The organism is Chryseobacterium echinoideorum (assembly GCF_007474535.1).
Taxonomy (GTDB): Bacteria; Bacteroidota; Bacteroidia; order Flavobacteriales; family Weeksellaceae; genus Chryseobacterium; species Chryseobacterium echinoideorum.
In genome coordinates, this window is record NZ_VKNW01000007.1 from 1 (window position 1) to 115,343 (window position 115,343).

The 115,343-nt window shown below is 34.5% G+C and carries 84 protein-coding genes and 1 CRISPR repeat array; of the genes, 23 read left to right on the forward strand and 61 right to left on the reverse strand.

Annotation, left to right across the window (positions count from 1 at the left end):
• On the reverse strand, window positions 1-358 hold a 358-nt coding region (locus FOL89_RS10080), incomplete at its 3' end, for a hypothetical protein (protein ID WP_144282677.1).
• 111 nt (window positions 359-469) lie between these two features.
• On the opposite strand from FOL89_RS10080, the gene FOL89_RS10085 reads away from it, so the two are divergent.
• A complete protein-coding gene (locus FOL89_RS10085; protein ID WP_144282678.1) occupies window positions 470-862 on the forward strand; it encodes a helix-turn-helix domain-containing protein in 393 nt (130 codons plus the stop codon).
• Window positions 863-899: 37 nt separating this feature from the next.
• Here FOL89_RS10085 and FOL89_RS10090 read toward each other — a convergent pair whose 3' ends face one another.
• Window positions 900-3,302, reverse strand: a complete 2,403-nt coding sequence (locus FOL89_RS10090) for an alpha/beta hydrolase family protein (protein ID WP_144282679.1) — start codon at window positions 3,300-3,302, stop codon at window positions 900-902.
• Window positions 3,303-3,478: 176 nt separating this feature from the next.
• Between FOL89_RS10090 and FOL89_RS10095 the strand changes: the two genes are divergently transcribed.
• The 3 genes from FOL89_RS10095 to FOL89_RS10105 all read left to right on the forward strand — a co-directional run bounded on the left by FOL89_RS10095 (window position 3,479) and on the right by FOL89_RS10105 (window position 6,382).
• A complete protein-coding gene (locus FOL89_RS10095; protein WP_144282680.1) occupies window positions 3,479-4,270 on the forward strand; it encodes a S1/P1 nuclease in 792 nt (263 codons plus the stop codon).
• Between the two features lie 557 nt (window positions 4,271-4,827).
• Window positions 4,828-5,694: a sigma-70 family RNA polymerase sigma factor gene (locus tag FOL89_RS10100; protein WP_027385416.1), complete on the forward strand. Its 867-nt coding sequence runs from the start codon at window positions 4,828-4,830 to the stop codon at window positions 5,692-5,694.
• Window positions 5,695-5,809: 115 nt separating this feature from the next.
• The gene (locus tag FOL89_RS10105; protein ID WP_144282681.1) at window positions 5,810-6,382 is read left to right on the forward strand and encodes a hypothetical protein; all 573 of its coding nucleotides are present in this window, start codon (window positions 5,810-5,812) and stop codon (window positions 6,380-6,382) included.
• A gap of 89 nt (window positions 6,383-6,471) precedes the next feature.
• On the opposite strand, the gene FOL89_RS10110 is transcribed toward FOL89_RS10105, so the two are convergent.
• From FOL89_RS10110 to FOL89_RS10130, 5 genes are all read right to left on the reverse strand, one after another.
• Window positions 6,472-8,697, reverse strand: coding sequence for a TonB-dependent receptor plug domain-containing protein (locus tag FOL89_RS10110; RefSeq protein ID WP_144282682.1), 2,226 nt, complete (start codon window positions 8,695-8,697; stop codon window positions 6,472-6,474).
• A gap of 43 nt (window positions 8,698-8,740) precedes the next feature.
• Window positions 8,741-9,550 carry a 3-deoxy-8-phosphooctulonate synthase gene (kdsA, locus tag FOL89_RS10115; protein ID WP_144282683.1) on the reverse strand — a complete coding sequence of 270 codons (810 nt, stop codon included), beginning with the start codon at window positions 9,548-9,550 and terminating at the stop codon, window positions 8,741-8,743.
• A 160-nt stretch (window positions 9,551-9,710) separates the two neighbouring features.
• A complete protein-coding gene (locus tag FOL89_RS10120; RefSeq protein ID WP_144282684.1) occupies window positions 9,711-10,235 on the reverse strand; it encodes a DUF1697 domain-containing protein in 525 nt (174 codons plus the stop codon).
• Window positions 10,236-10,265: 30 nt separating this feature from the next.
• Window positions 10,266-11,756 (reverse strand): hypothetical protein, encoded by a 1,491-nt coding sequence (locus FOL89_RS17845; RefSeq protein WP_228444896.1) that lies wholly within the window; start codon window positions 11,754-11,756, stop codon window positions 10,266-10,268.
• Between the two features lie 94 nt (window positions 11,757-11,850).
• A complete protein-coding gene (locus FOL89_RS10130; RefSeq protein ID WP_144282685.1) occupies window positions 11,851-15,336 on the reverse strand; it encodes a glycosyltransferase family 117 protein in 3,486 nt (1,161 codons plus the stop codon).
• A 221-nt stretch (window positions 15,337-15,557) separates the two neighbouring features.
• Between FOL89_RS10130 and FOL89_RS10135 the strand changes: the two genes are divergently transcribed.
• From FOL89_RS10135 to FOL89_RS10180, 10 genes are all read left to right on the forward strand, one after another.
• Window positions 15,558-16,595: a PLP-dependent cysteine synthase family protein gene (locus FOL89_RS10135; protein WP_144282686.1), complete on the forward strand. Its 1,038-nt coding sequence runs from the start codon at window positions 15,558-15,560 to the stop codon at window positions 16,593-16,595.
• Between the two features lie 75 nt (window positions 16,596-16,670).
• Window positions 16,671-17,945, forward strand: a complete 1,275-nt coding sequence (locus FOL89_RS10140) for an aminotransferase class I/II-fold pyridoxal phosphate-dependent enzyme (RefSeq protein WP_144282687.1) — start codon at window positions 16,671-16,673, stop codon at window positions 17,943-17,945.
• An 84-nt stretch (window positions 17,946-18,029) separates the two neighbouring features.
• A complete protein-coding gene (locus FOL89_RS10145) occupies window positions 18,030-20,225 on the forward strand; it encodes a B12-binding domain-containing radical SAM protein (RefSeq protein ID WP_144282688.1) in 2,196 nt (731 codons plus the stop codon).
• A gap of 36 nt (window positions 20,226-20,261) precedes the next feature.
• Complete coding sequence (locus tag FOL89_RS10150) at window positions 20,262-21,185, forward strand: ABC transporter ATP-binding protein (protein WP_144282689.1); 924 nt, start codon at window positions 20,262-20,264, stop codon at window positions 21,183-21,185.
• 163 nt (window positions 21,186-21,348) lie between these two features.
• Window positions 21,349-21,798: a MarR family winged helix-turn-helix transcriptional regulator gene (locus FOL89_RS10155; RefSeq protein ID WP_144282690.1), complete on the forward strand. Its 450-nt coding sequence runs from the start codon at window positions 21,349-21,351 to the stop codon at window positions 21,796-21,798.
• A gap of 90 nt (window positions 21,799-21,888) precedes the next feature.
• The gene (locus FOL89_RS10160; RefSeq protein ID WP_144282691.1) at window positions 21,889-24,282 is read left to right on the forward strand and encodes a 3-hydroxyacyl-CoA dehydrogenase/enoyl-CoA hydratase family protein; all 2,394 of its coding nucleotides are present in this window, start codon (window positions 21,889-21,891) and stop codon (window positions 24,280-24,282) included.
• 140 nt (window positions 24,283-24,422) lie between these two features.
• Window positions 24,423-24,674 carry a four helix bundle protein gene (locus FOL89_RS10165; protein WP_317130105.1) on the forward strand — a complete coding sequence of 84 codons (252 nt, stop codon included), beginning with the start codon at window positions 24,423-24,425 and terminating at the stop codon, window positions 24,672-24,674.
• A gap of 49 nt (window positions 24,675-24,723) precedes the next feature.
• Complete coding sequence (locus FOL89_RS10170) at window positions 24,724-25,902, forward strand: thiolase family protein (protein WP_144282692.1); 1,179 nt, start codon at window positions 24,724-24,726, stop codon at window positions 25,900-25,902.
• A 56-nt stretch (window positions 25,903-25,958) separates the two neighbouring features.
• Window positions 25,959-26,327 carry a four helix bundle protein gene (locus tag FOL89_RS10175; protein WP_144282693.1) on the forward strand — a complete coding sequence of 123 codons (369 nt, stop codon included), beginning with the start codon at window positions 25,959-25,961 and terminating at the stop codon, window positions 26,325-26,327.
• A gap of 119 nt (window positions 26,328-26,446) precedes the next feature.
• A complete protein-coding gene (locus FOL89_RS10180) occupies window positions 26,447-28,225 on the forward strand; it encodes an acyl-CoA dehydrogenase family protein (RefSeq protein ID WP_144282694.1) in 1,779 nt (592 codons plus the stop codon).
• Window positions 28,226-28,298: 73 nt separating this feature from the next.
• Here the strand turns inward: FOL89_RS10180 and FOL89_RS10185 are convergent, their stop codons facing one another.
• The 17 genes from FOL89_RS10185 to FOL89_RS10265 form a co-directional block, all read right to left on the reverse strand.
• The gene (locus FOL89_RS10185) at window positions 28,299-28,703 is read right to left on the reverse strand and encodes a DUF805 domain-containing protein (RefSeq protein ID WP_144282695.1); all 405 of its coding nucleotides are present in this window, start codon (window positions 28,701-28,703) and stop codon (window positions 28,299-28,301) included.
• 194 nt (window positions 28,704-28,897) lie between these two features.
• A complete protein-coding gene (locus FOL89_RS10190; RefSeq protein WP_144282696.1) occupies window positions 28,898-29,566 on the reverse strand; it encodes a potassium channel family protein in 669 nt (222 codons plus the stop codon).
• Window positions 29,567-29,673: 107 nt separating this feature from the next.
• Window positions 29,674-31,203 carry a glutamine-hydrolyzing GMP synthase gene (guaA, locus tag FOL89_RS10195; protein WP_144282697.1) on the reverse strand — a complete coding sequence of 510 codons (1,530 nt, stop codon included), beginning with the start codon at window positions 31,201-31,203 and terminating at the stop codon, window positions 29,674-29,676.
• A 153-nt stretch (window positions 31,204-31,356) separates the two neighbouring features.
• Window positions 31,357-32,595 carry a phosphoribosylamine--glycine ligase gene (gene purD / locus FOL89_RS10200; RefSeq protein WP_144282698.1) on the reverse strand — a complete coding sequence of 413 codons (1,239 nt, stop codon included), beginning with the start codon at window positions 32,593-32,595 and terminating at the stop codon, window positions 31,357-31,359.
• Between the two features lie 243 nt (window positions 32,596-32,838).
• Window positions 32,839-34,356, reverse strand: a complete 1,518-nt coding sequence (gene purH / locus FOL89_RS10205; protein ID WP_144282699.1) for a bifunctional phosphoribosylaminoimidazolecarboxamide formyltransferase/IMP cyclohydrolase — start codon at window positions 34,354-34,356, stop codon at window positions 32,839-32,841.
• Between the two features lie 93 nt (window positions 34,357-34,449).
• Entirely contained in the window at window positions 34,450-35,103 is a 654-nt protein-coding gene (locus tag FOL89_RS10210) for a phosphoribosylanthranilate isomerase (RefSeq protein ID WP_144282700.1), read from the reverse strand.
• 4 nt (window positions 35,104-35,107) lie between these two features.
• Entirely contained in the window at window positions 35,108-35,671 is a 564-nt protein-coding gene (gene purN / locus FOL89_RS10215) for a phosphoribosylglycinamide formyltransferase (protein ID WP_144282701.1), read from the reverse strand.
• A gap of 230 nt (window positions 35,672-35,901) precedes the next feature.
• Window positions 35,902-36,894, reverse strand: a complete 993-nt coding sequence (gene purM / locus FOL89_RS10220; protein WP_144282702.1) for a phosphoribosylformylglycinamidine cyclo-ligase — start codon at window positions 36,892-36,894, stop codon at window positions 35,902-35,904.
• Between the two features lie 242 nt (window positions 36,895-37,136).
• The gene (locus tag FOL89_RS10225) at window positions 37,137-37,688 is read right to left on the reverse strand and encodes an NADPH-dependent FMN reductase (protein WP_144282703.1); all 552 of its coding nucleotides are present in this window, start codon (window positions 37,686-37,688) and stop codon (window positions 37,137-37,139) included.
• Between the two features lie 108 nt (window positions 37,689-37,796).
• Entirely contained in the window at window positions 37,797-38,525 is a 729-nt protein-coding gene (locus FOL89_RS10230; RefSeq protein ID WP_144282704.1) for a pirin family protein, read from the reverse strand.
• Between the two features lie 194 nt (window positions 38,526-38,719).
• A complete protein-coding gene (locus FOL89_RS10235) occupies window positions 38,720-40,102 on the reverse strand; it encodes an MFS transporter (protein WP_144282705.1) in 1,383 nt (460 codons plus the stop codon).
• Window positions 40,099-40,608, reverse strand: coding sequence for a nuclear transport factor 2 family protein (locus tag FOL89_RS10240; protein WP_144282706.1), 510 nt, complete (start codon window positions 40,606-40,608; stop codon window positions 40,099-40,101). Before FOL89_RS10240 ends, FOL89_RS10235 begins: the two co-directional genes overlap by 4 nt.
• Window positions 40,609-40,666: 58 nt before the next feature.
• Window positions 40,667-42,523: a glycoside hydrolase family 13 protein gene (locus tag FOL89_RS10245; protein ID WP_144282707.1), complete on the reverse strand. Its 1,857-nt coding sequence runs from the start codon at window positions 42,521-42,523 to the stop codon at window positions 40,667-40,669.
• 68 nt (window positions 42,524-42,591) lie between these two features.
• Window positions 42,592-44,751, reverse strand: coding sequence for a glycoside hydrolase family 97 protein (locus tag FOL89_RS10250; protein ID WP_144282708.1), 2,160 nt, complete (start codon window positions 44,749-44,751; stop codon window positions 42,592-42,594).
• Window positions 44,752-44,828: 77 nt separating this feature from the next.
• Window positions 44,829-45,941: a SusE domain-containing protein gene (locus FOL89_RS10255; RefSeq protein ID WP_144282709.1), complete on the reverse strand. Its 1,113-nt coding sequence runs from the start codon at window positions 45,939-45,941 to the stop codon at window positions 44,829-44,831.
• 18 nt (window positions 45,942-45,959) lie between these two features.
• Complete coding sequence (locus tag FOL89_RS10260) at window positions 45,960-47,519, reverse strand: RagB/SusD family nutrient uptake outer membrane protein (protein WP_144282710.1); 1,560 nt, start codon at window positions 47,517-47,519, stop codon at window positions 45,960-45,962.
• 11 nt (window positions 47,520-47,530) lie between these two features.
• On the reverse strand, window positions 47,531-50,392 hold the full coding sequence (locus FOL89_RS10265) for a SusC/RagA family TonB-linked outer membrane protein (protein WP_185146963.1): 2,862 nt from the start codon (window positions 50,390-50,392) through the stop codon (window positions 47,531-47,533).
• A 335-nt stretch (window positions 50,393-50,727) separates the two neighbouring features.
• On the opposite strand from FOL89_RS10265, the gene metG reads away from it, so the two are divergent.
• Window positions 50,728-52,761, forward strand: coding sequence for a methionine--tRNA ligase (gene metG, locus FOL89_RS10270; protein ID WP_144282712.1), 2,034 nt, complete (start codon window positions 50,728-50,730; stop codon window positions 52,759-52,761).
• Between the two features lie 79 nt (window positions 52,762-52,840).
• Here metG and FOL89_RS10275 read toward each other — a convergent pair whose 3' ends face one another.
• From FOL89_RS10275 to FOL89_RS10285, 3 genes are read right to left on the reverse strand one after another with little or no spacing between them, the layout of a single operon-like run.
• Entirely contained in the window at window positions 52,841-53,362 is a 522-nt protein-coding gene (locus FOL89_RS10275; RefSeq protein ID WP_144282713.1) for a hypothetical protein, read from the reverse strand.
• Between the two features lie 9 nt (window positions 53,363-53,371).
• Window positions 53,372-53,935, reverse strand: a complete 564-nt coding sequence (locus FOL89_RS10280) for a hypothetical protein (RefSeq protein ID WP_144282714.1) — start codon at window positions 53,933-53,935, stop codon at window positions 53,372-53,374.
• 4 nt (window positions 53,936-53,939) lie between these two features.
• Window positions 53,940-54,311 (reverse strand): hypothetical protein, encoded by a 372-nt coding sequence (locus FOL89_RS10285; RefSeq protein ID WP_144282715.1) that lies wholly within the window; start codon window positions 54,309-54,311, stop codon window positions 53,940-53,942.
• Between the two features lie 668 nt (window positions 54,312-54,979).
• Between FOL89_RS10285 and FOL89_RS10290 the strand changes: the two genes are divergently transcribed.
• On the forward strand, window positions 54,980-55,540 hold the full coding sequence (locus tag FOL89_RS10290; RefSeq protein ID WP_144282716.1) for a hypothetical protein: 561 nt from the start codon (window positions 54,980-54,982) through the stop codon (window positions 55,538-55,540).
• Between the two features lie 46 nt (window positions 55,541-55,586).
• Here the strand turns inward: FOL89_RS10290 and FOL89_RS10295 are convergent, their stop codons facing one another.
• The 5 genes from FOL89_RS10295 to FOL89_RS10315 form a co-directional block, all read right to left on the reverse strand.
• Window positions 55,587-57,176 carry a glycoside hydrolase family 10 protein gene (locus tag FOL89_RS10295; protein WP_144282717.1) on the reverse strand — a complete coding sequence of 530 codons (1,590 nt, stop codon included), beginning with the start codon at window positions 57,174-57,176 and terminating at the stop codon, window positions 55,587-55,589.
• Between the two features lie 104 nt (window positions 57,177-57,280).
• Window positions 57,281-58,390 carry a M23 family metallopeptidase gene (locus FOL89_RS10300; RefSeq protein ID WP_185146964.1) on the reverse strand — a complete coding sequence of 370 codons (1,110 nt, stop codon included), beginning with the start codon at window positions 58,388-58,390 and terminating at the stop codon, window positions 57,281-57,283.
• Between the two features lie 220 nt (window positions 58,391-58,610).
• Window positions 58,611-60,416 carry a translational GTPase TypA gene (gene typA, locus FOL89_RS10305; protein ID WP_144282719.1) on the reverse strand — a complete coding sequence of 602 codons (1,806 nt, stop codon included), beginning with the start codon at window positions 60,414-60,416 and terminating at the stop codon, window positions 58,611-58,613.
• Window positions 60,417-60,654: 238 nt separating this feature from the next.
• A complete protein-coding gene (locus FOL89_RS10310) occupies window positions 60,655-61,203 on the reverse strand; it encodes a type 1 glutamine amidotransferase domain-containing protein (protein WP_144282720.1) in 549 nt (182 codons plus the stop codon).
• 213 nt (window positions 61,204-61,416) lie between these two features.
• Window positions 61,417-61,728 (reverse strand): DUF1294 domain-containing protein, encoded by a 312-nt coding sequence (locus tag FOL89_RS10315; RefSeq protein WP_228444897.1) that lies wholly within the window; start codon window positions 61,726-61,728, stop codon window positions 61,417-61,419.
• Window positions 61,729-61,917: 189 nt separating this feature from the next.
• Between FOL89_RS10315 and FOL89_RS10320 the strand changes: the two genes are divergently transcribed.
• Complete coding sequence (locus tag FOL89_RS10320) at window positions 61,918-62,271, forward strand: hypothetical protein (protein WP_144282722.1); 354 nt, start codon at window positions 61,918-61,920, stop codon at window positions 62,269-62,271.
• Between the two features lie 219 nt (window positions 62,272-62,490).
• On the opposite strand, the gene FOL89_RS10325 is transcribed toward FOL89_RS10320, so the two are convergent.
• The 12 genes from FOL89_RS10325 to holA all read right to left on the reverse strand — a co-directional run bounded on the left by FOL89_RS10325 (window position 62,491) and on the right by holA (window position 87,487).
• On the reverse strand, window positions 62,491-65,637 hold the full coding sequence (locus tag FOL89_RS10325) for a type I restriction endonuclease subunit R (RefSeq protein ID WP_144282723.1): 3,147 nt from the start codon (window positions 65,635-65,637) through the stop codon (window positions 62,491-62,493).
• Window positions 65,634-68,813, reverse strand: coding sequence for a P-loop NTPase fold protein (locus tag FOL89_RS10330; RefSeq protein ID WP_144282724.1), 3,180 nt, complete (start codon window positions 68,811-68,813; stop codon window positions 65,634-65,636). The genes FOL89_RS10325 and FOL89_RS10330 overlap by 4 nt, the downstream gene beginning before the upstream one ends.
• A 41-nt stretch (window positions 68,814-68,854) precedes the next feature.
• Window positions 68,855-69,997: a PDDEXK-like family protein gene (locus FOL89_RS10335; protein WP_144282725.1), complete on the reverse strand. Its 1,143-nt coding sequence runs from the start codon at window positions 69,995-69,997 to the stop codon at window positions 68,855-68,857.
• A gap of 34 nt (window positions 69,998-70,031) precedes the next feature.
• Window positions 70,032-71,297 carry a restriction endonuclease subunit S gene (locus FOL89_RS10340; protein ID WP_144282726.1) on the reverse strand — a complete coding sequence of 422 codons (1,266 nt, stop codon included), beginning with the start codon at window positions 71,295-71,297 and terminating at the stop codon, window positions 70,032-70,034.
• Entirely contained in the window at window positions 71,287-72,870 is a 1,584-nt protein-coding gene (locus FOL89_RS10345; RefSeq protein WP_144282727.1) for a type I restriction-modification system subunit M, read from the reverse strand. The genes FOL89_RS10340 and FOL89_RS10345 overlap by 11 nt, the downstream gene beginning before the upstream one ends.
• Window positions 72,871-72,971: 101 nt before the next feature.
• Window positions 72,972-73,613 (reverse strand): DUF6266 family protein, encoded by a 642-nt coding sequence (locus FOL89_RS10350; RefSeq protein ID WP_144282728.1) that lies wholly within the window; start codon window positions 73,611-73,613, stop codon window positions 72,972-72,974.
• 513 nt (window positions 73,614-74,126) lie between these two features.
• Complete coding sequence (locus FOL89_RS10355) at window positions 74,127-74,405, reverse strand: helix-turn-helix domain-containing protein (RefSeq protein WP_228444898.1); 279 nt, start codon at window positions 74,403-74,405, stop codon at window positions 74,127-74,129.
• Window positions 74,406-74,933: 528 nt separating this feature from the next.
• Window positions 74,934-79,292: a CRISPR direct-repeat array (repeat unit 47 nt; unit sequence GTTGTGAATTGCTTTCAAAAATTATTATCTTCGTGATGAAGGACAAC).
• A 57-nt stretch (window positions 79,293-79,349) separates the two neighbouring features.
• Window positions 79,350-79,688, reverse strand: coding sequence for a CRISPR-associated endonuclease Cas2 (cas2, locus tag FOL89_RS10360; RefSeq protein ID WP_007842732.1), 339 nt, complete (start codon window positions 79,686-79,688; stop codon window positions 79,350-79,352).
• The gene (gene cas1, locus FOL89_RS10365) at window positions 79,685-80,578 is read right to left on the reverse strand and encodes a type II CRISPR-associated endonuclease Cas1 (RefSeq protein WP_144282729.1); all 894 of its coding nucleotides are present in this window, start codon (window positions 80,576-80,578) and stop codon (window positions 79,685-79,687) included. The genes cas2 and cas1 overlap by 4 nt, the downstream gene beginning before the upstream one ends.
• Window positions 80,579-80,581: 3 nt before the next feature.
• Window positions 80,582-84,907, reverse strand: a complete 4,326-nt coding sequence (gene cas9, locus FOL89_RS10370; protein ID WP_144282730.1) for a type II CRISPR RNA-guided endonuclease Cas9 — start codon at window positions 84,905-84,907, stop codon at window positions 80,582-80,584.
• A gap of 408 nt (window positions 84,908-85,315) precedes the next feature.
• Window positions 85,316-86,257 (reverse strand): thioredoxin-disulfide reductase, encoded by a 942-nt coding sequence (trxB, locus tag FOL89_RS10375; RefSeq protein WP_144282731.1) that lies wholly within the window; start codon window positions 86,255-86,257, stop codon window positions 85,316-85,318.
• Between the two features lie 192 nt (window positions 86,258-86,449).
• Window positions 86,450-87,487: a DNA polymerase III subunit delta gene (gene holA, locus FOL89_RS10380; protein WP_144282732.1), complete on the reverse strand. Its 1,038-nt coding sequence runs from the start codon at window positions 87,485-87,487 to the stop codon at window positions 86,450-86,452.
• Between the two features lie 9 nt (window positions 87,488-87,496).
• On the opposite strand from holA, the gene FOL89_RS10385 reads away from it, so the two are divergent.
• On the forward strand, window positions 87,497-87,928 hold the full coding sequence (locus FOL89_RS10385) for a type I restriction enzyme HsdR N-terminal domain-containing protein (protein ID WP_144282733.1): 432 nt from the start codon (window positions 87,497-87,499) through the stop codon (window positions 87,926-87,928).
• A gap of 108 nt (window positions 87,929-88,036) precedes the next feature.
• Window positions 88,037-88,780 (forward strand): dienelactone hydrolase family protein, encoded by a 744-nt coding sequence (locus FOL89_RS10390; protein ID WP_185146965.1) that lies wholly within the window; start codon window positions 88,037-88,039, stop codon window positions 88,778-88,780.
• A gap of 46 nt (window positions 88,781-88,826) precedes the next feature.
• Here FOL89_RS10390 and FOL89_RS10395 read toward each other — a convergent pair whose 3' ends face one another.
• The 9 genes from FOL89_RS10395 to FOL89_RS10435 form a co-directional block, all read right to left on the reverse strand.
• The gene (locus tag FOL89_RS10395) at window positions 88,827-89,057 is read right to left on the reverse strand and encodes a hypothetical protein (RefSeq protein ID WP_144282734.1); all 231 of its coding nucleotides are present in this window, start codon (window positions 89,055-89,057) and stop codon (window positions 88,827-88,829) included.
• Between the two features lie 11 nt (window positions 89,058-89,068).
• On the reverse strand, window positions 89,069-89,428 hold the full coding sequence (locus FOL89_RS10400; RefSeq protein ID WP_144282735.1) for a cupin domain-containing protein: 360 nt from the start codon (window positions 89,426-89,428) through the stop codon (window positions 89,069-89,071).
• Window positions 89,429-89,598: 170 nt separating this feature from the next.
• Entirely contained in the window at window positions 89,599-90,129 is a 531-nt protein-coding gene (locus FOL89_RS10405; protein ID WP_144282736.1) for a GNAT family N-acetyltransferase, read from the reverse strand.
• 17 nt (window positions 90,130-90,146) lie between these two features.
• Window positions 90,147-90,752, reverse strand: coding sequence for a DUF2911 domain-containing protein (locus tag FOL89_RS10410; RefSeq protein ID WP_144282737.1), 606 nt, complete (start codon window positions 90,750-90,752; stop codon window positions 90,147-90,149).
• A gap of 212 nt (window positions 90,753-90,964) precedes the next feature.
• Entirely contained in the window at window positions 90,965-92,839 is a 1,875-nt protein-coding gene (locus tag FOL89_RS10415) for a hypothetical protein (RefSeq protein ID WP_144282738.1), read from the reverse strand.
• Window positions 92,840-92,860: 21 nt separating this feature from the next.
• Entirely contained in the window at window positions 92,861-94,012 is a 1,152-nt protein-coding gene (locus tag FOL89_RS10420; protein WP_144282739.1) for an ABC transporter ATP-binding protein, read from the reverse strand.
• 78 nt (window positions 94,013-94,090) lie between these two features.
• Window positions 94,091-94,576, reverse strand: a complete 486-nt coding sequence (locus FOL89_RS10425) for a hypothetical protein (RefSeq protein WP_144282740.1) — start codon at window positions 94,574-94,576, stop codon at window positions 94,091-94,093.
• Between the two features lie 134 nt (window positions 94,577-94,710).
• Window positions 94,711-96,357: an amidohydrolase family protein gene (locus FOL89_RS10430; RefSeq protein WP_144282741.1), complete on the reverse strand. Its 1,647-nt coding sequence runs from the start codon at window positions 96,355-96,357 to the stop codon at window positions 94,711-94,713.
• A 12-nt stretch (window positions 96,358-96,369) separates the two neighbouring features.
• Window positions 96,370-99,120, reverse strand: coding sequence for a S8 family serine peptidase (locus FOL89_RS10435; RefSeq protein WP_144282742.1), 2,751 nt, complete (start codon window positions 99,118-99,120; stop codon window positions 96,370-96,372).
• Between the two features lie 538 nt (window positions 99,121-99,658).
• Here FOL89_RS10435 and FOL89_RS10440 point away from each other — a divergent pair.
• Window positions 99,659-100,324 (forward strand): hypothetical protein, encoded by a 666-nt coding sequence (locus tag FOL89_RS10440; protein WP_144282743.1) that lies wholly within the window; start codon window positions 99,659-99,661, stop codon window positions 100,322-100,324.
• Between the two features lie 630 nt (window positions 100,325-100,954).
• Window positions 100,955-101,428 (forward strand): hypothetical protein, encoded by a 474-nt coding sequence (locus tag FOL89_RS10450; RefSeq protein WP_144282745.1) that lies wholly within the window; start codon window positions 100,955-100,957, stop codon window positions 101,426-101,428.
• Between the two features lie 82 nt (window positions 101,429-101,510).
• Here the strand turns inward: FOL89_RS10450 and carB are convergent, their stop codons facing one another.
• From carB to FOL89_RS10465, 3 genes are all read right to left on the reverse strand, one after another.
• Window positions 101,511-104,693, reverse strand: coding sequence for a carbamoyl-phosphate synthase large subunit (gene carB, locus FOL89_RS10455; RefSeq protein ID WP_144282746.1), 3,183 nt, complete (start codon window positions 104,691-104,693; stop codon window positions 101,511-101,513).
• 176 nt (window positions 104,694-104,869) lie between these two features.
• The gene (locus tag FOL89_RS10460; protein ID WP_144282747.1) at window positions 104,870-105,943 is read right to left on the reverse strand and encodes a carbamoyl phosphate synthase small subunit; all 1,074 of its coding nucleotides are present in this window, start codon (window positions 105,941-105,943) and stop codon (window positions 104,870-104,872) included.
• Window positions 105,944-106,114: 171 nt separating this feature from the next.
• The gene (locus tag FOL89_RS10465; protein WP_144282748.1) at window positions 106,115-107,005 is read right to left on the reverse strand and encodes an aspartate carbamoyltransferase catalytic subunit; all 891 of its coding nucleotides are present in this window, start codon (window positions 107,003-107,005) and stop codon (window positions 106,115-106,117) included.
• A 239-nt stretch (window positions 107,006-107,244) separates the two neighbouring features.
• On the opposite strand from FOL89_RS10465, the gene FOL89_RS10470 reads away from it, so the two are divergent.
• Window positions 107,245-107,706 (forward strand): Lrp/AsnC family transcriptional regulator, encoded by a 462-nt coding sequence (locus FOL89_RS10470; protein WP_144282749.1) that lies wholly within the window; start codon window positions 107,245-107,247, stop codon window positions 107,704-107,706.
• An 87-nt stretch (window positions 107,707-107,793) separates the two neighbouring features.
• On the forward strand, window positions 107,794-109,026 hold the full coding sequence (locus FOL89_RS10475) for an AbiH family protein (RefSeq protein WP_144282750.1): 1,233 nt from the start codon (window positions 107,794-107,796) through the stop codon (window positions 109,024-109,026).
• Between the two features lie 18 nt (window positions 109,027-109,044).
• Here FOL89_RS10475 and argH read toward each other — a convergent pair whose 3' ends face one another.
• From argH to FOL89_RS10500, 5 genes are all read right to left on the reverse strand, one after another.
• On the reverse strand, window positions 109,045-110,349 hold the full coding sequence (gene argH, locus FOL89_RS10480; protein ID WP_144282751.1) for an argininosuccinate lyase: 1,305 nt from the start codon (window positions 110,347-110,349) through the stop codon (window positions 109,045-109,047).
• A 443-nt stretch (window positions 110,350-110,792) separates the two neighbouring features.
• Window positions 110,793-111,875: a M20 family metallo-hydrolase gene (locus FOL89_RS10485; RefSeq protein WP_144282752.1), complete on the reverse strand. Its 1,083-nt coding sequence runs from the start codon at window positions 111,873-111,875 to the stop codon at window positions 110,793-110,795.
• Window positions 111,850-112,644: an acetylglutamate kinase gene (gene argB / locus FOL89_RS10490; RefSeq protein WP_144282753.1), complete on the reverse strand. Its 795-nt coding sequence runs from the start codon at window positions 112,642-112,644 to the stop codon at window positions 111,850-111,852. The genes FOL89_RS10485 and argB overlap by 26 nt, the downstream gene beginning before the upstream one ends.
• Before the next feature lie 94 nt (window positions 112,645-112,738).
• Window positions 112,739-113,698 carry an N-acetylornithine carbamoyltransferase gene (locus FOL89_RS10495; protein WP_144282754.1) on the reverse strand — a complete coding sequence of 320 codons (960 nt, stop codon included), beginning with the start codon at window positions 113,696-113,698 and terminating at the stop codon, window positions 112,739-112,741.
• Between the two features lie 303 nt (window positions 113,699-114,001).
• Complete coding sequence (locus FOL89_RS10500; protein WP_144282755.1) at window positions 114,002-115,141, reverse strand: aspartate aminotransferase family protein; 1,140 nt, start codon at window positions 115,139-115,141, stop codon at window positions 114,002-114,004.
• Between the last annotated feature and the right edge of the window lie 202 nt (window positions 115,142-115,343).

Genomic DNA, 115,343 nt, shown 5'->3' on the forward strand with positions numbered 1-115,343 from the left:
AATGCAGAATATCTTCTCTCTCATCGGTTTTACTTATCGCAGGAATGGTGTAATACGTTGCATTCTCTGCAGTAATTTTTTGGATGTCATCGGTGTTGAAATAGTAATTATTGTCTTCGGTATTTTTTTCGGTATTTTTGTTTTCTGACCTTTTTTCCCACGTGAAAGTACTGAGGTCATGGGTAATTTCTTTGTCGTATTTGGAAGTTTTGGATAGAACTTCTTCAAGGTTTACTTTAAGAATAGCATTTGTATGTTCCTGAATTGAAGGATCTTCCTGATTGAAAGATTCTGTTCTACAGTTGAGAACTAAAAATAATAATGCAAAAAGCATCAGGAAACTGATTTTTTTCATCATGGTTTTATTTATTTAATGTTAGAGATACAATATTAATACATTTTTCAAAACCTTTATATAACTTTTTCAGAAAAAATATTACTTTTGTGATTAAAATTATAAGATATAGTAATGGAAACTATGGAAGTCATTATTGAAAGAATAAAAGAATACCGCAAGAAGAAAGGCTTTTCGCACGAAAATATGGCAGAGGAGCTTCACATCAGCCAGGCAGCCTACAGCAAAATAGAGAAAAACGAAACCAAGCTTACGGTAGACAGATTGTATCAGATTGCCGAAATACTGGAAACACCTGTTTACGAACTGCTTGATGCAAACCCAAACAATATCTACAATCAGCAGAATTTTTATGATGCTTCGGTAGGACATCAGGAAATTCAAAACCTGTATCAGGAAAATAAAGACAAAACAGATAAGATAGAATCTCTGTACGAAGAACGGCTGAAAGACAAAGATAAAATGATAGAGCAGCTTCAGGATGTCATCAATATTTTAAAAAAATAAAAAATCCCCCGTTTATTTTGAAGCGGGGGATTTACAATTATTTTTTCAGACATTTTTCCAGAAACTGATCCTGTTCCCAGAGAAGGTGCAGAATGTTTTCTTTGGCGGCATATCCGTGAGATTCTTTGGGTAGAAGCACCATTTTTACCGGAGCTCCAAGGTTTTTCAGCGCCTGAAAATATCTTTCGGTCTGCAGGGTAAATGTTCCCGGATTATTGTCTGCATCACCGTGTACCAAAAGCAATGGAGTTTTCATCTTATTGGCATTCATGAACGGGGACATCGTATTATAAATTTCCGGAACGTCCCAATAATTTCTTTGTTCGCTCTGAAATCCGAAAGGCGTTAAAGTTCTGTTGTAGGCTCCGCTTCTTGCAATTCCGCACGCATAATCCTTAGAGTGGGTCAAAAGATTGGCGGTCATAAATGCTCCGTAAGAATGTCCTCCTACTGCCACTTTCTTTCTGTCGATGTAACCTAACTGATCCACTGCATCAATGGCTGCTTTTCCGTTGGCAACCAGTTGCGGGATAAAAGTATCGTTCGGTTCTGTTTTTCCTTCTCCGATAATCGGGAACGCAGCATCGTCCAGAACCGCGTAACCTTTTGCCGTCCAATAGACAAAAGAACCATAATACGGGAAGGTAAAATCATTTGGGTTCTGTGTGCTTTGTCCTGCGGTATTTTTATCCTTGTATTCTGTAGGATAAGCCCAAATCAATAAAGGAAGTTTTTCTTTTTTAGCCTTTCTATCATAGTTCGCAGGCAAATAAAGCGTTCCGGTCAAAGTAACCCCATCGTTTCTTTTATACGTAATCACTTCTTTATACACATCTTTGATGCTTTCAAAAGGATTCGCAAACTGGGTCACCGGTTCATACTTATTCGATTTGATATTTTTCTTAAAATAATTCGGATATTGACTTGCCGACTGCTGAATCGTTAAAACTTCCCCTTTAGAAGGATTAATGATATCAATGATTTCTTCTTTTGCATTTTTTAAATTAGAGGTGTATAACCTTTTCTTTTTTAAAGATTTTACGTCCATTTCATCAATAAAAGGATGCTGTCCTTCTTTGGTAAAACCATCTCCGATCAGATACGCTTTGCCTCCTTTCATATCCACTACATATCTCCCGAACTGGTTTTTTGTGGTATTAAAATTTCCGGGATCGCTATAAACATCCTGATAATTTCTGTCATCAATGATTTTAGATGCACCATTATTCAGATCTACCAGATAAGATTTGGTGTTTCTGGTATCATACCAACTTTCATAAACAATAGCATAGTGATTATTAGTCCAGCTTGTGCCTTCATATCTTTGTTTAGTTTTGAAAAATGATTTTGGCTGTGTAGTAAACGGTGCTTCCCAGATAAAAATTTCGTCTCTGAAATCTGCTGGTTTAGACTGATCTCCACCATCCAGAGCTTCGGCAAAAACCAGCGTTGCAGGCTGATCTGATCTCCAGCTCATATCTCTTTTTCCGGTTCGTACAGATGAAAATCCTTTCGGCATAATTTCGTTCAGCAGAACTTCGTTTACAACTTTTACAAGATTACCTTTCGCATCATATACAGAAGATGTCATGGGAAATCTGTTCAACGGAACGATGTAGGAAAATGGCTTTTTTATTGTTGTTACCATCAGATAATTTCCATCCGGTGAATAACTTAATCCGGCATAGATATCCTTATCCTTAAATTTTTTAAGATTTCCGCTCAGATCCACGTGGTACAAATCAGAATGGGTAAGCATTTCAAAATTCTTTTCATCCTGAGGATTTTTAAGAAGATCCTGATACGTTCTGTTTTGCGAAACTTTTCCGTTGGAAGTAGAAACGATTGGTCCTGTCGGAAGATCTTTAGAAGAATCTATGAGTTTAGGTCTGTTTTCAGGAAGTACCTTAACAAGGAAACTCTGCGAATCTTTTATCCAGCTGTAAGGATTTCCTAAATTCGCATTAAGATTGTCTTTGGTTATTTTCTTTGCTAATGCCGTTTCCAGATCGATCACCCAAAGCTCTACACCATTCTGAGTGGTATTGGTAAAAGCCAACTTTTTTTCATCCGGTGAAAAAGAAGTATTGGTAATTTTCGGATTTTCTGGCAAACCTTTAATCTGAACTTCAGTTTTATCGTTCATCTTACGAACTTTCAGATTATTGGAATAGGTTATGGTACTGGAAATATTGGTTATTGGATTAATCCTCAATCCACCCAGTTTCATTTCCTGTTGGTTGAGATCATCCAAAGTTTTATAAGTTGGTCTGTAAACAAAAACAACCCAATCTTTTTTAGAGTTCATTAAAATGCTTGGTGGTCTGTCATAATCTGCGAGTTTCAGAATTTCGGCAGAAGGTTTCTGGTAAGAAATGTTTTCCTGGGCTTCATAAAAGTTGAGAAAAGCCAGCAGACAGATGGTGAGTTTGATTTTCATTTTTAGATTTTGATTTGTACGAATTTAATGAAAAGTTTTAATAAAATTCGGGATAAAAAATACCTGAGAATAGTGGTATTAAAATAATTTAATACAGATGATTTGAATTAAGAATATTCTGATGACAGAAATACACCGCTGTGAACTATCTTTGCAGCTTCAAAATTGATATAACAATGAAACGTATTTATTCGAAATTTCTGCTTTTGGCATCTATTGCCTTTTCTGTCTACTCTTATGCATGGGGATTAACAGGTCATAGAGTGATTGCAGAGATTGCAGAAAATCATCTTTCCGGAAAAGCAAAAAAAGAAATCAGGAAAATGTTGGGACAGGAAAGAATGGCCTATTGGGCAAACTGGCCGGATTTCATCAAGTCTGATACTACCGGAGTCTGGAAGCAGGCTTCGGCATGGCATTATGTAAATATTGATCCCAAAACAGATTTTACAGCTTTCGAAAAAGATCTGAAAGCTCAGGCAGGAGCTAATCTTTATTCCCAGATTAAAGTATTATCCAGCCAGATTAAAGATGAAAAAACATCTGAAAAAGACAGAAAAATCGCTTTGATTTTTCTCATTCATATGATGGGAGACCTGGCGCAACCAATGCACACAGGAAGAGCTGAAGATTTGGGAGGAAACAAAATCAACGTAACCTATTTTGGTGATAAAACCAATCTGCATTCCGTTTGGGACGGAAAATTAGTCGATTCACAGAAGTACAGCTATACAGAATATGCAAAACTTCTAGACATTAGATCTAAAGATGAAGTCAAAAAGATTCAGTCTGGAACTTTGGAAAACTGGCTGTATGATTCTCATCAGATTGCCAATAAAATCTATGCACAGACTCCGGATGGCTCAAAATTATCTTACGATTATCAGTATAAATTTAATGACGTAATGGAGAGACAGCTTTTGTACGGAGGTTTGAGATTAGCTAAATTATTGAATGATTTGTTTTAAAAGTGAATTCTCAATCGTGAATTTAGCCATCAATTTTATTTTTATTAAAATTCCTTATTGATCATACTACGGATTTAAACACGAAGCACACTAAAGATTTCACCAAGTACAAAATACTTTTGAGCTTTGTGATAATCTTGGTGGTCGTTGTGGTAAAATAGTCATTGTTACAACAAATAGCTTTTAATTATGGCATATTGCGAACAATCAGATTATTTTAATCTTTGAATTATAGAGCGGAACTTCGGTTTCGCTTTTTTGTGAAAACCATTCTGGTAAACTTCTCAGTTTTACATTGATTTTACATTGAATTACTAGCCCCGATGGAAACGGCATCCTTTTGTGATGAGAAACGAAGAGCAAAAGATATAGTGGACAGCGGGAAATAGCTCCTGAAAAATATAAACCTAAATTATCTGACAATTGACGAAGCGGAATAATTTACAACTAATTTCCGAACTTTATTTTAATTTAATAAAAAAATATTGTAACATGTGTAACCTTTTTATTATTCCGAACGTATAATATAATGTAACTCTATTTTTGAGGAAAATTAAATGAGACAATTAAAAATAACCAAGCAGGTTACCAATAGGGAAACCGCTTCATTAGACAAGTACTTGCAGGAAATTGGTAAAGTGGAACTGATAACTGCAGACGAAGAAGTAGATTTGGCACAGAGAATCCGTGCAGGCGACAGAGCCGCTTTGGAAAAATTAATTAAAGCCAATCTCCGTTTCGTAGTTTCTGTATCAAAACAGTACCAAAATCAGGGACTTTCTTTGCCCGATCTGATCAACGAAGGAAATTTGGGATTAATGAAAGCTGCCAAAAGATATGATGAAACCAGAGGTTTCAAATTTATTTCTTATGCAGTTTGGTGGATTCGCCAGTCGATTTTACAGGCATTGGCAGAACAATCAAGAATTGTAAGGTTGCCTTTAAACAAAATTGGTTCTATCAACAAAATCAATAAAGCTTACGCTCACCTTGAGCAGGAAAACGAAAGACCTCCTTCTCCGGAAGAATTGGCGGAAGTTTTGGATATGAGCGAAGAAGATATCAAAGAATCAATGAAAAACAGTGGTCGTCACCTTTCGATGGATGCACCGCTTGTTGAAGGTGAAGATTCTAATTTGTATGATGTACTTCGTTCCGGAGAATCTCCAAGTCCGGATAAAGATCTGATGCTTGAATCTCTTCAAATCGAAATTGAAAGAGCATTGAATACTTTAACGCCGAGAGAAGCAGATTTGGTAAGATTGTATTTCGGACTGAATGGAAAACATCCGATGACTTTGGAAGAAATCGGTGAAACTTTTGACCTTACAAGAGAAAGAGTTCGTCAGATTAAAGAAAAGGCAATCAAAAGACTAAAACACAATACCAGAAGTAAGATTTTGAAATCGTATTTAGGTAAATAATTTTAGTTTTAAATATTATTAACGGAACTTGATTTTTTCAGGTTCCGTTTTTTTATTGTTAGGATTGTTTAATTATATTTATAAAAATAAATTAAAATAATCTAAAAAAACAACCATGAACAAACTCAGTATTATTTCATTAGTTATATTTCTACTGTTTTCATGTAAAGAAAATGAAGCAGATAACGCTGTAGAAAATGCACAATCAAAAGTATCTTATACAAGATATAGTAAAGGTAAAACTATGCTTGATGCAATATATTTGGAACAAATTAAAAATGACGAAAATCTTAAAGCAATTGATAATAGAATAAATATGTTATATGAAGATAGTCAGAAAATAAAAAATATTAATCAGGAAATAACAGATAAATCAACCGAGTATTATCTTGATGCTACATCTGCTGCTAAACGTATTATTGATTCTAGTTTGAGAAAACAGACAATAGAAATGGTGAATGAAAGTATTGCAAGATATCACTTAAAACAGAAAAAGCTGAATGATTTACAAGTTAAAATGAACTATAATAATCAATTGGTTTATAGTGAATATAATTCTTTTAAAATAAGAAAAACACTTCCCGAAATCGAAAAGTATCAAAATGCTCATCCATTGAAAACAGATAGTCTGGAAAAATTTATTGAAAAACAAAAGCAACTTCTTCGCAAATTGAAAAGTTTAAAATAATTGACTGCTACCCCAATATTTTACGTTTTCACAAAACTGCATAAAAACCGGAAGAATATAATCTACCGGTTTTATTCTGTAAATCTATCCTATTTCAGCTTAAAATTAAGAGTCACATTAAAAAATCTACCCGTCAAACGAACCGGAACCGGATACATCATACTTGTATTGGCATCGGTGATCCATTGATTGGCAATTGTGTTGTTGATGTTGAAAGCATTAAAAACCTGAACCCCTAAACTAAGATCCTCAAACTTGCTTAAGAAACCATACGACTGCTTTTTTTCTTTAGAATCTACAAAAACATACGAAAGTCCTAAATCGACTCTTTTATAAGAAGGCAATGTTTTCTGATATTGATATGGATCTGTAAAAACAGGAGCTCCGTTGGGTAATCCCATAGCATAGGTCAAAGTAAGATTGACACGCATTTGTGGGAATTTAGGCATATAATCCTGATAAAACATTGCAAATCTGAATCTCTGGTCAGTTGGTCTAGGAATATCTCCTCTTCCGTCGATATTCTCAAAAACTCTTGCATAACTTGCCGAAAGCCATGAATCTACCCCCGGAACAAATTCTCCGAATAATCTTGTATCTATTCCGTAAGCATGACCTGAAGCATTATTTTCTCCAGAATAACGAATTCTTACATTATCCATAAAATAAGGAATCAGATTGTCCATTTTTTTGTAATACAACTCCGTAGTAAGTTTGAATGGTCTGTCTTCAAACTCAAATTCAACTTCATTGGCCAGAATTGCCTGAATGGAACGCTGAGATTTTATATTGGGATTAAAACCGCCATTCAAATCTTTAATTTCGCGATAAAAAGGAGCCTGATAATAAACTCCCCCCGAAAGTCTGAACCATGTTTCAGTATCCCAGTCCGGTTTGATGGCAAACTGTGCTCTTGGTGAAAAAATAGTTTCATTATTAAAACTCCAGTGTGCAACTCTTGCTCCGGCATTGATAAGAACACGATTGGATCCCCAGAAAAACTTCTGAGAGTACTGTCCGTAAGCTGATAATCTTGTAGGCTGGATATGATTACTTCCTGCAATGCTGTAAAACAGATCCAGATCTGAAGCATCCGGAAATCGGGGATCATCAAGCGGTCTGGGAATGCTGTATCCTGATGAATCTACTAATTTGTATTCGTTGGTAAGATCACGAAGGTTTTCTTTTTCATATTTAAAACCTAATTCTATATCTGTATTTACATTCGGAGAAAAGCGTGTTCTGAACTGCGTTCCGTATGTTCGGACAAACAGATCATTTCTTGCATGCTCAATTTGTCCGCCCACATCATAAGAAGTAATCGGATTTCCTGTCACCGGATCATAGGTCTGTAAAACATAGCTGGACGCAATTGTATAATATTCTCTTTCGCGATTCTGATACGCAAAATTATCAAGAGTAAATCTCCATTTATCTGATGCTTTGAAATTGGCAGAAAAAGTTCCCATCATATTTTTGTACTGGTCATTTTCTCTACCATTATAAAATACAGTAAGATTGAGTGGTTGATTGATAGAACCAAAATCTACACTTCTCTGTTTGGGAATCATTTCATAATCATTCTTAGAATAATATCCTATGAAAGAGAAATTAAGCTTTTCGGTTGCATGAAAATTCAGATAAGACTGAAAGTCATAATAGGTGGGATTGAAATCTGTATCTTCATTTAACGTGTTTAAAACCAGATTGGTATTTCGGTATCTTCCCGAAAATAAAGCAGTAAATTTTTTATTGCCGCTTTCGTTTTCTTTTCCTGAAGCAAAACCCGTCGTCAATCTCCCTCCGATTAAACTTGCTTCTCCTCCAAGTTCAAATTTTTTCGGTTCACGATAATAAACATTTAAAGCAGATGACATTTTATCACCATATCTCGGTTCAAAACCTCCAGCCGAAAAGTTAACAGCGGAAACCATATCGGGATTAATGATACTTAAACCTTCCTGCTGTGAATTTCTGATCAGAAACGGTCTGTAAATTTCAATATCATTAATATAAATTAAGTTTTCATCATAATTTCCTCCACGTACCATATATTGTGAGGAAAGCTCTGTGTTGGAGTTTACCGAAGGAAGTGTTTTGAGCAAACTTTCTACTCCGCCCGAAATACTGGAAACATTTTTGGCATCTTTTCCCGAGATACTTACAGCAGTAATATCATTGGTGCGTCCTGTACCTCTTTTCTGGAAAATAACTTCCTCAATTTGCGTGGTTCTTGTTGTTGTATCTCTTTTTCTGTTTTGTGAGAAAAACAGCATCGGAACCATTAAGCTCAGTGGTAAAACTAGTTTTTTCAAGCGGAATTTTTTAGAATTTCTAAAATTAAGTATTTTTTAACAATTATAGTATAGATTCTCTTACTCTTGTCAGTTTTTGTAACAAATCTTCCAATAAATCTAATCTTAACATATTGGCTCCATCAGAAAGAGCAGTTTCGGGAGTCGGATGTGTTTCAATGAAGATTCCGTCTGCTCCCACAGCAATTCCCGCTTTGGCAACAGTTTCAATCAGATCCGGTCTTCCTCCTGTTACTCCTGAACTTTGATTGGGTTGCTGCAAAGAATGAGTAACATCCAGAATAACCGGTGCATAATTTCTCATGGTAGGAATCCCTCTGTAATCAACAATCAAATCGGTATATCCGAAAGAATTTCCTCTTTCGATGATGGCTACCTTATCGTTACCTGAATCGGTCACTTTTTCAACGGCAAACTTCATGGATTCGGGAGAAAGAAACTGCCCTTTTTTCAGCGTAACACATTTTCCTGTTTTTGCAGCAGCTATCAAAAGATCTGTCTGACGAACCAAAAATGCAGGTATTTGCAATACATCTACAAACTGAGCAGCCAAAGCTGCATGCTCGTTTTCGTGGATATCTGTAGTGGTAGGAATATTAAATGTCTCCCCTACTTTCTTAAGAATTTCCAGAGACTTTTCTTCGCCAATTGTCGTGAAAGAATCTACCCTGCTCCGATTGGCTTTTTTGAAACTTCCCTTGAAAATGTAAGGAATATTGTATTTATTGGTCAGTTCAATTACTTTTTCGGCAATTCTGAGAGCCATATCTTCACCCTCGATGATGCATGGTCCTGCGATTAAAAAAAAGTTTTTTGAATCTTTGTGGTGTATGTTTTCTAAATGTTGAATCATTTTTTAAGTAAATTAAATGTGAGTAAAAATACTGAGAAAGTTCCAAAAAGCGAAATTATTTGGAGTTGAATAGATTTCAGCCTTAGACTTCAAGAAGTTTAATATCATAAAATAAGGATTAAGGATCAATTATTATCCATTTACAGCAAAGACAATGGAGCTAAAACTTTTTAATGATTTTTTCAAATGTATTCAAATTTCTGCTCGTAAACTGATCTTTTAAACTTTTTTTGCCTAAAATTTTACCAAAACTCGAATCTAATGTATTTCCTTTTGGAACCTGCCAATAAAATATATGGTTAGTAATTTCTGCTTTTTCATTCTCAGTTTTTACCGCCTCCTGAAACTCTTTCATTAAAACATTTTCTATTTGCTCGTTTCCTACAAATACATAAGTATGAAAATCAGCGATACGATCAAACGGATTTGCATTCCAGATATTTTTTGTTTCTTTTTCAGTTTTCAGAAACAGAAATGCTTCATAATTAAAATACTCAGACATTGATTTTTCAAGAATTACTTTTACATCTTCCGCTTTTTTATCAGACGAGAAAATAATATTTCCTGATGCTAAAACCGAAGTAACATTTTCCATTCCTGCATCTTTGAAAACCTTACAGACATCTGCCATCTTCATATTGGTTCCTTTTACATTAACGCCGCGGAGGAAAGCACAGTATTTCATTGTTTTGAAGTTTGAGAATAAAATTAATTTTTAGTTTTTAATCTTTTCATACAAATTATAATCGGTGCCGGAAGGTTTTAGTTTATAAATTTTTTCTAAAACAGGATTATCGCTTTCCAGATGATTTTTGATTCTGAACTCTTTCAATAATTTGTATTTTGATCGGTAGTAATCAGCATTTTTTCCTTCAAAAAGATCTTTATTACAAAGAAGATATTTAGGTTTTCTGTTTTTAACAGTATTAAGCCAGTAATTTGGCTTATCTTTTTTTATTTCTTCCTGAATTTGCTTATCTACCAATCCTACTTCGTCAATGGTTTTTAAACCTGAAAAATAGGGAACATAACCGGCAGGTTCCAATAAAATCCATTGTTTTTTATCTTTTTCGTACTGATTCAGAAACAATCCGATAGATCTTCTGTAATTCCATTCTCCGTTCCCTGTTGCAATAGAATGTATGGTCTGAAATGCTGTCATTGGTAGAATATAGAAGATCACGAGTAAAGCAAGCCAAAGATTCCGTTTTGCTTTCTGTTCTAAAACAAAAATAAGAACAGGAACGAAAAGCAGGATCTGCGGAACCCAATAATACCAGTCAAAAAGGCTTTTTTGAGAAAGAAAGATCATCTGTTTTGCCCATGCAAAAAGAAAAATGATCCACAAAAAGAAGTTTCTCTTCTCTTGTTGACGGATTAAATAAATAAAGCATAAAAGTTCAAAAACAATAATAATGATAGTGATCGGATTAAAATCTGAAGGCACCTTCAACATTCCCCAGAAATTTCCGTAATTCAATCTGAAATATTCGAAATTCTGGTAAAAAGTATAGCCTCTGTCATATGCCAGTTTTTTAGCGACGATGGTATTATTTACCCACTCTCCAAAGTAAAACCAATTAAAACAGATACAAACGGTAGCACCAATAATTCCACCTAAAACATAATTCCATCTTACTTTTTTGTTCCAGAAAATATCTGTCAGAAAGATGATGCCCAGAAAAATAGCCGTATCAATTCTTGTGAATAGAATCAGTGTTGGAAGTATAAGTAAAGCCCATTTTTTTTCTTTTTTAAAACCGTAGTATAATAAAGCCATTTCAAGAAAAAACAGGATTCCGTATTCCATTCCAAGAATAGAAATTTTAATAGAAGGTGGTAAAATTCCAAATAAAATAATGAAAACAGCTTTATGCCTATTGTTTTTGAATAAAAGATGCGAAAGCAGCAAACTTCCTATCGAAAATAAAACAGTATTAAAAACTAAAATAGGAATGACAAAGTTTTCTTTGCCGAACATTAGATTAAATATAGATGAAACAAAAACATACAGGTGCGTGGTAGATGCCGAAATTTTAGTATCTCCATTAAAACCGATAACACCATAATCTATCAAATTTTGAGCAACTCTCCAGGTAATGAATGCATCCTCCTGAATGTGATGGGTAAGGAAAAAAATAAACTTGATCAGTATAGCAAAAATGACTGCGTAAATCGGGAGTTTTCTGTATTGGGTTTCAGACATTGCGTTTTTTTAGATGCACAAATATAATTTTAAATTTTATGAATATCAACAAAAAAAAACGGAACCGAAGTTCCGTTTATATAATATGCTTATGTTATTGTGTTGCTTTGATGATCGCTGTCGTAATCTGATCTTCTTTTTCTTTAGCATAAGTAGAGTCATACTTTTCCATGACATCAAACAAATATTGGTAATAAGGCGTGATCTTCTGCACTTTTTCAGATTCTTTCATCGCTTTTTCTTTGCCCATTTGCTGCAGATCTTTAATGAATACATTAAACTTCTGATCAATTGGCTCAATAGACTTCACCAAATAGGCATAAGCTTTATCTTTTTGACCTATTTTTTGATAAGCATCTGTAACCGAAGTTACTACTAAAGAATATTCCATAGGCTTCGATCTCATGGCTCTTCCCATATATCTTTGTTCGCTTGGGCTTAGTAAAAGATAATAATCGTATTCCGAGAAGACACCTTTTTTAAGGATTTCAGCCAGCTTTAAGCCTTTTTGTTCCTGACCAGAAACAATATAACCATATACCATAGAACTCAAAGATCTTGGATCGTTATATTTCTCAGCAGGAATTTCTTTTGATGCCAAATCCAGAATCTCTATCGCTTTTGCTTTCTGCCCTGCTAATGCCAAAGCAGCTGCTGCTCTGCTTGCCGAACTTCTGTAGCTCATAATGTTAGATGTTGCTGTCTCATCAAAATGTACATCAATATTTTTAAAATTACCCCATCTGAAATTTTTCACAATATTGTAAAGTGAGTTAGCATCTACTCTTCCCATTTCGCCATCGCTACTTCTTGGTGTATAGATCGGAATAAAACGGTAGCTGAAGCCATCAAACTGAAGATAATCATCCAGATAGAAGATATTTTCACTGTCATAAACTCCGCCTGAAGAAAAATTGATAGGTCTTTTCCAATCGAAATTAGCTAAAAGATCAAACATCATCAGATTGTTTTTGTACAATGTGCCGGCTTTGTAGTCTACAATGATCTGATCTGCAGCCCGGCTTGCTTCCGAAGCACTGATGATCCCTGCTTTTACTGCATTTGCTTTATTAACCGGAATTACAAACTTATTCACAGGTAAAAAATTGTATTTCTCGTAACGTTCTTCACCATAAATCATTTTCAGAACTTCATCTTTTTCAGGCGATTTCATTTTAATAAAATCTACTGCTTCTTTTACCGTCATAGAATCCTGTACAAGATATTTCTGGAATGGTTTGATGATTTCTTCAGGAGCACCAGACTGCTGAAGGTTTTCAAGAATATTTTTCCAATCATTCTTTTTCATCAGATAAATCTGGTCATTTACTCCGTCTCTGTAATCTTCATGGGTAAGCTGGCTCGGTATTCCTTCTGCATTGTAAGTTTTTCTTTTCACCTGATCAATATTCCATGGGGTGGAAAGAAGGGTGAAATTAACTACTTTCACATCGTCTCTGAACCTTTCTGTCTCTTGCATTGCCCAAACCGGATATGTATCATTATCACCGTATACAAACAATATATCATTCTTTGGCAACGACTTTAATACGGAGTAAGAATAATCATAAGCAGTATATCTTTCGCTTCTGTCATGGGAAGAATAATTCTGGAAGCCCATCATCAAAGGAATTCCCAATAGAATAACACCAAATCCGATATTAGCTGCATTAGACTTTACCTTTGATTGTAAATACCAAAGAATAGCTCCTGCTCCCAGACCAATCCATATTGCAAAAGCATAGAAAGATCCTACCATTGCATAATCTCTTTCTCTTGGCTCAAAAGGTTTTACACCAGTATAGAAGATAATTCCGACACTTGTAAGGACGAACAATGATAATATCGCATAAAATCTTCCGAAATCTCTACTGAACTGGAAATAGCATCCCAAAATCCCTAAAATAAGAGGTAAAAAGAAAAAGGCTACTGTACTTTCGTTTTTATATTTGGCAGGCATTGCATCCTGATTTCCAAGCCTTGCGTCGTCGATAAAAGAAATTCCGGAGATCCAGTTTCCTCTTAAATCGTCTGTAGAACCTTCTAGGTCATTTTGTCTTCCGGCAAAATTCCACAAAAGATATCTTAAGAAATAATAACCATTTTGAAACGTGATGAAGTAATCCATATTCTGCATCAAAGAAGGTTTCTGAACTTTAATAAGATTATAAGGTCTTACTTTCAAATAATCTGCTGCGGTAATATCACCATCATTATACTTTGCTTTCAGTTCACTGAAAATTTCCTGAGCTTCAGGGCTGTCTGCAACATCTTCATTATCATAATTAAATGTAAAATCAGGAGCGCCGTACATGGAAATGTAATTATTCATTACATCTTTATCATCATTAAACATTCTCGGCATAAGACTCACATGAGATTTATCGAAAACATAATTGAAACGCTCACTGGTTTTTATATATCTTCCTGTTTTTTCGTCTTTTTCATAAACATCACCTTTTTTCGTTGTTTTGAAACTTCCGTCTTCATTTTTTTGAATTCCGTTAGCATCTAAAAAGGCAGTGTAGTTTTGTCCGTAAATTGTTGGCCAGTCACCGTACTGTTCTCTATTATAATAATCCAGCATTCCGATTGCGGTATCCGGATCATTAAGGTTCATTGGAGGATTTGCATTAGCCCTGATCGGAATAACCATCCAACATGAGAAACCAATGATCATATAAACGACGGATAAAGCAATGGTCTGATAAATATTTCTTTTCGCTTTTTTTGCATATTTAATCATTAAGTAGCAAAGCCCGACCATAATGATAAATCCTGCAATTGTTCCTGAATGAAATGGCAAACTTAAACCATTCACAAAGAAGATCTCAAGTCTTCCGAACAAGGTCATGATGATAGGGAAAATAAGTTTAAAAACAATAATTAGAATCCCTAAAGTAATGGCATTTGCCCAAAGAAAGTTCATCCATGTGAACTTATAATTTCTGGCATAATATACAAGACAAACTGCAGGAATTGCCAGCATACACATCATGTGAACGCCTACAGAAAGCCCAAGAATAAAGAAAATTAAAATGATCCATCTTTCGCTGTCTCTTTCAAGATATTCGTTTTCCCATTTGGTAATCAACCACACAAGCAAAGCAATAAACATGGAAGCCATTGAGTAAACCTCGCCTTCTACCGCAGAAAACCAAAAAGTATCTGAAAATGTAAAACATAAGGAGCCGATAACACCGGCAAAAAGTATGGCAATTTCCTGATGTCTGGTAATCTCTTCAAAATCTTTGTTTAAAAGTCTTCTCACAAAATGAGTAATCGTCCAGAATAAAAACAAAATGGTCAGCGCACTGAATAAAGCCGACATTCCATTAATCACAACAGAATAATTTTCACCCTGTCCAAAAGCAAAAATAGCAGCAACAGCTCCTACAATCTGAAATAATGCAGCACCGGGAGCATGGGTGACTTCCAGTTTTACTGCGGAAGAAATATATTCACCACAATCCCAAAAACTAAAGTTGGGTTCTATGGTTGATAAGTACGTGAAAAATGCAATAACGAAAATCACCCACCCGAGAATGGTATTCCATTGCCTAAAAGTCCAGTTTTTCATAGTATAAAATCAATGATGCGAAAATAAGGTTTTTAGATTAGTTTATCTTCATTTTAACAAATTTTAAAAAATGTGGCGTAATTTTTGTCTGTTTCGCATTGCTGTAGGCTGAAATAAATCACTTATTTGCATGTTAATAAACTTATAATTGACTAAAAGTTTAAAAAGTATTTATTTTTTTGTATTTTTGCCGACAGATTTTTATTGAAAAATAACAAATAATGAGTAATGTTTACGATAATATTCTTGGCTTAATCGGGAGCACGCCTTTGGTAAAATTAAATACCGTCACAAAAGACATACCTGCAACTGTTTATGCTAAGTTAGAATCATATAATCCTGGACATTCCACAAAAGATAGAATCGCACTTCATATCATAGAAAACGCTGAGAAAAAAGGTTTATTAAAGGAAGATTCTGTAGTGGTAGAAACCACTTCCGGAAATACAGGTTTCTCAATTGCCATGGTCTGCATTATTAAAGGTTATAAATGCATACTGGCAGTGAGTGATAAAACTAAGCCTGAAAAAATTGCTTACCTTAAAGCTTTAGGAGCAAAAGTTTATGTGTGTCCTGCGAATGTTCCCGCGAATGACCCTAGATCTTATTATGAAGTAGCAAAAAGAATTGCTGCTGAGACCCCTAATTCTATTTACATCAATCAATACTTTAATGAGTTGAATGTTGATGCCCATTACAAGACCACCGGTCCTGAATTATGGGAACAGACTCAGGGGAAAATCACCCACCTTTTTGCATGTACAGGAACAGGAGGAACACTCTCAGGATCTGCCAAATTTTTAAAAGAAAAAAATCCTGATATAAAGATTATAGGTGTAGATGCAGACGGATCTATTCTTAAAAGTTATCATGAAACCGGCGAAATCCACAAAGAAGATGTACATCCTTATCAGATTGAGGGAATGGGTAAAAATTTAATCCCTTCTGCTCTTCTTTTTGAGAAAGTAGATCATTTTGTGAGAGTAAATGACGAGATGTCTGCCTACAGAACCAGAGAAATCGCTCTAAAAGAAGCCATCATGGGTGGGTATACAACAGGAGCTGTAACTCAGGCATTGATTCAGTATGCCAATTCTTACCAATTTACTGAAAAAGACTGTGTCGTATTGATCTATCCTGATCATGGTTCCAGATATATAACAAAAGTTTACAGCGATAAATGGATGGAAGAGCAAGGTTTTATCAATAACTGTTTTCACAATTATGAAGAAGTCTTCAAGACAGAAATTATCAAATAAAAATTTTAACTGATAAAAAGTAAGCCTTTTTTGTAATTCATAAAAGGCTTTTTTACTTAAAAAAACTACAACATAATGTTAGATATTTTTGAAAGAATAAAGCAAAACCCAGGTCCATTGGGACAATTTGCAGATTATGGTGAAGGATATTTTATTTTCCCGAAGCTTGAAGGTCCTATTGGTCCTAGAATGCAGTTTCAGGGAAGAGAAGTCATTTTTTGGAGTGCCAATGACTATTTAGGATTGTGTAATCATCCTGAAGTTTTGGAAGCAGACGCAAAAGCTGCAGCAGAATTCGGAATGTACTATCCGATGGGAGCAAGAGCAATGTCGGGAGAGACGCATCAGCATTTGCAGCTGGAAAAAGAACTGGCAGAATTTGTTCAGAAAGAGTCAGCATATTTATTAAACTTCGGTTATCAGGGAATGGTTTCTACTATAGATGCCCTGGTTGGAAGAAACGATGTGATTGTTTATGATGTAGATTCTCACGCCTGTATTGTAGACGGTGTAAGACTTCATTCCGGAAAAAGATTCACTTACCGTCACAATGATATTGAAAGTCTTGAAAAAAACCTGCAGAGAGCAACAAAAGTAGCTGAAGAAACAGGAGGAGGAATTTTAGTAATTACTGAGGGTGTTTTCGGAATGAGAGGGCAGCAGGGCAAACTAAAAGAAATCTGCGAGCTGAAATCTAAATACCAGTTCAGACTTTTAGTAGACGATGCCCATGGATTTGGTACCCTTGGTAAAACAGGAGCCGGAGCCGGAGAAGAACAAGGATGTCAGGATAAAATTGACGTTTATTTTTCAACTTTTGCAAAATCTATGGCAGGTTTCGGAGCTTTTATTGCGGGAGATAAAGAAATCATCAGATATTTAAAATTCAATCTTAGATCTCAGATTTTCGCGAAATCTTTAACGATGCCTATGGTAATCGGGGGGTTGAAAAGACTGGAATTATTAAGAACAAGACCAGAAATCAAAGCAAAACTTTGGGAAAATACCAATAAACTTCAAAAAGGTCTTTTAGAAAGAGGATTTAACATTGGAGACACCAATACTTGTGTAACACCTGTTATGATGCAGGGAACTCCTGTAGAAGCTACTCTGTTGGTAAAAGATTTAAGAGAAAACTTCGGAATCTTTACCTCCGTGGTTGTTTACCCGGTAATTCCAAAAGGAATGATTTTATTAAGGTTGATTCCTACTGCTTCTCATACGGATGCAGAAATTAATGAAACATTGGCCGCATTTGAAGCAATACATGATAAGTTGACAAACGGATTTTATAAAGATCAGGAGCAGAAACTCCTTGCTGAACAAGGTTTAAGTTTCAAGGAAATTTAAGTTAAAATATAAAACCTCAGAAATTTCTGAGGTTTTTTTCCATCATTACTTGCAAGAATCAACAATATCAATAAAGCTTTTCTTTTGAAAGACATTCTTCTTATTACGCCGCCTTTTACGCAACTCAACACACCATATCCTGCAACGGCATACATCAAAGGTTTCCTGAATACTAAAGGTATTTCAAGCTACCAGATTGATTTGGGAATTGAGGTAATATTAAAACTATTTTCAAAAGAAGGTTTTCAGAAGATTTTTGCGAATAGTAAAGGAAAAAATATTATCTCAGAAAACTCACAAAGAATTTTCGCTTTAAGAGATGAATATATTAAAACCATTGATCAGGTTATTCTTTTTCTGCAGGGAAAAAATCCTACTTTAGCAAGACAGATCTGTTCGATGAATTTTCTTCCCGAAGCTTCCCGTTTCAACCTGCTGGATGATATGGAATTTGCTTTTGGGAATATGGGTTTACAGGACAAAGCCAAACATTTGGCCACTCTTTATCTGGAAGATATTTCTGATTATATTGTAGAAAATACAGATGCCGATTTTGGTTTCAGCAGATATGCGGAAAGATTAGGTAAATCTGCTAATTCTTTTGATGAATTGTACTCCAAACTACATCAGGATGTTACTTTCACAGATGATTTCACTTTGGAAATTCTTCAGGAAAAAATAGAGTTTATTAAACCTAAACTTATTTGTTTTTCAGTTCCTTTTCCGGGAAATTTATATTCGGCTTTTCGTTCTGCGAAATTTATCAAAACAAACTATCCTCATATTAAAACAGCAATGGGAGGTGGTTTTCCAAACACAGAACTCAGAGATCTGAAAGATGAAAGAGTTTTTGAGTTTTTCGATTTCATCACTTTAGATGACGGAGAACTTCCTATTGAGTTGGTGTATGAAGATATTTGTAGTCCGAAAAAAACTCAGGAATCTCAGCTTAAGCGAACTTTCCTTCTTGAAAATCAAAAAGTTGTTTATAAAAACAATTCTTTAAAACACGATTACAAACAATCAGAAATAGGAACTCCTGATTATACAGATTTACGACTAGATCAATATATTTCTGTGATTGAAATTGCCAATCCTATGCACAGTTTATGGAGCGACGGAAGATGGAATAAATTGACGATGGCACATGGTTGCTATTGGGGGAAATGTACTTTTTGCGATATTTCATTAGACTATATCAAAATCTACGAGCCTATTTCTGCAAAAATTCTGGTCGACAGAATGCAAGAACTGATTACCCAAACAGGAGAAACCGGCTTTCACTTTGTAGATGAAGCTGCACCTCCTGCTTTAATGCGGGAAGTTGCTCTTGAGATTTTGCGAAGAAATCTTGTAGTCACCTGGTGGACAAATATTCGTTTTGAGAAAAGTTTCACACAGGATTTATGCTTTTTGCTTAAAATGTCAGGATGCGTTGCTGTTTCCGGTGGACTTGAAGTGGCAAGTGACAGACTTTTAAAATTAATTGATAAAGGAGTTTCTGTAGATCAGGTGGCAAAAGTTACAAGAAATTTTACAGAATCCGGAATCATGGTTCATGCTTATCTTATGTACGGCTATCCTACTCAAACGGTGCAGGAAACAGTAGATTCATTAGAAATGGTTCGTCAGCTTTTTGAAATGGGAATTTTGCAAAGTGGTTTTTGGCATCAGTTTGCGATGACCACACATTCACCTGTAGGAAAAAATCCTGAACAATTTGGTATCATTCCGGTACACCAAGAGATAAAATTTGCCAATAATGATATTGATTTTAAAGATAAAACAGGAGTTGATCACAGCAAATTCAGTTTTGGACTAAAAAAGTCGCTTTTTAATTATATGCACGGAATTAATTTTGAAATTCCTCTGCAGGAATGGTTTGATTTCAAAATACCTAAAACTACAGTTCATCCGGATTACATTCACGACTGCCTTTTAGAAGAAGACTCCTTTGTTTTTAAACCCAATTCAAAAATTATATTTTTAGCTAAAAATATGGTCGTTGAAAATTATATTAAAACAAAAAAACAACATTCATGGTCTTATTCTAAAGTGACTTTTCATTTAAAAACCAATATTGTTACCATAGATATCGAGCAGGAAAAAGCAAGTTGGCTAATCAAAACCATGGAAAACAATTCGTTGGATAATAATCATAGAATAACTTTGAATCAAATTAAAACTCAATTTGAGGAGAAGTTTGAAAACTTTGAATTGTTTTGGTTTTCTAAGCCGATTCAGCAACTGAAGGAAAACGGAATTATTCTTAGTTTATAATTTTTTGTACATTTAAACTGTAATCCTCCCAAATCTATGCATCTCCAAATCAATCAAGCTGACATAGGCTATAATAAAACATTAATTTCAAAAGCAAATGCGAATTTGAATCTGGGAGAAGTATGTCTCTTGATTGGAAATAATGGGGTGGGAAAAACAACTTTAATCAAATCTATTCTGCATCAGCTTCCGCTTTTAAGAGGAGATATTTCTATTAATAATAAAAACATCAGAAATCTTTCAGTAAAAGAAATTGCAGAGCAGATTGCTGTTGTTTTTTCCAAATCGGTAATTCCTCAGAATTATACTGTAGAAGATCTTATTTCTTTAGGAAAATACATTTATTATCCTTTTTATTTTGAATTAAAAAAAGAAGACAGAGAAGAAGTTTCCCATATTATTGAAGAGTTGGAGCTAACCCAGTATAAAAATACACTACTTAAAAATCTTTCTGACGGAAATCTTCAAAAAGCCTTTATCGGAAGAGCAATCACTCAAAATGCACCCATTATCATCCTTGATGAACCTACCACACATTTGGATGAAAAGAATAAAGTTATCATTTTGCAAACACTCAGAAAGCTCGCAAAAAAACAAAATAAACTGATTCTTTTCTCTTCTCATGACTGGCGACTGGCAAAAGAATTTGCAGATAAAATCTGGTATTTGAAAGATCAAAATCTATATTCGGGCATTGTTGAAGATGTTTTGCTTCAGCATGAAGAGTTGACGAATGCTTCGCTTTTCACAATAAATGAACAATTTGTTGCTCCACACATTATTGCGCCAGAGGTTTATAAAGAGATGCTGTTCTCTTTGTTGCAGAAAAATTTTGAAAAAAACCTTTCTACTTTGTTTTTTGAATGGGACAATCAAAAATGGATTATTACTCATCAAACAGAAAAACATCAATGCGAATCCTTTGAAGAAATCGTTAATTTTGTAAAAACCATTCATTAATTCTTTAAATTCTTTATTGTTTATACATACTATGCATGCATAGTATTATGCTGTTCATATAATTTAATGATTTAATTTTCAGAAAGTTAACAAATTTTAACGTAAATAAATATTATGCATGCATAATATTTGCTAAATTTGGATAAACCATGACACGAAAAGTATGGAACCAAATAAAGATAAAATAGAAAACATTGATCTTATTCTGAAACAAACGTGGATTTCGGTACAGAAAATGTACTCAGATTTGGCACAGGAATATGACTCTACGGCTGTACAAGCACTCACCTTATTGAAAATCGACCCCAAAGAAGGTACAAGAAGTACCAATTTGGGTCCTAAAATGGCAATTGAGCCAACTTCGCTTACAAGAATTATTAAACTTCTGGAAGACAATGGCTATATCTACAAAGAAAAAACTACAGCCGATAAGCGGGAAGTCATTATTAAACTTACCGAAAAAGGACTTAGTTCAAGAAATCTTTCAAAAGAAGTGGTCGTTAATTTCAATAAAAAAATAATGGAGAAGATTTCACCGGAAAAACTGGAAATATTCAAAGAAGTAATGACAGAAATCATGAAAATTTCTCATGACCTTAATAATAAGAAATAAATTGATCTATGAAAGCACTATTACCTATAAAAATGGTTTAAATAATAGAGCAATATTCATTTGACCATTAAAAATAATAAATATCTAAATATGAAAAGACGAATCAAACACGTTACGGTTCTCGGTTCAGGAATTATGGGAAGCGGTATTGCTGCACACTTTGCCAATATTGGGGTAGAAGTTTTGCTGCTGGATATCGTTCCTTTTGAATTGACCGAAGCAGAGCAGAAAAAAGGTTTGACCAAAGATGACAAAGCGGTAAGAAACAGAATCGCTTCAGAAAACTTTGAAAAACTCAAGAAAGCAAGTCCTGCACTACTCTATTCTCCGAAATTTGCAGATAGAATTAAAGTTGGCAACTTTGATGATGATTTACCTAAAATAAAAAATACAGACTGGATTATTGAAGTTGTCGTTGAAAAGCTCGACATCAAAAAATCCGTTTATGAAAAAATCGAACAGTTCAGAAAGTCCGGAACTTTAGTTTCTTCAAATACTTCAGGAATTCCAATTAATATGTTGGTGGAAGGAAGAAGCGATGATTTCAAACATTATTTTGCAGGAACACACTTCTTCAATCCTGTGAGATATCTTCCTCTTTTAGAGATTATTCCAACCAACGATACGAATCCAGAAATCATTGATTTCTATATGAACTACGGAGCAAAATTCTTAGGAAAAACAACCGTCTTAGCAAAAGATACTCCTGCTTTTATTGCCAATAGAATCGGAGTTTTCTCAATGATGGATCTCCTTCATAATGTTCAGAAATTAGGATTAACGGTTTCCGAAGTTGATAAATTAACTGGTCCAGTAATCGGTCGTCCAAAATCTGCAACGTTCAGAACCGCTGATGTTGTTGGTTTGGATACTTTGGTGATGGTGGCAAACGGCGTTCGCCAAAGCGGTGCCGAAGCGAATGATTTCAACGACGTTTTTGCCCTTCCTGATTACATCCAGAAAATGGTTGATAATAAATGGTTAGGATCTAAAACAGATGGAGGCTTCTATAAAAAAGTAAAAAATGCAGAAGGAAAATCTGAAATTCAAGGATTAAATCTGGATACTTTAGAATACGAACTTCAGGGAAAATCTTCTTTTCCGACATTAGAATTAACAAAAAATATTGACAAACCAATTGACAGATTTAAAGTGTTAATTGGTGGAAAAGATAAAGCCGGAGAATTGTACAGAAAATCTTTGGGAGCATTATTCGCTTATATTTCGCATAAAGTTCCGGAAATTTCCGATGAAGTTTACAAAATCGACGATGCCATGAGAGCTGGTTTTGGTTGGGAAAACGGTCCCTTTGAAATCTGGGATGCGGTAGGCGTTCAGAAAGGTATTGAATTGGCCAAAGAAGCCGGCTACGAAGTGTCAGACTGGGTGAAAAATGTGGAAACTTTCTATAAAGTGAATGACGAGGGACAAAGCATTTATGTTGATAAAAGCTCTGGTGAATACAACAAAATTCCGGGTCAGGATTCTTTCATTATTTTAGATAATATCAGAAAAAATAAAACGCTTTGGAGTAATTCAGGAGCTGCGATTGAAGATCTAGGTGACGAAATTATCAACTTCGAGATTCGTTCTAAAATGAATTCTTTGGGAGGCGAAGTTTTGGATGGATTAAACAGAGCGATTGATTTAGCTGAAAAAGAATACGACGGATTAGTGATTGGAAATCAAGGCACGAATTTCTCTGTGGGTGCCAATTTAGCGATGATTTTAATGATGGCCATCGAACAGGATTGGGATGATTTGAATATGGCAATTGCCTATTTCCAAAAATCAATGATGAGAGTTCGCTACTCTTCTATTCCTGTGGTTGTTGCTCCTCACGGAATGACGCTTGGCGGTGGTTGCGAAATGACCATGCACGCAGACAGAGTTGTCGCAGCAGCAGAAACTTACATCGGATTGGTGGAAACCGGAGTTGGTGTAATTCCTGGCGGTGGCGGAACTAAAGAATTGACCTTGAGAACATCCAGAGAATTTCACAATGATGACGTGAAAAATAACAGACTTCGTGAAGCTTTCATGAATATTGCGATGGGTAAAGTAGCAACCTCTGCTTACGAAGCCTATGATATGGGAATTTTAGAGCATGGAAAAGATATTGTTTCAGTTGATAAAAGAAGCCAGATTAAGACCGCTAAAATGCTCGCTAAAAGTTTAGCAGAACACGGATACACACAACCTATCGAACAGAAAGTAAAAGTTCTAGGTAAAGATGCTTTAGGAATGTTCTATGTAGGAACTGACCAGATGCTAACAGGAAATTATATTTCTGAACACGATAAAAAAATCGCAGATAAATTAGCTAACGTAATGGTCGGCGGAAATCTTTCTGAACCAACAGTCGTTACCGAACAATATTTATTGAATCTTGAAAGAGAGACATTCTTACAGCTTTGCGGTGAAAGAAAAACGTTGGAGAGAATTCAGCATATGTTACAAAAAGGTAAACCGTTGAGAAACTAGATTTTTCTGTAAAATGTAAAAAGTATTAATGTACTAACGATGCACAACTTTAGAGATTTAGAAGTTTGGACAAAATCAATGAAACTTTGTAAAATATTTATTTAGCTTCTAATAATTTTCCAAAAAATGAAATATTCGGATTGACTTCACAGTCAAGAAGAAGCTTATATTCAATTCCTTCTAATATTGCTGAAGGTGCAGGTCGAGATACAAATGCCCAATTTTCACATTTTCTGAATATTGCATTAGGTTCTTCATTTGAATTCGAAACTCAGATTTTAATTGCTGATGAGTTGGAATTCTTTAAAAATGATGATTTTAATATGATTTATTCCGAAATTAAACATATACAAAATATGTTGGTAAAACTGAAGCAGAAGTTTAATACTTAAGCATTTTAAATCATAAATACATTTTACGTAAATACATTAATACAAACAAATGAAAACAGCATACATAGTAAAAGGATTCAGAACTGCCGTTGGAAAAGCTCCAAAAGGAAGTTTAAGATTCACGAGACCCGATGTAATGGCGGCAACCGTAATTGAAAAATTAATGGCTGAACTTCCGCAATTGGATAAAAACAGAATCGATGACCTTATCGTTGGAAACGCGATGCCCGAAGCCGAACAAGGCTTAAACGTAGCGCGTTTAATTTCTTTAATGGGATTAAATACAGACAAAGTTCCCGGAGTTACCGTAAACAGATATTGCGCATCAGGAAGTGAGGCGATTGCGATTGCTTCTGCAAAAATTCAGGCAGGAATGGCGGACTGCATTATTGCAGGAGGTACAGAATCTATGTCTTACATTCCGATGGGTGGATACAAACCCGTTCCTGAAACTGAAATTGCCAAAACAAATCCTGATTATTACTGGGGAATGGGTTACACCGCAGAAGAAGTTGCAAAACAATATAATATCACGAGAGAAGAACAGGATCAGTTCGCTTTTGAATCTCATCAAAAAGCTTTAAAAGCCAATAAGGAAGGTAGATTTGCTAATCAGATTGTTCCGATTCCTGTTGAATATAATTTTTTGGATGAAAACCAGAAAATGCAGACTAAAAAGTTTGACTTCTCTGTTGATGAAGGTCCAAGAGCAGATACCTCTTTGGAAGGTTTGGCTAAATTGAGACCTGTTTTTGCTAACGGAGGAAGCGTAACAGCCGGAAACTCATCACAGATGAGCGATGGAGCGGCTTTCGTCATGGTAATGAGTGAAGAAATGGTAAAAGAATTAGGTCTTGAGCCAGAAGCAAGATTGGTAGCTTATGCAGCTGCAGGATTAGAACCAAGAATCATGGGAATGGGACCAATTTATGCAATTCCAAAAGCTTTGAAACAGGCAGGTTTAGAATTAAAAGATATTGAATTAATTGAGTTAAATGAAGCATTCGCATCACAATCTGTTGCCATCAAAAAAGAATTAGGCTTAAATTCAGATATCTTAAATGTAAACGGAGGTGCCATTGCTTTAGGTCACCCTCTTGGCTGCACCGGAACAAAATTAACCGTTCAGCTTCTTGACGAAATGAGAAAACGCGGAAATAAATACGGAATGGTTTCCATGTGTGTAGGAACAGGACAAGGAGCGGCAAGCATATTCGAACTTCTTTAAAGACAAAAAGAAAATAGACAGATAGATAATGGACACTTAGAAACACACAAGAAATGATGGATGATTTTAAAAGACATAATTTTAAAAAGCTTAAAATTTGGAAAATGGGTATGGAATTGTCAAGAGCAACATTAGATCTTACCGATACTTTTCCAACTTATGAAAAATATGGTTTGAAAAGCCAAATGGATCGATGTTCAATCTCTATTCCTTCAAATATAGCTGAAGGTTCAAGCAGAACAAATAAATCTTTTAGTCATTTTTTAGATATTTCTTTGGGTTCGTCATTTGAATTGCAAACTCAAATATTATTGGCAAATCATAAAAAATATTTATCTGATGAAAAATGTGAAATCTTTGAAGTAAAAATTGAAGAATTCCAAAGAGCAACAATGGTATTTCAAAATATACTTAATAAAGACTAAAAAGATGATAGACTGACAGAAAATAGATAATAAAATGATTTTGATAAATAATAAGTCTATCATCTATCCGTCTATTATCTAAAAATCTAAATAATTAAAAGAAAAAAATCAAATATTAAATGAGCAATATAGTAAAAGGCGGTGAATTCCTGATCAAAGAAATTCCTGCAAACGAAATTTTCAGTCTTGAAGAACTGAGTGAAGAGCAAAAAATGCTTCGTGATTCAGCAAAAGAATTTATTGATAGAGAGGTTGTTCCGCATCATGATCGTTTTGAGAAAAAAGATTATGCATTGACGGAAGAAACAATGCGTAAATTAGGCGAAATGGGACTTCTTGGAATTACTGTTCCTGAAGAGTATGGCGGTCTTGGAATGGGATTCGTAAGTACCATGTTGGCTTGCGATTATGTTTCAGGTGGAAACGGATCATTAGCAACAGCTTACGGTGCGCATACCGGAATTGGAACTTTACCTACTCTTCTTTATGGAAGTGAAGAATTGAAAAAGAAATATCTTCCGGATTTAGCTACAGGAACAAAATTCGGAGCGTATTGTTTGACTGAACCCGATGCCGGATCAGACGCCAACTCGGGAAAAACAAGAGCAAAATTGTCAGAAGATGGAAAACATTACATCATCAACGGACAAAAAATGTGGATTTCGAATGCTGGTTTTGCAGACACTTTCACTTTGTTTGCTAAAATTGATGATGATAAAAATATCACTGGTTTTGTGATTAACCGTTCTGAATTGGAAAATCCTGAAAGCTTGACTTTTGGTGAGGAAGAGCATAAATTAGGTATTCGCTCATCGTCCACACGTCAGGTTTTCTTTAATGATATGAAAGTTCCTGTTGAGAATATGTTGGGCGAAAGAAATAATGGTTTCAAAATCGCTTTGAACGCATTGAATGTTGGAAGAATTAAATTAGCTGCGGCAAATCTTGACGGACAAAGAAGAATTTTAAATCACTCTATTCAATATTCAAACGAAAGAAAACAATTTGGTGTTTCAATTTCTACTTTCGGAGCCATCAGAAAGAAGATTGCTGAAATGTCAACAGGAGTTTTTGTAAGTGAAGCTGGTTCATATCGTTTAGCGAAAAATGTTGAAGATAAAATTGCAGAATTGGTTGCAGGGGGAATGGATCATCAACAAGCTGAATTAAAAGGTGTTGAAGAATTTGCAGTAGAAGCTTCTATTCTAAAAGTTTTTGTTTCAGATCTTACCCAAAATACAGCCGATGAAGGAATCCAAATCTATGGTGGAATGGGCTTCTCAGAAGACACTCCGATGGAATCTGCATGGAGAGATGCAAGAATCGGAAGAATTTATGAAGGAACTAATGAAATTAACAGACTTTTAGCCGTTGGAATGTTAATCAAGAGAGCAATGAAAGGAGAATTAGATTTACTTTCTCCTGCAATGGCGATCAGCAAAGAATTGATGGGAATCCCGTCATTTGAAGTTCCTGATTATTCTGAATTTATGAGCGAAGAAAAAGCAATTATTGCCAATCTTAAGAAGGTTTTCTTAATGGTTTCCGGTGCTGCTCTTCAAAAATACATGATGGATATTGAGAAACAGCAACATTTATTATTAAACGCATCTGAAATTCTTAACCAAATCTACATGGCAGAATCTACAGTTTTAAGAGCCGAAAAACATTTCTCAGCAGATTCTGTAGAAGCTGCAATGGCTCAATTGAATCTTTATAAAGCGGTGGAAAAAATTATCGTTGCCGCAAAAGAGGGAATCGTTTCCTTTGCAGAAGGTGACGAACAGAGAATGATGCTTTCAGGATTAAGAAGATTTACAAAATACACCAACAATCCTAATGTTGTTGCTCTAACTGAAAAGGTTGCAGCTCATTATATTGCAAAAGGACATTACTAAACCAGTAAATCTTATAAACAAAAAACGCTTCAATATTTGAAGCGTTTTTTGTTTTTTATTTGTTGTTGTAAGATTAATAGTCTTTTGTGCCTATTTCATTGATTTCGCTGAAATTTTCTTTAGGATTTAAACCATATTGATTTGTACCCGAATCTCCTTCTGTAAAATACAAAATCAATAACCAGATGGCTCCAATTATTGGAATAAATGCAATGAGCAGAAACCATCCACTTTTCCCCACGTCATGTAATCTTCTCACGGAAACGGCTAATCCCGGGATGAAAACAGCCAAAGCATAAACCATATAAATAAATCCGTATGGACTTTCAGACGAAAATTTTAATCCTAAAATATTGTCCAAAATTACAGCTGCAATTGTAAAAAGCATATTGAATAAAATATACATCCAATATTCAGTCCTTCTAGCTCTTCCGTTAAAATCTGTGTACTGTTTAAGTACCTTTAAATACCATTTCATAGTTATATTTTTTATAGTTAAATCCAAAAGTATAATTTTTTTTTAAACAAAAAATTATTTCTTTTAATTTTCATAGTATTTTATATAAAAAAATTCTAATATAAACGTGTTTCAAATTATTGAAGCGGGTTTTAAGTTAAAAGTTGATCTGTTTATTAAGTATTATTTTATTATCATAATACTTAGATGATTATTCATTTATTAGTATTATTAGAAAATTTGCTGATGATAATTCCCACCAAAACAACGGAATAAAACTGTCCGATAATTCCAATCAGTGAAGTGATGAGTTTAGTTTGGTAAGAATTAGGAGTAATATCACCATAACCAATCGTAGTTAGAGTAACAGAACAAAAGTATACCAGATCAATAAACGTATGCGCCGGACTGGAATAGTTTAATCCTTTAAAAGATTGAAGATCTGAATATGCATAAATCTGAAACATAAAAACAGATACTTCTAAAAGCAATAATAATCCGCAGGCTGAAGCAGAAATAATATCTGTATTAATATAGCCGGGTTTTATTAAAAACTTGAAAACCTCCAAAAAAATAAAAAAATAAAATACAATATAACTGATATTTAGAAAAAACATAAACTCCGGAACTCCTTTAAAAAAAGACAGCAAAATAGGGAGTATAATGACCAAAACGGACAAAACATTCTTCGTTATATTTTTAAATTTTCCTTTTTCAATAAAAACACCAATACTTGCTAAACCCAAAATAACCATATTAATTGGCCATAAAACCTCAGTATAAAATGTCATATCATTGACAATGATGCCAATAAAAAGATGTTGAATAAGTGCTGCTAAAAGCAGTTCGTATTTTCTATTACTTAAAAAATTTTTGATCTTCATTGTATAGTGTCTTTTTAAAAATTAACAGTGTAAGCTTAATCAACAAAAATACTAAAACAAAAAATCCTGTCTACTAAAGACAGGATGATTATTTTACTCTTAACAAATTACTCCCACTCAATGGTTGCAGGAGGTTTGCTTGAAATATCGTACGCTACTCTGTTGATTCCTCTTACTTCATTAATAATTCTGCTTGAAACAGTATCCAAAAATTCATAAGGAAGTCTGCTCCATGTTGCTGTCATAAAGTCGATCGTGTTTGCAGAACGAACTACTGCTGTGTACTCATACGTTCTCTCATCACCCATTACTCCTACAGATTTTACAGGAAGTAGAACAACGAAAGCCTGAGAAACTTTTTCGTATAAATCATTTTTATATAATTCTTCAATGAAAATATCATCAGCCTCCTGCAAAATTCTTACTTTTTCTGCATCAACAGCTCCCAATACTCTGATTCCTAAACCAGGACCAGGAAAAGGATGTCTGTGCACCAAATGATGAGGAATTCCCAATTCTTCCCCTACTTTTCTTACTTCATCTTTGAAGAGTTCTCTTAAAGGTTCAAGCAGTTCAAACTCCATTTCTTCCGGAAGTCCGCCAACATTGTGGTGAGATTTGATTACTGCAGAAGGTCCGTTTACTGACTGGCTCTCGATAACATCAGGATAAATTGTTCCCTGCGCTAAAAATTTGGCGCCTTCAATTTTATGAGATTCTTCATCAAAAACATGAACAAATTCATTTCCAATGATTTTTCTTTTGGCTTCAGGATCATCTACTCCGGCTAGTTTTGAGAGGAATCTTTCTTTAGCATCTACCAACTTGATATTCATATGAAAATGCTCGCCATAATTATCCATTACTTTTTTGTCTTCATCTTTCCTCAGCAAACCAGTATCAACAAAAATACAAGTCAGCTGATCTCCGATTGCCTTGTGAATCAAAACCGCAGCAACAGAAGAATCTACTCCACCGGATAACCCTAAAATTACTTTTTGATCTCCTACTCTTTCACGTATTTCTTCGACGGTTTTTTCGATATAATTGGTCAGTTTCCAGTTTTTTTCTGCATTACAGATTCCGAAAACGAAATTTTCAAGCATTTTTCCGCCTTCTTCTGTGTGAGAAACTTCAGGATGAAACTGTACACAATAGATTTTCTTTTCTTCGTTTGCAATAGATGCGATTACTCCGGATTGTGCATTCAGTTCAAAACCTGGAGGCAGCATTCCGACTTCGTCAAAATGACTCATCCAAACCACAGAATTGTTGGTAACTCCTCTTAACAGAGAAGATTCTTTTACAATTTCAAGGTGAGCTTTTCCGTATTCTCCTTTCACACCTTTATGAACTTTTCCGCCTAAAAGATGTGCAGTGAGTTGCATTCCGTAGCAAATTCCCAATACAGGGATTCCCTGCTCGTATAATTCTTTTTCAACGAGATGAGCATTTTCTGCATTCACAGAACTTGGTCCCCCGGAAAGAATAATTCCTTTTGGTTGTTTTTCTAAAAGTATTTCTAATGGTGTATTGAAAGGCAATATTTCAGAATAAACACCCATCTCACGGATTCTTCTTCCGATGAGCTGATTGTATTGTGATCCGAAATCGAGTATGATAATACCGTTGTTCATTTTAAAATTTTATTAATGCTTTAAGCTATAGGCTGTAAGCAGTAGGCTATTTGTGAGTTCTAAAGCTTATCGCCTATAGCTTAAAGCTTACTGCTATTAAATTCTTTACAAAAAAAGACCTGGATTTCTCCAAATCTTTTTTCGTGATTTATTTTAAAACTTTCCGATGTCTTCTCTGTAAAAACTGTAATCGAAATGTACAGGAAGTGCATCTTCATATACTTTTTTACGTGCATCTTCATAGGTTGCTCCTGTTGCCACCAAGTTTAACACTCTACCACCGTTAGAAATAACCTTATCTCCTTTTCTGGTAGCTCCTGCATATAATAGCTGGCTGTGTTTTACTTTGTCTTCACCTTTGATCTCAAAGCCAAGTTCCATATTTCTTGGATAACCTCCCGAACACATAACTAAGCAGACTGCCTTTTCATCTTTAAATTTCAGCTCAATGTCTTTACCTTCCATACAGTCCTGAATTACATCAAGCAGATTATTCTCCATTAATGCCATCAAAACCTGAGTTTCAGGATCTCCAAATCTCATGTTATATTCAAGAAGATAGGTTCCGTTTTTGGTGATCATCAATCCGAAGAAGATAATTCCTTTGAAACTGAAGCCTTCTGCTTTAAGACCTTTTAAGGTAGGCTCAAGAATATTTTTTTCAAAATCTGCAAAATGTTCCTGTGTAAACTCGGGACTTGGAGCTACTGCACCCATTCCTCCTGTATTGGAACCTGTATCTCCGTTACCTACTTTTTTGTAATCTTTAGCGGCAACGCAAGGGAAAAGTTTGTCTCCATTTGAGAATGCAATAATTGATGCTTCAAAACCTTCCAGATATTCTTCAATAACCAAACGAATTCCTGCATCACCATAGATTCTTCTGATCATAAAATCGTGAATTGTAGCTTCTGCTTCTTCAATCGTTTCGCAGATTACCACCCCTTTTCCACCAGCAAGACCACTGGCTTTTACCACTAAAGGATAATTTTGTGTCTGTACATATTCTTTAGCTTCAGGATAAGAATCAAAAACCACAGCTTTAGCTGTTTTGATATCATAGGTTTGCATAAACTTCTTAGAAAAAGCTTTGCTTCCTTCAAGACTCGCCACTTTTTGGTTGGGTCCGAAAACTTTAAGACCATGCTTTTTAAACTCGTCTTTCAAACCTGCAACAAGCGGAGCTTCCGGTCCTACAATCGTTAAATCTACTTTTTCCTTTATTGCAAAATCTCTTAATTCTTTGATATCGGATAAATGTACATTCTTACCAATTGCATCAGTAGTTGCGTTTCCGTTTGCAAAAAACATCTTTGTAATTCTGGAATCCTTCTGAAGTTTTGCTGCTAAAGCAGATTCTCTTCCGCCTTCACCTATGATTAATATTCTCATATTTTATATAATTAACTAGTCTATTTTACAAATATATAATTTTGGATGCTATAAATACAATCTCAAAATATAATTTCAGGATGTATGCATTTTATATTAATAAAAATTTTAATGAAAAATTAGCAAATATTTTTGATTAACTAACTGTTTTTTAGTTTGTAAAAGCGTTAGCATTCAGCAAATACTGAAAACCAATCTATCCTAAATTACAGATTTCCATCTATATTTTTAATTTAATTTTAATTAATGTAAAAAATGTCTAATTCCTGTAAACATCATCGGGATTTTGTGTTCATTAGCAGCATCAATGCTATCCTGATCTTTTACACTTCCTCCGGGCTGAATGATTGCTGTAATACCTTCCTGAGCGCAAAAATCTACCACATCACGGAAAGGGAAAAAGGCATCAGAAGCTAAAACCAATTCTCCTGAAAACTTTTCCTTCGCTCTTTCAATTGCCTGCTGAGTAGCCCAAATTCTGTTTACCTGTCCTCCTCCGATTCCGAAAGCCTGAATTCCGTTGGAAACAACTATTGCATTAGATTTTACATATTTCACAACTCTCTGAGAAAATAACAATGCTTTTTTCTGCTCTTCTGTAGGTTGCGTTTCAGTTACAATCTTAATGTCATCCGAAAAAATACTGTCATTGTCCTGAACCAGAATTCCTCCATCTACTTTAACCCAAGTTTTTTTGTCGGAAACAGGGTTTATTATTTTTATAATTCTTAAATTTTTCTTCTTTCTTAAAATTTCCAAAGCCTCTTCATCAAACTCAGGAGCCATAACGATTTCAAGAAAAGTTTTGTTTAATTCTTCTGCCGTTGCTGCATCAATTTTGTAGTTCATTGCAACAATTCCGCCAAAGATAGACACAGGATCACACTCGAAAGTTTTCTGATATGTTTCCAATGCTGAAGTTCCGATCGCCACTCCACACGGAGTAGAGTGTTTTACAGCACAGCAAGCCATTTCTTCTTTAAATTCAGTCACTACTTTCCAACAAAGATCCATATCGCGAAGATTGTTGAAAGACAATTCTTTACCTCCTAACTGCTCAAAATCTTTCATCGCACCATTTTCGAAAGTAGAAACGTAATAAGCCGCTGTCTGATGCGGGTTTTCACCATATCTAAGATCAGCAACTTTTTTGTAAGATGCATTCAGATATGTAGGATATTCTTCATCCAAAAGCATTTTGGAAATTGCAGCATCATAAGCTGAAGTAAGATTGAAAACTTTACCTGCTAATTTTCTACGAGTCTCAATAAATGTATCTCCATTTTGTTCCATTTCGATTTTTACAGTTGAATAATCTTCAACGTCAGTAATTACCGTTACAGAATCAAAGTTTTTGGCTGCTGAACGAAGCATTGAAGGACCACCAATGTCAATAAATTCTACCTTTTCGTGGAGAGAAATGTCTTTATTCACATTCTCGAAGAACGGATAAAGATTTACGATCACCATGTCAATCAGACCAATTCCGTGCTCCTGAACTGTTTTCATGTGTTCTTCGTTGGAACGAACCGCCAACAAACCACCGTGAACTTTCGGGTGGAGTGTTTTCACTCTTCCATCTAACATTTCAGGAAAATCGGTTATTTCATCAATTTGAATCGGATTTAAACCAGCGTCTTTCAAATGTTTGAATGTCCCTCCTGTAGAAATCAATTCATAGTTTTGGGCTTCTAAAAACTTTGCGAATTCGGTCAATCCACTTTTGTCAGAAACACTGATTAAAACTCTCTTTTTGCTCATTTTACTTTCGATTTTTTTACTTTTTACAGCTATTTCAAACTGTAGACCGGGTCTTTCACCTCCGATCTTTTATTTTTATTTAGATTTTTCTTCCTAAATTTTTTCAATTTCATTGAAAAAAGCATGTAATTTTTTTTCATCAAGTTTTCCATCTGTCCTTACACTACTGCATAAATCTAGCCCGAAAGGCTGTACTTTTTTTATAGCTTCTCTTATATTTTCTACTTTTAAGCCTCCTGCAAGAAATATGGGAACATCAACAGAATCTTTTATTTTTTTACTTAAATTCCAATCATGAATATTTCCTGTTCCGCCCAATATCTTAATTTTAAGATTGGGATTTCCGCTATCAAGCAATAAAGCATCTACGTATGGAGCCACTTCAATAGCTTCCTGAACAGATTTTTCATCAATCACATGAATCACTTGAACCAGTTTTATGCCTGGTAAATTTTGTCTCAAAAGATGATATTCGTTATTTTCCAGTGCATCCACCAACTGAATTACTGATGTCTGCACTTTTCTGTGATGGGTAATTACATCCTGAACGCTAGTTTCACTTGTTAGAAGAAATGTTGAAATAGGAGGCGGTGTATTTTTTTGAATATCTAAAATAAGTTCATCTTCTATAACTCCCGGTCCGCTTGGCATTTTCCCCACCAATCCCAGAGCTGAAGCTCCGTATTGGATAGCCAGCTTTGCTTCTTTTAAACTGCTTATACAACAGATTTTTACTCTTGGTTTCATTATCTTAATTTCCTAAAACTTTGTTTATTGCTTTTGGAAAAATTTCATATTCTATTAAATGAACTTTCTCTGCTACGGTTTCGGGAGTATCATCTTTTGTAATTTCGAACGATTTTTGAAGAATGGCTTCTCCTTCATCAATTCCTGAAGTTACAAAATGTACGGTTGCTCCGCTTTCTTTTTCTTTTGCTTCAATCACCGCATTATGAACGTGGTGCCCCCACATTCCTTTTCCTCCAAATTTTGGGAGCAAAGCAGGATGAATATTGATTATTTTTTCGCTCCATTTTTCACAAAATTCAGGTTTTAGAATGGATAAAAATCCTGCCAATACGATTAAATCTGTATTTTCAGGGATGATTTTACTCAATTCGCTGCTGAAATTTTTTCCTCTCGGAATCAGAATATTTTCTATGTTATGATTTTTGGCTCTTTCCAGTCCGTAACATTCTCTATCGGCAACAACTAAAGATACTTTTGCATTCTGGATTTCTCCATTATCAATAGTATCAATAATTCTCTGAAGATTGGTTCCTGACCCTGAAACGAGTATAACTAAGTTTTTCATTTTATTTTGTGAGCCTTGTCAAGGTTTTAAACCTTAACAAGGCTTTGTCTGTTATTAACTAGCCCCGATTGCAACGGCATCCTTTTTCTAAAATGGCTTTGTAAAAAAGCGATGGCGAAAAAGATATAGTGGAAAGCGGGATTAAGCTTCTAAAATTGAATTTAATGTAACAATGTATCAGTTAAACAATATTCCAAATTGGTAAACTGTTCCATTATTATATTGGTACATTAAAATGATAATTTTATTTTTTCGCTTCCTTCTGTAATCTCACCAATTTCGTAAGCGTCATCAAGAAGATGCATTACTTTTTCAGCATGTTCTGAATCTACCACAACGATCATTCCCACTCCCATATTGAAAGTTCCGAACATTTCTTCACGAGCTACTCCCCCTCTTTTTTCCAATTCCAGCATGATATTCGGAATCTGGATTTTTGAAGCATTAATTGTAGCACAAAGCCCATCTCCGATAATTCTTGGAATGTTTTCATATAAACCTCCACCTGTAATGTGTGCGATTCCTGAAACTTCCACTTCCTCAAGGATTTTATGAATATCTTTATAATATAATCTTGTCGGCACTAAAAGCGTTTCATACAAAGGTTTTTCTTCGAATACTTCATTGAAGTCAGGAAAGACTTTTCTTACCAGAGAAAATCCGTTTGAATGAAATCCTGAACTGGGTAACGCGATGATTTTATCTCCTTTTTTGATTTTAGAACCGTCAATAATCTGATCTTTTTCAACAATTCCTACACAAAATCCTGCAACATCGTAATCTCCGGGTTGATACATTCCCGGCATTTCAGCAGTTTCTCCGCCGATTAAAGCACAGTTGTTGTCTTTACAAGCTTCTACCATTCCTAAAACGATTTCCGCAGCGATTTCCGAATCCAGTTTTCCACAAGCCAGATAATCAAGGAAAAATAAAGGTTTTGCACCATGGCAAAGTATATCGTTGGCACACATTGCAAAACAGTCTACTCCGATGGAATCATATTTTTTTGAGTCTAAAGCCACTTTGAGCTTCGTTCCTACTCCATCTGTTCCTGAAACCAAAACAGGATTTTTGTAACCTCCGATTTCATAGAAAGCTCCAAAACTCCCCAAATGATTGAGAACATTTGAATTGTGCGTTTCACCAACCGCTTTTTTGATCTTATCAACGGTTTTATATCCTTCCTCTTTGTCTACTCCTGCTGATTTGTATGTGTTGCTCATAGTATATGTATCAGTTTATCAATCTAACAATGAATATTGTTATAAAGAAAATTTCACAATTATTGTATTAAAATTAATTAAATAAAAAAGCCGACAATCTTTGTCGATTATCGGCTGTTGTTTTATCTGAAAGTTTCAGAGTCCACAGTTTTTCCATATTTTGAAAAACATTCTTTAAAAGTGGACTGAATCTTCATTTTTTTCTTTTTGCAAAGATATTAATTTTCTGTTAAACTTCAAATCTATTTTTCTAGTATTGATTCTAACTTAGCAATTTTGGTTACTTTTTCTTTTAATTCACTGTTTTTTTCTTCATTAGAAATAATCTGGCTTTCCCTGTTAAAGTTATCGTTAAAGAATGGAAGTGAAAAAGTTTCTATAATATTTCCTCCATGCAGCGGAAAACGCTTTTCGGCAGCTTCCAAAACTCCTAAGCCACCTCTTCCGCCTGGAGCCGTTGCCATCAGCAACATTGGTTTTTCGTTCCAAACTGCTCTTTCTTTGATTCTTGAAGTCCAGTCGAATACATTTTTAAATGCTGAAGAATAGGTTCCGTTATGTTCGGCCAAAGAAACCAATAAAACATCTGCTCTATCGATTTTTGAGGCAAAATCCTGCGCTTCCTTTGGAACTCCGCTTTCCACTTCACGCTGATGTTTATAGATTGGCATTTCAAAAGCATTCATGTCTACAATTTCTACTTCTGCATTTGGAATTAATGAAGCGGTATAAGTAACCAGCATTTTATTGATTGATGTATCGGAATTGCTTCCTGCTATTGCCAGAATTTTCATTGTTCTATTTTTAATATATTTTATTTTTAAACCACCCCGGCAAAAATTCATTCTGAATTTTCGCCACCCCTCCGAAGGATGGGAATTTTTGTGGTTCAAAATTAGGGTTTATTTAAGATATGCCGGTAATTCCATTGGAACTTCCATTAATAATATTTCAGCGTCTTCTACCGCTTCAATGTTGAAACTTTGGGTGTCCCAGATTCCTAAACCATCTCTGCTTTTTAAAATCTGATCTGCAATTTTTGCACTTCCACTAAGAACGAAAACATAGACACCGTTGCTGGATTTATTCAACTTGTATTCTTTTGAATTGTTTTTATTAAAATTGGCTAAATTAAACCATGCGTCCTGATGAATCCAAACTCCGGCATCATTTTGATCAGGTGACAGAATCTGTTGGAAATCATTCATATTTTCATGATGTTTTATACTTTGTTGATCGTATCTCGGTTTAACACCAACTTCTCTGGGGAAGACCCAGATCTGCAAAAATTTGACAGGCTCATCTTTATTTTTGTTGTATTCGCTGTGTTGAACTCCTGTCCCGGCACTCATTACCTGAATTTCTCCTTTTTTAATGACCGCCGTTGTCCCCATTGAGTCTTTATGCTCAAGATCTCCTTCCAATGGAATGGATATAATTTCCATATCTCTGTGAGGGTGTGTCCCGAAACCCATTCCCTGAGAAACCGTATCGTCATTTAAAACCCGTAAAACTCCAAAATTCATTCTTTCGGGATTCTGATAGCCTGCAAAACTGAAGGTATGATAAGAATTTAACCAGCCATGATTGGCATGACCTCTTGTATCTGCTTTGTGATAAACTGTTTTCATATTTTTTGTATTATTTAATATATTGTTATCATTAATTACAATACAAATGTAAATCTTGTAAGCCCTGAAAATGTTGACGTAAGATAAGAAAGCTTTTGATGTATTTCATTTTAACAAAATTCAAAAATGTTATCTGTAGAAAATAAAAAAGCGAACAATGATGTCCGCTTTATATATGAAAATTTTAAATATTGTTAAAAATGTACCTGCTGAATTTCTTCCTCAATTTCTTTTGGTGTGTTATGTTCCGATTTAACAAAAATAAGGGTTAAAACAGCTCCCAACAACATACAAATACCACCTACAACAACATAATCAATGGCCATTTTTCCAAAAATTCCGCTTACGATTGGACCCCCGAATATACCGTTGATGATCTGAGGAATAACAATAAAAAAATTAAAAATCCCCATATAAACGCCCATTTTCTTTTGTGGAATAGAATCAATAAGCATGGCATAGGGCATTGCCAGAATACTTGCCCAGGCAAAACCTAATCCAATCATCGAAATCCATAATAACGAAATATCTTTAATAAAATACATCGAAATCAATCCAAAACCTCCACTAGCCAAAGCCAAAGCATGAGTCTGCTTTTTACCGATAAATTTAGCAATGGGTGTCAAAGCAAAAGCAAAGAAAATGGCATATAAATTATAACTTCCGAATAAACTTCCCGTTAAATCTCCTGCTTTATTAAATTCTGCAGAATGAGTATCTTCCGGAGAAAGACCAAAGTGATGTGTTGCCAAAGCACTTGTCGTAAAAACCCACATCGTAAACAACGCAAACCATGAGAAAAACTGTACGATTCCCAGTTTTTTCATCTGAGATGGTGCATTGGCAAAATCCTTGAAAATATCCGACAGTTTGGATTTTGTTTCTGCAATTGGCTTTCCACCTTCAAATGATGCAAATTCTTCAGGAGAATATTCTTTAGTTGTTACAATTGTATATAAAATTGATAAAATAAGTACCGCTGCTCCAATATAAAAAGAATAGATGACGTTATCTGCGACAAATCCTTTTGGAGCTTCATTAGAAATTCCCCAATTTGCCAGCCAGTTCGGTAAATTTGAACCAATTACCGCCCCTATTCCTATCAAAATTGTCTGAACCGAAAAGCCAACCGTCGCCTGATGTTTTGGCAGCATATCCCCTACCAAAGCGCGGAATGGTTCCATTGCTACATTGATAGAGGCATCCATCATGGCTAAGAAAATTACCGCGATCAGTAAAACATTTGCAGCCATCATTTGTGTTGCAGAAGCCGCATTCGGAAGCATCACTAATCCTATTGAGCATAAAATAGCTCCGATTAAAAAGTAAGGTTTTCTTCTGCCTAAAGGACTCCATGTATTATCTCCCATGTGACCTATAATTGGCTGTACAATTAATCCTGTGATGGGTGCAACCAGCCAGAACCATGATAACTCATGTACATCGGCTCCAAAGTTTGCCAAAATTCGGCTGGCGTTTCCGTTTTGCAGACCAAATGCCATCTGAATTCCTAAAAATCCCATACTCATATTAATAATCTGAAGCATGGATAAATTCGGTTTTGTTTTTTTCATCATTTTTGAGTGATTTCTTGGATTAATATATTTTCAATCGGTGCTTTTATCTCTACAACTTTATCTACTACGTCATTGGGAACTGTCACAGAAAGTACGTACTGTTTTACTTTCCATGTTCCGTTGATTTTTTCAACAACACCTGAACCGCGGCAGATTTTCATCTGTGTATCTAACAGTTCATCAAACCACGCCAGTTTTCCGTCTTTGCTGAAATAGATATTTCTTTTGAGGGAAGTGAAATTCCATGTTTTCTTTTTATCGAAATAAGGTTTTGCCCAAACCATAAAAGCTTTTTTGTCCCAGACTTCTGTAGCATCTGTCCCGATAAAAACAGATTCATCGGCAAAATAATTAAAATAGGTGGTGAAATCTGCTCTTGCAGCCGCTACATTAAATCCATCAAGCATGATTCCGATTTCTGTTTTTTCTTTATCAAATTTTGACTGAGCAGAAAGGGCTGTAAAACTGAGGATAAAAAATATAAAATATATTGTTGTTGTTTTCATAGATCATAATTTGAAACCTAACAGGTTTTGAAAACCTGTTAGGTTTAGTAGTTAAAACTTATTTTAATTCAATAACCATCGACGATTTTGCAGGAATTTTAAATTGATCCTTTACCGAAAATTCTTTACCGGAAATGATGTCTTTCCCTTTTGAAAAATTGTTCAGGGATTCTGCGAAATGTTTTACATCAATCGTTTGTTCCGAGTTATTATTATTTAAAATAACCATTACGCTTTCTTTTTCGTTGTATCTAAAATACACAAAAACATTATTCTGCGGAACAAAATTTCTAGTTTTTCCAGTATGAATAACCTCTTTACCTTTTCTCCAGTTAAGCAATTTCTGAGTAAACCCGTAAAATTCTTTTTGCTGAGAAGTCTGAGATGAAGGATTAAAAGCATTGACTTTATCCGTCCTCCAGCCTCCAGGAAAATCTCGTCTGATATCTGCGTCACCTCCTTTATTTTTATCACCACGCATTCCTACTTCAGAACCGTAATACAGCTGAGGAATTCCGCGAACTGTCGAGATTAAAGTCATTGCCAATTTATATTCCGCAGGATTTCCATTGAAAACTTCGTTGAACCTTTCTGTATCGTGATTTTCAAAAAAAACCAATAGATTATTGATATTCGGATAAAGGAAATCGCTGGTAAAAGCATTATATAGCTTTACCATTCCGGAATCCCAACCGTCCTTTTCTTTCAGAGCTTTCGGAAGATCAGAATACAGTGTGAAATCCATTACAGAAGGAAGATTTGAGTTATAATTTGCTGCCTCCCCTATTTTAGAATCTTTTTGCCATGCTGAAATATGTGCACTGGAATATAACCATGCTTCTCCTACGATATTGAAGTTCGGATATTCGTCCGTAATAGCTTTTGCCCATTTTGCCATCGCTTCTTTATCGTTGTAAGGATAGGTATCTACACGAAAACCTCCCAATTCGGCATATTCGATCCACCAGATAGCATTCTGTGTTAAATATTTTAAAACCAAAGGGTTTTTCTGGTTAATATCAGGCATTGTCGTGTCAAACCACCCGTCTAAGGCTAATTTTTTATCAACCTCAGAAGCATTTGTATCAAACTGAGTAGTTGTTTTATAGTTGGAACGCTTAAAGCCGTTTTCTCCGTCGTTAAACCAGTGAATCCAGTCTTTTGTGGGTAAATCTTTGATCATCCAGTGAGAAACTCCCCAATGATTGGTTACATAATCCATCACGAGTTTCATTTTTCTCTGATTTAGCTTTTGGGAAAGTTCTTTATACTCTTCGTTGGTTCCGTAACGTTCATCAATTTTATATAAATCTGTCTGCGCATATCCATGGTAAGAATATACTTTTTCGTTGTCCTCATTAACCGGAGTAAGCCAGACTGCCGTTGCTCCAAGTTTCTGAATATAATCTAAATTGTTGATGATTCCGCGCAGATCTCCACCATGTCTGCCGTTGGGAAGATTTCGGTTTACCTTTTCCGTTAAATTCGGGCTGGAATCGTTTTTTTCATCACCATTCGCAAAACGATCAGGCATGATAAGGTACATCACGTCCTTTGAAGAATAGGATTCTCTGTTTGCCGAATTCAGATTTCTCTGTTTTAATTCATAGGTGTAAGAACCTATATTTTTCTTTCCGTTTTTAATATTAATTTTAAACTTCGGAACATTAATCTCATTGGTGTTAACGGTTACAAAAACATAATTTGGATTTTCGACCTTCCGGATATCCTTAATCTGAACTCCGTCTGAAAGTTCAATTTCGTTATTAGCAATATCTTTTCCGTACACCAGAATCTGAAGTTCGGGATTTTTCATTCCCTTCCACCAGAATGCAGGTTCCACTTTATCTAAAGGTTTTTGTGAAAAAGCAAATGCTGCTGATGAAAGTGCAATTACTGCATATATTTTTTTCATATAAAATTCGGATTAAAAAACCTTACAGGAAATCCCATAAGGTTTTGATTTTTAATTTAATTCAAAATTTATTTTACAGGTTTGATAGAGATGGCAAAACCGCCGCTTCTTACCATTTTAAAATTGATTTTAGATTTGCTTGTGATTTGCTTTTTGTAGATGTTATAACTTTGGGGATTGTTGATATAATCCGCATCTTTTCCATCCTCATAGATCGTGGCTTCATATTTCTGTCCCTTATTGAGGAATGAGAAATCTACCGTATAATCACGTCTGTTTTCATCGGTAATTCCACCTACGAACCAGTTTTCACTCCCTTTTGCTTTTCTTGCGGTTACTACATAATCTCCCGGTTCTGCTGATAAAATTTTCGTATCGTCCCAATCTGCAGCAACATCTTTAATAAACTGGAAAGCATCCATGTGTTTTCTATAGTTTTCGGGTAAATCTGCAGCCATCTGAAGAGGCATATACATGGTTACATACAATGCCAGCTGCTTTGCCAGTGTCGTTTTGACAAATCTTGTGTCTCCAGGAAAATAATAATCCAGCTTTGTCTGGAAAATTCCAGGGGTGTAATCCATTGACCCTCCCATCCATCTTGTAAAAGGAAGAATAGTCTGATGATCAGGATTATTCCCTCCAAAAGCCTCATATTCAGTACCTCTCGCTGCTTCTGCAGAAATATAGTTTGGATAGGTGCGGCTTTCTCCTGTAGGACGTACCGATTCGTGAGAATTAATCATGATTTTATACTCATTTGCTTTCTCAGCAATTCTGTAAAAATGATTAATTGTCCATTGCGAGTAATGATGCTCTCCTCTTGGAATAATATCTCCTACATATCCTGTTTTTACCGCATCATATCCATATTTATTCATCAGCTGAAAAGCTTTGTCTGCCCATCTTTCATAGTTGGTGGCTGAACCTGAGGTCTCATGATGCATGATGAGTTTTATCCCTTTTGAGTGTGCATATTCATTCAACATTTTAATATCAAAATCAGGATATGGAGTGATAAAATCAAACACAAATTCTTTTGAATTTCCAAACCAGTCTTCCCATCCGATGTTCCAGCCTTCTATCAGCAATCCGTCGAAACCATTTTCAGCAGCAAAATCAATATATTCTTTTACTTTCGTATTGTTTGCGGCATGTTTTCCGTTGGGAGTCAATTTTGTAAAGTCAGTTTCACCAATGCGAACATTGGATTCCGGTTGACCGTATGCCCACTGTGATTTACCGATAATCATTTCCCACCAAACGCCCATGTATTTTGTAGGATGAATATAAGAAGTATCAGTATATTTTGTAGGCTCATTAAGATTGAAAAGCATTTTTGAAGCCATTACTTCTTCTGCTTTCGGGGAAACAATAATGGTTCTCCAAGGCGTAACCATAGGAGTCTGAATGTAGCCTTTCGCTCCTTGTCTGTCGGCAGTAAGATGCGTTTTAAACTTAAAATTCTGAGAATCAACTTCTAAATGAGAAGCTGGATAGTCTAAAACTGCCGCTTCAGCAATATTGATATATAAAGGTTCCTTGCCTTCTTTTTTGAGCATTAAAGGTGACTGTACTGCATTTTTTATTAACGTCTGAGAAGCATTTGCATCTGCTGCACCTGCCCATTTTGAAGGGATCTCAGAAATTTTGGTCTCCTGATATTTGTATTCCTGAGAATCATAATCTGCTACCATCCACCATGCTTTCATATCGGAAGGTAAATCTATTTCAGAATCTTCTTCTCTGATCACGAAGTAATTTAGATTTTTCTGCTGCGGAAATTCATACCTGAAACCTAATCCATCATTAAATAATCTGAATTTAACAATGATATTTCTTTCTGTAGAAGCCTGATTAAGAGTAAAAGATAATTCGTTATAATGATTAATATAATTTTTCTTTTCACCTAATATAGGCTGCCAGGTTTCATTTTTAGAGTCTCTTTTTTCTGAAATTTTTGCAAATCCGCTATTAAGATCAAATTTTGCGTCTTCAGGCTTTGCTATTTCAGATGCAAACTTTATAGCTTTATCTTTAAAAATTCTCAGTCCTAATTTTGAATCTTCTACAACAATATTTCCATTATATTTAAGATTATAGTATGGAACTCCCTGCTTTAGCTGGAAGTTCATTTCAAATTTTCCATCCGGAGATTTGAGTGATTGTGCGTTGATACCGGCAAACATCATAGAGAACAAAGCTGCTCCTATTGTAATTTTCTTCATAATGACAATTTAATTATGGTTTAAAAATAAATAAAGTGCTGCCGAAAAGCAACACTTTTTATTTTTTTTATATGATGTTATAGTTTAGTTAAAGTCAGCTTATAATATGCCGAGTTATGTACATCAAGTTCAATTTTATAATTACCTGATTGTGAAACTTTGTAGTTTGGATCTCCAGTTACAGTTCCCTCAGAGCTTAAATATGTTTGTATAGCTGCTCCGGAAGCAATAGTTTGATCGTTTGCATCAGGCTGAAACTTCATAGCCCAATCGTCATTTGCTCTAAACTTGAATATTCCTGAAGCCGATAAAGCTATCGAATTGATTACATAAGTTTTGGTAGTAGGATTGTAAGTAAAATCAGTATCTGAAGACCATCCTGTAGGAGTTGCATCACCAATTACACCAAAGTTGGCAATTGCAGCTGAGTAAGTATTTGCATTCCAATCAACTTTTAAATAATAAGTTCCGGCAGCTGCTGCTTTAATATTTTGTTCTCCAGTTTCAACTAACTTACCCGTAAAAGTACCATCATCACCTTTGTCTCCAGCCCAATCCTGATTGATTGTAAATTTGTATTCACTATTTGGATTGGTTACATAAATAAATCCTCTGTATTTATTATCTTTTTCGGGAGAAAATAAATTTGGAGAATCACCTGGATTCCATTCCTGATAACCCGCTGCTCCGGCATAACCACCCGGAACATTAATTTTAGGATAGATTAAATCAGGGTTTGGAGTGTAGCCTGTCATTGAAATAGTGAGTACATTTGAATAAAATGCAGTAACGCTGTTTGCACTAGACTTTAGTCTCACTTCAATGTTTTTTGCAGAGTTAGGAGCAATTTCTAATTCTGCTAAAACATTATTAAGTTGTAAATGTGTAAGAGAAAAAGTGTTGTTTTCCTTAGAAACTGCAACAGTTGTACTCGGTGAAAAATTGGTTCCTGCCAGTGCAAGCTCTACAGAATTTGTAAATGATATGTCAGGATTAAACACAGGATTTGTGTAGGTAAAAGTAACAGCAGCCTGATCAGCCATTGTCTCATCTAAAACAACCGATGTTTTGTTTGATAAAAGAGTACTTGGTGTAGTATTATTTAAAATCAATTTTTCATCTTCACTTTCACATGAGATAACGAATGCTGAAATTAATCCTACCAGCAATATACTTAGTATTTTTTTCATTTTAATCAATTTTAAAAATTAATAACCTGAGTTTTGTGTTAAATTGGGGTTTGATTGTAGTGCTGAACTTGGAATAGGAAACAACTTATAATTATCCGAAATTGATGTTCCATTTTTAACCCCTCCTTTCCATGGCCATAAATAGTTACCTCCTGTAAATTTTCCAAACCTTATTAAATCTTGTCTTCTCATTCCTTCGAAGTTTAATTCTCTTGCTCTTTCATCTAAAAGAATGTCTAATGTAATAGATGTTAATGGAGTAGCATTGGATCTAGTTCTGACCTGATTTACATAATTCAGTCCTTGAGAAACGGTTGTTCCGGTAGCTCCTCTTAATGCACATTCGGCATACATCAAATAAACATCGGCTAATCTGAATAATGGAAAATCTGTTGATGAGAATTTGGTTGCACCACCGTTCCCATTAGAATCTTTATTCCAGAATTTATCCGACGGCAACCCGTCAGTCCACGCTTTATAATCATTCATTTCCCAATTATGCCCCTGAGACCAAAATAATTTAGCCCTTTTGTCAGTACTCGCTTGAAGATCTGCAATACTATTTCCAAATAATCCATACCATGCTTTTGTTGCTCTGTGACCGGCCCAGGCTTCTAAAGCTCCAAAGTTTGCAGGAATCATAGTATCGGTACTAAGACTACCGTTTACAAGATAAGTTGTATTTCCAAAACTCTGACTGGAAATCGCATCTGCAAGAAGAGGAAAAATAATCTCTTTCGAAGTATTGTTATCAGATGAAAAATTTTTTCTGATATTTGGTTCCAGCTGATAACCGCCTTCATTAATAATTTTATTGATAGAGTTAGCAGCATCACTATACCTGGCTGTTCCAGTGTACACCTCCGCATTAAGATATAACTTTGCCAATAGCATTCTTGCACAAGACTTGTTTGCTCTGCCATAAGAGTTTGTTGCAGGTAAAGTAGACTCAATAGCTAGAAGCTCGCTTTCAACATAATTGAAAATATCTTTTCTGGAAGTTTCTGGTAAAAGTGTAGACGTGTTAAAATTATCATCTTTTACCAATACTCCTTTTCCGAATAAATCAATTAAATAGTAGTATGATAAAGCCCTTAGAAATCTCAATTCGTCAACAACCTGATCTTTATTCGCATAATTAATCTGATCACTCTTCATGATTAGAATTAAATTAGTAGCTTGAGGAATCGTGTAATAAATTCTGTCATAAACATACTTAAAGAATTTATTATTTGAAGTCCAATTTGAAGTAGTAGTAAGCTGATCAAGCCCATTGTCTCCCCATCTGTTTTTCATATCATCTGCAGTGAAATCCTGAAGATTTACTAAACCTCTTACAAAAGGAGATTCTCCCGGATCTGCGCCTGATATGTCAGACTTATCTGGTCCCTCCACACTTGAAAGCGCAAAACTTGCATATAATCTTGAAAGCATTCCTTCTACCGCATTTGGATCTGCTGCCAAAAGGTTTTCTAACGTTAATTCTACTTTAGGCTCGGTGTCCAAATCATTTGTACAAGATGTAGTCACAGCTAGAAATGTCAAAAGAGTAATTACTTTATATTTAATATTTTTCATTTTTAGTATTTTTAGAAATTAAAGTTAAATCCAATTGTATATGTTCTTGGTCTTGGATAAAAATTATTGTCAATACCATTAAAGTTTTCAGGATCCTGACCTGAATAATTAGTCCATGTGTAAACATTGTTTGCTGATGCATACACTCTTACATTTGTATCTTTAAATACATTTTTAAATAAGTAACCAATTGTTACATTATCTAATCTCAAAAAAGAAGCATCTTCCAGAAAGTAATCTGAAAAATACAAATTATCGGAAAGTGTAAATGGAGAATCTGCGGTAGAAACAAGAACATTATTTAAACTTTGAGAGTTTTGAGGAATAGTATAACTCTTAAATCCTTGTGCAAGTTTTCTAGTATTATAGATTAATCCTCCTATCTGTCCTCTGAAAGCTGCATTAAGATCCCAGTTTTTATAAGTTAGAGAGGTACTAAAACCATATGTCCATCTAGGTCTGATCGCTTTATAATATCTATCATTATCATTAATAACACCATCATTATTTCGGTCAACGTATACGTTATCAAGTGGGTTCCCATTAGAATCATACACCTGTTCCAATACCCATGCAGAATAAGGTTGATAATTTACAGCATTATTAGCAAGCCTAACTCCTGTTCCAATTGGTAAATTACTTGAAGTGTCAGGTAAATAGCTTACATCACCAAGATCTAGTATTTTAGAATCATTATATCCAAAATTTCCTGCTAATGACCAGTTTAAATTTTCATTTTTTACAGGAATCACCATTAAATTTAATTCAATTCCTTTATTTTCTAAAGATCCTACATTTCTCGTAAATTCGTTTGTTAAGCCTTGCCCCGATGGTAAAGGAACTTTTGCAAGAAGATTAGTTGTTTTTCTTGAATATACATCAATACTACCAGATATTCTTTCTTGTTTGAAGAAAGAAAAATCAATTCCACCATTCCACGTGTCCGTTACTTCCCAAGTCAATCCAGGATTAAATGGCAATGCACTATATGTTCCTACTCCTGGAAAATATTGAGAATTTGATCCTCCGATTGCAAAGTATGGACTTGAAGGATAAAATCCAGCAATACCAACAATATCTGCGTTACCTGTTCTACCCCATCCTAATCTTAATTTAAGGTCTTTTATATCTGAAGAATTATTGAAAAAATCTTTATTAACTTTCCAAGCAAAAGCTACTCCTGGAAAATATCCCCACCTTTCGCCTTTTTGAAACAATGATGAAGCATCTGCCCTAAAATTTAAGGTAAATAAATATTTATCATAAAAGTCAATATTTGCTCTTCCAATGAATGATTGAAGATTCAATACATTATAATATCTATTATTAGGATTTAGAGCAGTACCCGGATTTGAAACCCTTAAACCGCTAGAATCATCGTATCTGTAATTATCTTTATAGCCATCATTTTTAAAATTTTGGTAAGAATATCCTCCCTGAACAAGGAAATGAGATAGAAAACCTGAATATTTCTTTTCATAAACCAAATAAGCGTCCATGGTTTGATTTGTAATGTTTTGACGCTCAGCATAATCTACTCCAGGACTAAATACAAAATCATTTGGAGCTAAAGAATTCTCAGGATTTCTATAGGTAGCAATGGCATTATTACCAAAAACTGTCTTAAGATTTGACCTAGAGGCCTCCAAGCCTAAATTTATGATAGCTCTTAAATCTGGTAAAAAATGGAATTTATAATTGATCTCCGCATTTCCTAAGAATTTAGCAATTTCTTGTGGAGACTCTCTTTGTAAAAGAATAGCTAATGGATTACTTTGTCCCTGTATAAGATATTGATTACCTATCAATGCAGTATTTTGATAATATCCTTCGAACCTATTAGAAGCACCTCCAGATAATCCAGTTTGAGAGAGGTATATCGGAAGTGTAGGATTCATATTAACGGCACCACCAATTGCTCCTCCATCGTCAATGGCGTTAAGTTTTGAAAATAATCCTTTTAAGCTAAAATCAACTTTCAAATGATTATCAAAAAAAGAAGGCGTAATATTTAATCCAGCGGAAAATCTTTCATAATTACTGGTTTTTACAACACCTTCTGTTCTGTTATATCCTAATGATAACCTCGTTGGAACTCTATTAAATAAACTTCCAGAAATACTAAGGTTGTTATCTGAAGAAACCGTAGTTCTATATATTGCTTTTTGCCAATCAGTATCGTATATAGTTCCTTCTTGATTTGGGCTTAAAACATCCCCTCCAACACCTAATAAATAGTTATAATCCGGATAATTCTGATTAATAAAGCTTTTGAACTGATTAGCATTCATTACATCAACATAACGTGTTACAGAACCTACCGAAACATTTGTATTCAAATTTACCTTAAGTTTTCCACCACCTCTTTTGGTCTTAATAATAATAACACCATTTGAACCTCTATTTCCATAAATTGCTGTAGCGGAAGCATCTTTTAATATTGAAAAAGATTCAATATCATTTGGATTAATCAAATTTAATGGATTTGCAACTCCGGCAGGATTATTAGTATCTAAAGGAACGCCATCAATTACAATCAAAGGATTGTTATTAGCGCTAAATGAGGATCCTCCTCTAATTCTGATATTTGGGGCAGCATCTGGAGAACCACCAGAATTTGTTATTCTAACTCCTGGCGCTTTACCGTTAATCAGCTGGTCTGCGGAGACAATTGCACCTTTGTTGAAATCTTTTTCAGAAACTGCCGTTACTGATCCAGTAAGGTCTGATTTCTTTTTGGATCCATATCCTATCAATACAACTTCTTCAATAGCCTTTTCTTTTGTAAGAGAGTCTTGTGTTTGTGCCTGCAATATTGAGCTTGCCAATAAAAATGCTGGCGCAATTTTTAACACCGTTGTAAAATTTTTCACAATATTTATATTTTATATAGTTTATTTTGTTACTTGTAGCTTTGTGCTTGTGGTGCAATTTATAAAAAAATTATAATTATCATAATTTTATTTTAATTTAACATAAAATTATGTATATTAAACGAGTTATTTTATTCATTATGCTGATTATCAAATTTTTATTAAAAAATATGCATAACATAGCATGACTTGAAAATTTACAATAAGTTAAACAAATGTTTAACTTATTGTAATATTAAATTGCTTTATTGGTTTTATTTAGCTTCATGAATTTCAATTTTCTGCAATTTTGAAGGATTTACCTTATCTTTGCAGACCTAAAACTATACTATTAAATGTCAAACAGAAAGATGATTACGGCTGCGTTGCCTTACGCCAACGGACCGGTTCATATTGGGCATTTGGCGGGGGTTTATATTCCTGCAGATGTTTATGCAAGATTTCAGAGAAGATCGGGAAAAGATGTGGCTTTTATCTGTGGATCAGATGAGCATGGAATTCCTATTACCATAAGAGCTAAAAAAGAAGGGGTGACCCCTCAGGATATTGTAAATAAATATCACGAAATCATCAAAAAATCGTTCTCAGATTTAGGGATTTCTTTTGATGAATATTCCAGAACGACTTCTCCAAAACATTATGAAACCAGTCAGGATTTCTTTAAAGTTTTGTATGAAAAAGGGAAATTTACCGAAGAAATGTCTGAGCAGTATTTCGACGAACAAGCCGGAGAGTTTCTTGCAGACAGATATATCGTCGGAACCTGCCCAAATTGTGGCAACGAAAATGCATACGGAGATCAGTGCGAAAAATGCGGCACTACCCTTTCACCGTCTGAATTGATTAATCCGAAATCAATGTTGAGCGGCAATGTTCCGATCTTAAAAGAGACAAAAAACTGGTATTTACCATTAAATGAATATGAGAATTTCTTAAACGAATGGATCATCGAAGGTCACAAAGACGACTGGAAACCTAATGTTTACGGACAGGTAAAATCATGGTTGAATGACGGTTTGAAACCTCGTGCGATGACCAGAGATCTGAACTGGGGTGTTCCGGTTCCGCTTCCTAATGCAGAAGGAAAAGTGCTTTATGTTTGGTTTGATGCACCCATCGGGTATATTTCTTTTACCAAAGAATGGGCGGAGAAAAACGGAAAAAACTGGAAAGATTATTGGCAGAGCGAAGAAAGTGATTTGGTTCACTTTATTGGAAAAGATAATATTGTATTCCACTGTATTATTTTCCCTGCGATGATGAAAGCAAACGGCGATTTTAATATGCCAAAAAATGTCCCTGCTTTTGAATTTCTGAATCTTGAAAACGATAAAATTTCCACCTCAAGAAACTGGGCGGTATGGGCACACGAATATGTACAAGATTTCCCGGGACAGCAGGATGTGCTGAGATATGCGCTTCTTTCTTCCGCTCCGGAAACCAAGGATAATAATTTCACATGGAAGGATTTCCAGACGAAGAATAATTCTGAACTGGTAGGTATTTTTGGAAACTTCATCAACAGAGTTGCTGTTTTAATTCATAAATATTATAACGGTGTAGTTCCTCAAGGTGATGTCAATGCTCCTGAACTAAATGAAATCAATAAATCTGCAAAAGAAATTTCAGGTTTCCTGGAAAACTATGAATTCAGAAATTCTTTAATGGCTCTAATGAACTTAGCTCGTTTTGGAAATCAATACCTTCAAACAGAAGAACCTTGGAAAACCATTAAAGACAATCCTGAAAAAGCAGCAAATTCTTTATTTGTAGGCGCTCAGATTGCTGTAGCTTTGGCTCAGTTGTGTGAACCGTTCATGCCTTTCAGTTCTGAGAAACTATTGACTCTGTTTAATGTTCAAAAATCGGATTGGAACACTATCGAAACCAAATCTGTTTTAATTGAAACCGGACATGAGATCAACGAAGCATCTCTTCTTTTCTCAAAAATTGAAGATGATGTCATTGAAGCTCAAATCCAGAAACTGGAAAACACCAAACAAAATAATAAAAAAACAAACCCTAACGCCAACCCTATGAAAGACGAAATCACTTTTGATGATTTTACAAAAATCGACTTGAGAACAGCAACGATCATTGAAGCTGAAAAAGTAGAAAAAGCAGATAAATTATTAAAACTGACGGTCGATACAGGTGTAGATATAAGAACCGTGGTTTCAGGAATTGCGGAAAGCTTTACGCCGGAAGAAGTGATCGGAAAGCAGGTCATGATTTTATTAAATCTTGCGCCAAGAAAGATCAGAGGAATTGAATCCCAGGGAATGTTGCTTTTAACCACAAAACCGGACGGAAAATTATCTTTTGTGACTCCTGACGAAACGGTGGAAAATGGTATTGAGATTGGATAAAGTTAATTTCACATAAAAGAATAGCTCCTCATAAAAAGGAGCTATTTTTTTATTCTTTTTAATCAAAAGAATAAACTATTTAATAAACCTGAATATAGCTGTAAACACTTCCTCCCGAAGCAATTGTAAACCATTCGGTTTCTGAAGCTGAACCCAACTGATTTGTGGGATAGTTACCCGCACATGGAGCAACTCCTATTTCAAAATGATCTAAAACATTATTGGATGCATCTCTCACATCAAACGCAAAAAACGACCAATCTGTAGTGGGTGAAATAGCCAGTACATTCGGATGGTTGTACGGAAGAACAGAAGCGGGCGTGGTATTGGACATTCTGACTAAATAATCAAATACCGGGACAGTAGCTGTATTAGCAGTGTAATATTTAGAATATTCCGTACTCGAAGAAGCTGGAATCGTAAAATTACCACTGGATAATATATTCCCCATATACAGTTCCGGAACGCAGTTCGTTAAATCTGCAGCTCTTAATCTTCCCGTAAGCTTATAAGTAGTATAATTATTAATCACCAGCGTACTGACTTGGGAAAATGCGATTGCACTCAATAATAAACTAAAGGTTAAAAATATCTTTTTCATAAGACTCTATTAATAAATTTGAATATAAGTATATTTTACTCCTCCAGAAGATATGTTAAACCATTCGGCATCTCCATAAACACTAGAAATATAAGATGGACCTGTAAAACAACTGTTGGTACCGTCTCCCATATTACCTAAAAAATAAGTTTCAGGCACATTTGTTCCTCCTGAAGACAATGGGGTGTTTGTTCCAGCAAAAAACATCTGAAATTTTGTGTGTCTCCAATCGGTATTTGTTGAGATCGCTCCACTCGGTGATAAGCTAGGATGGCTTGGAACCCTTGGAACTGCTGGATTGGTTGGCGAAGTAACTACTGAAAAAGAACTAATACCGGCACCCACCCCATCACTGTATGTTGGTAAATAAAAACTGTTTGATGCAGGTACAATAAGCTGATCAGGAACGGCAGGACTGGCAATAGCTATCATGGGATAGCAGGTTCCTAACGGAGTTGCCATTAATTGACCGTGAAAATCGTAAGTTGAATAATTGTTTACCGTAAGTCTGCTTTGCTGTGCAGAGATCTGAACTCCTAAAGCACAACAGATCATTAGAAAATGTTTTTTCATAATATTATAGTTTAACATTATTTTTTATTTGAGCCATTTTTTCCTGATTAATCTGAATAGCCCAGACTAAAATTGCAGATACATCTCCATTGGTTTTCTGCTGAATCTGAGCATCCGTAACTCCGGTAGACTTAATAAGATCTGTTGCAGAAGGAAGAAGGATTTTTTTTCTTCTGTCGCTCAGTTCTGTACTTCCGCTTCTTTTTTCTTCCTCGGTTGCTCTGTTGGCTGGATCTCCAAGACTTCTCATCGCCATGTCGAAATTTTGCATTTCGGGAGTTTTCATTGATTCTACTGTGTTAACAACTCCGCTTTCATTAGTACATGAATGTAATACAACCGCTAAAAGGCTAAGTGTAAAAAGAATTTTTTTCATAGTAAATAAATTTGTTAGTAAAAAAGTTTTTTTGAATTATAGAAATTATTTTTAGACTCGATCATTTTTTCCAAAAATATTGAATTAAATGTGCTGCAATTTAATAATTAATTATCTCCAAAATAATTGATTAATTTAAAATATTTACAAATAATGGGAATTATTTATAAATTATTACTTATGATTAAATTATAAATAATTAAAATTCAATGTTTTACATAATAAATAAAAACCTTTTAAATTATATTTGCTATTATTATTCATAAATAAATGATATATATGCTATGTTTAAAGATTAAATTTATTTGAATAAAAAAAGTGTCGTAATTTATTTCACGAACAGCAAACTTCTTAAACAATTCATTTTAAAGAACTTAATACAAATTAATCTGTCTATGTTTTTACCGAAACTTTTGATGAAAATATAAAATTCATAAATTATTACAACGATTGCTTGTACAATTGATGATCTATAATTAGTTTTAAAATAAATCAAAAAGTAATGAAAAATGTGTTTTATCTGCTACATTTCTTTAAAAAGTGAAATTATTATTCTTTACTCATTAGAAACCTACAGTTGATCTCTTATTTTCATTAATAAGAGCAGTAATCTAAGACAGATTCTCACCAGAAATATAACGTATTATCCAAAAACTAAATTAACTATTATGAAAAAGAACATTTTAACTTTATTCTCTTTAGTGTGGCTTTCAGTATATACTAATGCTCAGCAGTCGACTTTGCTTGTTTACAATTATTCTTCCTACTTTCTGGAAGCAAGAATTGAAGCGAATGGTCTAAACGGCAATTGTTATCCGAGAATTTCAAGCAACGATTACAGCAGCTACAATCTAACTTTTGATCCTGCAAGTGGAGGGACTCCTTTTATTGCACAGTTTAAAAAATTCAATCAGGGATTATCTTCTACCCCACCGGTTAGCCAATGGTTGGTACAAAGTTCAGCTACCAATCCTCCGTTATGGAGAATTCCCAGTCATCCTGTATTTGTTGATACCAGTGTTTTTACAACATCAACAGACTGGACAGATTGTCTGATGGTTGCAAGAGATGCCAGCTTTAATTACGGTGCAGAGCTTGAATTGGGTGATCCTGCCTATGACTCCTGCAACGGTGTTTCAGAAACCTATCAATTCAGATCAACTTTGGAAGGAGAATGGTTTACGCTTACTTCGGGATCTGAGAAATTCACTATTGTACAGGTTTTTTAACCTTAAAAAATAAGGCTGATCATCTGTCAGCCTTTATTTTAATTTATTATTTCACTCTTTTCGCCATATAATCACTTTCGTTTCCTAGGCGGTCAATGGCTTTTATTGCTACTGCATTTAATGTTTTACCATTTTTAAGCTTAGGGATTTCTTTTGAAAGTTTATCCAGAGTGAGGATTTCGGTTTCCCAGACTCCGTTGTACTGTGTAAAAAGCACCCATTGAAAAACATTTGCTATTTTTTTTGAACTCCAGCTTGTTTGTACGAAACTGCCGTTGTCATTGGTAAATAAAGTGGGTCTTTCTAAAGGTGTTGTTTTGATCCACGGACTTCTCGGCGGTAATGCTTTTTCTTTATAAGGTCCGTTCTTCAATGTGGGCAGCATATTGGCATTTTTCGTTAAGCCGGCAATACTCCAATGAATTGTTCCTGTATTGTTATTTAAAATCTGTCTTGATATTTCAACCTGATTTTTAATCTCAGAAGGACGATCAGAAACTTTTACTTCTACCGTATTTAAGCCGGGCCAGAGATGGCGGTTCATGGTATTTTCTGATTTCCACCAATTGAGCAAAGCAGGAAAACTTTGTCCTTTAGACTCAATAGGCCAGTATAACTGTGGCGAAAAATAATCTACCCAACCTTTATTAAGCCATAATTTAGCATCAGCGTACAACTCATCATATTGTGACGAACCGACAATTCCTTCAGGATAACCGGGTTTCCAAATCCCGAACGGACTGATTCCGAACTTTACATAATTTTTTTCTGCATGAATTTCTTTATAAATTCTTTCTACAAATTTATTGACGTTATCTCTTCTCCAGTCTGCCCTGTTTAATGTTCCTCCACTTTTTACATATTCGTTCCAGGTTGTATGATCGGGGAAATCTGCTCCACGGTTATACGTTGCATAGGGATAAAAATAGTCATCAAAATGTACGGCATCAATATCATATCTTTTCACAATGTCTTTGACCACATTAGAAACGTGCCCCTGAGTTTTCGGATTAGCAGGATCAAACCAGTACATTCCGTTTTTTAATCTGATGGTTATATCGGAAAGTTTATTAACCATTGATTGATTTGTGACTGTTCCTCCGTTGGAATGATGCGCTCTGTAGGGATTCAGCCATACATGAAGTTCCATTCCTCTTTTATGGGATTCTTCAATCCAGAACTGCAAAGGATCGTAATTGGGATAAGGCGGCTCGCCGGTTTTTCCGGTTAAGAAATACGACCAAGGCTCAAGCTCGCTCGTATATAAAGCGTCTGCAGAAGGACGAACCTGAAAAATCACAGCATTAAAATTGTTTTCCTCTAACATATTCAACATACTGATGGCTTCTCTCTTTTGCTGCTCTACAGAAAGATTGTTTCTTGAAGGCCAGTTGATATTGGCCACACTTGCGATCCAGACTCCGCGGAATTCACGGTTGATTGCCGGAAGATCAACTTTCAAGTCTTCTTCAACTGCTGCAATAGGCGGAATAGGTTTAGGATCTGGAATTTTAACGGTCTTGTTTGGTGCTTTTGCGGGTTTTGTCGCAGTTAATTTTTCTTTGACAGCACACGAAGTACTGAAAGATGCAAACAATCCCAAAAGGCAGACTAATTTTATGTGAGTGATTTTCATTGATCTATGATTCAAACTGATCGATTATTAAGGATTTCAAGATAATAAAATTCAGAATATAAAAAAAGCATATACCTGCCTACTCTTATTAATAATGACAAAAATTATTCAAGCCTGTCTGAATACATAAATCCTTCTGCTCCGTCAGAGGTTTTTACGTGACACCAGTCTTTTCCTGCTGCAAGAATTGTTATGGCTGTTCTGTCTGTTAATTTTTTAAGAATGGTGTAATTAATACCCGGTCCGGATCTCAGAACAGATTCTGCTTTGACGAACTTGGCAGAAAATATTTTCAATGGAGGAGAAACAGACTCAGGGAGTTTACGGTTTTTCACAAAAGGGTAAGGGTCTATCGCTCCTCCTGAAGTGTAAATTCCGAAATGAAGATGGGGTGCTCCTCCTGCTGCATTCCCTGTACTTCCCACTAATCCTAATGTGTCACCTGCTTTTACCCGCTGTCCGTTGTTTGCAATAATACTGTCTAAATGGGCATAATAGTAAGAATAATTCATTTCCGAATCTCTTATCCACACCTGTTTTCCGCCTAACCCCTGATTTCCGGTTCTTGTGACAGTTCCGCTGATCACGGCAGTTACAGGAGTTCCCTTTCGTGCAAAAATATCTATTCCTTCATGGCTTCTGCCGCCGCCGTCACGGCTTGCTCCCCAAAAACTCTGAACATCTTTATTTCCTTTTCCTGATACAGGAAAATCGAGTGAAGGCTGTGTATATATCTTCAAAGCAAATGTTCCTGTGAAATTAATTTCCGGCTGTACAATAATTTTATAGCATCCTGTATTTTCAATTCTTTTTCTGAATTTCCCGTTACTGATCATAGCACTTTCTGCCTTTTCCTTGGAATAATTGTTTTCGCTGATGTCTACAAAGATTTTCGTGTGGGGATCATTGGCGATTGCTTCCACCACTAAAAGCTGTCCGTGCTGAAGTTCTAAAGAATAACCCAAAGCAGGAATATTGCTGTCATTGATCTGTACAGAAAAAACAGCGTCCTCTTTTATGACTAACTGATTATCTGCTGCAGATGCAAAATTTGTTTTCCATTGTGTCATGAGACTGTCTGCACCTGAGAAACTTCTTTCATATTTGATACGCTCTGAAGTTTCAAAAATATTTCTTGCTTTTTTTAATCCGTCACATGATATGAGAATAATAAAAAGAAAAGAAATAATGAAGATGGATCGGAATTTTTTCATGCTCAGCTCTATATCAGTTTGTTTAGGTTCGCTTATGAAGTTTAAAATAATTGATTGTAAATGAATACATAAAGTCTTAATTAATAAAAAACTCTTTATCATAAGATATTCTAAATGATTTTTATACAAATATTCAGCCGTTAACAGATGAATGTTATACTTAGCTCAATAGAAAAAGCCCCGGAAATTCCGAGGCTTGATTGATATTTTAGATGGCAAATTATGCTTTTGCCATTCTTTCCACTTTTTTTCTTTCTTCTTCAGAAAGCAATTTCTTTCTCATTCTGATGAAGTTTGGAGTTACCTCTATCGCTTCATCACCTTGGATGTATTCCATACATTCTTCCAGAGAGAATAAGATTTTCGGTGCAACACCAGTATCTTTATCTTTACCTGAAGCTCTCATGTTATTCAACTGTTTTGCTTCTACGATATTTACTACCAAATCTCCCGGCTTGTTTTGCTCACCGATGATCATACCTGCATAAATTTCTTCACCCGGATCTACAAAAAACTTACCTCTGTCCTGTAGTTTAGCAATAGAATATTCAGTTGCCGGACCTTGAGTTTTGCTGATCAATACCCCATTGTTTCTTCCCGGAATCGCACCTTTGAAAGGCTTGTATTCTGTGAAACGGTGTGCCATAATAGCCTCACCTGCAGTAGCGGTCAACATCTGAGAACGCAGCCCGATCAAACCTCTTGAAGGAATTTCAAATTCCATGTGCTGCATCTCTCCTTTAGTTTCCATAATATGAAGATCCCCTTTTCTCTGAGTAGCCAGATCAATTACCCTTGAAGCATACTCCTCAGGAACGTCTACCACCAAAGATTCGTAAGGCTCGCATTTTTCACCGTCAATTTCTCTCAGGATAACCTGCGGCTGACCGATCGTCATTTCATACCCTTCTCTTCTCATGGTTTCAATTAAAACGGATAAGTGAAGAATACCTCTACCAAAAACAAGGAATGTATTGGCATCATCTGTCTGCTGAACTCTTAGTGCAAGGTTTTTCTCTAATTCTTTGTGTAATCTTTCTTTCAGGTGGTTAGAAGTAACATATTTACCGTCTTTACCAAAGAAAGGTGAATTGTTGATGGAGAATGTCATGTTAAGGGTAGGCTCATCAATCGCCGTTCTTTCCAATGGTTCAGGATTTTCAAGATCTACGAAAGAATCACCGATCTGGAAAGCATCAAAACCTACTACCGCACAGATGTCTCCTGCCTGCACTTCGGTTACTTTTTTCTTTCCTAAACCTTCAAAAACATACAGTTCCTTTACCTTTCCTTTTACGATTTTTCCGTCTGCCTGTGCAAGACCGATCCATTGAGATTCCTTAAGCTCCCCTCTTGTTACTTTTCCGATCGCAATTCTTCCCAAGAAAGAAGAAAAATCAAGAGAAGTAATCTGCATCTGAAGATTTCCTTCAGAAACTTTTGGTGCAGGAACATATTGTAAAATACCATCTAATAATGGTAAAATATCTTCGGTCTGTTCCAATGAAGTGTTGAACCAACCTTGTTTTGAAGAACCGTAGAATGTTGGGAAATCCAACTGCTCTTCAGTGGCTTCCAAGTTAAAGAACAAATCAAAAACCTGATCATGAACTTCATCCGGACGACAGTTAGGCTTGTCTACTTTGTTGATTACCACCAATGGTCTTAATCCTAATTCCAAAGCTTTCTGCAATACGAATCTTGTCTGAGGCATTGGTCCTTCAAATGCATCTACCAACAAGATTACTCCATCTGCCATTTTCAATACTCTTTCTACTTCCCCACCAAAATCGGCGTGACCGGGAGTATCAATTACATTAATTTTTGTATCTTTATAAGTAACAGAAATATTTTTTGATAAAATGGTAATTCCTCTTTCTCTTTCAAGATCGTTGTTATCCATTATTAATTCTCCACTTTCCTGATTTTCTCTGAAAATGTTTGTAGCATGAATAATCTTATCAACCAAAGTAGTTTTACCGTGGTCAACGTGTGCGATAATCGCAATATTTCTAATGTTTTGCATGAATGATTTTTACGGGTGCGAAATTAGTGATTTTTAATGAATTAAACATCAACAATATCTATTATTTAACAAATTAATAATGAAGACGTTATTCGGAAGAACTAAAAACAAGGAAGATTCTGAGATCTGAAAATAATCGTCCCGATTAAATTTTACAGTCTTACAAAAAAAAGGTTTAAATCTATGGAGACTTAAACCTTTTCTACTTAACTTATAAAATACAATATATTGGATGCTTTTATAAGGTCTGTTCCTGATGTTTTCCTTCTTTTACTTCTTCTACCAGTTTCGCATTAAAGGCAGGCAGATCTTCAGGAGTTCTGCTCGTAACCAGACCGCTGTCTACCACTACTTCGCTGTCTTCCCATTTGGCACCCGCATTTTTCAGATCTTTACTGATAGATTGTACAGAAGTCATGTTACGACCTTCCACAGCATCAGCGTTGATAAGAATCTGAGGTCCATGACAGATTGCTGCGACCGGTTTATGCTGCTTGAAAAAATCTTTAACGAATGATAAAGCTTCCTCATTGGTTCTCAATTGATCCGGGTTGATGACACCACCCGGTAAAACCAGTGCATCATAATCTGATGCCGATGCTTCACTTAATTTTTTATCAACGGAATATTCTTTCCCCCAGTCTTTCCCTGACCATGCTTTAATGCTTCCGCTTTCTGGACTCACAATATGAGCTGTCCATCCCTGCTGTTCCAAATGTTCTTTTGGAGAACTTAGTTCGCTTTCTTCAAATCCGTGTGTTGCCAAAATGGCGATTTTTTTAGACATATTATTAAATTTTTGGTGTTATGTACTAAGAGACTTGAAAAAATAATGCCGTGAACTGAATTGAAATGCTAAAACTTTGTTAAATGAACTGTTAAAATTATTTATTGAGCTTTATTAATGCTTTTATATAATGATCCACCTGAAAACTTTTGAAATTATAAGCTGATATCCCAACAATTGACCATACTGATGAGAATCCTATAAGACTTTTTGTTAAATTTTTAAAAATCTGCTGTAAAGCAATACTGCCACTATTTGCAAAACAATAATAAAACCCGTTTTGAAGATAAACGATTTTTTGGAGATCTTATGTCTGAAAAGGATCATTCCCAGAATAGTTCCTATGGTTCCGCCTAATAAAGTCATCGTTAATAAAGTAGATTCAGGGATTCTTCTCTGACGCTTTACTGCTTTCATTTTATCAAATCCAAATAATCCAAAGCTGATGATACTGATCACAGACACATAATAAATCATAGCTGCAAATATACATAACCTGAACGAGCCAATGTGATTATAAACCATTTGTTGTAATGATGGTTATTTTATCACAACGCAAAAGCTGTTCACAAAGCTCACAAGTATTGTGTTCTTGGTGAAATTTTTAGTGTTTTGTGATTGAAACAATAGTATGATCAATAACGGATATCCAAAATAAAAAAGCTCTGAATAATTTTAAAAAAAGATAAGTACATTTGTTTTTTAACAAACAGCATGACAGTACACGATCTTGCAGGAAACTATTCGATACAGGGAAGCAATCAGGAGGAAAACGGCAGTACGTATCACGGTTTTCTGACTTTAAGGGTAGATGACAACAACCGCATTATTGCGCGATGGACAATCGGGGATCATATTCAGCACGGCACAGGTTTTTACAAAGATCAGATTCTCGTCATTAATTTCAGCTACAAAGGTGATGACCAAAAAATATACAAAGGGATTGCAGTTTACCGCTGCCTCAATGCTGATACTTTAGATGGTTTCTGGTCTGAAAAGCATGGCAATCCTTTGTATTTGGGGAGTGAGTATGCGGTGAGGATTCGTAATAGTGAGTTTTTGAATTGAAAGTTAATTTTAAGAGTGATTCTATCTTGCTCTGTGTAAAAACAAAAGAACTTAATACTACTCGTCTCTTCGAGTTATTTTAAAAAAAGTATCGGGAAGTTTGTTTTAAGGATTGAAGTAAACCATGTCAAGGTTGAGCAGTTCTATGTAATAACCTTGACAAGATTGTTGCTAATTCTAAAAAAGTCATTGTATAATTATTTTTTCTAATATTTATGTTTAAATCTTATTCTTCTTAAAATTCTCCGCCTGCTCCAGCACATTTTTATACACCTCATCCTGCGTAATTGGTGGATAACCGAACTCGTGCAGCTTCACAATAATTTCCATCTTTAGCTGCGCTTTGATGTCATCCCTGTCACTCCAATCCGGAAACTTAGCAGTATCATCTACAATCCTCTTGATTTCTCTGGCAAGTTCCAGCATTTTGTCTTTGTCAAACTCAAAACCGTACTGTTTGCATACCATATCCAGAATATCATAAAACGCTTTTTCTTCATAGTCAATTCCCAGATCTTCAAAGGATGCCATTTCTGTACGCAGTTTTAAAATCAGGTCTAGAATCTGTTCGGAAGTATCAGCCTGAATACCATCGTAATCCAAAATATCCAGTTCGCTACGTTCATTATAACTATTGATGATTTTCTGCAGTCTCTCAGAAAATTCAATACCTTTTACTTTATTGACTTTTTTGAAATCGGAGATTGCCTGTTTCAGCAGTCTTTCAAGAATTTTAATCTTGGTATTTGGTAATTCCAATGCATTGATTTTCTCAAGAAACTTATCATTAAACAGATCAATTGCATTGGCTTTGTTGTCATCCAGTTTAAAGATTTCTTCCACACCCTCAGAAACAATAGCTTCTTCTACCATTTTACTCACTTTAGCATTCATCTGTGCCGTGTCGGGAGCTTCGCCTTTGGTCAGTTTGATAATAATTGATTTAATGGCAAAATAAAAATGAACTTCATCGGTTTCCTTTTCGTTAAAGATTTCTGAACCGCAAGTCAGATTGTAGGCTGCTTTCAGTTTTTTGGTGACATCTACAAAGAAATTTTCAGATTTCTCCGTGTGCAAAACCAATTCAGAAGCCCGGTTTAGGCAATTCAGCTGTTCAATCGGTGAACCTTTAAAATAATCTGTCGTATCGAACTGATAGAAAAACTGTCGCAAAAGTTCAAGTTGATCTTTTACAATAATGACGGCTTTATCAATATCTTCAAAATCATCTGCAGCCGTCGTGTTATTGAATAAGCCCAAAGCATGATTCAGGTTTTTCTTGATGCCAATGTAATCGACAACCAGACCCTTGTCCTTGCCTTCAAACTTTCGGTTCACACGTGAAATCGTCTGAATCAGATTGTGCGTCTGCAATGGCTTGTCGATATAAATTGTATCCAAAAACGGAACATCAAAACCAGTCAGCCACATATCAACCACAACAGCTATTTTGAAATTGGAATGGAATTGTTTAAACTGTCTGTCCAGTTCTTTTCGGTCTTCTTTATTGCCGAGCAGATTCCACAAACTTTCTTCGTCATCTTTGTTTCTGGTCATCACCATTTTGATGCGCTCGATGGGTTTGATTTCTTTCTGCTCCTTTTTGCTCAGGTTTTCCGCAAGACTTTTTTCATTCCATTCTGGTCTTAGTTTAATGATTTCTTTAAAAAGTTTGTAGGCTATTTCTCTTGAGACACACACAAACATTACCTTTCCGGCAACAGTCGCTTTCTCCTCAATCCGTTTTTCATAATGCGTTATGAAATCCTGTGCAATCGCTTCAATTCTTCCAGGGTCACCCAAAATCACCTCCATTCTGGCAATGGCTTTCTGGCTGGTTTCCACATGATATTCCGAAGCACCTTCTGCGACTGCATCCTGATAATATTTTTCAATTTCTATAACCTTGGAATGGTTTAGATTCACTTTCGCAGCACGTCCTTCATATACCAGTCGCACCGTAATTTCATCCACCACTGATTCAAACATCGTGTAAGAATCTACAACCGAACCAAATACATCCAGCGTTTTATCAATCGGTGTTCCTGTAAAACCTACATACGTAGCGTTAGGAAGTGAATCATGCAGGTATTTTGCAAAACCATAGGATTTCTTTACGCCGTTTTCATCAATTTTGACTTTCAAATCCAGATTCACCTGCGAGCGGTGGGCTTCGTCGGAGATACAGATGATATTGGTGCGGTCGCTCAAAATCTCGCTGTCTTCTGCAAATTTCTGAACCGTCGTCAGAAAAACGCCGCCACTTTCCCTGCCCCGCAATCTTGCACGAAGATCGGCTCTGGATTCTATGTTGATAATATTTTCATCGCCAATAAAATCCTTAGCATTGGTAAAATCTCTCGACAGCTGGTCATCCAGATCGGTACGGTCGGAGATAATAATGATGGTCGGACTTGCCAACTGGGTAGAACGCATCAACAGTCTGGAAAGGTAAAGCATCGTATAACTTTTCCCGCAACCTGTTGCTCCAAAGTAAGTTCCGCCTTTTCCATCGCCTTCTGGTTTGCGGTGCTTCTGGATATTATCGAAAAGCTTATTGGCAGCATAATACTGCGGATAACGGCACAGGATCTTTTCTTCTTTTTTAGTCGTATCGGGAAACCAGATGAAGTGATGCAGAATATCACAAAGCCTTTCCCTATTCAGCATTCCGTGAACAATGGAAGTGGCGGTATGAATGCCCGTTAGTGCTTTCTTTTCTTCGCCTGTAATTTTATGCCAACCGTAGAAAAAATCGTAAGGCGCAAACATAGAACCCGCTTTGTTGTTCACGCCGTCGCTGATGATGCAGAACGCATTGTATTTCATCAGTTCCGGAATATCTCTTCGGTAGCGGATGCTCAGTTGTTTGTAAGCATCATAAATCGTAATCTCTTCTTCTATCGTTGTTTTAAACTCAAATATTACCACCGGAATCCCGTTGATATACAGAATCAAATCAGGAATCCGTAATTCTTTTCCCTGAATCTCCAGCTGGTTCACAATCTTAAAGCGATTGGTTTTTATAAGACTGGTTGAATCTATATCGATGTAGCGGATGTGCAAATCTTTTTTAGCAGGATTGTGTCTTTTAAAGATCAGACCGTCTGCCAGGAGTTTCCCAATGTATTTATTGCTGTCATATAGATTGGATGCGGGTTGATACGCCAGTTCATTGATCAATGTTTCCAGTTCTGTCGTTTCTAAATCTGGATAACGCAATAGTAGAAAATCACTCAGATCTTCCCGAATCAAAACCTCCTGATGCGATGCCCGACCTACGTCTTTGCCATTCACGTACTCATAGCCTTCCTCTTTCAGAAGATGGATGAATGATTTTTCTAATTGGGATTCGGTGTATTTCATTGGTTTTCCGTATTTCCTTTTGGTTTTCTAATATCAATTTTTTTTGCTAACTGTTCGAGCAGATCGTTGGATTCTCTTTTTTCATTAATAGTATTTCGAAACCCATCTTTATCAGTTGTCGGCGCCTGCTGATAAATATTTTTAGCGAAATCTGAATTTGAAATCAGAAATTTCACAAAATCGCTATCAGATAAAAATTCATTCTTGATAATTAATCTAAATATATCCTTTTGATTACTTAACAAATCATATTTTAAGAAATATGGTAAAATTAATTTTGCAACTTCTAAATTTAAGGTTATTGAAGAATTTAAAATTTGGTCTCTAATATTTTTTAATGTATTTACAACAGAAAGATCAGCATTGTTTTCGTCATACTTTTTCAGAATCCTCCACCATTGTTTATCAATTGTATTACTAGATTTTAATAATTCAATAAATTTATTTTCATATACATCCAACGATTCCTGAGTTAGACTTTCCAGCTCTAAATATTCAAAATATTTAAAATGAATATCTGATTCATCATCAAAAACAGTTTCATAAGTATCTTTATAAAAATTTTTAAAATCACTATTAAAAACCTCCAAGAAATCTTTTGTTATTTTAAAGTCTAAGTTGGCAATGCAATCTTTAAGAAATTCATCATCTAGTTTATTTACATCAAGATTATTCTTGTTAATTTTCCACTTATTTAATTCGGTAATTAATTCGTTATCATCTATTTTTAAACTTTCTTTTATTTCTTGATATTTGTTTATTAAATCAATAATATTTGCAGTCTTTTTTACAGAAGTTAACGGAAACATTGACAAAATAATCTGCCTAAACAATGGTGCATTTTCAAATGTCTTAGATAATAAAAGTAATTCACCATAAGAGATGTACTGCAAAATTATTTGTGCAATTTTACTAGCTCTTTCTTCATCTTCCGTATTAAGAACATTATTAAAAGTACTTTTGTAGGAGGTACTAAATGTATTTCCTTTAGCGATTCTCATCGCAATTAATTCGTTTATAATTGGTAAATCTGATGATGTATTATTAGCAAAAATAGTGTAAACCTTAACATCTTCTAATAAGTTTTTCAAATCAGAAGTTTCTTTCACAGTTTCTTTTATTTTAATCAAAGTATTATTTGCTAATTCAATATTATTTTGATCTATAAATTTGTTTAGTTCAGTTTTTAGCGATTCTTGATATTGTCTAAATTTTGTCGTTTTAGCAAGTATATCAGTATGCTCTAATTCAAAAATTTCGTCAATTTTTAATTTGGAGAGATACAAATCCAGCTGATAAAAATTTGTCTTTAATTTATACTTTTCATAATCATCACTTTTGTATTCAATTAATTTTATAAAATTACTAGCAGAGATTGTTTTTTCATTTAAAGCAGCATTAATTCTATCTTCACCTAAATCTTTTGAGATATTGTCTATCAAATCTGCATAGTTTTCTATATTAATGTCATCTATTAATGTATAATAATTTGCCAATAATTTAGATAAATAAGTATCATCAGAAATATTTCTCAATAAAGTCACTTGCCAATTTTCAATTTCTAATTTTCTTACAATATCAAGTTTTAATATTTTACTATAAAATAAATCCCACGCCTGACTTATATGTAACTTAGAAAGATTTGTTTCTTTATCTAATTTTGACAATGTTAATATTGGATTTTCTAAAATCTCCAATTCAGTAATCGCAGAATTAAAGATTGAATCAATAAACTCAGATTTGCATATAGTATTAAATTGTTCTACATCATTTTTATTCATTGAATCTTTCAACTCTTGAGTGTATATGAGCTCTATTGCATTTTCTACATCAATATGGTAAACTATTGCAGTTAATTGTTTTGCAAAATCTTTATCGTTGCTATAAAACGATTGTAGACCTTTTAGGTATTCTAGATTCGTAATAGCATCTAGAGGATTTTTTAAAATATCATCCTTTTTTAGAACAAAAATTGCTAGATACCTTTCTTTAAAGCTGTTGTCTAATAATTTAATTGTGAGTATTTCGTTTATAAAAGATATAATTTCTCTTGGTGTTATTCTACGATTTAAGAACTCATAAACTTGAACAACTAATTTTAATTCATCCTCATCATAGTTTGTAAAAGCTTTTTTCCATTGTTCAGTAAAAAATTTTTTCCAGTTAGACATGATTGGCAAAGTGATTCTAAATACAATATCAAAAGTTTTATTTACATAATCATCCCCAAATTTAGTATTCTCTTTTCCATTTAATTCATTAAATGCATTTTGAATGTGCTCTCGATCAAAAGGAATGATAATTTTGATATTTGAATACGATTTTTCTGCAAAAAATATGTGTATTGATGACCATATATTTAGGATATGCTTTTTCGGTAATCTATCAAAGTTATCGAAAACAATTACAACCTTTTTATTAAGATCATCATTAATATCATTCATCCAATTTTGAAAATCTCTGACTGATGGTTGATCTTCAGACACTGTCTCAATCTTAGTTTCTTCTTTTTGCTTATTTGTATAAACCTGAAAAGTTTCCTCTGCGGACAATTTGAAAGAATTCCAAAATCCATTTTTTTGACTCCAATTTCCGATTACATTCCAAATATAAATTCCTACAACTATTATCAAAGGAAATGTAACAAGAACAATTTTCCAAAACCAAGATTCAATTTCTAAGAAATCTTTTATTGAATCTTTAAAAACATTTACAGTAGGAATATAGACAATTGATAATAAACTAAAAATAAACCCAATACTGAGATATGGCTGATTAATAGTTGTTGTTTCCTTTGATTTAGCTAGTAGAACTTTTAATTTATTGTCCCAAATTTTCTTATCCCCTTGTTTAAGTAAGTTTGGTTCATTCTTAATGAACTCTGTTAATTCTACCAATATAGATTTTCTTTGCTCATCTTCTTGATGCCCCCAAACATCATAAACAAAAAATTTATGAGTACTTTCAAGCTTTTTATCAAGTAGTCTTACCAAGTTACTTTTACCAGAACCCCATTCACCATCAATTCCAATAATCTTAAATTCTGGATCATTGATAATTTTCTCACTAATAACTTGTGCTATTTTATCTTGCGATTTATTTTCAAATAAATCTTCACCGAGAGGTTGATTTTTTAGAAACTTTAATGAATTTTGATTTGTAGAATTCTCTGCCATCGTTTTGTGATTATAAGTTTTAATTTTTATCTTAATTAATGCTAAACATTATCAACATCGATCATTAAATCCAACAACATCTCAATTTCTTTTTTAAAAATACTTTTCATTTCCCCATTGATAATAGCTTTCATAGCATCAGATTTCCAACTCTGGTATTTTGGGAATCTATAATAACCAAGTCTGGCATTTCCACCACCTAATCTATTTTTAATTTCTGTCAGAGCAGTAGTATCAACCTGATCATTTTTTGGTGCGATACCGATAATAAAATTTCTTAATCCTCTTGCACTAAACTCTGTGAAAATCTTATAATTCTTCCATTTTGGAACTGAAAAATGAAATCCTGCCCAACTTGTATTGACATAATCACCACGCTCACTCAATAAGTCAATATTTAATTCTTCACATATTTCTTCGAGTTGTTTAAAGAATACAGTGTTTATAATTTCGTTCTGAATGTTGCTAATATTCTCAGCTATGACAAACACAGCATCTAAATTTTGAGGTTGTGAAAGTTGATCTAGTAATGCTTTATCCATGGTTGAAGTTGTGTTTTGATTCGTGAGATTTTTTAGATGATTGCTATATTGAATAAGTGTTTCGCGGACAATAGGCGATCGGACTGCTATTTCGATGCATCGATCCAGCCACTGTAAGATAATTTCGCTATAACTTACTGATAAGTAATCTGATTTACTTAATCCTTCCTGATTAGAGTCATCTCCAAATAGAGTAAGATAAATCAATTTAAAGCGACCTCCGAATTTGTTAGTTCCAAAAGTATGATAACGTGCTAACTGTTGATCTTGTTCTCTTGAGTATATTTTGTTTTCAAGGAGAATAGCATATCCCTCCGCATTGGTTATAAGAATATCCAATCTTCCAAATGTGGTGGAATACTCTCTGGCTACATTAATATCCTGATATGAATATGTATATTCTGGTGGTAATAATTCCAATTTGATGAGCAAAGAGATAAATGCTTCAAAAAATTTGTGTCCTAATTGATGACTTCCATTAGGATCTAGCAACTCTGCTATAATAGAAGAATGCGTATTTTCATAATGATTGACTCCGCAAATGCTAAACATATTAAAAGAGTCTTCAGTATTAGCAACTTCTAATTTGTTGCTTTTTATAGTCCAATTTACTTCTCGGAGAAGCTTTTCAATTCCATCCATAATTAGTTTTCAGGTTTAGTTTTAGTTTTCTTATTTAAGCACTCACTTCCTCCCCAACCGCCAACCGCGACAACAACAAACTTTGTAGTTGTGCGAGTTTTTGGTTTTGTTTTCTAATTTTATTTATTAGTTTGGTTGTAATTTTTACAGTTGAATTGAATGAATCAATTAGATTTAAATCTGGTAACAAAATTGAAAATCCTTCAATATCAGATTTTGTTATTGCTTCTCTAGTAGACCCAGACTGACTAACTCCTAATAGTTGATTCTTTGACTCATTACTAACTAAATTAAGTAGTATATAATGGTTTAGCTTAAAATTCTCTTTGGATCTAATAATCATTACGTGTTGATTAACTCTGGCAGGTAAAATATCTGAAGGAACCATAGTGCATCTTGCAACAGATACTCCTGTAATATTAAATAACACATCATCTTCTTTTATAATCACGTTTGAAAGTTTTTTTGCTTGTGTCTCATCAATAAATGCTAAATCGTCATAAATAAAATTCAAATCATAAACATTCATACTCCGTATTAAAGAAATCCCTTCTTTTCTATAGTTTTCTTTTCCTCCTGAAGGAGTAGAACCACTAGATATTTTTTCACATATTTCCCCTAAAGTCTTTACTTCCCACCCCTCCGGAATCTTCTTCCCAAGCTCTTCATTCCAAACCATTTTACCGCCTGAAGATTTGTACCCTTCGACAAGCTCAGGGTTCGAAGTTGATGGAATAGGAAACTCAAAATCCACAAACCAATGTTTATACAAAGCCTGCGCAGTAGCTTCCAACTTTTCGCAAATCTGCTCATTGACTTTTATTTTGTTGGTTATGCTTTGGTATTGCGCAACAATTTGTCGCTGTTCTTCGATGGATGGAATTGGTAATTCAACTTCACACATATCTGCCCAATCAAAAGTTTCTCTCGTACTACCGTGAGAATGGAATCTAACATATCTGTCAAACTCAGGTCTGGAAAACCACATCATTAAATATTCAGGAAGCAATTCATCAGTATCAATCACTTCAAAAACAACGTAGATTTGAGAAACTAGCGCTTTATCATACTGGTCCGATAAAGCAATGGAAATCTTTTCTCCATTTCTTGAAGTTACAGTTCCATAGGCAAATTGTCTTTTCTTAATGATTTTATAGACAGACATATCCGTACCTATGATATTTGCAATTGAAGGTATCAGCTTTTTAGTAATGCTCACGCCTAAAAGAACTTCTGTTTCCGAATCTCTGTTCCGAACATTAACTTGTTGAATATAATTACCTAATCTCTTATAACTCATAGCCGAGAGTTTTAAAAACATTGGAAACCTCCTCTTTCAATTGGCTTTCCTGCTCAAATAAGTGTTTCAAATCAGTCTGTAAACTTTGCATCTGCTCATCATAATCCAGACTTTCATCACGGTTGACGAATTCAATATATTTACTCGGTACCAAAGAATAGTCTTTTTTACGAATTTCTTCTAAAGTAGCACTGTAAGAATATTCAGGGATATTGTAACCACCCCGTCCTTCGGACACCCCTCCAGTGGAGGGGAATTGTTGCCAATTGTGATAATGAGTCGCTATCGCAGTAATCTCTTCTTCACCAAACTGAATGAATTTCTTTTCAAACGGTTCACCTTTCTGACGCAGATCCATAAACAAAACTTCTCCTTTTCGGTTACGGTAATTTTTTATACCATCGTTCACTTCAAAAGTTCTTTCGTTTTTATTGCGGTTCAGAATCCAAAGCGTCACCGAAATATCGGTAGAATAAAACATTGCTCGCGGTAAAATCACCACCGCTTCCACCAAATCATTTTCAATAATCTGTTTCCGTATTTTATATTCTTCACCACCGCCGCTTAACGCACCGTTTGCCAAAATAAATCCGGCAACCCCATTTTGAGAAAGCTTGGAGATCATATTCAGAATCCACGCATAATTGGCATTGGATTTCGGTGGCACTTCATAGCCTTCCCATCTTGGGTCGGTCGTCAGTTCGTTTTCCGCACGCCAGTCTTTTAAATTAAAAGGTGGGTTTGCCATAATGTAGTCGGCTTTCAGATCTTTGTGCTGGTCGTCGCCAAAAGTATCTGCCGCCTTGTTCCCCAGATTAGAAGAAATCCCACGGATGGCGAGGTTCATCTTGGCGAGTTTATAGGTCGTATTGGTAAGCTCCTGACCGTAGATAGAAACGTCTTTTTTGTTTCCCTTATGCTTTTCAATAAACTTCAGCGACTGTACAAACATACCACCCGAACCACAGGAAGGGTCATAGATTTTCCCTTTGTAAGGCTCTATCATTTCAGCTATGAGGTTGACGATAGACTTTGGCGTATAGAATTCACCTTTTCCTTTTCCTTCTGCAATCGCAAATTTGCTCAAAAAATATTCATATACACGACCAACAATATCGTGAGCTTCGTCTTTCAGCGTATCAATATTGTTGATGGTATCCAGCAAAGCTGAGAACTTAGACTGATCCAGTCCAAGACGTGAAAAATAATTGTCCGGCAAAGCGCCTTCCAGAGATTTGTTGGTACGCTCAATGGTTTTCAGGGCAGAATCTACAATCAATGTAATATTTTCCTGCTTAGCGTTTTCCATAATGAAAGTCCACCGCGATTCTTCAGGAAGGTAAAATACATTTTCCGCCTGATAGAACTCGGGGATATCCAGAAATGCTTCTTTATGTTCATTGATGAGTCCCTGTCTTCGTCGCAAGAATTTGTCATTCGCAAACTTGAGGAAGATCAGACTCAACACCACGTGTTTGTATTCCGAAGGCTCCACAGAACCTCTTAATTTATTGGCAGAATCCCAAAGGATTTCTTCGGTACTTTTTGTTTTTGCAGCTGTTTTCGTTGCCATTAGTTTATTAAAACTCAAATATAACCAAAAAACCAATTCCAACCTTTACGACAAATCGTAAACAATAAAAAAATCACCCTTGCGGGTGAATTCTTTTAAGTTTAAATGATCTGAAGTTGTCCGAGATAGGAACTCGTGGAGGCTGAAGTTTGTTTTTCATTACTGATAAAAGCGTACACTTCCATTGTTTTGCCGTTGCAGTCAGCCGGAAGCGTGATGTTTGTACTGAGATCCGGACGAAATGCCACCGATTCAAAAATCTCAAACCTGCCGAGTTCTTCACCATAACAAACAATATTGATGCTGTCGGTTGCAGAAGCATTTCCCTGTGCTGAATTGTCTTCCCAGTTGAAATTAACCTGATTTCCGGACTGCACTGAAGCGGTCACATTCTGAAAACCGGTAAGGTCGCCTTTCGTGATCAGAATTTTGTTGTACACCAAAGAGGGAACATCTGCCGTTACCTCTACCGCTTCATGAATGGTGTACGAAGTCGCCATATTGACTCTCGATTTAGAACCGCTCCCCGACCCGAAATATTTTGACTGGATATTTTTGAGCGGCTGCAGGAAACTGATCACCAGTTTGAATTTGTTCTGCTGTAAAAGCTGTTTTTCACTCGGTGGTCTGCTGCTGGGTTTGGGTGTGCTTCGGATAATGTCTTGTCCTCGCCAGTTAGCTCCTACGATAGTGCCTACTTTTCCTGAAAATCCTCCAAGGATTCCTTTTGTTATTCTTGCCATTTTTTATGTTTTTAAAAGGTTAGAGAAACGAAGGTAGTACAGAAAATGATGTTTTGGAACTGCCGGAAATGTTTTGGCTGTATTTGTCTTTGGTTGTCTTGTTTTGTCGGGTTAAATAGTGGTATTTTTCGGAAGTGGTTCGGGAATGATGCGGATGCTCTTCGGGAAAAGAATGTTTTTTTCGAAGGAGGATGAGGTAAGATCCTTCGACAAGCTCAGAATGACACGGGATGACTGTACGTGAATTTTACCTGATTTTGTTTTTAAAGTTTTGAGTAAAATTAAGATTTGAGAATATTTTTCGGGTGAAATGGCGTTTCACTCAACCATAATAAGATTGATGAGGTGAGATCCTTCGACAGGCTCAGGATGGCAGTGTTTGATTCAAAGTAACAGTGTTGAACATTATCAATAATGTTGCTCAGAATAAGAACTTTCATCCTAAGTATTTAATTAAGATGAGATAAAATGACCGAGCAGCAATGGTCGTTGATGATGGGCTGTAAGTATAAATCAGTCTTTGCGAAGATTTTTTGAAGCTTCAGTAAAAAATGATTTGGGATAATATATTTTCCCTCCGATTCTGATATATTGTATTTCCCCGGATTTTCTCAACCGCTGCAAAGTACGGTCACTAATTTTGAGCAGCTGCTTTACATCTGCGCTGTCATAATAATCATGATGAGACTGTTGGGTTTTGTGTTGGAGATTGAGCAGTTCTGAAAGGATAAGAAGTACCATATCTTTAAACTGCTCATCAGTAAGCTGGCTGGCTGATTTTATTTTCATCATTGTAAAGCATTTTAAAATAAAGTATTTTTATTGCATACTGAAGTGTTTTTGATCTTCTAACGATAACTGATACAAATTTATTATTTCGCCATCAATATTTATTTCAAATTCATTACAAACAACTGTATTTTAGTTATTTATAACATCCTGTTACTTGCTTCATGCCACTATTATTTCCTATTAAGTAATTTGAATTTGGGAATATTAGGCAATAAAGTTCTACAATACAAAAGTTTTAATTTGATAAACCAGTTAACCTACGAAGAATGCTCGTCGAAGGTATAGGTTTTCGTATGCAAATAATTTATTTCAATTGTGAATTGCTCTAGCTGAGGAATTAGTAAATCTACTGCTAATTATTGAATCCGTCTTTTTGGCTTCACCTTTCTGGCTTCCAATTCTAAGTGCTTTTGAGATGTAATATAACACAACAACTTAGTATAATTGAAAATGAAGCGTTCACTTTCAAAAATTACTATCTTCGTGATGAAGGACAACGAAAATTATGAAGAATATAAGTCAGGTTTAGTTGTGAATTGCTTTCAAAAATTATTATCTTCGTGATGAAGGACAACAACATAGGGACTAATTTTCCCATCGGCATTGTTGTGAATTGCTTTCAAAAATTATTATCTTCGTGATGAAGGACAACCTACGTTGCTGTGCCTTTTTCTCAATATCCGTTGTGAATTGCTTTCAAAAATTATTATCTTCGTGATGAAGGACAACACTTTTAAAGATTTCTCAAGCGGCAATTCAGTTGTGAATTGCTTTCAAAAATTATTATCTTCGTGATGAAGGACAACATTAGTTTTAAACGTGCCGTGGACCGTCGAGTTGTGAATTGCTTTCAAAAATTATTATCTTCGTGATGAAGGACAACATTGTTATTTATATTAATAATTACCATTATGTTGTGAATTGCTTTCAAAAATTATTATCTTCGTGATGAAGGACAACAGCCTATCAACAAGGTATTCCAAGACAATGGTTGTGAATTGCTTTCAAAAATTATTATCTTCGTGATGAAGGACAACCCTATAGAGGTGGACTAAGACTATAATTATGTTGTGAATTGCTTTCAAAAATTATTATCTTCGTGATGAAGGACAACTTAAAAAAATAATATTATGATTACTACTTTGTTGTGAATTGCTTTCAAAAATTATTATCTTCGTGATGAAGGACAACCAGTAGAAGGTGATAACAAAGCCATTGACAGTTGTGAATTGCTTTCAAAAATTATTATCTTCGTGATGAAGGACAACCAATATGCCGCGCAAGATCTGATATATTGAGTTGTGAATTGCTTTCAAAAATTATTATCTTCGTGATGAAGGACAACTCATTAGTTACAATTTCTTTTACAAATCCTGTTGTGAATTGCTTTCAAAAATTATTATCTTCGTGATGAAGGACAACTATGTACTCTATATACTCGCCAACTGCTTTGTTGTGAATTGCTTTCAAAAATTATTATCTTCGTGATGAAGGACAACAAGCTCTCTTCTGAGTACGTGTAAGTTACGGTTGTGAATTGCTTTCAAAAATTATTATCTTCGTGATGAAGGACAACCCAATCTTGCGTCATCATATTTAACATTATGTTGTGAATTGCTTTCAAAAATTATTATCTTCGTGATGAAGGACAACGAATCTTCAGACTCAGCTTGCTGCACTGCAGTTGTGAATTGCTTTCAAAAATTATTATCTTCGTGATGAAGGACAACGAAGCAACAAAATTTATTCAGTCGGTGCAGGTTGTGAATTGCTTTCAAAAATTATTATCTTCGTGATGAAGGACAACCATATTCCAAAACCTGCAATGGAAATGTTTGTTGTGAATTGCTTTCAAAAATTATTATCTTCGTGATGAAGGACAACTGCTTTCGAATTAGGATTAGATATTGTGTAGTTGTGAATTGCTTTCAAAAATTATTATCTTCGTGATGAAGGACAACAATAAAGTACCAACCCAAAAGCCCCGGAATGTTGTGAATTGCTTTCAAAAATTATTATCTTCGTGATGAAGGACAACGTAATTGCGCTATTGAAAAAGTCACCAGGTGTTGTGAATTGCTTTCAAAAATTATTATCTTCGTGATGAAGGACAACTGACATTAGCCCCGACGTTGCAAGATTGTAGTTGTGAATTGCTTTCAAAAATTATTATCTTCGTGATGAAGGACAACACAAACTAAGTGATATACTGTAATGAACTGGTTGTGAATTGCTTTCAAAAATTATTATCTTCGTGATGAAGGACAACTGCTCGCTTCTAAAGGGCTTGCATCTGATTGTTGTGAATTGCTTTCAAAAATTATTATCTTCGTGATGAAGGACAACCCTAATGGTACTAATAATCTTGTAACCGATGTTGTGAATTGCTTTCAAAAATTATTATCTTCGTGATGAAGGACAACAACATAGGAACTAACTTTCCCATTGGCATGGTTGTGAATTGCTTTCAAAAATTATTATCTTCGTGATGAAGGACAACGTTAAAGAAGGATCTAATTTCTGTTTTTTTGTTGTGAATTGCTTTCAAAAATTATTATCTTCGTGATGAAGGACAACCTCATAGAGAGTTCTAACCATCTTTGTATTGTTGTGAATTGCTTTCAAAAATTATTATCTTCGTGATGAAGGACAACCCTACGTTGATAGAAGAAAGCCAAAATCTTGTTGTGAATTGCTTTCAAAAATTATTATCTTCGTGATGAAGGACAACTTTTTCTTATGACATCTCACCTTACGCCAAGTTGTGAATTGCTTTCAAAAATTATTATCTTCGTGATGAAGGACAACAGATTAGGAGTTCGAGTCTCTTTAAGATCAGTTGTGAATTGCTTTCAAAAATTATTATCTTCGTGATGAAGGACAACTGCGAGGGTACTGAGGATTATACTGTTATGGTTGTGAATTGCTTTCAAAAATTATTATCTTCGTGATGAAGGACAACGGACAGACAACAACGTTGCACAATTGCCGGGTTGTGAATTGCTTTCAAAAATTATTATCTTCGTGATGAAGGACAACGTGAGCTAAAAGGAGCAGAAGTTGGTTCTGGTTGTGAATTGCTTTCAAAAATTATTATCTTCGTGATGAAGGACAACAATAAGGGGAGATATGATTTTCGATAAGGAGTTGTGAATTGCTTTCAAAAATTATTATCTTCGTGATGAAGGACAACTCTAATGTTAGAACTACTTTTGCTTCAAATGTTGTGAATTGCTTTCAAAAATTATTATCTTCGTGATGAAGGACAACCCTCTCTATGCTTACATGAATATGATCATCGTTGTGAATTGCTTTCAAAAATTATTATCTTCGTGATGAAGGACAACTGGTGGCTGTATGTTTTGATTTTTGTTTCCGTTGTGAATTGCTTTCAAAAATTATTATCTTCGTGATGAAGGACAACATACAAAGATATATTAAATATTTAATACTTGTTGTGAATTGCTTTCAAAAATTATTATCTTCGTGATGAAGGACAACCAAATGAAATGACTTATGGTATTGCAGTTAGTTGTGAATTGCTTTCAAAAATTATTATCTTCGTGATGAAGGACAACTGACTTTATCAGAAGGATTGAAAAAGTCTTGTTGTGAATTGCTTTCAAAAATTATTATCTTCGTGATGAAGGACAACATATTTAGTGAACTAAAAGCGATTAGAAAAGTTGTGAATTGCTTTCAAAAATTATTATCTTCGTGATGAAGGACAACGATATGAGAACCCTGCCTTTTTCTGCAAGTGTTGTGAATTGCTTTCAAAAATTATTATCTTCGTGATGAAGGACAACTCCCGAAGTATTCCGACGAATTTTACCGCAGTTGTGAATTGCTTTCAAAAATTATTATCTTCGTGATGAAGGACAACCTTTACCGAAGCTTCTGAACGATTGATTAAGTTGTGAATTGCTTTCAAAAATTATTATCTTCGTGATGAAGGACAACTACTGGTTTTGAATTGTTTCTTGAAAAATTGTTGTGAATTGCTTTCAAAAATTATTATCTTCGTGATGAAGGACAACGCCGACAAAAGATAAACATCTCAGCATCGAGTTGTGAATTGCTTTCAAAAATTATTATCTTCGTGATGAAGGACAACCATCACCGCTGCATAAAAAATCTCATCACGGTTGTGAATTGCTTTCAAAAATTATTATCTTCGTGATGAAGGACAACCTTTTGAGAATATGGAGCGTAATTTTAACCGTTGTGAATTGCTTTCAAAAATTATTATCTTCGTGATGAAGGACAACAAGATTATAAAGGATTTGCAAGGAGATTCTGTTGTGAATTGCTTTCAAAAATTATTATCTTCGTGATGAAGGACAACGAAACATCAATACTCCTATTTGATAATGTCGTTGTGAATTGCTTTCAAAAATTATTATCTTCGTGATGAAGGACAACACCATGCTTCGACCAGATGCTTTCTGTCGAGTTGTGAATTGCTTTCAAAAATTATTATCTTCGTGATGAAGGACAACTCATCAATCATACCTGACTGTTCTTTCAAGGTTGTGAATTGCTTTCAAAAATTATTATCTTCGTGATGAAGGACAACAAATGGCTTCCGATGCAATAGGCGGAATTTGTTGTGAATTGCTTTCAAAAATTATTATCTTCGTGATGAAGGACAACCACGGCTTCCGGCGAAGCATGCCGTAACCTGTTGTGAATTGCTTTCAAAAATTATTATCTTCGTGATGAAGGACAACGATGCAGGATATAGATATATATCACAGCTTGTTGTGAATTGCTTTCAAAAATTATTATCTTCGTGATGAAGGACAACATGCGGAAGCGGATGGATGATATTCACGTTGTTGTGAATTGCTTTCAAAAATTATTATCTTCGTGATGAAGGACAACCTCAAAAAATAATCTACTGGTTTTCAGTAGATTATTTTTATTTTTAGGATTTAAAATTCAGAACAATTCGAGCTGTTGGAAGGTTGGAGGGGGTTCTTCTTTATTTCTGGCAAAAAAGATTTCGATATCTCCAAATTGTTTATCGGTAATGCACATAATGGCAACTTTTCCGGCTTTCGGAAGCATAAATTTTACCCTTTTAATATGAACTTCTGCATTTTCGCGGCTCGGACAGTGTCGTACATACATCGAAAACTGAAACAAGGTAAACCCATCATCAATCAGTGCCTTCCGAAAACGGTTGGCATCTTTCATATTCGCTTTCGTTTCGGTCGGGAGGTCATATAGTACTAAAACCCACATAATTCGGTATGCATTAAACCTTTCGGCATTCATAGCAGTTCAGGATAAGAGATCAGCCGTTTTTCTCCTGTGTAGCATTTGTAAAGCGACGAAGCCGTAGTTTTTACCGCAACCAGCAACGGTCTTGTCTTGTCATCAATATTTACGTCTTTGGTTGCAATCTGCAGAATATGTGCTTTAAATTCTTTCGACAGCTCTTCTATATCAGGATGAATCTTCAGCCACTGCATGACCAGCAGATCAACAAACGGACGGTAAGGTTCCATCAGATCATCGGCAAGGCAATAAGGATTGTACTTATTTTTATGAAAAATGCCGAGAACAGGCAACAGTCCGGTTTCCACAATGGCTCTTGCCACAATGCTTCTAAGCACCGCATATCCAAAATTAAAAAACTGATTGGGTGAATCTCCAAAACGCTGTCTCAAAAAGTCCAGACTGATGAGGTATTTCCAGTAATGCTGTGCCGCAATTCCTTCCATATTCGTTATATCGCCGGATTTTACGTTTCTCTGATATTCAATCATCGGTTCGTAATAATTCCCCAATTTCATGAGTACATTTTTCTGGTTTTCGATCTTGCATTCCACCGTCTGTTTCCAAAGCTGTTTTTTCAGCGGTTCACTGGCTTCCAACTGATCTTTTACCCGATCAGAATGTTCGGTATGCCCGTACAGCGGAAGCATTATTCCGTGCGGTAAATGATGGGTATCACAACTCACCACCACGACATTATTTCCCATCATTTTCTGAATCAGATGGTGCGAAATGGTTATCTGATAATGATCCAACATTAACAACCCCAAATCTTCCACAGGAACACTCCCCTTTTCCGTTCTGGTTTCCGGACAGAGGATTTTCAATTGCTCGTCTTTGAGTTTAAGATAAGCGGGATTGCCAATGTAGATGGAGCGGGTGATCATTTTTTATGCTTTTGAAATGTTGCCTAGACGGTCTGAATTAATTTTGAAACAAAACTCTTTGATAGATTTCTCTCCAATTTTTTCATAACAGTCTTGTGAACCAAATTCTACTTTTTTTGCAATGGTATCAGCAATAGTATGTTTCAAAAAATAAATTTGCTTTTTACTGAATTTTTGAACCACATAAATATTCTTGCTTCTTGCTGATATATTTTTCCAATATTCTATAAACAAAGAACTTGACTCATCCAAAATAACTTCTTCATTATCATCTGGGAGATATACAAAATCTCCTTGTTTTAAGGTAAAAAGTAATCGTGCGTTATTTCTTTCTTCGAAATATTTTCTAAATAAATCTTCTTTACTAAAATTCTTCTTGTCTTCCGAGCCATTGAATTCTGACTTTAAAAGATTAGCTGCATCAAAAAAAGTAATCAAGTCGTAATAACGTTCCGTTTTATTCTCTTTTAATTTTTTGTCAAATACTTCTTTCTCCATCACTGCAAATAGATAATTATCTCCTGTTTTAACATATAGAGAATCATTAAATGATTTTTGTCTGTCTAACTTTTGCAACGAAATATCATCTTCATCATCAGTTTTTTTCTTTTTAGATTTTAATGGATCTTTATAGTAAATTTTTATGGTTGAAATTGGTGGATGTGGTTTGGGATTTCCTTGCTCATCTTTTCTTTCAGCAAGTTTTTTGTTTAGATCTAAAATTCCTTCAGCTGAAAATGCTTCTTCTTTTTTACCATAAGATTTTAGATGTGCTTCTATTACTTTCTTTAAAAATGGATTAACAATCTTTTCTATTGTTTTTTCTGTTGCAAACTGCTTTCCAGCAAGTTTACTAATTGGAATCCTATATATTTCCTTTCCATTTGAAAGACCATACAAAGTTCCTTCGTGTAATTGTCCTCTTAATTTTATTTGTCTATTTCCTTGAATATCATATTGTAACAAAAGCTTATCTTTAGGCTTATGTGAAACAATGATTTCTTTAAGTTTTTGCTCTGCTTCTTCGGGGAAACCATTCCAAGGTATTTCAATAGCTCTGAATTTCTCCAGCTGTTTGAATATTTCTCTTCTTTTTTCTTCTTCTAAATTCAGTACTTCGTCAAGTAATTCTGTTTTAGTTCCATTAAAATCAGGAAAGAATTTTTCTTTGTTTTTATCTAACCATTCTTTCAGAACTTGATTGAGATCATTTAGTCTTTTGATATGCGCAGGTTGCGTACAAGCTATAACAAGGGCATCCATTGCATGATGTCTGTGATCTATTCTTTTACTCCAGCCTTTTATAATGAGTTTATTGTTTTTCTTTCTTATAAATTCGCTTTTGAATTTTTTAATAAAAGTTTCTTCATCTAAAATAGGTTCATTAAATTCAACACCAGCTTTTTCATATTCTTTAACCTTGTTTTCAATTTCTTTCTTATAATTATCATATCCTAATTGAGCAAGTTTAGGTACTATAACTTCATATCTTTCTTTAAGTAAAACTTTAAATTTATCTGTTAATCCCCAATGATTTCTCAGATAATCTGTAACTCCCCCCGTTGTAGTTTTTATATTTTCGTTCCCAACAATTTTGTTTAATTCTTCACGGATTCGGATAGAAATATATTGAGTGTCTTTTATCTGTCTCTGGATAGGATCTTCTGGAATAGAAGTTGCCAAAAGGTTTCTTCGTTTTTTTCCTGAAAAATTTTTGTTTGCGTGATCTATAAACTGATCTTTGGTGAAAATTTGGTAATTTACTGAACCCACCTCGAAATACTCCATAGAAGTTCTATTTCCCTTTTCATTATTTATGGATTTTTCACAAATGACTTTATTAGAAAGTGAATCATCAAAATATCTTGATTGTGGGATAATGTGATCAACATCATATCTTTCACGATTAAACAGCTCCGAAAGCGGAATTGGTTGTCCTGTATATGGTGATATATGACCTTGAGATTCCCAAAGTTTTAACTTTTCAATTTCAGATTTGGACGGATCATTATAGTTTTTAATATATGCTTCCTGTAAGTTTTCTTGAGAGACCCACAATTTATATTTTTCAATATTCGCAATGGAAATCTCCTGTTTAAGTTCAATCAATTTATTTCTTACTTCCGCATTATGTTTTTGACTTTTTAAATTTGCAGAATACATTTTACCACGTTCAACCGCATTATTTTTAAGTTCTCTCGCCAGTTCTACTCTTATTTCATCTGGCTTAAAACCATATTTTTGCCAAATATCTCTTACAATAATTAATGCCTCATTAATTATTTGTTCCGCTAAAGGATTTCTTAGCTCTCCTTGTTTTAATCTTGAAATCTGGGTAAATTCTTTAATTAACTCATCTTTAGAATATTCTTTAGCGGTATGTTTATCATAAACCAATATAGTCGCAATAGCATTTACAATTCCTCCATCTGATAAAACATCTTGATTTTTGTCTAAAAATTCCTGAGCTGACTTTTCAAATGGATCTTCAACATTTTCATTCAGAAGTTTAATGATTTTATCTTTTAATGTATCAGAAAAATTTTGATCAAAAAACTTTCCTGCTCTTACCAATGGTAAAATTTTCTCAATTGCTTTTAGGCTAAGGTTAGAATAGTTTCTACTGAACTTTATTTTAGACATCTTAATCGCAATAGCATCCTTATTTTCTAAGTCAGGTGAATATTTTTCGATAAAAGCTAATATCCTAGAAGTTCTGTCACTTGTCAAATCATATTCATTTCCCTTACCATTATAAAGTATTTCCCAAAGTTCCAATTGCCTTTTAAAATCATCCAAAAGAAATACATTCCACAGTTCCCCTAAAGTTTTTTGCAGAATTGCTTTTGTATCATTTCCTTTTAACTTGTCTTTGGCATTCATTCCGTTAAGAAAATCTACATTTTCTCTTAGTTTAAATTCTTTTTTGAGTTTATTAAGTATTGGACTAAAAGATATTTCTTTTTTGCTTTGCAGTTCTTCATATAACCACTCTTTTAGAGCAGTCGGAATTGGTCTGTCAATATATTTGTATCTGATTTCGCCTTTTCGGTTTACACCATTTTCAATTTTTGTATTAATGACTAATTTATTTATCTGCTCCCAAATTTTATATTCCTGAAAAACAGGATGACTTTTAGCTACCACTTTTTCAGTCGATTCGTATCGACAGTTTGAAATTAAATCCGTTTGATCCTTTAGTTCTCTTTGATAAAATACAACCTGATTTTTAATGACATATTTTAGTCCTTTTTCTAATCCTGCTTGGCGTAACTTTTCCTGACTTTCCTTTTGTCCTGGAAATATAAATTCCAATATTTTTTGTAATCTGTCCTTTTCCAAATTGTTTAGAAATGGATAATATTTCGATTGTTCTTTCCAAACTTCTTCAAACTCCGATTCATAGCGTGAACGCAAAATCACATTGTTGCGGATTTTTGCCCATTTATTTTCTTTCAGAATATCGAACAACAATTCTGAGATAAAATATTCTCGACCGAACTCCTTTGATTTATCTGTTAATTGTTTCTCAATATTTTCCATTTTCTTCCTCCAACTAGTTTTGTTGGGAAGTTTTATTGTAATAGTATCTCCTGACTTTGCACGACGAATATTAACCTGAAGTTCTAAAGAATCATTTTCTTTTAAGCTATCCAAAAAAGTTTCAGCTTCAATAATTCCGTCTTCTGTTTCAATCGAAATTTTTCTTTTATTTAATCTTTTACCTTTAAAAGTAATTTCTTCGGGCAATCCTAACGACAGAATTTTAGAGAAAACTACAAAGCTTTCATTTACTTTCTCTTTTTCTTCAGGTTCATCGTCATTATTATCTTCTTTTTCAGGCTCCGAATTTCCACCAGAATAACCCCTGAGTTGATTATATTTATAAACAATCTTTCCTAACTCTTTTAATTCAATTTTTTTAGTCAATGCTTTTACACGTAATTCAAGTAAATCAAAAGCTGTTAACTGTTGCTGTTTCTTAGAAATTGGAAGTATTGAAATTTTATCTAATTTATTTGGATCTGAAAATTCATTTACTAACTTAATTTGTTCAGGCAGCATCCCAAGTTCTTGTAAAATATAAATAAGTTTATTTCTTCTCTGTTTATATCTTTTATTAAGTTTTCTTGTTCCTCTTGCTATTCTTCTGTTGGCATTTTTAGTTTGAGCCTGTCCTTGTTCAAACTTACTTAATTCTGCTCCCATCGGAATAACCCTGCTTCCCAATCCAAGAATCTCACCTTGCTTATTTTCAAAATCTTGTTTAATTAACGCCCACCCTATGGAGTTCGTTCCCAAGTCCAGTCCAAGTATATTTTTAGTCATAACTATTTAGTTTTTCATAATAGATAAAAATAAGAAGAAAAAAATTATTAAAAATGAGGTTTTCCGTAAATCAACTAATCAATATTTCTCCTATATTTGTATCAATAATTTTGAAAGCAATTCACAATAAGGATTATTCCGTTGTGAAAACATTTAGCGCCTCGACTATCTTCGGGGCTTTTTTATTTGTGTCTTTAATATCTGATTTTAAAGAATTTTTACTTAATGAACTTCTAGCAACGCTATTACTAATTACGATTAAATAAATTTAATACTGATTTAAAAAACAATGATCTATTATTGATAACAAAGCACTTGAGAATATAATTCTTAATAATCTTCATAAAGCAAAAACCGCCAATCCAAAGATTGGCGGTTTTTATATTAAAATTTACAATAATATTCTAATTACTCAAGCTCGGCAAGATATTTTTCAGCATCCATTGCAGCCATACAGCCGCTTCCGGCTGCAGTAATTGCCTGTCTGTAGATATGATCCTGAACATCTCCTGCGGCAAATACTCCCGGAAGATTGGTTTTTGTAGAGCCTTTTTCGGTGATGATATATCCATTTTCATCCAAATCAACCTGACCAACAAAAACATCGGTGTTGGGTTTGTGACCAATAGCAATAAAAATCCCTTCTACATCAACGGTAGATTTTTCCTGTGTCTGATTATTGATCATCACTGCTTTTTCTACCAGATTATTAGCGCCTTCTATTCCTATCAGTTCATGGTGGAATTTCACTTCAATATTCGGAGTGTTTTCCACCCTGTGAATCATTGCTTTAGATGCACGGAAGACATCTTTTCTCACAAGCATGGTTACTTTTCTGCATAATTTTGCCAGATAAGTGGCTTCCTCTGCGGCAGTATCTCCCGCTCCTACTACTACAACATCTTTTCCTTTATAGAAAAACCCGTCACAGGTCGCACAAGCCGAAACTCCTCCCCCTGCATATTTCTTTTCATCATCAAGACCAAGATATTTTGCTGTAGCTCCGGTAGAAATAATAACCGTTTTTGCAAAAATCTCTTTATTTCCTGCGTATAACTTATGAACTCCGCCAATTTCATGAGAGAATTCAGCTTTTGTAATCAGTTCATAATGTACTTTAGTATCAAATCTCTCTGCCTGTTTCTGAAGATCCATCATCATTTCAGGACCGGTAATTCCTGCAGGATATCCAGGGAAATTATCCACCTCAGTAGTGGTAGTTAATTGTCCGCCAGGTTCAAGACCCGTGTATAACTCAGGTTTCAGGTCTGCTCTTGCTGCATAAATTGCTGCGGTAAAACCAGAAGGTCCGGATCCTACGATTACACAATCTAAAATATTTTGTTCCATAATTTGTTTATCAATGATTTAAAAAATTTCGGGTGCTAAGTTCGTAAATTTTACTTTCTAATTAAATTTATTTTGATGATACTTGTCAATATCTGATATGTGAATGGTCAATTTTAAAGTCAATGAGTGAGCTGTGAATTTTTCATTCGAAGAATTGTCAAATGAAATAAATGACTATTCACTATTCATTTTTCACACTTTCATCTTGATTTTATCAACATTGATGATTTTATACACCAGCTCTTTAATAAGCTCAGCTTCAGTCATATTGACTGCTCCAAGTCCTTTTCCTTTCATATCAAATTCCCGTAAAATAGAAATAACTCTGGTAGAATGTTTTAATGGATACAGCCTTGCTGCTTCGGCATAATCTTTAATGAAATAAGGATTAATACCCATTTGAGAAGCGATAACCTGCGGAGGCTGTCCTGCTATAGTATTATAAATGATTATATTTGAAAAATAGCTGTATAAATTTGCTATCATCATCACAAACGGATTGTTTTTCGGATTTTTGCCCATAAAATGAGCAATCTTAAAAGCTGCATTGGCATTTTTTGTTCCTAAAGCTTTCTGTAATTCAAAAACATTAAATTCTTTGCTGATTCCGATGTGATTTTCTACCATCGTTCCGTCTAAAACTTCGCCCTGTTTAAGAATAATTTTGAGCTTATTCAGTTCATTGGCAATTCTGGAAAGATCGTTACCAAGATATTCTGCAAGCAGATGCGAAATATTGGGAGCCGTTTTGATACTCAGCTTGATGCATTCGTCTGCAATCCATTTCGGAAGCTGATTTTCTTTTACAGACTCACTCAGAAACAAGACTCCGGATTTTTCCAGAAGCTTCGTAACCTTTTTGCGGCTGTCTAATTTTTTATGTTTATGGGCAAAAACCAAAACAGTAGAAGGAACTGCATTCTGAATATATGTTTCCAGTGCATTACTTTCATTCTCGGTAAGTCTCAGATCCTGAGCTTCTTTTACAATAACAACCTGCTTATCGCCCATCATCGGAAACTGCCTTGCCAGTGAAAGAACTTCCTGATATGTTGTATCTTTTCCGTAAACAACGGTCTGGTTAAAGGCTTTTTCATCTTCTTCCAGAAAATCATTTTCCAGAGCTTTTACGGCAAGATCAATAAAGTAAGGTTCTTCTCCATGAAAAAAATAAATCGGAAGAACTTCTTTATTTTTAATATTTTTGAGGATTAAATCTAATTCTTTCATCTTTTACTAATGGAACTTCCCAAACTGAATTTTCAGGAAACTTTTGATTTTAAATTCAAGAAAGACAAAGATAAGTTTTTTATCTATGATCCGGTGCGCAAAAATTATCTTTTGCTCACTCCTGAAGAATGGGTACGGCAACATTGGATTCATTATTATCTTACGGTAAAAGCCTACTCTGCTTCTGCTTTGATTACAGAGAAAAAAATCATACTCAATGGCTTGACAAAGCGGATAGATCTTCTGATCACCGAAAAGACTGAGCCTAAAATTTTGATAGAATGCAAAGCTCCTCAAATTAAACTCACTGAAAAAACCTTCGAGCAAACCGCAAGATACAATTCAATTATCAATGCTTCAGAAATTATTTTAACGAACGGATTGCAGCATATTCATGCCTATTATGAAGATGGAGAATATCAGTTTTACAGACCAGAATAATAGGAATCTATTTTAATTGATTTCTTTTTTGATTTTCTGAAAAATTCAGATATTTTGAATAATTCTAAGAGGAAAACATTTAATTTTACAATGACAAAATTACAAAATATGATACGCACCATTTTACTGTCTGCATTTCTGATGACATCCGGAACTGTTTTCAGTCAGAATCTTAAAAAAGTTTCTTATCAGGACGGCTCGCAAAAGCTGAACGGATTAATCACTTCAAATGCAGGAAAAAAACTTCCCGGAGTATTGATTCTTCCTGCTTGGAAAGGTATTGATGATGAAGCTAAAACCGCCGCTTCAAATCTGGAAAAACAAGGTTATATTGCTTTTATTGCTGATATTTACGGTGAAGGAAACATTCCGACGGATAATGCTTCAGCAGCAAAAAGCTCAGGTTATTACAAGAAAAATTTTAACGAATACCAGAAAAGAATTGCATTAGCTTTGGAGCAGCTGAAGAAAAACGGAGCAAACCCAGGCAAAATTGCTGTAATTGGGTATTGTTTTGGAGGAACAGGAGCTTTGGAGTCTGCAAGAGGAAAACTTCCCGTAGCTGGTGTGGTTTCCATTCATGGAAGTATCGGAAAAGATCAATCTAGGGAAAACAAAGAGATTATTACCAAAGTTTTGGTCGAAAACCCTGCAGAAGATCAGAGTGTTACCAAAGAAGATTACGATAATCTCGTAAAAGAAATGAAAGACGGAAAAGCAGATTGGCAGATTATAACGTATGCCGATTCAAAGCATACATTCACAGACCCGAAATCTCCTGATTATAACCCTGTAATGGCTGAAAGAGCATGGAATCACACACTGCTCTTCTTAAAAGAGATTTTGAAATAATAATTTTCATATCTAAAAGCAACCTCATTTACTTGAGGCTGCTTCTTCATATATCACTGGTGTTATTACAATGAGAACACCACCAATATTCTTTTTCTTTATCTTTTAGTTTTGTTTTTGTTTTCTTTTCGCAATTTTCACAAAGACATTCATCACTTTCATTTTCCTTCGCTTCGTAATCGCAATTGAAACAACTCCAACTCGTTAAAGAAAATTTCCCGTTGATAAACCAGGTAAATGAATTTTCTTTGCATTTAGGACAAATTTGTAACGCCATATTTAATTTTTTTATTCTTCTCGGTTTACCAATTCCATCGAAAAAGCAGGAAGACAGATGGCAATATATTCACATTCTTCTGAAAAAGGATTGCTGTAACGAATTCTGGCTCCCTTTTCGATCATAATACTTTGTCCTTTTTCTAAAACTACTATTTCTCCGTCTATTTCAAATTGCTTTTTTCCCGATATGATAATTGTGAATTCATCAAATTCAGGAGTTTGGTGAGGCTCACTCCAGTTGGGCGGCGCAATCATGTGCGCAATAGAAATGTTGGGATTTTCTGTTGAGTTTCCCCAATGCTCCTCAATGAGTTTGCCGTCATTGGTGGGAACTACAAATGGGGCGGTTTGGATTTTGTATCTTTTCATATTAATTTTTTTATGTTTATTTAACGCAAAGTGCACAGAGTTTTTTACAATACTAGCTTTTTATTTTTAAGGTTTACAAAGGTGTTTCACTTATAAAACCTGACAAAGTTTATTGTTTAAAAATTTAAATAAATCTGCGAAATCAGCATTATCTGCGAGAAAAATTTAAGCTAAATCGAATGATCTTCTTTTCTAATTTCATAAACAAAATTGGTTCTCGAAGGTTCTCCAAAGTAAGCGACTTCTTCTTCAGCAACTTTTTTCCCGCCCAGTCTTTCTAATGCAATCTGTGATCGTACATTTTCCTTCCCTATGTGAAAATGTACCGTATCTACAAATTGAAAAATATACTTGAGCATTATTCTTTTGACTTGTGGATTAATCCCCTTTCCCCAGGATTTTGTTCCGTAAAAAGTATATCCTATGAAAATACTGTTTTTACTTTTATCAAAATCATAAAATAGGGTACTTCCCAAAACCTCTCCGGTAGTTTTTTCTACAATTTTAAAAGCACCTTTACTTTCCATTGCTCCCAGAAAAAAGTTTTTAAAAACTTCTCTCTGATAACGGTTTTTATTGGGATGCTGTTCCCAGACTTTCGGATCTGATGCTATTTCGTATAAAGACTCAAAATCCCCTTTCTGTAAGGGGATTAATTGATATTCTTCGTTTTCTAAAACAGACTGAATAGAAAAATTCATTTTTATAAAATTAAATTCTAACTTTTTGCTTTAGCAGCGTCAGATTCTATTTTTTTAATTTCTTTTAATTTCTCAGCAATCTTGGTTACCGCATCTGGTTTAGCAGGCCTCAAAGGAATTTCAGCCTGAGCCATATCCCATTTGATAACTAAATTTCCTGAATTTTCGTCGGTAGGGTTCAAAGTAATTTCAAACCATTCCTGTTTATCTGCTAATGTATTTACCGGAACGGTAACATCTACCACATCCTGTTTCGGATCGTATGTATAAGCTCCCCATTGCTGAAAGTCTTTATTTAAGATCACTTTCCATTCTTTTTCAGTAGGAACGATAAATAGTCCATACGTTCCTGCCTGAACTGTTTTTCCTCCAAAATTAACCGACTGTCCGAAAGTGATTTTCGTAGATGAGTTGGCTCCTGCTCTCCAAACCTGACCGTAAGGAACGAGTTCACCGAATATTTTTCTTCCTTTTACTCCCGGTCTTCCGTAATCTACGGTAATTTTAGACATCGAAAACTGCTGCTCAACTTTTTGGCGCGGGCTTGCTGCCGGTACAGAATAGTCCTGTGCAAAAGCCATGGCAGAAGCTGATATACAAACTGCAAATAATAATTTTTTCACTTTTTAAAAATTTGTTTAAAAATACGAAATTGACCAGATAAATCACTTTTCGTGTATGATAAATTTTGTTAAAAAAACAGTTCACCTCAAAAATATCTCACTATTTGAAAAACATGAATATCAAAACAGCATTTTAATAGTATTCATGACAGTTGTAAATAAATTAAACCTCATAAATTAATTATGAGGTTTAAATATTATTGTTTATAAAATTATTCCGGCATTGCTTTCCATTTTTGGAGAACAGATGTATAGAAATACATAAAGATAAACCCACCCACAAGAAGAATATAGCTTATCCCAAGTCCTAAATAATCAAATACCGTGACACAGGTTTTAGTCTGAGAAATATCATAGCTGTCATAAATTTCTACACCGCACATTGCTTTTTGATGCATATTGATAATTCCAAAAATTAAAAGAAGAAATAATACAAAACCATTCATCGAAATATTAACAAAAACAGAAGAAACCATTTTGCTTAGAGCTTCCATTTTCAATATCGGAATAAGAAGGATAACCAGTGAAACCAGCAGCAAGAAATATAAAACGAAAAACTCTTCCCTAAACCCTGTAACTGCATTGTACATTACGATGACCAGCGTAACCGCCAAAACAAGCAATCCTGCGCTGATTACACTGAACAGAAGGGATTTCAATCCTGTAATTCTAAAGCTGAAAATAAAAGTTGAAAGAAAAAAGGCAATCCAGATATAAATATGAACATTCTCTGAAAAGAAATCTTCATTTTTTACCCTATCTACGTTTTCCAACAGCTCTTTAATGTGATCTGTACTGTAATAATAGTCGGTGACATTATTTTTAAAATAATCCTGCGGAGAGATCTGATTATTGATATCAGGATTAAATGCACGTATTTTCACACTATCACTCACGATATTCCCCTCTTCATCAATAGCAGCAGCAACTGAATCAACTGCAATGGCAGAATCATAGTATTCATTATCGTCATTTCCGCGAGGCTGATAATCTTTAATAAAATACCGCACCTCAAAATTAGGATTTTGGGGAGTATAAATCATTTTTACCCAGCTCTTTGCTTCCAGATTATTTGCAACTCTGTAATTTTTAGAAATGGTAAGAAAATCTGTCAGTAATTTTTCCAGTTCAGCAGGATTTTTTCTGTCTAAAAGTTCTGCAGTTTTCTGGTTGATTATGGCTTTTTTATTTTTCAGGGTCTGATTAGGAGAATCTCTGTCATAATAATAATTGCCATCAATCGCTACAACTTCGTCATCATAAGTTTTAAAGTCATTATCATACAATATACTTGAAAAATTGTAATACGTAAGTCCTGTTGTTTTAATATAAGGAGAAACATCCACTACCTCTTTTTTGAAATAAAAAATCTCAGATTTTTCTTTTCTGTCGGAATAAGCGATAGGTGTTTTCAGTGAAGCTTCGGGTTCCGGAATGATAAATTCATTTCGTTTGTCTTTCTTGAATGAAGTTTTAGAGTACACCGAGTTAAACTGATACACTCTGTCATAATACACAAAATATTTTTTGGTTCTGTCAATATCATCAATATGAGTTTCACAATACAAATTATAGAAAGGTTTAGGAAAAAGTCGGTTTTCCAGCGTGTAATTTTCCAGATTTTGTGAAAGAAAAGGATGTACCCTGTTGATGATATCAGTATTTTTTGTCATTTCCTCATCAGAATACTTCTGGTTGATAAACAATCTGAAACCAATCATATAGGAAAAGAAAAAAGTTGTGCTCGCAAAAATGATGATAAAATACTGTACAAATTGAGCAAACAATTTACCTTTTGACGAAGGATAAAAGTTTTTGAAAGCGTTGTTTTTGAACATCATCAGAAGCCAGCCAACAATCATCAAAACAGAGATAATAAGGTGTATAAAGATAACCCCGTCTGTATAGTAGTCATTTTTAACGCTGTATTTTTGCAGTGAAACAGGATCTATATGTGAAAGATACCCAATCACAAAAAACAGTATATGTACAGCTAAACTTGCCAAAAGCATCCACACGATTCTGGTATTCCAGATGGTAGGATATTTTTCAAGCAGATATTGATTGAATTGATTTATTTTTTGCATTTTTTTAAAGATTAAAGAAGATTAACTCACGAAAAATCTTCTTGTGGAAGATGAAATATTTCGGATATATACAATTTCTGCTCCGGCGGTTCCTAAAGCTTTTATTACCTCCGAAAACTTAGTTTCAGAAGGAAAATAGGCTACGAAAATACCTCCGTTAAAATTTAGTTTTTCAGGATTAAAATCTCTGAAAATCTCCAGGAGTTTTTCTCGGGATTCAGGGGTGTCGATTTCGATAATCAGATGGGAATTTTCAACATCCTGAAGTTCAGAATTGTCTTTATACTGACCGTTTTTCAGGAAAATAACTTTATCTGAAATTTTTTCCACTTCATACAATTGCTGTGAACTCAGAATCAAAGCGATGGGATTATTAACAGAATTGGCAATTGATTTTAAATCTTCCAGAATGACCTGCTGCGCCAGAACATCCAGATTCGCCAAAGGCTCATCCAGCAAAAGAATTTCAGGCTTTCTCAACAGCGTTCTTGCAAGCTCAAAACGCATTTTATAACCGGAAGAAAGCTCGCTCCATTTCAAATGTTTATAATTCCACAAACCGAGACGGGCAATCATCATCAGAGTTCTGGTTTCATTTTCTTCAGGAGAAACTCCGTAATTGGAAAGTACAAATTTTAAATTGTCTTTCAGGCTTCCATACCATTTTTCTGTTCGTTGCGGAATATAAACCAGTTTCGTACGAAGATCAAAATCATTTTTTGGTTGATGATTAAAAGAATAATTGAGCTCGCCTTCATTATAAGAAATTTCTTTGGCTAAAATTCTCAAAAGTGTGGTTTTCCCATTTCCGTTCTCTCCTACCAAACCATAAACCTGACCTTTATTGATTTCCACAGAAACAGGTCCGAGAGAAAATCGGTTGCTTCCATAAGATTTCAGGATGTTTCTTGCCCGAAGAACAGATTGTTCCAACGGATGCTCCTGTACAGGAATTTTTTCAATTTTGAGGAGAAGATCATTAGATTTCTGAATGAGCTCATCTGTATAGTTGGGATATTTTTCCTTCCAGTCTGTAAGCTCAATTGCTTCTCTGTAGATATGCATATTTTGAGTATCCATCGCGCAATCTAACAGTTTTCTGAAGCCTAAAACAGTATCTTTGTTGTCGAAAAAATGCTTCACTTCAACGACACGCTGTTGGTGTTTCGTCATTAGGTTTTATTTAGTGTTTCGAAGATAATTATTTTAATTCAAATGAAAGAGAAAATTAATATTTGGGTACGATTAAAATCAAATTGATGCAGAGATCCACATAAAATAATTGGCAGCATATAAAGTGATGAAAAGTAATAAGATTTTATCCTGAATAGCCTCAAAATTTTCTGAACTGGTGATGTCATAGTTATAGATCATGTTTATCCAACGATAAGATGCTTTAAAGATGAGTAAATCTTCGTTTTGATGATTGGTAAGAATAAACTTCTCCTTCAAAAAGCCTGAATATTTTAATACAAATTCCTCCTCTTTACCTGATAATTTCATTCTTATGACCAAATCACCATTCCAGTTCATTTTTAAAACAGCAATAATTTCTGTATCATTTTTTATTTCAATATTTTTTTTCCAAAAGCCTTTCGGTTCAATATCATATTTTTTACCGCCAATCTCCATTTCCGCATTAAATTTAAACCAATTACCATAAGTAAGCTTACCAAGGATCTGGCTGCCTGCTTTAATTTCAAATGATGTATTCTGAGATATTGCACTATATTCCATAAAGCCAATTTAGTTAAAATTCGTCAAATTTATCAAAGACAAACCCCGCAATATGATTACGGGGTTACAAAATATTGGTTGGTAGTTAATTTAAGTTTTCACATAAAACATCAGATCAAATCAGTTTTTAATTTTTAATTCCAGTTATTGAGGTATCTTTTTAAGAATTTCTTCCCGTTTTCAGACAGAAATTTATCGGCACATTCTATGAGATAACTTTCTTTAATAGATTCAGAACCTTTGTTTTTAAAAACTTTTATTTCGTTAAGAGGCTCCAGACGTTTATCGACAATTGGCAAATAAACCAGAAGATCGTTTCTGAGTTTTCCTAAGGTTGTTATATCGTCATAAGGATTAATCGGGTTGATCAATCCGTCATAATCAGAACCAATACAAATATGATCCCACGGACTGCGCTCTCCTACCCAGCTGATTTCAGAATATCCTAATCGTACAGCGTAAATGATATGAGCACAAAGCAGATAAATATGTCTCACCTGCCGATCGGTTTTCTGCTCTGTTGTGAAAGATTCTTCAAGATCAAAAGTTCCTTCTTTAAACCATTTGCGCCACTCGTAGAGCGGTATTGCTTCAGGGTCTTTAAAATATTCCGGTCTGGAACCATCCAGTAAGCCTTTTGCAGCTCCTAAAATACGCTGATCCATTGAGATTCCGATCAATCCGTTGCTTCGCATGATTTCGACAATTTCTTCATCAAATAAATTAATCGTCCAAGGATTGGCAAATAATTTATTGTTTAAAAGAAAATCTGTTTTACCGATAAATCTGTTCTTAGCCTGAATTTCACAAATTGTTTTGCCCTGAACATACCTGAAACTTGAACGGTAATTTTTTTGCTCTACAAAATCTTTGATGGAAGAAAATGTAAAACCTGTATGCGATGAAATAATCGGAAGTCTTAGCGTTTCGGGATATTCTTCTCCCAATTCTTCCCGAAACTGATAAAATTTGTGACGGGAAAACACACTCATATGTTTTATATCAATAAGAGAAGGATAAGGATGCAGAAAAACCGAACGGATAAAATCTTTACCTTTATCTGAAATTCCGAAACCCGTTTTAGGAATAAAATCTTCGCTTCGGAATGCTTTCTGTGCCGTTCCGTTGAGAGCCTGAGCAAAACCGCACATGTGCTGCTCGGGAATTTCGCTGAGATGAACGAGATTGATACTGAATAAATCTACATTATTTTTATCATCCTGAATCTCACGGTAACATTTTCCGGGATCTGTAGCTGCTCCCGATTCTCTGATCTTTGCCTCAGAAAAATTGTGTGCTCCTTCTACAGAAAAGGCAAGATAAGTATATTGCTGGCTGCAGAAAATATCTTCTGCCGGTTTTTGTTTTCTGTTGATAAATCGGATATTAAAATCTTTTTCAAGAGTGTTGTAATTTGATTGATAATAAGCAACTTCTTCTTTAAATAAATCAAAATAAGTAGTTTCCCTATTTTTTACACGGTCTATAAAACTCCAGTTGATAGGAAGCTTTGACGAGCTGAATCCCTTGAAAAAGCCATTGATATTTTCTGCAAAAGCATATTCCATCGCCATCAATGCGGTCACTCCGTACCCGAGCTGGCTGTTTTTTACCATTTTAGGAGATGACTGACTGTCGAATGCATTTCCCATAAACTCATCTATCGCACTCATCAATCCTTTTGTTTTGAAGTCAGAAATAAGAGGGAGACGACCGTTGTCTTTTATACTGATCAGATGTTTGAATAACAAATGAAAATGAAAATCAAATATATTTTTCATATCTGTCTTTTTTTAAGAATTGATTACTTTTTCTCTTATCAGCTTGAATGTTTCGAGAGTACTGTTTACATCGGGATTTATTATGCTTTCCTTTGCTGAATATCCTTTAGGTGAATTTTGCTCAATAATTTTTCTGGCATGATCAGACATTTCATATTCTTCAGTAATCAGGCTTTCTTCTTTACTAATTCCTTTTTTGATGCCTCTCAAAATTCCGTTCCATAGCATTTTAAGACTTTCGCCCACAGTTCTGAATGCCATGGCAACTTTGCTGATATCTTCATCTTTATAAGCATTAACCAAATCTGAACTATTGGGAATTTCTGCTTTTAAAAGTTTGTCAATATCCAAAATACCTGCTCCAAAGTTTGCAGGAAGACTGTGCTGCGTTCTTGCCGAACTTTTCAGACAACTTCTGAAAGCCTCAATAATCTCATAACCGTGATAGCTTTTCAACTTTTCTCTGTTTTTGTAAAGCCAGAGAACTGCTGCGGATGAAACGTGTGGTACTGCGTAACTCGTACCGTGACCATATCCCATCCCATAACGGAATAAACCTGTTTTTTCTTTCAAAAATTTTGGAACATACACATGCATTCCCGGTGCTGTAATATCGACTGTTTTTCCCCTAGAAGATCCTTTCCATTCTTTATCATCCGGATTTGAGGCGGCAACCGCAATAGTTCCGGGATGTACTGCCGGTGCCACGACTTCTCTTACTTCGTTTCCTGCTGCACAACACCAGATAATGCCTTTTTCATAGACTTTTTTTGCCAGATTGTACGTCGTCATCGTTGGAGGAAGTCCCATGCTCGTTGTAATTACTTTTGCGCCTGTAGCAATAGCCGCATCTACAGCCTTTGCCAGTTCTGCTTGTCTTCCTAAAATCAAGACATCCTGAGCAACACGATAAGGAATAAGTTTTACTCTGTTTTGCTGCAGTAATCCGCAATTCCCGTTTTCTTCTGTATCGGAATAAAGATTTCCTATAATAATACTTCCTGTACGCGCACCATGACCATAATCTGCCAAAGTGATCCTGTGATGCTCTTCTTCTCTGGAATTATCATCATCGTCTACAAAATCAAAATCTTCGGTAAGATCAAAAGCTCCGTAATTTTTCGGATGATGAGAATATCCGGTATCAAACTGAACAATTTTTATTGAATCTCCAATTGTATCGGTAACCGCTGAATTGTAATTCACGGCTTTCCAGTTCCACTGTCTGTAATCTTCTTTGTTTTTACCTTTTACATATTTGCTGGTCTGGTTGTACAGATCAAGAAAATGCTGTTCGTTATTAAAATCTTTAGAACCAGAGCTTTCAAAGGCTTTCAAATCATTGTCATGCGTTACTTCCATATTGAGATAAATCTCGCTGTCATATTCTGCATGAATAATTTCTTTTAATGAAAGTAATTCTCTGGCAAATTCGTTTGGATTTTTGCCTTCAGATGAGATATTCAGTACAAAAAGTTCTTCTTCATTTTCTTTTGCTGAGACAGGAGTTGCAAGATATAAGCTGAAGTCATTGCCATAATTGAGTTGTAGTTCGGTTTCAAGATTTTCAAAATTTTCAGGGCTGTTATTTGCCAGAATGATAAATGGAAACTTTTGAGAATTATCAGCAGATTTATTCTTATCCTGTAACTTAGTATCTGATACGAAATTTTTTAGTTTCTGTGCTTCATTTTTCACATCAGGAAGAGAGATTTCAGGCTGATTTTCTACTACTTCATCCAACTCTCTTTTAGCCTTATTGGTTCTTGCTAGAATTTCATTTTTTTTAAGATTATGCGCCGGCTTTTCAAAATTTTTCTTCTGGAGAAACTCCAATATTCTGCTGATCCGGATTCCGGCATTTCCTACCCATTCAATATCCTCATCAGGTGTTTCTGAGTTGGCAACAGTTCCGTATTTGGTAAGAGGATTTCCGTTTTCATCCATTTTTGGAACTCCTGTCTGATGTAGTGCTACAACCTCGCAGGTTCCCAATGCTAAAACCGGTGAACCGGAAGAACCCGGCAATGAATCGGTTTCATAAATAATCTGATCCTGATTTTCAGAAAAGAAAGAATTATTATTTAGGGAGATCTTTTTTGGCTGACCATTAGGATGCTGAATGATAATACAGGTTTCTCCCTTGATAATTTTACCGATATTCCCATCTATTTCTAAAGACGGAATATCTGTAATTTTTTTTCCTCTAAGATTAATTTCTTCTAAAGCTACCATTGTACAATCTAATCCCGAAAACTCATCTTCCTGACTTTTTTTGATGTGTGATGTAAAAAAGAAAGCTTCAGGTTCTGGTCTGAACTGTACCGGATTCAGTATTCTCCCTTCCTCATCAAGTTCATAGAAAAATTCAGCTTTAATATTTGCACACTCTTCTTCACCGGAAATCACATGATTATTGGTTACCAGAATATTTCCATTGATTAAAAAACCCGTTCCAACCGGTTTATTATTATGTAAAACCCTACAAACAGACTGGGATATTTTTAATATTTTGGAAAGATTAATAATGTCTACCAAGTCATTTTCTTCAATGATTCTTTCAATTCCCAGATTGAAATTAAAATTCTCACGGGCAACTCTGTTTTCTACACGCTTCTGATTATCTTCAAGATCAATAAGCGGATGATTTAGCAGCCGTGCTTCTTCCAGTCTGCTTTGATCTTTAATAATCTGATCGTACTGATTGACCAGCTTGTCAACAATGATTGCTTTTGTTTCAGCGGCATTAAAAAAGTTAAACATAAGATAAGTTTTTAAGGTTATTAGTCAATAATGAGAGATATGAAGTAAATAAAAAGTCACTTAAAAATTACAGAAAAAAGTTACTATAATTTAAAATAAGTCACAACTGTTTTCCTGAAATATTTTATCCGAAATTACTATAAATCAAGTTTGTAAAAAATAGCACTTTTGGGTGATATTTTGATGATCTAGAAAAAACTTATAAAATTGTTTGAATAAAAGTATAAATCAATAATATTATGAATAAATAAAATATTAAAAGAAAAATACTCAAAATTTAAATTGATAAAAAATCGTATTTTTGTGGAATAAATCAACAAAAAAAGAGTTTAAACTTTTGCTTTTGTAATACGAATCGGCAAAATTCACAAAGACACAAAATACAAACAGTTGAGCTCCTGCCTTATTTGGCGAGGGCTTTCCTGTTTTATGTGTCAAGGCTTTGCCGAGCCTGTATTACTAAAGCGAGGAAAAGTTCCTCGCTTTTTTTACAGAAAAGTTTAAGAATTATAAATTATATTTGAAAAATTTAAATACCGTGAAAAAATCTATATTAATTATTTCAATTTTATTACTAAGCTCATGTAATGAAAAAAAATCACAAAATATAATAAGTAATAACAATAGTGATACAATCACGGCAGATCAGAAAATTATACAAAATTCTTTTACCTCTCTACTAAACCAAAAAATAAATATGGAGGGACTGAAACTTGAAAACAAAGAAAATCTTAAAAAGTTTAACGGTTTTAAAGGACTAAAAATTGATAGTAATTTTAAAGATTTTATAATTGATAGTGAATCTAAAATTATAACTGATAAAAATATCAAAAATCACAACTTTAAAGAGGTTCAATATATTCCTAAATCATTAGACATTAAATCTGGTCGCGGTAATATTATGTTTGTGAATTTAATATTTATAGATGAAATTTTAAAAAAAATAGAAATTCACCAACAAGAAAGTTGGCAAATTAGTTCTACTGAATATCAATCCAACAAATTTTCGCGTGGAATAAAACATAATAGCTTTATCGAAATATTTACATCAGCGTTTGGTAAACCAGATTCTTTCCAATATTTTATATGGGGGAAGCAACCTCAGAAAATGAATGGTGATTTTAATAAAAATCTAAATGAAATAGATCAATCGTATAATGAAACACAAAATAGTGGGAAGTTTACATCGGTAGATTTAGAATGACATAATGAAAAACTTAGTTATTATTTGTCCATTAAGCCTGAAGATATGAATTATCTATTTCCAGATTCCGAAAAAAAGAACTTATCTACAAGTTCGTTTGTATCCATTCAAGATATTGATTCCCAAAATATTATCAATGAAATAACAAATGAGATTGCTAAACAAGATAATATGAGGAGAGAAAAAGAAAAGGAAAATAAGAAGATTCAAGATAAGAAAAATTCGATACAAAGTCTATAATAAGTTACAATATGAGATTAAGAATATTTATAATATTATCTTTATTATGTTTTTTTTCTGTATTCTCACAGAATAAATTTGTGAGGAACTATACACTTTTTTCAATTATAAAAAATAATAAAATAAGTGAAATAAAGCCTACACAAGTGACCGTCGAGTACGATTATCCTCTAAAAAAAATTACAATTAATAAATTCGACGGTCAAAAAGAAATTTACAAAATCACTTCTAAATTTCAAAAATCTAATACAAGCAGTGGTGAAAAATTTTACGAAACAATTGCAACTGATGGAAATTACGATTTTCTTTTTCGATTTTTAGAAAATAAATTAATGATTATAAATATGGTTACTCGAAATGGCTTAGTTCTATATAAATAATTTTTTGAATATGATTATATTAGGAATAATTGCTTTAATAATTATCATTTATCTACTTGATAAAAACAGACATAAAAATGAGATTATTGAGAGGTTAGATAATGAAAAAAATCAGCTGTTAAAATCGAAAAACGGTGAAGAACTAAGAGTCGGGGAAAAAATTGTTGAAGAATTTTATAAATTATTAAATGCTAGTTCTCCGAGATTAAAAGTTAATACTCACGTAAATGAAAATTTCAGAAAAAGAACGTTTGTCTCTTCAATAAACGGAATTAAAAGTTGTTACTTTGAAATTGTAATTAAAGACAATAATGTAATTACGATTGAGTTTGATGCTCATACATCTTACAATAGTGAAGACAACTATCATTATTTTACTTACAATGAAAATATTGCCATGACTGCAAAAAAACTCTGGGCTACAGTTGTTGACCAAATGATTTATGAAAAAATAATTGATGGTAATTGCAAAACTTTGTATTAAGTTGTATGAGCTAATTTCTTTATGATATGAATAAAAAAGCGGAAAAAAAATCTTCCGCTTTTACTTTATCTCATTCCAAAAACTACATCACCTCCATTTTGAAACTCATGCTTTCGATCACTTTCAGAATGGCTTCTACTGTATCCATAGACGTTAAACATGGGACACCGTTTTCCACACTCATTCTTCGGATCTGGAAACCGTCTCTTTCCGACTGTTTTCCTTTCGTCATGGTATTGACAACATATTGTACTTTTCCTTTCTGGATCAGATCAATCAGGTTAACACTCTCCTCCCCGATTTTATATCCGATTTTGCAAGGAATTCCTTTTTCTTCGAAGAATTTTGCAGTTCCTTCTGTTGCCCAGATTCTGAAACCAACTTCATGAAATCTTGAAGCCAAATCTGCTGCTTCCTGCTTATGTTTATCAGCAACTGTAAACAAGATCGAACCGTGCATCGGAACTTTTCTTCCTGCTGCAACCAATCCTTTGTATAAAGCTTTTTCCAAAGTCGTATCTTTCCCCATAACTTCTCCTGTAGACTTCATTTCTGGACCTAAAGAGATATCTACTTTCGTTAATTTTGAGAAAGAAAATACCGGAACTTTTACGAAAACCCCTTCTTTATTTGGAACTAATCCGCTTACGTAGCCCAGATCTTTCAGTTTCTGACCTAAGATTGCTTTAGTAGCCAGATTTGCCATCGGAACTTCGGTAATTTTAGACAAGAAAGGAACTGTTCTCGATGATCTTGGATTTACTTCAATTACATATACATTTCCTTCAAAAAGAACGTATTGGATGTTCATTAATCCTATCACGTTTAATCCTTTTGCCAATCTTTTCGTATAATCAACCAAAGTATCAATTTCGCTTTGTGAAATATTCTGTGGAGGATACACCGCAATTGAGTCTCCGGAGTGAACTCCCGCTCTCTCGATATGCTCCATAATTCCCGGAATGATTACCGTTTCACCGTCACAGATAGCGTCGATTTCCACTTCTTTTCCAACCATATATTTGTCGACCAAAACAGGATGTTCAGGACTTGCTTCTACTGCATTTTCCATGTAATGTGCCAATTCTGTTTCCGTATAAACAATTTCCATGGCTCTACCTCCTAAAACGTAACTTGGACGCACCAATACCGGATAACCGATTTCGTTGGCAATTTTTATTGCTTCTTCTTTTGAAACAGATGTTTTTCCTAAAGGCTGCGGAATCTGCATTTCCTGAAGTGCTTTTTCAAACTTGTCTCTGTTTTCGGCTCTATCAAGGTCTTCCAGAGAAGTTCCTAAAATCTGAACTCCGTGAGAAGCTAATTTGTCCGCTAAATTGATCGCTGTTTGTCCACCAAACTGTACCACAACTCCTTTTGGTTTTTCCAGATCAATGATGTTCATTACATCTTCCTCTGTTAAAGGCTCGAAGTATAATTTATCTGAAATCGAGAAGTCTGTAGAAACCGTTTCAGGGTTGTTGTTGATGATAATCGCTTCATAGCCCATTTCTTTGATTGCCCAAACTGAATGTACCGTTGCGTAGTCAAACTCAACACCTTGACCAATTCTGATTGGACCAGAACCCAAAACGATAATTTTTTCTTTATTTGAAACAACCGATTCGTTTTCTTCTTCGTAAGTTCCGTAGAAATAAGGAGTTTCAGATTCGAATTCTGCCGCACAGGTGTCTACCATTTTATAAACAGGCATTACTCCGCTCTCTTTTCTGAAGTTGAATACTTCTCTTTGAGAAACTTCCCAAAGGTAAGCGATATTTAAATCTGCAAAACCTAATTTTTTAGCTTCAATTAAAATTTCTTTGTTGAATTTATTGTCAGCTATTGTTTTTTCAAAATCAATTAGTTTTTTGATTTTCCAGATGAAGAATTTATCTATTTTACTCCATTCTACAATTTGTTCCCAATCGTAACCTCTTCTTAAAGCATCACCGATAATGAACAGTCTTTCGTCATCACAAACTCTTATTCTTCTTTCAATTTCTTCCGCTGTTAAAGCTTCAGCCTGCTTCGTTTTTAAACCAATATGTCTTATTCCTGTTTCCAGAGAACGGATGGCTTTCTGTAAAGATTCTTCAAAATTTCTTCCGATTGCCATCACTTCACCTGTTGCTTTCATCTGGGTTGACAATCTTCTGTCTGCTGTTTCGAATTTATCGAATGGAAATCTTGGGAATTTGGTTACCACATAATCCAAAGCCGGCTCGAAACAAGCATACGTTTTTCCGGTAACCGGATTCATGATTTCATCTAAAGTTAAACCTACTGCGATTTTCGCTGCAATTTTTGCAATCGGATAACCTGTTGCTTTTGATGCTAAAGCAGATGAACGAGAAACTCTCGGATTCACTTCAATGATATAATACTCGAATGAATGTGGGTCTAAAGCCAGCTGTACATTACAACCACCTTCAATTCCTAATGCTCTGATGATTTTTAATGAAGCATTTCTTAACAATTGATATTCTCTGTCTGAAAGCGTCTGAGAAGGTGCCACAACGATTGAATCTCCAGTGTGAACTCCCACCGGATCGATGTTTTCCATGTTACAAACCACAATGGCGTTGTCGTTGGCATCACGCATTACTTCATACTCAATTTCTTTGAAACCTGCGATTGATTTTTCGATCAGACACTGGGTAACCGGGCTGTGTTTGAGACCTAATTCAGCGATTTCTTTTAATTCAGTTTCGTTGGAAGCGATACCACCTCCTGTTCCACCCATGGTAAAGGCTGGACGAACAATTACCGGATATCCGATATTATCAGCAAAGTTTAATGCTCCTTCAACGGTATTTACGATGTCTGATTCCGGAACCGGTTCGTTTAATTCTCTCATCAATTCGCGGAACAAGTCTCTGTCTTCCGCTCTGTTGATGGCTGAAAGTTTCGTTCCCAAAACTTCTACTTTACATTCTTCAAGAATTCCTGATTTTTCCAATTCTACCGCCATGTTCAGACCTGTTTGTCCGCCAAGAGTCGGTAAAAGCGCATCCGGACGCTCTTTTCTGATGATATGACTTACAAACTGAAGTGAAATCGGCTCAATGTAAACTTTATCTGCGATTTCCACATCCGTCATAATCGTTGCAGGATTTGAATTGATCAAAATTACCTTGTAACCTTCTTCTTTCAAAGACAAGCAAGCCTGCGTTCCTGCGTAATCAAATTCAGCAGCCTGACCGATGATAATTGGACCTGAACCGATTACTAAAATTGTTTTTATGTCTGTACGTTTTGCCATTTCTAAGTTAGATGTTAGATGCTAGATGCTAGAAGTTAGATGTTAGACTTTAGCACTGTTTTTTATTTAGATTTAATTTTAAAACTTGTCATTCCGAGGAATCGAGGAATCTCTTTTTTAATTATTGAGATTCTTCACTTCGCTATTGCTTCATTCAGAATGACAAACTGAATATTTTACTTTTTAAAGTTTTCCATTAATTCAATGAAATCATCGAATAAGTAATTCGCATCTTCAGGACCCGGACTTGCTTCCGGGTGATACTGAACGGAGAAACAAGGGTGAATTTTGTGTTTCAAACCTTCGTTGGTTCTGTCGTTCAATGCGATATGCGTCTCAACTAAATCTGTATTTTTTAAACTCTCTTGGTCTACCGCATAACCATGGTTCTGAGAAGTGATCGCTACTTTGTTTTTTTCTAAATCTAGCACTGGGTGATTTCCTCCTCTGTGACCGAATTTTAGTTTGAACGTTTTTGCGCCACAAGCCAAACCAATTAACTGATGACCTAAACAGATTCCGAAGATTGGAACTTTTCCTAAAATTCCTCTGATCATTTCTAAAGCCTGTTGGTTATCTTCAGGATCTCCGGGACCGTTGGAAAGCATTACTCCGTCCGGATTCATCAGTAAAATTTCTTCTGCGGTAACATCCTGAGAAACTACCGTAATATCACAGTTTCTTTGAGATAACTCTCTGATAATTCCTAATTTAGAACCGAAATCCACAAGCACTACTTTAAGACCTCTTCCCGGATTTGCATAAGGCGTTTTCGTTGAAACCTGCTCTACCTGATTGGTTGGAAAGTTGGTTGATTTTAATTCTGAAACGACAGTGCTTTCATCAGCATCAGCGTTTACGATTTTACCTTTCACAACACCGTGATTACGAAGAATTCTCGTCAATCTTCTGGTATCAATTCCTGAAATTCCTGAAAGGTTTTTCTTTTTAAATAATTCATCTAAAGTAATCTGAGTACGGAAATTCGATGGCAAATCACAAAGTTCTTTTACAATAAGACCTTTAATTGCGGGTTCAATACTCTCATAATCATCTCTATTAATCCCATAGTTTCCGATTAATGGATAGGTCATACACACAATCTGACCGCAATAAGACGGATCAGAAATCAGTTCCTGATACCCTGTCATTCCGGTATTGAAAACTACTTCCCCCGCAGTTTCCAATTCTGCTCCGAAACCTTCTCCATGAAACACTTCACCGGACTCCAGTATTAACTTTTTCTTCATTTTTTAAATTAGATATTAGATTTTAGAAATTAGAAGTTAGACTTCTGCATTCTGTTATTTTATTTCTTTTTTACTTTATTTTTTAAACCACCCCGTCAAAAATTCATTCTGAATTTTCGCCACCCCTCCAAAGGAGGGGAATTCTGTGCGTGTTTTTTATATTTTTGATTCTTATTTAAAAGTATAGCCTTCTTTTTCTAGGGCATCTTTTAAAATTGCCATTCTTGCGAAAACACCGTTCTGCATTTGTTTGAAAACTCTTGAACGTTCACATTCCACCAGGTCTGAATCAATTTCAACTCCTCTGTTGATCGGAGCTGGATGCATAATGATGGCTTCTTTTTTCATAGCTTTTTCTCTTTCTTTTGTCAAACCATATTTTCTGTGGTAATCTGAAGCTGAGAAACTCATTTTTGCATCGTGTCTTTCATGCTGAATTCTCAACAACATTAAAACATCAACTTCAGCAATTAATTCATCTACAGAAAGATAAGTCCCATTAATTAAAGCACCTTCATCAAACCATTGTTCTGGTCCAGAGAAATATACTTTTGCACCTAATCTTCTTAATGCTTCGGCATTGGAGTTTGCCACTCTGCTGTGTTTTACATCTCCAACAATTCCTATTTTCAACCCTTCAAATTTTCCGAATTCCTGATAAATAGTCATCAAATCCAGCATACATTGTGATGGGTGATTTCCTGTTCCGTCTCCTCCGTTGATGACAGGAATTTTAATTTGAGTTAATTCATCGAAATATCTGTCTTTTTTATCTCTGATTACGACAAGATTTACTCCCAGACTTTCAATGGTTTTTACTGTATCATAAAGACTTTCTCCTTTGTTTACCGAACTGTGGGAAGCATCGAAAGGCACAACCTGCAGTCCTAATTTTCTTTCAGCGATATCAAAACTGGTTTTTGTTCTTGTACTGTCTTCAAAGAAAAGGTTGGAACAGAAAACTTCTCCTTCAATTTTGGCAGTTTTCCCGTTCGCAAAGGCTAATGCTTCTGTTACTATCCTGTTGATTTTCTCGGTGCTTAGTTCTGTAATCGTAAACATACTGTCTTTAAATTTTTTACAAAAAAAAAGCGAAGAAACTATCTTCGCTTAAAATAAATATCGTAAAGGGCGTCTGCGCCCGGTAATTCTAATGATATAAATACTGTGTTATTCATTAGGTGCAAAGATATAACAATTCTGCAAAATGACAAAATCAAAAACCAGATTTAATTAAAAAAAACTATTCTTTTTTTAATTCATTTTTAAATATTATTTTTGTTTCAAACTCAAGCTTTTTTATGGATTTAAAAGATAAAATGATTCTCAGCATCATTCAGGAAGACTCTACACACTCTGTTAAAGAAATTTCAGAAAGAATCGGTCTTACCTTTACTCCAACGTATGAGCGTATTAAACAACTGGAAAAACAGGGAATCATCGAAAAATATGTTGGACTTTTAAACCGTGAAAAATTAGGTTTAAATATTGTTGTTTATTGCAACGTCCGTCTCAAAGAACAATCTAAGAAAGTTCTGGAAACTTTCGAGAAAAACATCATGCAGTATGATGAAGTTCAGGAAATTATCAGTCTTTCCGGCGAATACGATTATATGCTGAAAATTATCGCAAAAGATATTAATTCTTATAATGAATTTACCGTCAATGTCATTTCAAATATTCCTAGTATCGGGCAATATCACAGTTCTATCGTGCTTCATGAGGTGAAGAAATCTACGAAGTTTAAGATTGATTTGGGATAATTATTTAATTATAATAGTTTTTAGCTGTAAAAAATCCTAATAAATTTCTTATTCTTCAAATATTTATACACTCAAAATTCCAGCATAATGCCAAAAATACTAATAACAGGTAATGGTTTTGATTTAAATTTTAATTTACCAACTTCTTACAGTGATTTTATTCAAATATTAAATTATGTAGAGAAGAATGAAGTGTATAATTTCGATTCAATATATTCAAATTCAAACAACTATATTAAAATACAAAGTTCATTTATAAAAAATTTGACTTTTAACAAAAATGAAATTGATTTATTAAAATCAGACATTAAAGATAATCTTTGGTTTCAGTTTTTTAAAAACGAATTAAATATTGAAACTTGGATTGATTTTGAAAATAAAATAAATTACGTTCTTAGGTTGCTATTGAACTCAATAAATATTTTCAATGATAAATTTTTCAATAGATCTCCTTTAGATTTAAAGTTATTAATTTATGATTCTACTGTTTTAAATAATAAAATAGAAATTATCAATGTTTTATCTTTTTTTCAAATAATTTTGAAAGAGAATGGTTCTTCACATAGTTGGAGTTTTCTTGATAAATATCTCGTAAAAAAGTACGGCTACTACACAGGTATTGATATCCAAAAAATTGTCAGTTTTCTAAATCAACAATTAAATAATTTTAAAGATATTTTTAATAAATACTTTTCATTATTCATAATTCCTCTTTATGAAAAAAATATTAACAAACCTGATGCAAGCCTATTAAAATCAATTAAATATTACTTTACATTTAATTATACTCCAACTTTTGAAACATTATTTAAAAGTACTATCAAAACAAATTATTTGCATGGTAAAATTAATTCTGATATTAACTCAATTGTTTTAGGGATAGATAACATTCCTGATGATACGATTGATCAAATTCATTACCTCCCATTTACAAAGTATTATCAGAAATTGAACAACAATACTGATTATTACTTTCTTGATGAAATAAAAAATATTAGCAAGAATTCTTCTATGACAAATTATGAATTTTATTTTTGGGGACATTCATTAGATCATTCGGATAAAGATTATATAAATGAGATTTTTGATTTCGTCACAAATAGTATGTCTAAAATTAAGTCAATTAAAGTTATTTATCATAATGAAGAGTCAAAATCAAAATTACTACTTAATTTATTGGACATTCGTGGGAAAAATGATATCGTTAGTAAAATGAGAAAAAAGGAATTAGTTTTTCTAAAAGCTGGTTCTGAAGATATGAAAATTGCTCTCAACAAAAGTATAGATACCAAAATTTACTCCACTCCAACAATTCATTGATAAATTATTTACTAAAAATCAACCCAATAATTTATTTTTCAACTTATTAAACTGATATTCTATTTTATCCAAACACAAATTTCCGATACTTCCCTGATGCGTATGATTTAAATTTCCAATCTCAAAATCGAACGCATTATTTTCAATCTCCTGCCCTACTTTTACATAAGCATCACGAAATGAACTTCCGTTTTTCACTTCTTCATTGATCTTTTCAACGCTGAAGAGATATTTGTACTTCTCATCCTCCAAAATTCCGTCTTTTACCTGAATGTTTGGTAAGGTATAATTTAAAATTTCCAAACATTCTTTTAAGGAATCAATTGCAGGAAAAAGAATTTCCTTTGTCAACTGCATATCTCGGTGATACCCTGAAGGAAGGTTATTTGTGAGCAAAATAAATTCATTCGGTAATGACTGTATTCTGTTGCAACGTGCACGAACCAGTTCAAAAATATCAGGATTTTTTTTGTGAGGCATAATGCTGCTTCCCGTTGTAAATTCTTTTGGAAAGCTTATAAAATCAAAATTCTGGCTTAAATACAGACAAATATCATAAGCAAATTTCCCCAACGTTCCAGCCAAAGTCGCCATTGCCATTGATAGCATTTTCTCCGACTTTCCGCGTGTCATTTGAGCGTAAACAGAATTGTAATTCATCGACTGAAAGCCTAAATTATATGTTGTACTTTCACGGTCTATCGGGAAAGACGAACCGTAACCTGCCGCCGAACCCAATGGATTTTTATTAATGATATTTTTAACCGAAAAAAGCATCTCAACATCATCCAACAACGCTTCAGCATACGCTCCAAACCACAATCCGAACGAGGAAGGCATTGCAATCTGCAAATGCGTATATCCCGGAAGCAACACATTTTTATGCTGTTCTGCCAATTTAATTAATATCTGAAAGAATTCGTCCGTTAATGCTGTAATTTCACGGATTTCATCCAGTAAATACAGTTTTATATCCAATAAAACCTGATCGTTTCTTGAACGTGCTGTATGAATTTTCTTCCCTGTATCCCCTAATTTTTCAATTAAAATTGATTCAATCTGGGAATGAATATCTTCCGCAGTTTTATCAATTTCAAAAGTACCGTTTTCTATATTGTCTAAAATTTCTGCTAAAACAAATAACATTTTCTCAGATTCCTCATTAGAAATAATCCCGACTTCTGCCAACATTTTGCAATGTGCCATTGAACCTTTGACATCGTATTTTGCCAGACGTTCATCAAAGTCAAGATCTTTCCCGACTGTGAATGTATTGACTAATATATTGGTGGCGTTATCGTCTTTTTGCCATATTTTTTTCATAAAATTTCTTTTTTGTTGGATGATGGAAGCTGGGTGATGGAAGTTTACTACCAACCGCTTTATCTTCCTTTCTTATTTAATTTAAAATCTAATTTTGTCGTTCCGACAAAGGAGGCATCTCTTTTAAGAACGCTAGAGATTCTTCAATCCACTTCGTTTCTTTCAGAATGACATAACTTTTTATTTTAAAATTTTCTTTTGTCTTAAAACAAAAGAAACAAAAGTTCAAGACTGGAAACTCCGGCTAAAATTTTAAAGAACTTCCTAAAATTTCCAAACTCGGGCGGAAAGGCTATTAAGTTATTTTAGTAACGATTTTTGCCGCCACTCAAACAGTGGAGATTTTTTAACGGAATTTCTTCAAAATTTTTTAACGCCTCCGTTTCCTAAGTCATTTTTAGAATATTTCATAAACTTCCAGCTCCCCACTTCCATCATCCAGCTTACAATACCTTCTCCAAAATCTTGATGTAAATCTCAATTCCTTCTGCTATTTCCTTTATATAAATGTATTCATCCGCGGTATGAGAACGGGTACTATCTCCAGGTCCGAGCTTTACGGAGATGCACGGAATGATCGCCTGATCAGATGAAGTTGGCGAACCGTACGTTGTCCTTCCGATCGCTAATCCTGCCTGTACAAAAGGATGATCTTTTTCTATTTTTGAAGAATTGAGTCTGAAAGATCTCGCCGTTAAAGTTGATTTCACCTGCGATTGGATGATTTCAAATGCCTCTTGATTAGAATATTCGTCTGTAACTCTTACATCTAAAGTAAAAGTACATGATTCCGGAACGACATTATGCTGAACTCCGGCGTGAATTCCCGAAAGTGTCACCTTAACTTCACCTAAGTAATCCGAAACTTTTGGAAATTTGAAATTTAAGATATTCTGCAAATCTTCCATACATTTTACAATCGAATTATCATCATTCGGATGAGCGGCGTGAGAAGGAGTACCTTTCATTTCACCGTCAATTACCAAAAGTCCTTTTTCTGCAATCGCCAGATTCATCTGCGTGGGTTCTCCTACAATGGCGAGTTCGATATTAGGTAATTGAGGGAAAAGCGCTTCAATACCGTCAAAACCTGAAATCTCCTCCTCTGCCGTCAAAGCAATAATTAAGTTATATTGTAAATTTTCTTTTTCATAAAAGTGTAAAAAAACCTGCGCCATCGAAACCAATGAAGCTCCCGCATCATTACTTCCCAATCCGAATAATTTTCCGTCTTTTTCAATCGGAACAAACGGATCTAAAGTATATGCTTTGTTGGGTTTTACGGTATCGTGATGTGTATTCAGCAAAATAGATGGCTTAAAAACATCAAAATTTTTGTTTACCGCCCAAATGTTATTTTTAAAACGTTTTGTCGGAATGTGATGTTTTTTGAAAAAACTTTCAATCTCCACAGACGTATTAAATTCATCCTTGCTGAATGACGGAATTTCAATCATTTTTTTCAACAAATCGACTGCATTATTCAGTAATTCTTCTTTACTATAAACAGATTTCAGTTCCTGCATGATGGTTTTCTATATGGTTTTTCAGTTCGGTTTCTTTAATTAAGAATACCTTATTGACATTATTTTTTACTGCTCCTAAAGCATTTTCCAGTTTGGGAAGAATTCCTTTATGAAGTTTTCCTTCCTCTTTTAGGGCTGAAAATTCGTCTTCAGAAATATTTTTAATAACTGATTCCGGATTGTTTACATCTTCCAAAACACCTTCTTTATCAAAGCAGTACAGCAATTCAACATCATATTTTATGGATAAAGCCTGTGCAATTACCGAAGCAATAGTATCTGCATTGGTATTAAAAAGATGACCTTTTTTATCGTGAGTAATTGCCGAAAATACAGGAACCAGTTCCAGTTTCAGCAATTTTGAAATTAATTTTTTGTTTACACTTTTTTCGGTGATATCTCCCACAAATCCGAAATCTATTTCGGCGTGTTCTCTTTTTTTGGCTTTAATTAAATTCGCATCCGCTCCCGAAAAACCAATGGCTTTACATTTCTTCTGCTGAAGTTTTACTACAATATTTTTGTTGATTCCTCCTGCATAAACCATTGTCACAATATCCAATGTATCTTTATCGGTTATTCTCCTTCCGTTTACGAGCTTCTGCTCAATTCCCAATTTATCTGATAAAGTCGTTGCTAATTTCCCTCCTCCATGAACCAGAATTTTCTTTTCCTGAATTTCAGAAAACTGCTCTAAAAACTGTTCTAATAATTCCTCGTCATCAATTAATGCTCCGCCAATTTTAATGATGTATAATTTTTCTTTCATTGCAATCCTTTTTATAACCCTGTCAAGATTTAAAACCTTGACAGGGTTTAGTATGGGAAACCTAACAGGTTTTTAAAACCTGTTAGGTTTGATTTTATTTAGAATTCAATTCATCCAATATTTCAGAAAAAACCGCCTGCGCAGAGAAAATACGGTTTTTTGCCTGCTGATAAATGATCGAGCTTTCACCATCCATCACTTCATCACTCAATTCTACATTTCGGCGAACCGGAAGACAGTGCATTACCTTTGCATTGTTGGCATTAGCCAACTTTTCATTCGTGAGCATCCAACTTTCTTTTACTTCAGGCATTGCTGCGTAATCATCAAAAGACGACCAATTTTTCACATAAATAAAATCCGCATCTTTCAGTGCTTCATCCTGATTGTGAATAACTTTCACATCTTTTGTAAAGTTTTTATCCAGATCATATCCTTGCGGATTGGCGATGACAAAATCGACACCCATTTCCTGTATCCATTCAGCGAAAGAGTTTCCTACAGCATGAGCAATCGGCTTGATATGAGGCGCCCAAGTTAAAACCACTTTCGGTTTACGTTTTTCTTCCCAGTTTTCGGTAATGGTGATGCAATCTGCTAAACTTTGTAAAGGATGACGTGTCGCAGATTCCAGAGAAATAACCGGAACTTTCGCATGTTGTTCAAACTGGCTTAAAATGCTTTCGTTCACATCATCTTCCTTGCTTTTCATTCCTGCAAAACAACGAACGGCGATAATATCGCAATACTGATTTAATACTTCAATAGCATCTTTGATATGTTCAACGGTATCGCCGTTCATCACTGCGCCGTCTGCGAATTCAAGATTCCATGCTTCCTGAGCCGCATTTAAGATTAAAACATTTAATCCTAAATTCTGAGCCGCAATCTGACTGCTTAAACGGGTTCTCAAACTTGAATTTAAAAACACAAGTCCTATTGTTTTTCCTTTTCCTTTTTCAGGTTCCGAAAGAGGGTTTTCTTTAATTTGTAAAGCTTTTTTTATAATTTCCTGTAAGTTTTCAACATCGCTTACAGAGGTGAATTTTTTCATTTGGTAATTTTTATTTTTCCAATGGACAAATGGAATATCCATTTCATTTTGAATTGATTTTAAAGATTCTTGTATCTTGTATATTTTAAACTGAGTTTTTAGCGCTATGGTCGCGAAGCTTTGTTTTAAACATTTTCGGTCGCAAAGGCGTTTCACTCAGCTAATGAGAGTTGTATTTGTCATTCTGACGAAGGAAGAATCTAATTTTTCATTTTGCCTACTTTAGATTCCTACGGAATGACAAACTTTGCGCTAAATTTAATTTCAAATAAGCCTTCTCAGCTTTCTTTAATATCTTAGAACTTAAATATTCTCCAATATTTCTTTCAAAGCATTTATGAATAGATCAGTTTCTTCTTTCTTAATGTTAAGCGCCGGAAGAATCCTTAAGACCGCTTTATCATTAGAGTTTCCTGTGAAAATATGATGATGGTACAAGAGGCTGTTCCTCACTTCAGAGCAATCTCTGTCGAGTTCAATCCCAATCATCAAGCCTTTCCTTCGGATGTTTTTGATATGTGGAAAATCCTTAATTTCATTTTCAATATATTCGCCCATTTTTTGAACATTTTCGATAAGATTTTCATCTTTCATAATGTCTAAAACCGCAATTGCCGCTACACAAGCCAAGTGATTCCCCCCGAAAGTTGTTCCCAGCAAACCGTTGCTTGCTTGAAACTTCGGATGAATCAAAACACCGCCAATCGGAAAACCATTTCCCATTCCTTTTGCGGTGGTGATGATATCTGCTTCAATTCCAAACTCCTGATGGGCAAAGAAATAGCCGCTTCTTCCGTATCCCGACTGAACTTCATCCAAAATCAAAACAGCATCATATTTTTCGCACAATTCTTTGATTTTAGTTAAAAATTCAACTGTTGGAATCATAATTCCGCCTACTCCCTGAATTGCTTCAATGATGACGGATGAAATTTCATTTCCCTGTTTTTCAAAAACTTCTTCAAGCTGTTCGATATTGTTCCATTCAGACTTAATGAATCTTTCATCATAATTTACCGGAGCTACAATTTTAGGATTGTCCGTCACCGAAACGGCCGCCGAAGTTCTTCCATGAAATGAACCTGAAAAATACAACACTTTACTTTTTCCGTTATGAAATGAAGCTAGTTTTAAGGCATTTTCATTGGCTTCTGCTCCTGAATTACATAAAAACAAATTGTAATCTTCCAAACCTGAAAGTTTTCCTAATTTTTCAGCTAGTTCAGTCTGCAATTCATTCTGAACCGAGTTTGAGTAGAAAGATATTTTGTCTAATTGATTTTTTAACTGAGTCTGATAGTGCGGATGGTTGTGCCCGATAGAAATTACTGCGTGACCTCCGTAAAAATCAAGATATTTTTTTCCTTTATCGTCCCAGAGAAATGACCCCTGAGCTTTTATCGGATTGATGTTGAATAATGGATATACGTTGAATAAATTCATTTTTTATTTTTTTATTTTTCTTTTGCCTTGAAATCGCAGATTCGACGTAGTCAAACAAAAGAAACAAAAGTTCAAGACTGGAAACTTCTGCTAAAAAATATTTTTGTTCTCTAAAAATTCTAAAACTTGCGCAAAATCAGCATTTGTTTTTCGGTTCTACATTTGTTTCGCACTTCAAACAGTAGAATTTTTTTAACGTTCA

Coding starts and splice junctions, on each gene's coding strand:
- FOL89_RS10085 (WP_144282678.1), top strand. CDS start 470: ATGGAAACTATGGAAGTCATTATTGAAAGAATAAAAGAATACCGCAAG.
- FOL89_RS10090 (WP_144282679.1), bottom strand. CDS start 3,302: ATGAAAATCAAACTCACCATCTGTCTGCTGGCTTTTCTCAACTTTTAT.
- FOL89_RS10095 (WP_144282680.1), top strand. CDS start 3,479: ATGAAACGTATTTATTCGAAATTTCTGCTTTTGGCATCTATTGCCTTT.
- FOL89_RS10100 (WP_027385416.1), top strand. CDS start 4,828: ATGAGACAATTAAAAATAACCAAGCAGGTTACCAATAGGGAAACCGCT.
- FOL89_RS10105 (WP_144282681.1), top strand. CDS start 5,810: ATGAACAAACTCAGTATTATTTCATTAGTTATATTTCTACTGTTTTCA.
- kdsA (WP_144282683.1), bottom strand. CDS start 9,550: ATGATTCAACATTTAGAAAACATACACCACAAAGATTCAAAAAACTTT.
- FOL89_RS10120 (WP_144282684.1), bottom strand. CDS start 10,235: ATGAAATACTGTGCTTTCCTCCGCGGCGTTAATGTAAAAGGAACCAAT.
- FOL89_RS17845 (WP_228444896.1), bottom strand. CDS start 11,756: ATGTCTGAAACCCAATACAGAAAACTCCCGATTTACGCAGTCATTTTT.
- FOL89_RS10130 (WP_144282685.1), bottom strand. CDS start 15,336: ATGAAAAACTGGACTTTTAGGCAATGGAATACCATTCTCGGGTGGGTG.
- FOL89_RS10135 (WP_144282686.1), top strand. CDS start 15,558: ATGAGTAATGTTTACGATAATATTCTTGGCTTAATCGGGAGCACGCCT.
- FOL89_RS10140 (WP_144282687.1), top strand. CDS start 16,671: ATGTTAGATATTTTTGAAAGAATAAAGCAAAACCCAGGTCCATTGGGA.
- FOL89_RS10150 (WP_144282689.1), top strand. CDS start 20,262: ATGCATCTCCAAATCAATCAAGCTGACATAGGCTATAATAAAACATTA.
- FOL89_RS10155 (WP_144282690.1), top strand. CDS start 21,349: ATGGAACCAAATAAAGATAAAATAGAAAACATTGATCTTATTCTGAAA.
- FOL89_RS10160 (WP_144282691.1), top strand. CDS start 21,889: ATGAAAAGACGAATCAAACACGTTACGGTTCTCGGTTCAGGAATTATG.
- FOL89_RS10170 (WP_144282692.1), top strand. CDS start 24,724: ATGAAAACAGCATACATAGTAAAAGGATTCAGAACTGCCGTTGGAAAA.
- FOL89_RS10175 (WP_144282693.1), top strand. CDS start 25,959: ATGGATGATTTTAAAAGACATAATTTTAAAAAGCTTAAAATTTGGAAA.
- FOL89_RS10180 (WP_144282694.1), top strand. CDS start 26,447: ATGAGCAATATAGTAAAAGGCGGTGAATTCCTGATCAAAGAAATTCCT.
- FOL89_RS10185 (WP_144282695.1), bottom strand. CDS start 28,703: ATGAAATGGTATTTAAAGGTACTTAAACAGTACACAGATTTTAACGGA.
- FOL89_RS10190 (WP_144282696.1), bottom strand. CDS start 29,566: ATGAAGATCAAAAATTTTTTAAGTAATAGAAAATACGAACTGCTTTTA.
- guaA (WP_144282697.1), bottom strand. CDS start 31,203: ATGAACAACGGTATTATCATACTCGATTTCGGATCACAATACAATCAG.
- purD (WP_144282698.1), bottom strand. CDS start 32,595: ATGAGAATATTAATCATAGGTGAAGGCGGAAGAGAATCTGCTTTAGCA.
- purH (WP_144282699.1), bottom strand. CDS start 34,356: ATGAGCAAAAAGAGAGTTTTAATCAGTGTTTCTGACAAAAGTGGATTG.
- FOL89_RS10210 (WP_144282700.1), bottom strand. CDS start 35,103: ATGAAACCAAGAGTAAAAATCTGTTGTATAAGCAGTTTAAAAGAAGCA.
- purN (WP_144282701.1), bottom strand. CDS start 35,671: ATGAAAAACTTAGTTATACTCGTTTCAGGGTCAGGAACCAATCTTCAG.
- purM (WP_144282702.1), bottom strand. CDS start 36,894: ATGAGCAACACATACAAATCAGCAGGAGTAGACAAAGAGGAAGGATAT.
- FOL89_RS10225 (WP_144282703.1), bottom strand. CDS start 37,688: ATGAAAATTCTGGCAATAGCAGGAAGCAATTCCGATACATCAATCAAT.
- FOL89_RS10230 (WP_144282704.1), bottom strand. CDS start 38,525: ATGAAAACAGTTTATCACAAAGCAGATACAAGAGGTCATGCCAATCAT.
- FOL89_RS10235 (WP_144282705.1), bottom strand. CDS start 40,102: ATGATGAAAAAAACAAAACCGAATTTATCCATGCTTCAGATTATTAAT.
- FOL89_RS10240 (WP_144282706.1), bottom strand. CDS start 40,608: ATGAAAACAACAACAATATATTTTATATTTTTTATCCTCAGTTTTACA.
- FOL89_RS10245 (WP_144282707.1), bottom strand. CDS start 42,523: ATGAAAAAAATATATGCAGTAATTGCACTTTCATCAGCAGCATTTGCT.
- FOL89_RS10250 (WP_144282708.1), bottom strand. CDS start 44,751: ATGAAGAAAATTACAATAGGAGCAGCTTTGTTCTCTATGATGTTTGCC.
- FOL89_RS10255 (WP_144282709.1), bottom strand. CDS start 45,941: ATGAAAAAAATACTAAGTATATTGCTGGTAGGATTAATTTCAGCATTC.
- FOL89_RS10260 (WP_144282710.1), bottom strand. CDS start 47,519: ATGAAAAATATTAAATATAAAGTAATTACTCTTTTGACATTTCTAGCT.
- metG (WP_144282712.1), top strand. CDS start 50,728: ATGTCAAACAGAAAGATGATTACGGCTGCGTTGCCTTACGCCAACGGA.
- FOL89_RS10275 (WP_144282713.1), bottom strand. CDS start 53,362: ATGAAAAAGATATTTTTAACCTTTAGTTTATTATTGAGTGCAATCGCA.
- FOL89_RS10280 (WP_144282714.1), bottom strand. CDS start 53,935: ATGAAAAAACATTTTCTAATGATCTGTTGTGCTTTAGGAGTTCAGATC.
- FOL89_RS10285 (WP_144282715.1), bottom strand. CDS start 54,311: ATGAAAAAAATTCTTTTTACACTTAGCCTTTTAGCGGTTGTATTACAT.
- FOL89_RS10290 (WP_144282716.1), top strand. CDS start 54,980: ATGAAAAAGAACATTTTAACTTTATTCTCTTTAGTGTGGCTTTCAGTA.
- FOL89_RS10295 (WP_144282717.1), bottom strand. CDS start 57,176: ATGAAAATCACTCACATAAAATTAGTCTGCCTTTTGGGATTGTTTGCA.
- FOL89_RS10300 (WP_185146964.1), bottom strand. CDS start 58,390: ATGAAAAAATTCCGATCCATCTTCATTATTTCTTTTCTTTTTATTATT.
- typA (WP_144282719.1), bottom strand. CDS start 60,416: ATGCAAAACATTAGAAATATTGCGATTATCGCACACGTTGACCACGGT.
- FOL89_RS10310 (WP_144282720.1), bottom strand. CDS start 61,203: ATGTCTAAAAAAATCGCCATTTTGGCAACACACGGATTTGAAGAAAGC.
- FOL89_RS10315 (WP_228444897.1), bottom strand. CDS start 61,728: ATGGTTTATAATCACATTGGCTCGTTCAGGTTATGTATATTTGCAGCT.
- FOL89_RS10320 (WP_144282722.1), top strand. CDS start 61,918: ATGACAGTACACGATCTTGCAGGAAACTATTCGATACAGGGAAGCAAT.
- FOL89_RS10325 (WP_144282723.1), bottom strand. CDS start 65,637: ATGAAATACACCGAATCCCAATTAGAAAAATCATTCATCCATCTTCTG.
- FOL89_RS10330 (WP_144282724.1), bottom strand. CDS start 68,813: ATGGCAGAGAATTCTACAAATCAAAATTCATTAAAGTTTCTAAAAAAT.
- FOL89_RS10335 (WP_144282725.1), bottom strand. CDS start 69,997: ATGGATGGAATTGAAAAGCTTCTCCGAGAAGTAAATTGGACTATAAAA.
- FOL89_RS10340 (WP_144282726.1), bottom strand. CDS start 71,297: ATGAGTTATAAGAGATTAGGTAATTATATTCAACAAGTTAATGTTCGG.
- FOL89_RS10345 (WP_144282727.1), bottom strand. CDS start 72,870: ATGGCAACGAAAACAGCTGCAAAAACAAAAAGTACCGAAGAAATCCTT.
- FOL89_RS10350 (WP_144282728.1), bottom strand. CDS start 73,613: ATGGCAAGAATAACAAAAGGAATCCTTGGAGGATTTTCAGGAAAAGTA.
- FOL89_RS10355 (WP_228444898.1), bottom strand. CDS start 74,405: ATGATGAAAATAAAATCAGCCAGCCAGCTTACTGATGAGCAGTTTAAA.
- cas2 (WP_007842732.1), bottom strand. CDS start 79,688: ATGAATGCCGAAAGGTTTAATGCATACCGAATTATGTGGGTTTTAGTA.
- cas1 (WP_144282729.1), bottom strand. CDS start 80,578: ATGATCACCCGCTCCATCTACATTGGCAATCCCGCTTATCTTAAACTC.
- cas9 (WP_144282730.1), bottom strand. CDS start 84,907: ATGACTAAAAATATACTTGGACTGGACTTGGGAACGAACTCCATAGGG.
- trxB (WP_144282731.1), bottom strand. CDS start 86,257: ATGGAACAAAATATTTTAGATTGTGTAATCGTAGGATCCGGACCTTCT.
- holA (WP_144282732.1), bottom strand. CDS start 87,487: ATGAAAGAATTAGATTTAATCCTCAAAAATATTAAAAATAAAGAAGTT.
- FOL89_RS10385 (WP_144282733.1), top strand. CDS start 87,497: ATGGAACTTCCCAAACTGAATTTTCAGGAAACTTTTGATTTTAAATTC.
- FOL89_RS10390 (WP_185146965.1), top strand. CDS start 88,037: ATGATACGCACCATTTTACTGTCTGCATTTCTGATGACATCCGGAACT.
- FOL89_RS10395 (WP_144282734.1), bottom strand. CDS start 89,057: ATGGCGTTACAAATTTGTCCTAAATGCAAAGAAAATTCATTTACCTGG.
- FOL89_RS10400 (WP_144282735.1), bottom strand. CDS start 89,428: ATGAAAAGATACAAAATCCAAACCGCCCCATTTGTAGTTCCCACCAAT.
- FOL89_RS10405 (WP_144282736.1), bottom strand. CDS start 90,129: ATGAATTTTTCTATTCAGTCTGTTTTAGAAAACGAAGAATATCAATTA.
- FOL89_RS10415 (WP_144282738.1), bottom strand. CDS start 92,839: ATGCAAAAAATAAATCAATTCAATCAATATCTGCTTGAAAAATATCCT.
- FOL89_RS10420 (WP_144282739.1), bottom strand. CDS start 94,012: ATGACGAAACACCAACAGCGTGTCGTTGAAGTGAAGCATTTTTTCGAC.
- FOL89_RS10425 (WP_144282740.1), bottom strand. CDS start 94,576: ATGGAATATAGTGCAATATCTCAGAATACATCATTTGAAATTAAAGCA.
- FOL89_RS10430 (WP_144282741.1), bottom strand. CDS start 96,357: ATGAAAAATATATTTGATTTTCATTTTCATTTGTTATTCAAACATCTG.
- FOL89_RS10435 (WP_144282742.1), bottom strand. CDS start 99,120: ATGTTTAACTTTTTTAATGCCGCTGAAACAAAAGCAATCATTGTTGAC.
- FOL89_RS10450 (WP_144282745.1), top strand. CDS start 100,955: ATGATTATATTAGGAATAATTGCTTTAATAATTATCATTTATCTACTT.
- carB (WP_144282746.1), bottom strand. CDS start 104,693: ATGGCAAAACGTACAGACATAAAAACAATTTTAGTAATCGGTTCAGGT.
- FOL89_RS10460 (WP_144282747.1), bottom strand. CDS start 105,943: ATGAAGAAAAAGTTAATACTGGAGTCCGGTGAAGTGTTTCATGGAGAA.
- FOL89_RS10465 (WP_144282748.1), bottom strand. CDS start 107,005: ATGTTTACGATTACAGAACTAAGCACCGAGAAAATCAACAGGATAGTA.
- FOL89_RS10470 (WP_144282749.1), top strand. CDS start 107,245: ATGGATTTAAAAGATAAAATGATTCTCAGCATCATTCAGGAAGACTCT.
- FOL89_RS10475 (WP_144282750.1), top strand. CDS start 107,794: ATGCCAAAAATACTAATAACAGGTAATGGTTTTGATTTAAATTTTAAT.
- argH (WP_144282751.1), bottom strand. CDS start 110,349: ATGAAAAAAATATGGCAAAAAGACGATAACGCCACCAATATATTAGTC.
- FOL89_RS10485 (WP_144282752.1), bottom strand. CDS start 111,875: ATGCAGGAACTGAAATCTGTTTATAGTAAAGAAGAATTACTGAATAAT.
- argB (WP_144282753.1), bottom strand. CDS start 112,644: ATGAAAGAAAAATTATACATCATTAAAATTGGCGGAGCATTAATTGAT.
- FOL89_RS10495 (WP_144282754.1), bottom strand. CDS start 113,698: ATGAAAAAATTCACCTCTGTAAGCGATGTTGAAAACTTACAGGAAATT.
- FOL89_RS10500 (WP_144282755.1), bottom strand. CDS start 115,141: ATGAATTTATTCAACGTATATCCATTATTCAACATCAATCCGATAAAA.